General features: G+C 73.8%; 96 protein-coding genes and 1 tRNA gene (1 of these 97 cut by a window edge). 53 read left to right on the forward strand and 44 right to left on the reverse strand.

The genetic code is table 11. The features are described from left to right. Nucleotides 1–34: 34 nt before the first annotated feature. The 8 genes from rosag_RS07295 to rosag_RS07330 are packed head-to-tail and all read left to right on the forward strand — an operon-like array spanning nt 35 to nt 8,689. Nucleotides 35–943, forward strand: coding sequence for an ABC transporter ATP-binding protein (locus tag rosag_RS07295; RefSeq protein ID WP_284349404.1), 909 nt, complete (start codon nt 35–37; stop codon nt 941–943). Then, on the forward strand, nt 940–4,509 hold the full coding sequence (locus tag rosag_RS07300) for an ABC transporter permease/M1 family aminopeptidase (protein WP_284349405.1): 3,570 nt from the start codon (nt 940–942) through the stop codon (nt 4,507–4,509). Before rosag_RS07295 ends, rosag_RS07300 begins: the two co-directional genes overlap by 4 nt. 2 nt (nt 4,510–4,511) lie before the next feature. Next, nucleotides 4,512–5,387 (forward strand): alpha/beta hydrolase, encoded by an 876-nt coding sequence (locus tag rosag_RS07305; protein WP_284349406.1) that lies wholly within the window; start codon nt 4,512–4,514, stop codon nt 5,385–5,387. 7 nt (nt 5,388–5,394) lie between these two features. Continuing rightward, nucleotides 5,395–6,114: a DUF2334 domain-containing protein gene (locus rosag_RS07310; protein ID WP_284349407.1), complete on the forward strand. Its 720-nt coding sequence runs from the start codon at nt 5,395–5,397 to the stop codon at nt 6,112–6,114. Next, a complete protein-coding gene (locus rosag_RS07315; protein ID WP_284349408.1) occupies nt 6,108–6,734 on the forward strand; it encodes a class I SAM-dependent methyltransferase in 627 nt (208 codons plus the stop codon). The genes rosag_RS07310 and rosag_RS07315 overlap by 7 nt, the downstream gene beginning before the upstream one ends. Continuing rightward, nucleotides 6,727–7,509, forward strand: coding sequence for a glycosyltransferase family 2 protein (locus tag rosag_RS07320; RefSeq protein WP_284349409.1), 783 nt, complete (start codon nt 6,727–6,729; stop codon nt 7,507–7,509). The genes rosag_RS07315 and rosag_RS07320 overlap by 8 nt, the downstream gene beginning before the upstream one ends. Before the next feature lie 2 nt (nt 7,510–7,511). Beyond that, on the forward strand, nt 7,512–7,871 hold the full coding sequence (locus rosag_RS07325; RefSeq protein WP_284349410.1) for an EamA family transporter: 360 nt from the start codon (nt 7,512–7,514) through the stop codon (nt 7,869–7,871). 5 nt (nt 7,872–7,876) lie between these two features. Then, nucleotides 7,877–8,689, forward strand: a complete 813-nt coding sequence (locus tag rosag_RS07330; RefSeq protein WP_284349411.1) for a BUD32 family EKC/KEOPS complex subunit — start codon at nt 7,877–7,879, stop codon at nt 8,687–8,689. On the opposite strand, the gene rosag_RS07335 is transcribed toward rosag_RS07330, so the two are convergent. After that, nucleotides 8,655–9,803 carry a glycosylasparaginase gene (locus tag rosag_RS07335; RefSeq protein ID WP_284349412.1) on the reverse strand — a complete coding sequence of 383 codons (1,149 nt, stop codon included), beginning with the start codon at nt 9,801–9,803 and terminating at the stop codon, nt 8,655–8,657. The genes rosag_RS07330 and rosag_RS07335 overlap by 35 nt on opposite strands. Before the next feature lie 77 nt (nt 9,804–9,880). On the opposite strand from rosag_RS07335, the gene rosag_RS07340 reads away from it, so the two are divergent. Both rosag_RS07340 and rosag_RS07345 read left to right on the forward strand, forming a co-directional pair. Further along, nucleotides 9,881–10,657: a copper homeostasis protein CutC gene (locus rosag_RS07340; RefSeq protein ID WP_284349413.1), complete on the forward strand. Its 777-nt coding sequence runs from the start codon at nt 9,881–9,883 to the stop codon at nt 10,655–10,657. 65 nt (nt 10,658–10,722) lie between these two features. After that, complete coding sequence (locus tag rosag_RS07345; RefSeq protein WP_284349414.1) at nt 10,723–14,316, forward strand: ABC transporter permease/M1 family aminopeptidase; 3,594 nt, start codon at nt 10,723–10,725, stop codon at nt 14,314–14,316. Here rosag_RS07345 and rosag_RS07350 read toward each other — a convergent pair. Continuing rightward, complete coding sequence (locus rosag_RS07350) at nt 14,302–14,964, reverse strand: metal-dependent hydrolase (RefSeq protein WP_284349415.1); 663 nt, start codon at nt 14,962–14,964, stop codon at nt 14,302–14,304. The genes rosag_RS07345 and rosag_RS07350 overlap by 15 nt on opposite strands. Nucleotides 14,965–15,043: 79 nt before the next feature. Next, entirely contained in the window at nt 15,044–16,738 is a 1,695-nt protein-coding gene (locus rosag_RS07355) for a S8 family peptidase (protein WP_284349416.1), read from the reverse strand. Between the two features lie 366 nt (nt 16,739–17,104). On the opposite strand from rosag_RS07355, the gene rosag_RS07360 reads away from it, so the two are divergent. Continuing rightward, nucleotides 17,105–17,419: an MBL fold metallo-hydrolase gene (locus tag rosag_RS07360; RefSeq protein ID WP_284349417.1), complete on the forward strand. Its 315-nt coding sequence runs from the start codon at nt 17,105–17,107 to the stop codon at nt 17,417–17,419. A gap of 978 nt (nt 17,420–18,397) precedes the next feature. Here rosag_RS07360 and rosag_RS07365 read toward each other — a convergent pair. After that, the gene (locus rosag_RS07365) at nt 18,398–19,228 is read right to left on the reverse strand and encodes a PEP-CTERM sorting domain-containing protein (RefSeq protein ID WP_284349418.1); all 831 of its coding nucleotides are present in this window, start codon (nt 19,226–19,228) and stop codon (nt 18,398–18,400) included. Between the two features lie 632 nt (nt 19,229–19,860). Between rosag_RS07365 and rosag_RS07370 the strand changes: the two genes are divergently transcribed. Further along, nucleotides 19,861–21,249 (forward strand): MBL fold metallo-hydrolase RNA specificity domain-containing protein, encoded by a 1,389-nt coding sequence (locus tag rosag_RS07370; RefSeq protein WP_284349419.1) that lies wholly within the window; start codon nt 19,861–19,863, stop codon nt 21,247–21,249. A 227-nt stretch (nt 21,250–21,476) separates the two neighbouring features. Here rosag_RS07370 and rosag_RS07375 read toward each other — a convergent pair whose 3' ends face one another. Beyond that, the gene (locus tag rosag_RS07375) at nt 21,477–21,782 is read right to left on the reverse strand and encodes a helix-turn-helix domain-containing protein (RefSeq protein ID WP_284349420.1); all 306 of its coding nucleotides are present in this window, start codon (nt 21,780–21,782) and stop codon (nt 21,477–21,479) included. A 167-nt stretch (nt 21,783–21,949) separates the two neighbouring features. On the opposite strand from rosag_RS07375, the gene rosag_RS07380 reads away from it, so the two are divergent. Beyond that, a complete protein-coding gene (locus rosag_RS07380) occupies nt 21,950–23,038 on the forward strand; it encodes a DMT family transporter (protein WP_284349421.1) in 1,089 nt (362 codons plus the stop codon). A 48-nt stretch (nt 23,039–23,086) separates the two neighbouring features. Here the strand turns inward: rosag_RS07380 and rosag_RS07385 are convergent, their stop codons facing one another. Further along, a complete protein-coding gene (locus tag rosag_RS07385) occupies nt 23,087–23,695 on the reverse strand; it encodes a hypothetical protein (RefSeq protein ID WP_284349422.1) in 609 nt (202 codons plus the stop codon). A 314-nt stretch (nt 23,696–24,009) separates the two neighbouring features. Here rosag_RS07385 and rosag_RS07390 point away from each other — a divergent pair, with 314 nt between their 5' ends. After that, nucleotides 24,010–24,726, forward strand: coding sequence for a hypothetical protein (locus tag rosag_RS07390; RefSeq protein ID WP_284349423.1), 717 nt, complete (start codon nt 24,010–24,012; stop codon nt 24,724–24,726). Nucleotides 24,727–24,914: 188 nt separating this feature from the next. On the opposite strand, the gene rosag_RS07395 is transcribed toward rosag_RS07390, so the two are convergent. Continuing rightward, nucleotides 24,915–25,994, reverse strand: a complete 1,080-nt coding sequence (locus rosag_RS07395) for an MBL fold metallo-hydrolase (RefSeq protein ID WP_284349424.1) — start codon at nt 25,992–25,994, stop codon at nt 24,915–24,917. 79 nt (nt 25,995–26,073) lie between these two features. Further along, a complete protein-coding gene (locus rosag_RS07400; RefSeq protein WP_284349425.1) occupies nt 26,074–27,477 on the reverse strand; it encodes a S8 family peptidase in 1,404 nt (467 codons plus the stop codon). A 397-nt stretch (nt 27,478–27,874) separates the two neighbouring features. On the opposite strand from rosag_RS07400, the gene rosag_RS07405 reads away from it, so the two are divergent. The 3 genes from rosag_RS07405 to rosag_RS07415 all read left to right on the forward strand — a co-directional run bounded on the left by rosag_RS07405 (nt 27,875) and on the right by rosag_RS07415 (nt 31,952). Beyond that, nucleotides 27,875–29,452 carry a thioredoxin-like domain-containing protein gene (locus rosag_RS07405; protein ID WP_284349426.1) on the forward strand — a complete coding sequence of 526 codons (1,578 nt, stop codon included), beginning with the start codon at nt 27,875–27,877 and terminating at the stop codon, nt 29,450–29,452. Nucleotides 29,453–29,630: 178 nt separating this feature from the next. Beyond that, the gene (gene holA / locus rosag_RS07410; protein ID WP_284349427.1) at nt 29,631–30,761 is read left to right on the forward strand and encodes a DNA polymerase III subunit delta; all 1,131 of its coding nucleotides are present in this window, start codon (nt 29,631–29,633) and stop codon (nt 30,759–30,761) included. 162 nt (nt 30,762–30,923) lie between these two features. Next, entirely contained in the window at nt 30,924–31,952 is a 1,029-nt protein-coding gene (locus tag rosag_RS07415) for a DUF4142 domain-containing protein (protein ID WP_284349428.1), read from the forward strand. 300 nt (nt 31,953–32,252) lie between these two features. On the opposite strand, the gene rosag_RS07420 is transcribed toward rosag_RS07415, so the two are convergent. Next, complete coding sequence (locus rosag_RS07420) at nt 32,253–34,640, reverse strand: S9 family peptidase (protein ID WP_284349429.1); 2,388 nt, start codon at nt 34,638–34,640, stop codon at nt 32,253–32,255. Between the two features lie 171 nt (nt 34,641–34,811). On the opposite strand from rosag_RS07420, the gene rosag_RS07425 reads away from it, so the two are divergent. The 6 genes from rosag_RS07425 to rosag_RS07450 all read left to right on the forward strand — a co-directional run bounded on the left by rosag_RS07425 (nt 34,812) and on the right by rosag_RS07450 (nt 46,523). Next, nucleotides 34,812–35,837 carry an SPOR domain-containing protein gene (locus rosag_RS07425; RefSeq protein WP_284349430.1) on the forward strand — a complete coding sequence of 342 codons (1,026 nt, stop codon included), beginning with the start codon at nt 34,812–34,814 and terminating at the stop codon, nt 35,835–35,837. Between the two features lie 276 nt (nt 35,838–36,113). Further along, complete coding sequence (gene mutS, locus rosag_RS07430) at nt 36,114–38,825, forward strand: DNA mismatch repair protein MutS (RefSeq protein WP_284349431.1); 2,712 nt, start codon at nt 36,114–36,116, stop codon at nt 38,823–38,825. Continuing rightward, nucleotides 38,822–39,685, forward strand: coding sequence for a glutaminyl-peptide cyclotransferase (locus rosag_RS07435; protein ID WP_284349432.1), 864 nt, complete (start codon nt 38,822–38,824; stop codon nt 39,683–39,685). The genes mutS and rosag_RS07435 overlap by 4 nt, the downstream gene beginning before the upstream one ends. A 123-nt stretch (nt 39,686–39,808) precedes the next feature. Then, a complete protein-coding gene (locus rosag_RS07440; RefSeq protein WP_284349433.1) occupies nt 39,809–40,855 on the forward strand; it encodes a CsgG/HfaB family protein in 1,047 nt (348 codons plus the stop codon). 41 nt (nt 40,856–40,896) lie between these two features. Further along, nucleotides 40,897–42,087 carry a hypothetical protein gene (locus rosag_RS07445; RefSeq protein ID WP_284349435.1) on the forward strand — a complete coding sequence of 397 codons (1,191 nt, stop codon included), beginning with the start codon at nt 40,897–40,899 and terminating at the stop codon, nt 42,085–42,087. After that, the gene (locus rosag_RS07450) at nt 42,087–46,523 is read left to right on the forward strand and encodes an InlB B-repeat-containing protein (protein ID WP_284349436.1); all 4,437 of its coding nucleotides are present in this window, start codon (nt 42,087–42,089) and stop codon (nt 46,521–46,523) included. Before rosag_RS07445 ends, rosag_RS07450 begins: the two co-directional genes overlap by 1 nt. A 336-nt stretch (nt 46,524–46,859) precedes the next feature. Here the strand turns inward: rosag_RS07450 and rosag_RS07455 are convergent, their stop codons facing one another. After that, nucleotides 46,860–47,681: a CsgG/HfaB family protein gene (locus rosag_RS07455; RefSeq protein WP_284349437.1), complete on the reverse strand. Its 822-nt coding sequence runs from the start codon at nt 47,679–47,681 to the stop codon at nt 46,860–46,862. Between the two features lie 162 nt (nt 47,682–47,843). On the opposite strand from rosag_RS07455, the gene rosag_RS07460 reads away from it, so the two are divergent. Then, nucleotides 47,844–49,664, forward strand: coding sequence for a serine/threonine-protein kinase (locus rosag_RS07460; RefSeq protein ID WP_284349438.1), 1,821 nt, complete (start codon nt 47,844–47,846; stop codon nt 49,662–49,664). An 85-nt stretch (nt 49,665–49,749) separates the two neighbouring features. On the opposite strand, the gene rosag_RS07465 is transcribed toward rosag_RS07460, so the two are convergent. From rosag_RS07465 to tssK (rosag_RS07480), 4 genes are all read right to left on the reverse strand, one after another. After that, nucleotides 49,750–52,461, reverse strand: coding sequence for an InlB B-repeat-containing protein (locus tag rosag_RS07465; RefSeq protein WP_284349439.1), 2,712 nt, complete (start codon nt 52,459–52,461; stop codon nt 49,750–49,752). A 228-nt stretch (nt 52,462–52,689) separates the two neighbouring features. Beyond that, nucleotides 52,690–56,277, reverse strand: a complete 3,588-nt coding sequence (locus rosag_RS07470) for an ImcF-related family protein (RefSeq protein ID WP_284349440.1) — start codon at nt 56,275–56,277, stop codon at nt 52,690–52,692. Between the two features lie 48 nt (nt 56,278–56,325). Continuing rightward, nucleotides 56,326–57,066, reverse strand: coding sequence for a DotU family type IV/VI secretion system protein (locus rosag_RS07475; protein ID WP_284349441.1), 741 nt, complete (start codon nt 57,064–57,066; stop codon nt 56,326–56,328). Between the two features lie 146 nt (nt 57,067–57,212). Further along, nucleotides 57,213–58,667 carry a type VI secretion system baseplate subunit TssK gene (gene tssK / locus rosag_RS07480; protein ID WP_284349442.1) on the reverse strand — a complete coding sequence of 485 codons (1,455 nt, stop codon included), beginning with the start codon at nt 58,665–58,667 and terminating at the stop codon, nt 57,213–57,215. 201 nt (nt 58,668–58,868) lie between these two features. Between tssK (rosag_RS07480) and rosag_RS07485 the strand changes: the two genes are divergently transcribed. Then, nucleotides 58,869–60,614, forward strand: coding sequence for a protein kinase family protein (locus tag rosag_RS07485; protein ID WP_284349443.1), 1,746 nt, complete (start codon nt 58,869–58,871; stop codon nt 60,612–60,614). Nucleotides 60,615–61,018: 404 nt separating this feature from the next. On the opposite strand, the gene tssK (rosag_RS07490) is transcribed toward rosag_RS07485, so the two are convergent. Beyond that, nucleotides 61,019–62,371: a type VI secretion system baseplate subunit TssK gene (gene tssK, locus rosag_RS07490; protein ID WP_284349444.1), complete on the reverse strand. Its 1,353-nt coding sequence runs from the start codon at nt 62,369–62,371 to the stop codon at nt 61,019–61,021. 161 nt (nt 62,372–62,532) lie between these two features. Between tssK (rosag_RS07490) and rosag_RS07495 the strand changes: the two genes are divergently transcribed. Then, a complete protein-coding gene (locus rosag_RS07495) occupies nt 62,533–64,239 on the forward strand; it encodes a PqqD family peptide modification chaperone (RefSeq protein ID WP_284349445.1) in 1,707 nt (568 codons plus the stop codon). On the opposite strand, the gene rosag_RS07500 is transcribed toward rosag_RS07495, so the two are convergent. Next, nucleotides 64,185–65,300: a hypothetical protein gene (locus rosag_RS07500; RefSeq protein WP_284349446.1), complete on the reverse strand. Its 1,116-nt coding sequence runs from the start codon at nt 65,298–65,300 to the stop codon at nt 64,185–64,187. The two genes, rosag_RS07495 and rosag_RS07500, sit on opposite strands and share 55 nt — an antisense overlap. Nucleotides 65,301–65,665: 365 nt before the next feature. Here rosag_RS07500 and tssB point away from each other — a divergent pair, with 365 nt between their 5' ends. The 13 genes from tssB to rosag_RS07565 all read left to right on the forward strand — a co-directional run bounded on the left by tssB (nt 65,666) and on the right by rosag_RS07565 (nt 82,422). Further along, a complete protein-coding gene (gene tssB, locus rosag_RS07505; RefSeq protein ID WP_284349447.1) occupies nt 65,666–66,187 on the forward strand; it encodes a type VI secretion system contractile sheath small subunit in 522 nt (173 codons plus the stop codon). Continuing rightward, entirely contained in the window at nt 66,180–67,661 is a 1,482-nt protein-coding gene (gene tssC / locus rosag_RS07510) for a type VI secretion system contractile sheath large subunit (RefSeq protein ID WP_284349448.1), read from the forward strand. The genes tssB and tssC overlap by 8 nt, the downstream gene beginning before the upstream one ends. Nucleotides 67,662–67,777: 116 nt before the next feature. Beyond that, nucleotides 67,778–68,281 (forward strand): Hcp family type VI secretion system effector, encoded by a 504-nt coding sequence (locus rosag_RS07515; RefSeq protein ID WP_284349449.1) that lies wholly within the window; start codon nt 67,778–67,780, stop codon nt 68,279–68,281. Between the two features lie 36 nt (nt 68,282–68,317). Next, nucleotides 68,318–69,034, forward strand: coding sequence for a type VI secretion system accessory protein TagJ (locus rosag_RS07520; RefSeq protein WP_284349450.1), 717 nt, complete (start codon nt 68,318–68,320; stop codon nt 69,032–69,034). A 161-nt stretch (nt 69,035–69,195) separates the two neighbouring features. Continuing rightward, nucleotides 69,196–71,103: a type VI secretion system protein TssA gene (gene tssA / locus rosag_RS07525; RefSeq protein WP_284349451.1), complete on the forward strand. Its 1,908-nt coding sequence runs from the start codon at nt 69,196–69,198 to the stop codon at nt 71,101–71,103. A 16-nt stretch (nt 71,104–71,119) separates the two neighbouring features. Then, nucleotides 71,120–71,626 (forward strand): type VI secretion system baseplate subunit TssE, encoded by a 507-nt coding sequence (gene tssE / locus rosag_RS07530; protein WP_284349452.1) that lies wholly within the window; start codon nt 71,120–71,122, stop codon nt 71,624–71,626. Nucleotides 71,627–71,642: 16 nt separating this feature from the next. Then, complete coding sequence (gene tssF, locus rosag_RS07535) at nt 71,643–73,556, forward strand: type VI secretion system baseplate subunit TssF (protein WP_284349453.1); 1,914 nt, start codon at nt 71,643–71,645, stop codon at nt 73,554–73,556. Next, nucleotides 73,538–74,755, forward strand: coding sequence for a type VI secretion system baseplate subunit TssG (gene tssG, locus rosag_RS07540; protein WP_284349454.1), 1,218 nt, complete (start codon nt 73,538–73,540; stop codon nt 74,753–74,755). Before tssF ends, tssG begins: the two co-directional genes overlap by 19 nt. Nucleotides 74,756–74,890: 135 nt before the next feature. After that, complete coding sequence (tssH, locus tag rosag_RS07545; protein ID WP_284349456.1) at nt 74,891–77,641, forward strand: type VI secretion system ATPase TssH; 2,751 nt, start codon at nt 74,891–74,893, stop codon at nt 77,639–77,641. A gap of 70 nt (nt 77,642–77,711) precedes the next feature. Next, complete coding sequence (locus rosag_RS07550) at nt 77,712–79,967, forward strand: type VI secretion system Vgr family protein (protein WP_284349458.1); 2,256 nt, start codon at nt 77,712–77,714, stop codon at nt 79,965–79,967. Nucleotides 79,968–80,000: 33 nt separating this feature from the next. Then, nucleotides 80,001–81,281: an anthrax toxin-like adenylyl cyclase domain-containing protein gene (locus rosag_RS07555; protein ID WP_284349459.1), complete on the forward strand. Its 1,281-nt coding sequence runs from the start codon at nt 80,001–80,003 to the stop codon at nt 81,279–81,281. After that, nucleotides 81,281–82,093 carry a DUF6931 family protein gene (locus rosag_RS07560; protein WP_284349460.1) on the forward strand — a complete coding sequence of 271 codons (813 nt, stop codon included), beginning with the start codon at nt 81,281–81,283 and terminating at the stop codon, nt 82,091–82,093. Before rosag_RS07555 ends, rosag_RS07560 begins: the two co-directional genes overlap by 1 nt. A 38-nt stretch (nt 82,094–82,131) precedes the next feature. Next, nucleotides 82,132–82,422 (forward strand): PAAR domain-containing protein, encoded by a 291-nt coding sequence (locus rosag_RS07565; RefSeq protein ID WP_284349461.1) that lies wholly within the window; start codon nt 82,132–82,134, stop codon nt 82,420–82,422. A 169-nt stretch (nt 82,423–82,591) separates the two neighbouring features. On the opposite strand, the gene rosag_RS07570 is transcribed toward rosag_RS07565, so the two are convergent. After that, nucleotides 82,592–84,820, reverse strand: a complete 2,229-nt coding sequence (locus rosag_RS07570) for an Ig-like domain-containing protein (protein ID WP_284349462.1) — start codon at nt 84,818–84,820, stop codon at nt 82,592–82,594. A 277-nt stretch (nt 84,821–85,097) separates the two neighbouring features. Between rosag_RS07570 and rosag_RS07575 the strand changes: the two genes are divergently transcribed. From rosag_RS07575 to queF, 5 genes are all read left to right on the forward strand, one after another. After that, entirely contained in the window at nt 85,098–85,574 is a 477-nt protein-coding gene (locus tag rosag_RS07575; protein ID WP_284349463.1) for an energy transducer TonB, read from the forward strand. Further along, nucleotides 85,571–87,013 (forward strand): pyridoxal-phosphate dependent enzyme, encoded by a 1,443-nt coding sequence (locus rosag_RS07580; protein WP_284349464.1) that lies wholly within the window; start codon nt 85,571–85,573, stop codon nt 87,011–87,013. Before rosag_RS07575 ends, rosag_RS07580 begins: the two co-directional genes overlap by 4 nt. A 109-nt stretch (nt 87,014–87,122) precedes the next feature. Further along, on the forward strand, nt 87,123–88,178 hold the full coding sequence (locus rosag_RS07585) for a D-alanine--D-alanine ligase (protein WP_284349465.1): 1,056 nt from the start codon (nt 87,123–87,125) through the stop codon (nt 88,176–88,178). A 212-nt stretch (nt 88,179–88,390) separates the two neighbouring features. After that, nucleotides 88,391–89,314, forward strand: a complete 924-nt coding sequence (locus rosag_RS07590) for a rhomboid family intramembrane serine protease (protein WP_284349466.1) — start codon at nt 88,391–88,393, stop codon at nt 89,312–89,314. Between the two features lie 258 nt (nt 89,315–89,572). Continuing rightward, on the forward strand, nt 89,573–89,968 hold the full coding sequence (gene queF / locus rosag_RS07595; RefSeq protein WP_284349467.1) for a preQ(1) synthase: 396 nt from the start codon (nt 89,573–89,575) through the stop codon (nt 89,966–89,968). A 6-nt stretch (nt 89,969–89,974) separates the two neighbouring features. Here the strand turns inward: queF and rosag_RS07600 are convergent, their stop codons facing one another. Further along, nucleotides 89,975–90,652 (reverse strand): hypothetical protein, encoded by a 678-nt coding sequence (locus tag rosag_RS07600; RefSeq protein ID WP_284349468.1) that lies wholly within the window; start codon nt 90,650–90,652, stop codon nt 89,975–89,977. 147 nt (nt 90,653–90,799) lie between these two features. On the opposite strand from rosag_RS07600, the gene rosag_RS07605 reads away from it, so the two are divergent. Continuing rightward, nucleotides 90,800–90,872, forward strand: a tRNA-Phe gene (locus rosag_RS07605). Nucleotides 90,873–91,045: 173 nt separating this feature from the next. On the opposite strand, the gene rosag_RS07610 is transcribed toward rosag_RS07605, so the two are convergent. From rosag_RS07610 to rosag_RS07690, 17 genes are all read right to left on the reverse strand, one after another. Continuing rightward, complete coding sequence (locus rosag_RS07610; protein WP_284349469.1) at nt 91,046–92,503, reverse strand: tyrosine-type recombinase/integrase; 1,458 nt, start codon at nt 92,501–92,503, stop codon at nt 91,046–91,048. Nucleotides 92,504–92,526: 23 nt separating this feature from the next. Beyond that, nucleotides 92,527–92,850 carry a hypothetical protein gene (locus tag rosag_RS07615; RefSeq protein WP_284349470.1) on the reverse strand — a complete coding sequence of 108 codons (324 nt, stop codon included), beginning with the start codon at nt 92,848–92,850 and terminating at the stop codon, nt 92,527–92,529. Then, nucleotides 92,850–93,446, reverse strand: a complete 597-nt coding sequence (locus rosag_RS07620) for a hypothetical protein (RefSeq protein WP_284349471.1) — start codon at nt 93,444–93,446, stop codon at nt 92,850–92,852. The genes rosag_RS07615 and rosag_RS07620 overlap by 1 nt, the downstream gene beginning before the upstream one ends. Before the next feature lie 10 nt (nt 93,447–93,456). Further along, nucleotides 93,457–94,194 carry a helix-turn-helix domain-containing protein gene (locus rosag_RS07625; protein WP_284349472.1) on the reverse strand — a complete coding sequence of 246 codons (738 nt, stop codon included), beginning with the start codon at nt 94,192–94,194 and terminating at the stop codon, nt 93,457–93,459. After that, nucleotides 94,191–96,212, reverse strand: a complete 2,022-nt coding sequence (locus rosag_RS07630) for a ParB/RepB/Spo0J family partition protein (RefSeq protein ID WP_284349473.1) — start codon at nt 96,210–96,212, stop codon at nt 94,191–94,193. The genes rosag_RS07625 and rosag_RS07630 overlap by 4 nt, the downstream gene beginning before the upstream one ends. A 4-nt stretch (nt 96,213–96,216) precedes the next feature. Beyond that, a complete protein-coding gene (locus tag rosag_RS07635) occupies nt 96,217–96,465 on the reverse strand; it encodes a hypothetical protein (RefSeq protein WP_284349474.1) in 249 nt (82 codons plus the stop codon). Between the two features lie 19 nt (nt 96,466–96,484). After that, nucleotides 96,485–96,985: a hypothetical protein gene (locus tag rosag_RS07640; RefSeq protein WP_284349475.1), complete on the reverse strand. Its 501-nt coding sequence runs from the start codon at nt 96,983–96,985 to the stop codon at nt 96,485–96,487. Further along, entirely contained in the window at nt 96,985–97,248 is a 264-nt protein-coding gene (locus rosag_RS07645; protein ID WP_284349476.1) for a hypothetical protein, read from the reverse strand. Before rosag_RS07645 ends, rosag_RS07640 begins: the two co-directional genes overlap by 1 nt. Nucleotides 97,249–97,259: 11 nt before the next feature. Next, nucleotides 97,260–98,354, reverse strand: coding sequence for a hypothetical protein (locus rosag_RS07650; RefSeq protein ID WP_284349477.1), 1,095 nt, complete (start codon nt 98,352–98,354; stop codon nt 97,260–97,262). A gap of 28 nt (nt 98,355–98,382) precedes the next feature. Next, nucleotides 98,383–99,015 carry a Rad52/Rad22 family DNA repair protein gene (locus rosag_RS07655; RefSeq protein WP_345784826.1) on the reverse strand — a complete coding sequence of 211 codons (633 nt, stop codon included), beginning with the start codon at nt 99,013–99,015 and terminating at the stop codon, nt 98,383–98,385. A gap of 35 nt (nt 99,016–99,050) precedes the next feature. Further along, the gene (locus rosag_RS07660; protein WP_284349479.1) at nt 99,051–99,428 is read right to left on the reverse strand and encodes a hypothetical protein; all 378 of its coding nucleotides are present in this window, start codon (nt 99,426–99,428) and stop codon (nt 99,051–99,053) included. Then, the gene (locus rosag_RS07665) at nt 99,425–100,237 is read right to left on the reverse strand and encodes a hypothetical protein (RefSeq protein ID WP_284349480.1); all 813 of its coding nucleotides are present in this window, start codon (nt 100,235–100,237) and stop codon (nt 99,425–99,427) included. Before rosag_RS07665 ends, rosag_RS07660 begins: the two co-directional genes overlap by 4 nt. Then, nucleotides 100,224–100,547, reverse strand: a complete 324-nt coding sequence (locus rosag_RS07670; RefSeq protein WP_284349481.1) for a hypothetical protein — start codon at nt 100,545–100,547, stop codon at nt 100,224–100,226. Before rosag_RS07670 ends, rosag_RS07665 begins: the two co-directional genes overlap by 14 nt. Next, the gene (locus tag rosag_RS07675; RefSeq protein ID WP_284349482.1) at nt 100,547–100,897 is read right to left on the reverse strand and encodes a hypothetical protein; all 351 of its coding nucleotides are present in this window, start codon (nt 100,895–100,897) and stop codon (nt 100,547–100,549) included. The genes rosag_RS07670 and rosag_RS07675 overlap by 1 nt, the downstream gene beginning before the upstream one ends. 2 nt (nt 100,898–100,899) lie before the next feature. Continuing rightward, a complete protein-coding gene (locus tag rosag_RS07680) occupies nt 100,900–101,496 on the reverse strand; it encodes a hypothetical protein (protein WP_284349483.1) in 597 nt (198 codons plus the stop codon). A gap of 171 nt (nt 101,497–101,667) precedes the next feature. Then, the gene (locus tag rosag_RS07685; RefSeq protein WP_284349484.1) at nt 101,668–102,243 is read right to left on the reverse strand and encodes a hypothetical protein; all 576 of its coding nucleotides are present in this window, start codon (nt 102,241–102,243) and stop codon (nt 101,668–101,670) included. A gap of 71 nt (nt 102,244–102,314) precedes the next feature. Further along, complete coding sequence (locus rosag_RS07690) at nt 102,315–102,542, reverse strand: hypothetical protein (protein WP_284349485.1); 228 nt, start codon at nt 102,540–102,542, stop codon at nt 102,315–102,317. 42 nt (nt 102,543–102,584) lie between these two features. Here rosag_RS07690 and rosag_RS07695 point away from each other — a divergent pair, with 42 nt between their 5' ends. The 8 genes from rosag_RS07695 to rosag_RS07730 all read left to right on the forward strand — a co-directional run bounded on the left by rosag_RS07695 (nt 102,585) and on the right by rosag_RS07730 (nt 107,259). After that, nucleotides 102,585–103,199 (forward strand): helix-turn-helix domain-containing protein, encoded by a 615-nt coding sequence (locus rosag_RS07695; RefSeq protein ID WP_284349486.1) that lies wholly within the window; start codon nt 102,585–102,587, stop codon nt 103,197–103,199. A 4-nt stretch (nt 103,200–103,203) separates the two neighbouring features. After that, nucleotides 103,204–103,593 carry a hypothetical protein gene (locus rosag_RS07700; protein ID WP_284349487.1) on the forward strand — a complete coding sequence of 130 codons (390 nt, stop codon included), beginning with the start codon at nt 103,204–103,206 and terminating at the stop codon, nt 103,591–103,593. Nucleotides 103,594–103,600: 7 nt separating this feature from the next. Further along, the gene (locus tag rosag_RS07705; protein WP_284349488.1) at nt 103,601–103,906 is read left to right on the forward strand and encodes a hypothetical protein; all 306 of its coding nucleotides are present in this window, start codon (nt 103,601–103,603) and stop codon (nt 103,904–103,906) included. A gap of 7 nt (nt 103,907–103,913) precedes the next feature. Continuing rightward, entirely contained in the window at nt 103,914–104,093 is a 180-nt protein-coding gene (locus rosag_RS07710) for a hypothetical protein (protein WP_284349489.1), read from the forward strand. Nucleotides 104,094–104,107: 14 nt separating this feature from the next. Then, nucleotides 104,108–104,473 carry a hypothetical protein gene (locus rosag_RS07715; protein ID WP_284349490.1) on the forward strand — a complete coding sequence of 122 codons (366 nt, stop codon included), beginning with the start codon at nt 104,108–104,110 and terminating at the stop codon, nt 104,471–104,473. 104 nt (nt 104,474–104,577) lie between these two features. Continuing rightward, nucleotides 104,578–106,050, forward strand: coding sequence for a hypothetical protein (locus rosag_RS07720; protein WP_284349491.1), 1,473 nt, complete (start codon nt 104,578–104,580; stop codon nt 106,048–106,050). A gap of 27 nt (nt 106,051–106,077) precedes the next feature. Beyond that, nucleotides 106,078–106,956, forward strand: a complete 879-nt coding sequence (locus tag rosag_RS07725; protein ID WP_284349492.1) for a DNA adenine methylase — start codon at nt 106,078–106,080, stop codon at nt 106,954–106,956. Nucleotides 106,957–106,992: 36 nt separating this feature from the next. Continuing rightward, nucleotides 106,993–107,259: a hypothetical protein gene (locus rosag_RS07730; RefSeq protein WP_284349493.1), complete on the forward strand. Its 267-nt coding sequence runs from the start codon at nt 106,993–106,995 to the stop codon at nt 107,257–107,259. Nucleotides 107,260–107,290: 31 nt separating this feature from the next. On the opposite strand, the gene rosag_RS07735 is transcribed toward rosag_RS07730, so the two are convergent. The 9 genes from rosag_RS07735 to rosag_RS07775 all read right to left on the reverse strand — a co-directional run. Next, nucleotides 107,291–107,866 (reverse strand): hypothetical protein, encoded by a 576-nt coding sequence (locus tag rosag_RS07735; protein ID WP_284349494.1) that lies wholly within the window; start codon nt 107,864–107,866, stop codon nt 107,291–107,293. Further along, the gene (locus rosag_RS07740) at nt 107,863–108,543 is read right to left on the reverse strand and encodes a glycoside hydrolase family 108 protein (RefSeq protein WP_284349495.1); all 681 of its coding nucleotides are present in this window, start codon (nt 108,541–108,543) and stop codon (nt 107,863–107,865) included. The genes rosag_RS07735 and rosag_RS07740 overlap by 4 nt, the downstream gene beginning before the upstream one ends. Next, entirely contained in the window at nt 108,534–109,031 is a 498-nt protein-coding gene (locus rosag_RS07745) for a DUF1353 domain-containing protein (RefSeq protein WP_284349496.1), read from the reverse strand. The genes rosag_RS07740 and rosag_RS07745 overlap by 10 nt, the downstream gene beginning before the upstream one ends. Further along, nucleotides 109,028–109,495: a hypothetical protein gene (locus rosag_RS07750; RefSeq protein WP_284349497.1), complete on the reverse strand. Its 468-nt coding sequence runs from the start codon at nt 109,493–109,495 to the stop codon at nt 109,028–109,030. The genes rosag_RS07745 and rosag_RS07750 overlap by 4 nt, the downstream gene beginning before the upstream one ends. 145 nt (nt 109,496–109,640) lie before the next feature. Further along, nucleotides 109,641–110,951, reverse strand: coding sequence for a discoidin domain-containing protein (locus rosag_RS07755; RefSeq protein WP_284349498.1), 1,311 nt, complete (start codon nt 110,949–110,951; stop codon nt 109,641–109,643). 15 nt (nt 110,952–110,966) lie between these two features. Then, on the reverse strand, nt 110,967–113,216 hold the full coding sequence (locus tag rosag_RS07760) for a phage tail protein (protein ID WP_284349499.1): 2,250 nt from the start codon (nt 113,214–113,216) through the stop codon (nt 110,967–110,969). Next, nucleotides 113,216–114,154, reverse strand: a complete 939-nt coding sequence (locus tag rosag_RS07765; protein ID WP_284349500.1) for a baseplate hub domain-containing protein — start codon at nt 114,152–114,154, stop codon at nt 113,216–113,218. Before rosag_RS07765 ends, rosag_RS07760 begins: the two co-directional genes overlap by 1 nt. Nucleotides 114,155–114,164: 10 nt before the next feature. After that, nucleotides 114,165–114,836: a hypothetical protein gene (locus rosag_RS07770; protein WP_284349501.1), complete on the reverse strand. Its 672-nt coding sequence runs from the start codon at nt 114,834–114,836 to the stop codon at nt 114,165–114,167. Between the two features lies 1 nt (nt 114,837). Continuing rightward, on the reverse strand, nt 114,838–115,343 hold the 3' portion of the coding sequence (locus tag rosag_RS07775) for a hypothetical protein (RefSeq protein WP_284349502.1). The gene runs 460 nt beyond the window's last position; 506 of the gene's 966 nt are visible here — the last part of the coding sequence; its start codon lies beyond the right edge, outside the window; the stop codon is at nt 114,838–114,840.

Genomic DNA, 115,343 nt, shown 5'->3' on the forward strand with positions numbered 1-115,343 from the left:
TGCCCGGTGGCCTCCGCGACTCCCGTCCCCGCCCATGCATCTCGTCATCCGCGACCTGTCGAAGACCTACCCCAACGGCACGCAGGCGCTGAAGGGCGTCTCCCTCGACATCCCGCCCGGGATGTTCGGGCTGCTGGGCCGCAACGGCGCCGGCAAGTCGACGCTGATGCGCATCCTCGCCACGCTGCAGGAGCCCGACGCGGGCACGGCCACCCTCGGCGGGATCGATGTGATCCGCGAGAAGGACCGTTTGCGCGAGACGCTCGGCTACCTCCCGCAGACCTTCGGCTTCCACCCGCGCGTGAGCGCGGAGCGGCTGCTGGAGCACTTCGCGGTGCTGAAGGGGCTCGTGGACGCGGGGCCGCGGCGCGACGTCGTGGACGCGCTGCTCCGCCGCACGAACCTGTGGGAGGTGCGCCGCCAGCGCGTCGGCACCTTCTCCGGCGGCATGCGCCAGCGCCTGGGCGTCGCGGTCGCGCTCCTCGGCAACCCGAAGCTGATCATCGTCGACGAGCCCACCGCCGGCCTCGATCCGGAGGAGCGCGTCCGCTTCCTCAACCTGCTCGGCGAGATCGGCGAGGACAGCGTCGTCATCCTCTCGACGCACATCGTCGAGGACGTCGAGGAGCTGTGCAGCCGCCTCGCGATCATCGACCGCGGGCAGATTCTGCTGGAGGCGCAGCCGGCGCGCGCCATCGACGCGCTGCGCGGCCGCATCTGGCGCCGCACGGTGGATCGCGACGCGCTCCCGGCGCTCGAGCGCGAGCACGCCGTCGTCTCCACCAAGCTGATGGCGGGCCGCACGATCGCGCACGTCTACGCCGAGTCGTCGCCGGGCGCGGCGTTCGAGCCGGTGGAGCCGGACATGAAGGACGTCTACTTCAGCGTCATGGCGGGACACCACGGTCGCGATGCGGCGGCGCCGCGGGCGGAGGTCGCGTGAGGCTCCGCGAGGTCCTCCGCTACGAGCTCGAATACCGCGTCCGCAGCCCCGCCACCTGGGCGTACGCGGCGTTCCTCTTCCTCATCATGCTGTGGGGCACCGCGGCCACCGCCGGCGGCGGCGCGGTGAGCGCCAACGCGCCGCAGCGCATCGCGCAGGGGATGGTCCTGTTCGGCGGGCTGTTCGGGATGCTGGTCTCGGCCGCGCTGTTCGGCGACGCGGCGATCCGCGACGTCGCGGCCGGCATGGACCCGCTCCTCTACACCACGCGCCTGCGCAAGGCGGAGTACCTCGGCGGCCGCTTCCTCGCGGCGCTGGCCGTCAACGCGATCGTCGTCCTCGCGCTCCCGATCGGCTACTTCGTCTCCACGCACACGATCGTCGACGCCAGCGCGATCGGCCCCGAGCGGCCGATCGCGTACCTGCAGCCGCTCCTGCTCTTCCTGCTGCCCAACCTCGTGCTGGTGGGCGCGATCCAGTTCGCGATCGGCACGCTCACGCGGGCCGCGATCCCGGTCTACCTCGGCACGGCCGGCGTCTTCATCGGCTACATCGTCGCCGCGAACTACTGGACCGGCATCGAGAGCCCGATGCTCTCCGTCTTCGCCGATCCGCTGGGGATCAACGCGCTGCTGGCGATGAGCCGCTACTGGACGCCGTCCGAGCTGCAGACGCGGCTGATCGGCTTCCCGACGATGCTGCTCTGGAACCGCGTGCTCTGGCTCGCGATCGCGCTCGGCGTGCTGGCGCTGCTCCAGCGCACGTTCCGCTTCGCCCACGCGGCCGGCACGGAACGTCGGCGCGGGAGCGCGCGCGCGACCGTCGATGCGCCGTCGGCCGAGCGGTGGCAGGGCGTCGTGCCACGCGTCGCGGGCGTGTTCGGGCGTCGCACGCGCGTCCGGCAGGTGCTCGCCGTCGCGCGGCAGACACTCGGCGAGGCGACGTCGGGGCGCGCGTTCCCGGTCATGTGCGTCGCCGCCGTCGGGATGGTGCTGCTGTGGGGCTGGAACGTCGGCGACACGGCGTTCGACACGGCGTCGTGGCCGGTGACGCACCTGGTGGTCGCGGAGGTGCTGTCGCGGCGCGCCATCCTCGTGCCCTGGCTCGTGATCGCGCTCTACGCCGGTGAGCTGGTGTGGAAGGACCGCGAGGTGCAGGCGGCCGAGATCGCGGACGCGGTGCCGGTGCCGACGTGGATCGCGCTGCTCGGCCGCTTCCTCGCGCTCGTCGCGATCATCACCGCCTTCCACGCGGCGTTCCTGCTGGGCGGCGTGCTGCTGCAGACGCTGCAGGGCTACCGGCACTACGAGCTGGGGCTGTACGTCCGCGTGCTGTTCGGGCTGAACCTCCTCGACCACGTGCTGCTCGCCGCGATGGCGATGACGGTGCACGTGCTCGTGAACCAGAAGTACCTGGGCTACATCGTCGTGCTGGCGGCGTGCGTGCTCCGGCTGATCGCCGCGCCGCTCGGGCTCCCGCTGCTGGCGGTGTACGACAGCGCGCCGGGCTGGACGTACTCGGACATGAACGGCTTCGGCCCGTTCCTGCGGCCGCACCTCTGGTTCCGGCTGTACTGGGCGGCGTGGGCGCTGCTGCTGGGCGTGGTCATGACGCTGCTCTGGGTGCGCGGCCGCGAGCCGGGGATGCGGAGCCGCGTCGCGCAGGCGCGCGCGCGCTTCCGCGGGCCCGCGGCGCGGCTGGCGGGCGTGGCCGCCGCGCTGATCGTGATGGTGGGTGGCTTCGTCTTCTGGAACACGAGCGTCCTCAACGCGAACCCCACGCGTGGCGAGGCCGGGCGGCCGCAGGCGGAGTACGAGCGGCGGTACGCGCGCTTCGCGCGGGCGCCGCAGCCGTCCATCGTGACCGCGAGCCTGCGCTTCGAGCTGCATCCCGACGAGTCGGCCGCCGACATGCGCGGCGACTACCGCCTGGTCAATCGCACCAGCGCCGCCATCGACTCGGTGCACGTGGTGCTCGACACGGACGTCGAGGCGCGCGCGTTCACCTTCGACCGCGCGGCGACGCCCGTCGTCACGGACGACGCGACGGGCTACCGGATCTTCGCGCTCGCGCGGCCGCTGCAGCCCGGCGACTCGCTGCGGCTGTCGTTCGACCTGGCGTACCGGCCGCGCGGCTTCCGCAGCAGCGACGTCCCGACCGCGATCGTGGGGAACGGCACGTACGTCGACCGGCGGCTGCTGCCGTTCGTCGGCTACCAGCCCGCCTTCGAGCTCTCGAGCGCCAGCGCGCGCGAGCGCTTCGGGCTCGCGCGGCGCTCCGGCATGCCCGCGCCCGACGACGCCGAGGCGCGGCGCCACGACACCGTCGTGCGCAACGAGGACCGCGTGCGCTTCGAGACGATCGTGGGGACCTCGGGCGACCAGCTCCCGGTCGTCCCGGGCACGCTGCGTCGGCGCTGGACGGAGGGCGGCCGCCGCTACGCGCACTACGGCACCGACGTGCCGTCGCCGTTCGGCCCCTCCGCCTTCTCGGCCCGCTACGCGGTGCGCGAGGACCGGTGGAAGGAGGTGAAGCTGCAGGTCATGCACCACCCAGGGCACGCCTACAACGTCGATCGCATGATGGCGGGGATGAAGGCGGCGCTCGACTACTACACGCAGACCTTCGGGCCCTACCAGTTCCGCGATCTGCGCGTGGTCGAGATCCCGCCGTACGGCATCAACGGCCGCGCGCTGGCGACGACGATCGTCTTCGCGGAGCAGAACTTCATCACCCGCGCCGACGGCGATCGCGTCGACCACACCTTCTTCGGCACGGCGCACGAGGTCGCGCACAGCTGGTGGGGCGGGCAGCTGAGGGCCGCGCACGTGCGCGGCGGGGCCTTCCTGTCCGAGGGGCTCTCGAACTACAGCGCGATGATGGTGACCGAGAAGCTGCTGGGTCCCGAGCAGGCGCGCCGCGTCTACGACTTCCAGATGGACCGCTACCTGAGCCGCCGTGCGGAGTTCGAGCGCGACGTGCCGCTGCTGGACGTCGAGGACCAGCCGCACATCGCCTACGGCAAGGGCGCGGTCGCGATGTACGCGCTGCGCCAGCACCTGGGCGCGGATGTGGTGAACGGCGTGCTGCGCCGCTTCGTGGCGGGCCGGCGCGACGCCGGGCCGCCGTACGCGACGTCGCGCGACCTGCTGGCCGAGCTGCGCGCCGCGACGCCCGACTCGCTGCGGTACCTGCTGACGGACCTCTTCGAGACCATCACGCTGTGGGACGTCCGGACCGAGCGCGCCACCGTCGCGCGCACGCCCGCCGGCCAGTACGAGGTGACGCTGGACGTCGTGGCGCGGAAGGTCCGCGCCGACAGCGTCGGTCGCGAGACCGAGACGCCGATGCACGACCTCGTGGACGTCGGCGTGCTCACGGCTGGTGGCGACGCCGCGCCGCTCTACCTGCGGCCGCACCGCATCCGGAGCGGCCGGCAGACGATCCGCGTCACCGTGGCGAAGGAGCCTGCGCGTGCGGGCGTCGATCCGCGGCGCCGGCTGATCGAGCGCGAGCGCGACGACAACGTCGTGGCGGTGAAGGCAGCCGCGCCGGCCGCGCCCTGACGATGGTCCGGGGGCGTCTCGTGGTGCCGCTGCTCGTCGCGCTCGCGACCGCGTGCGACCGGCCGTACGTCGTGACCGAGGACCTGCGCTACGACCCGGCCATCGGCTACGAGGGGACGTTCGATCTCTACGAGCCAGTGGCGGACGGCGCGCGCGCGGGCCGTCCTGCCATCGTCGCCATCCACGGCGGCGCGTGGCGGGGTGGCGACAAGGCCTGGGGCGAGCAGCTCGCGCGGGAGCTGTGCCCGAACGGCTACGTCGTGCTCTCGATCAACTACCGGCGCGCCGGCCGGCCCGGTGGCACGTGGCCCGCGCAGATCGAGGACGTGCAGAAGGCGCTGCGCCACCTCCGCGCCAACGCGCGCCGCTTCCGCATCGATCCCGCGCGCGTTGCCACGCTCGGCATGTCGGCGGGCGGGCACCTGGCGACGATGGCCGCGCTCCGCGACGATCCGGCGGGCCCCGACGGACGGGTGACCACCGCCGTCAACCTCGACGGCGAGCACGACATGACGATGCCGCCGGCACAGGTGATGGACGACTTCGACGACATCCTGACGACGGTGCTGGGCCATCCCGCGCCCTGGTCGGCGGCCGAGCTGCGCGACATCTCGACGGTGACGTTCGCGCGCCCGGGCGTCGCGCTGCTGACCGTGCACGGCGCCGGCGACGACAACGTGTACGTCGCGCAGGGCGAGCGGATCACGGCGGTGCTGCGATCCGCCGGTGCGGAGGCCGAGTTCGTACGCCTCGACGGTGGCGAGGGCGACTGCCACGAGGACTGCTGGAAGGTGCCGCGCGCCCGGCGCGCGCTGCATCGCTTCCTCGGCCGGCGGCTGTCGCACGACGGCGACCGCTTCCTCGCCACGCGGCGCTAGCCACGCGATGCGGCCCTTCCTCGTCTGCATCCACGACGCGACGCCGGCATACGCCCACGAGACGCGGGCGATGCTGCGCGACCTCGCGCCGCTGCTCGGGCGCCGGCTGTCGTTCGGCGTGGTGCCGGACTGGGACGGCGCGTGGCCGCTGGCGGCGCACGCCGACTACTGCGCGCTGCTCCGCGAGAGCGCCGACGAGCTGCTGCTGCACGGCTACCGGCATCGCCGCGCGCGCGGCTGGGGCGCGGCCACGCTGCTGGCCGAGCGGTCCGACGAGATGGGCGGGCTCGACGCGGAGGAGACGCGCTGCGCGGTGGAGCGCGGGCAGCGCGCCTTCGTGGACGCCTTCGGCGCGCCCGCGCGCGGCTTCCTCGCGCCGGCGTGGCAGCGCGGGCACGTGTGCGCGGGCGCCGCACACGCACCGGGGATCGCGCACGTGCTGGGCTTCCTCGCCGTCGAGTCGGCGGACGCGCGCGTCCCGCTCGCGACGTGGACGTGGGACTGCGGCCGGTGGGGCTGGCTCGGGCACGTCGGCCACGGGATCGGCATGCTGGGCCAGGCGCTGGGGCGCGGCGTGCCGAGCCTCGCGATCCATCCGCGGGACCTGCGGCGCGGCTTCTGGCCGCGGATCCTGCGGCTCGTGCGCGCGCTCGTGGACGAGGGCCGCGAGCCGACGACGCCGGCCGCGCTGCTGGGGACGCACGCAACGCGGGCGCGCGCATGCTGAGCGTGGTGAAGGCGGCGCTCGACGCCGTGATGGAGCGGCGCGCGCGCGCGCTCGTGGAGCAGGTGCGCGCCGCGCTGCCGCCCGACGGGCCGCTGCTCGACCTCGGCTCCGGCACGGGGCACCTGGCGGCGGCGCTGGAGCGCGCGCTCGGGCGCGAGGTCGTGACGGCGGACGTGAGCGACATCCACGTCGTGGGGCGGCCGCCCGTCGCCATCACCGACGGCGCGCTCCCGTTCGCGGACGGCACGTTCGCCGCGGCGCTGCTCGTCTTCATGCTCGCGTACCCGCGCGACCCGGCCGGCGTGCTCGCGGAGGCGCGGCGCGTCACGCGCGGCCCGCTCGTCGTGGTGCAGACCGTGTACGCGAACCGATTCGGGCACGCATGGCACCGCGGCCGCGAGTTCGTCTGGACCGTCGTGGCGTTCCACGCGTCGCGGCTGGTGGGCTACGTGCCGCGCGACGCGCGCTTCAGCATGCGCACGCGCCGCTTCTACACCGCCGATCGCCTGCAGCGCGACGTGGCGTCGGCGGGGCTGCGCGTCCTGTCGCGCAGTGCGCGGCCGGTGCTGCCGGGCGGCGCGCTCGCCGTCGCCACCTGGACGCTGGGGCACGATGGCTGACACGACGTCCGGACGCCGCCTCTCGTTCGTGATCCCGGCGCGGAACGAGGAGGCGCTGATCGGCGAGGTGGTGGAGGCCATCCTCGTGAGCATCGCGCGCGCGGTCGGCGTGACGCGCGACGCGCTCTGGCTGCCCGACACGCCGTTCGAGGTCGTCGTCGCGGACGATGGCAGCGAGGACGCGACCGCGGCCATCGTCGGGCGCTACGCCGCAGGCGCCGGCGTGCGGCTGGTCGCGTGCGTCGGCCGCACCTGCGCCCGCGCGCGCAACGCCGGCGCCGCGGCCACCACGGGCCGGATCCTCTGCTTCGTCGACGCGGACACCATCGTCCCCGCGGACGCCGTCGCGCGCATCCTGCAGCTGCACGAGCGCGAGGGGCGCTGCCTGGTGCTCTACCGCCTCGCGTCGCGCGAGCCCGGCGTCCGCGCGTGGCTCTGGTGGACCTTCTGGGGGCTGGCGCGGCACCTTCCGCTCGCGCGCGCCAAGTCGATGCCCGCCTTCATGAGCTGCGATCGCGCGCACTTCGAGAGCTACGGCCCGTTCGACGAGTCGTGGGTGATCGCCGAGGAGTGGCCGCTGACCGAGGCGGCGTACCGGTACCATCCGGAGCGCTTCCTCTACGACCGCACGCTCACCGCGCGCACCTCCAGCCGCCGCATGGAGCTGCAGCCGTTCGGGTACCTGCGCACGTTCCTCAAGTGGGTCCTCGTGGTGCTGTCGCCGTGGGCGCGCACCGACGCGTACGATCACATCCGGCACGAGGCGGGCGACTGACGATGGACGCGCGCACGGCGATGCTCATCCTGGGCGCGGTGGTGACGTCGGCCGCCGGGCAGCTCCTGCTGAAGTCCGGCGCGCAGCAGCCGGCCGCGCATGGCCCGATGGCGTTCCTGCTCGCCGCCGCGCGCGACGGGCGCGTGCTGGCGGGCATCATTGCGTGGGGGATCTCGGCGGTCTGCTGGCTGTACGTGCTGCGCGTGGCGCCGCTCTCGCGCGCCTACCTGCTCTCGAGCCTCACCTACGTGCTCGTCCCGCTCGCGGGCGTGCACCTGTTCGGCGAGTCGCTGCGCCGGCCGCACGTGGTGGGGATGGTGCTGATCCTCCTGGGCGTGGCCTGCCTGCTCTCCGGCGAGTGAGCGGCGTGCGCGCGCCGGCGGAACGCGTGTGGTTCGCCGCGTGCGCCGCGCTGGGGTGGCTGCTGCGGTCCGCGCGCTACGCGACGGTGCGCATCGATGACGAAGACCGCGTGCGACTGGTGCGGAAGCGGCGCCTCGCGCACGCGCCGCTGCTGATCGCGATGAGCCGTCCACTCGCCGCGGTCCTCGACACCGGCGTGCGCGTGCTGCCGCACCGGGAGTGGGTGGAGCGCGAGCGGCAGCTCCACCGGTGCCTGCGCGGCGCGTCCGTCCGCGTCGAGGCTGACGGGACGCTCGTGCTGCCGTACCTCGCGGGCGAGCCGCTGGCGGCGCTGCTGGACGATCCGGCGCTCGCGGAGACGGAGCGGCAGCAGCGGGCGATCGCCGGCGCGGTCGAGGCGCTGGCGGCGCTGCACCGGCGCGGCATCACGCACGGCGACGCGATGGCCGACAACGTCATCGTCGACCGCGCGGCGGGCGTCTCGCACTGGTTCGACTTCGAGACCGTGCACGACGCGCGTCGCCCGATGGCGTGGCGGCGCGCCGACGACCTGCGCGCGCTGCTCACCACCGTCCTCGCGCGCACCGCGCCCGGATCGCGCGCCGCGACGCTGCAGCGCATGCTGGACGCCTACGGCGACGAGGAGGTCGTGCGCGAGCTCGCGGCGAGCGTCGCCCCGGTGCTGCGGCGGCCGCTCGCGTTCCATCTGGGCCAGGCCGCCCTGTCGTATCGCGACGAGCGCGCGATCGCGCGTCTCGTGCGGGAGCGTTCGGAGCTGCGCGCTACTTCCGCGGCGCCGGGCGCTCCTCGCGCTTGAACAGGTACGCGCCGTCCATCAGCCGCGCGCCCGAGGCGTCGGCGACCGCGTAGCGGCTCCCCTGGTACGCGCTCGCGCCGGCCACGCGGCCGTCCTTCGCGACCGCGTAGAACTCGAGATCGAAGTACGGGCGCCCGCGCTCGTTCATCAGCCGCGGCTCCGTCATCGCCAGCACGCGCTCCATCACCTTGATGAGCGCCGCCTCGGGGCTCATCCCCTGGCGCATGAACTCGACCGCCAGGAACGCGCCGCACACCTTGATGTTCGCCTCGCCGCGCCCCGTCGATCCCGCGGCGCCGACGGTGTTGTCGCAGTACTGCCCCGCGCCATGGAGCGGCGAGTCGCCCACGCGACCCGGGATCTTCCACGCCATGCCGCTCGTCGTCGTGACGCTCGCGAGGTCGCCGCTCGCGGTGACGGCGTTCATGTTGATCGTGCCCGTCGTCGCGGCGAGCGAGCCGTCGGCCGCGTACTCGTGCGCCGCCTGGAAGCGCGCGCTGGTGCGCGTGCCGCCCTTGGGGCGCGTGTCGACCCACATCCCCGGCGTCGGCGGGTTCGCCTTCCAGCGCAGCCACGCCTCGCGGCTCTTCTCCGTCAGCAGCTCCTGCTCGGCGAAGCCCATGCGGCGCGCGAAGCGGAGCGCGTCGTCGCCCACGAGCAGCACGTGGTCCGTGTGGTCCATCACTGCCTTCGCCACCAGCGACGGCGTGGCGATGCGCTCCAGGCACGCGACCGCGCCGGCGCGCTTCGTCGGGCCGTGCATGCAGCTCGCGTCCAGCTGCACGACGCCGTCCTCGTTCGGCAGGCCGCCCAGCCCGACGCTCTGGTCCTCGGGGTTGAGCTCGACCACGTTGACGCCGGCGATGATGGCGTCGAGCGGGTCGCCGCCGCGCGCGAGCAGGTCGTAGGCGACCTGGATGCCGCGCTTCCCGCTCGCGTCGGTGCTGTAGCCATTGTCCGACGAGATCACGACGGGCCGCGCGGCCGCGGCGGGCGCGGGCGGCGTGCGCTCGGCGACCGAGACCCAGGGCATCGCCCCGGCGGGGCGGGCGAGGGCGGCGCCGGCTGCGGTGGTCGCGGCGCTGCCGAGGAAGTCGCGGCGGGAGATGGACACGGGACGGGGCGCTGGGGAGGTGGGGCGTGCCGCGGCGGATGATACGCAGCGGCGCGCGACGCCGTTAGAGTGATCGCATGTCGGAGATCCTGGTCGAGGCGTGCGTCGACACGGTCGCCTCGGCGCTCGCGGCCGAAGCCGGCGGCGCCGGCCGCGTCGAGCTGTGCGCGAACCTCGTCGAAGGGGGGACGACGCCGAGCGCGGGCACCATCGCGCTGGCGCGCGAGCGGCTGGCGATCCCGCTGTTCGTGATCGTGCGGCCGCGCGGCGGCGACTTCCTCCACGACGCCGGCGAGCTGGCGGTGATGCGCCGCGACGTGGAGGAGGCGCGGCGCCTGGGCGCCGACGGCGTCGTGATCGGCGCGCTGGCGCCCGACGGCCGGGTCGACGCGGAGGCCGTGCGCATGCTCGTGGATGCCGCGCGGCCGATGCGGGTGACCTTCCACCGCGCCTTCGACGCCACGCGCGACCTGACCGAGGCGCTGGAGGCGCTCGTCGCGCTGGGCGTGGACCGCGTGCTCACCTCCGGCGGCGCGCCGAGCGCGCTCGAGGGGGCGGGGGCGCTGGGGGCGCTCGTGCGACAGGCCGGCGACCGGCTGGTGGTGCTCGCCGGCGGCGGGCTCACCGCGGCCACTGTGGGACCCGTGGTCGCGGCGAGCGGCGTGCGCGAGGTCCACGTGCGCGGCGCGGAGCGGGCGGAGAGCGGGATGCGCTTCCGCCGCGTGGCGGTGGGCGTCGCGAAGCCGTACGTGCCCGACGACTTCGCGCGCGTCGTCACGAGCGCCGACCGGATCCGCGAGGTCGTGGCGGCGTGCGCCTCGGCGTCCGCGGCGGCCGGGCCGAAACCGGGGTAGGGACCCACCCGTACGGCCCGGACTTTCTGGGACGTCACGCTCCACGCGCCGGAGGCCGGATCCTGATGATCGGCGAGGTGTTCCGCTTCGAGGTCGGCTACCGGCTGCGCCAGCCGTCGACCTGGATCTACGCCGCGGTGCTGCTCGGCGTGCCGTTCCTGATGATGCACGCCATCAACGGGAGCAGCCAGGTCCTGAACGCGCCCGAGTCGGTGGTGAACATCTCCGCCGTGCTCGGGGGCATCGGGATGCTCGTGAGCGCGGGCGTGTTCGGCGACGCGGCCGCGCGCGACGTGCAGTCGCGCATGCACGCGCTCTTCTACACGTCGCCGCTCCGCGAGCGGGACTACCTCGTCGGGCGCTTCCTCGGCGCCGTCGTGGTGAACGCGGTGCTGATGCTCGGCGTCCCGCTCGGGCTCCTGCTCGCGTCGGTGATGCCGTACATGGCGGCGGGGAAGTTCGGGCCCGTGCAGCTCGCGGCGTACGGGCAGGCGTACGCGCTGGTGCTGCTCCCCAACCTCGTGCTGATCGGCGCGTGCATGTTCGCCGCCGCGGCGCTCGCGCGGCAGGCGCTGGCGACGTACGTCGGCGGCATCGCGCTGTTCGTGCTCGGCATCGTCGCGGGCGACCTCACCGACGGGCTGTCGAATACCACGGTGGCGGCGCTCGCCGATCCGTTCGGCGCGGCGGCGGTGCGCGTGGTGACGCGCTTCTGGACGCCGGCCGAGCTGAACGCGCGGCTCCTCGGCTGGCCGGCGATCCTGCTGTGGAACCGCGCGCTCTGGCTCGCGGTCGCGCTCGGGGTGCTGGCGACGCTCGTCGCGCGCTTCCGCTTCGCGCACCCGGGCGCCGGCGCGCGCCGCTGGTGGCAGCGGCGTCCGGTCGCCGACGCCATGCCCGAGCACGTGGCGCCCGTGCATGCCCCGCGCGTCGCCGCCGTCGGGCGCTCGATCCCGCTCGCCGGGCGCGCGCGGCAGACGCTCGCCGTCGCCGTCCGTGCGTGGCGCGAGATCGCGGCGACGCGCGCCTTCCTCGTGCTGCTCGTGGGCGCGCTCGTCTTCGTCTTCGCGGCCGGCTGGGACGTGGGCTCCGAGGTCTTCGGCACGTCCACCTGGCCGGTCACGCACCTCATCGCGGGCACGGTGCTGAGCACCGTGCTCGGACCGGTGATGGCGGTGCTCGTCGCCGTCCTCGCGGGAGAGGTCGTGTGGCGCGAGCGCGATGCGGGGATGGGCGACATCGCCGACGCCGCGCCGGTGCCGAACGGCGTCGCGCTGTTGGGCCGCTTCCTCGCGCTGGTCGCGATGCTCGTCGTCCTGCAGGCCGTGCTCGCGGGCGCCGGCATGCTGCTGCAGGCGATGCAGGGCTGGCATCGGCACGAGCCGCTGGTCTACCTGAAGCTGCTCTTCGGGATCAAGCTCGTCGACTACGTGCTGCTCGCCGTGCTCGCGATGACGGTGCACGTGCTCGTGAACCAGAAGTACGTCGGCCACCTGATCGTCGTGCTGTACTTCGTGTCGACGCAGGCCGCGGGGCTCATCGGCCTCCGTCACGCGATGCTGATCTACGGCTCGGATCCGGGATGGGTCTGGTCGGACCTGAACGGGCTGGCGCCGTTCCTCGCGGGGCTCGTCTGGTTCAAGCTGTACTGGGCGGCGTGGGCGATCCTGCTCGCGGTGGTGGCGAGCCTGTTCTGGGTGCGCGGCCGGGAGCTGGGCGTGCGGCGGCGGCTCGCGCTCGCGCGGCAGCGCCTCGCCGGCCCGACGCTGCGCGCCGCGGCGCTGGCGGTGACGCTCGTGCTGTCGCTGGGCGGCTTCGTCTTCTACAACACGAACGTCCTGCACGCGTACCGCACGCCCGACGACGAGGCGGCCCGCGCGGCCGAGTACGAGCGGCGCTACAAGCGCTTCGAGGACGCGCCGCAGCCGATGCTCACGGCGGCGACGCTGCACGTCGAGCTGTACCCGGCGGAGCGCGCGGCCGAGCTGCGCGGGACGTTCCGGCTGGTGAACCGGAGCGCGCGGCCCCTCGACTCGCTGCACGTGCTGCTGCACCCCGACGTCGAGACGCGCGCGGTGGGCTTCGATCGCGCGGCGCGTGCCGTGCTCGATGATTCGACGCAGCGCTACCGCATCTACGCGCTCGACCGCGCGCTGGCGCCGGGCGACTCGCTGGCGATGACGTTCGCGATCGCGTTCCGGCCGCGCGGCTTCCGGAACAGCGGCGCGCCGACCGAGGTGACGTCGAACGCCACCTACTTCGAGCGCTCGTGGCTCCCCGCGCTCGGCTACCAGTCGCGGCGCGAGGTGATGGACGAGCGGGTGCGGCGCGAGCACGGGCTGCCGCCGCGCGTGCAGCCGCCGAGCGCGGGCGACGTGGAGGCGCGCGACGCCGGCGGGCGGGACGTCGAGCTGGTGGACGTCGAGACGACCATCGGCACCGACCCGCGGCAGATCGCGATCACGACGGGCACGCTCGTGCGCGAGTGGCGGGAGGGCGGGCGCCGGTACTTCCGGTATCGCACCGATGCGCCCATCCGCTTCGGCGGCGCGATCCTGTCGGCGGAGTACGCCGTGCGCGAGGCGCGCTGGGACTCGATCCCGCTGCGCGTTCTCTACCATCCGACGCACGACGTGAACGTCGACCGGATGCTGCGGAGCATGCAGGCGTCGCTCGGCTACTACTCGCGGGCGTTCGGGCCGTACCAGTTCCGCGAGCTGCGCATCGTCGAGTTCCCGCGCTACGTGTCGTTCGCGCGTGCGCACCCGCACACGATCATCTTCTCGGAGGGGAGCGCCTTCCTGACGCGCATCGACTCGGGCGACGTGGACCGCACCTTCTTCGTGGTCGCGCACGAGACCGCGCACCAGTGGTGGGGCGGGCAGGTGATCCCGGCGCGCGCGCCGGGCGCGTCGATGGTCTCGGAGACGCTCGCGCAGTACAGCGCGACGATGGTGCTGGAGTCGGCGTACGGCCCGGAGATGGCGCGCCGGTTCTACGACTTCAACATGGACGAGCACCTGCGCGGCCGGCGCGTCTACACGAACCGCGAGACGCCGCTGCTGGACGGCGACCGGCAGCCGTACGTGCACTACTTCAAGGGCGGCGTGGCGATGTACACGCTGCGCGAGCGGCTGGGCGCCGACGTGGTGAACGGCGCGCTGCGGCGCTTCCGCGAGAAGTACGCGGGCCGGCACGCGCCGCCGCCGACCTCGCGCGCGCTCTACGCCGAGCTGCGGGCCGTCACGCCGGACTCGCTGCGGCCGCTGCTCTCGGACCTGTTCGAGCACATCACGCTCTGGGACGTGCGCGCCGACTCGGTGCGCGCGGAGCCCGCGGCCGGCGGCGCGTATCGGGTCACGCTGCACGTGACGGCGGCCAAGGCACGCGCCGACAGCATCGGGCGGCAGACGCCGATCCCGATGGACGAGCTGGTGGAGATCGGCGTCTTCGCCGATTCCTCCGGCGCGAGCGGTCCCGGCGCGCCGCTCTACCTGAAGCAGCATCGCATCCGCGCGGGACAGCAGACGATCACGGTGACGGTGCCGCGCGCGCCCGCGCGCGCCGGGATCGATCCGTACCGCCGGCTCATCGAGCGCGAGCGCGACGACAACCTCGCGGAGGTGGACGCCACGTCGGACGGCTCACGGAGACCGTGACGCGGGCGCGCGGTGACGGTCGATCCACCAGCCCCACGGCACGAACAGCCAGAGCCCGAGCGACGAGAGCGCGAGCGCGCGCTCGCTCGGCGGCGGCGGGCCGTACACCGCGCCGACGAAGAGGACGACGAGCAGCGCGACCATCGCCCCGAGCCCCCAGCGCCCGACGCGGTCGCGCGCGCGGGTGCCGCGCACGTACAGCGCGAGCCCGACGCCGAGGATCCCGAGCTCGATCGCGAGCGTCGCCGGGACCGAGTTCCACAGCCCACCGCCGACGAGCGTGCGCGACCCGGGCCAGAGCGGCAGGTCGGGGCGGTGCATCGGCGCGTCGAGGAGCCAGTGGCTGACGACCGCCGCGCCGAGGATGCACGCGTCGCGGCCGCGACGCCTGAGGGCGAAGTGGACGCCCGCGAGCAGCAGCGCCCACCCCGCGGCGGTGAGCAGGCTGTGGGAGATCGGGTACGACACGAAGTCCAGCGCGCTCGCGGTCATGAGCCCGGGCACGATGCGCACGCGCTCCACGCCGAGGAGGAGCAGGACCGGCCACAGCTCGTCGAGGAGCTGCGCGGCGAGGATCGTGGTGCCGAGCGAGGCGCGCGGCGCGGCGCGGCGGGCGGCGAACGCGACGCCGTAGTGGCCGAGGAACACGGGATCGCCGCCGGGTGGCAGGGTGGCGCCACGATACGGTCGTGCAGGGTGCGCACGGACACCCGTATCGGCGACGCTCTCACCACATCGGAAGTCCCACGGCCGCCGCGACGTTCACCAGCCCATCCCCGTACACCTCGTCGTGTCCGACCTTGCCCAGATCAGTCGCGGTCTGTCGGAGCCGCGCCGCGATGCGACTCGGCCCGATGTGTCCGTAGGCGCCGACGACCTGCGCAGCGGCGCCGGTGACGTGCGGCGTCGCGAAGCTCGTCCCGATGAACCCGGTCCACAGGACTCCCGGGAGATCCGGGCCGAGGGGTGAGCTGGTGCTCCAGACCAGCGACTCCAATTCGGGGAAGGTGCCGCTCGGCGCGGCGAGGTCGATCATCATGCCGCGATTCGTGAACACCGTCCCGAACAGGGTCGAAGGTCGTGCGTCGGGCCCCAGGCCGCTGACGAGCAGCAGCGTGCCCTGGTTCCAGAGCTGCTTGAGCGCGTCGGGAAGGCCCGGAGCGTACTGGCCGAGATGGTTCAGGTCGAAATCCTCGTTGCCGGCGGCCGCGACGACGAGGGCGCCGCGCGCGTGGGCGTAGGCGACCGCGCGCTGGAACGCGGCGAACATCGGGCTGTACCGCCGCGCGATGAGCTGGTAGCCGTTGACCGAGATGTTCATCGCGTCGACGCGCTGGTCCGCGGCGTACACGATCCCGGCGAGCAGCGCCGCTTCCGGACAGCCGACCGTGCGCCCGCAGACCCGCGCGGCCAGCAGCCTTGCCTTCGGAGCCACGCCGACCATGCCGACGCCGTTGGCTGCCGCTGCGATGATGCCCGCGACTGCAGTGCCGTGGAACAGGTCGTCGACCGGGTCGTCGGGATCACACGTGCTCGGAAGGCGCTGCGGGTCGAGGGCGCAGTAGGGCGCGAAGAAGTTCCGGCCGCCCGCGTAGTTGGGTGCCAGGTCGGGATGGTCGTAGTAGATCCCGGTGTCGATCACCCCGATGAGGGCGCCCTCGCCCGTGCGGCCTGCCGCGAGCGCGTCGTCCGCCCCGACCAGCTCGAGGTGCCACTGCTGCAGGAACCCGAGCGGCTCGCTCAGGAAGTCGATCGGCGGTCCGGCCGGTGCCGTCGGCCCGCGCAGCTGCACACCGCCAGGTGTCGGTGCCGCTTCGGGGCCGACGGCCAGCACGTCACTCGCCGCGGCGAGCGACGCCGCGCCAGCCTCGCCGACCATCACGGAGGCAACGCCGATCTGCGGCACCGTGAGCACGACCCTGCCGCCGAGCGCCGCGACGCGCGCCTCGAAGTTCGCCGGAACGTCCTGCGCACGGAACGTCACGAGCGTAGTTCCGAGGTCGACATCGACTGCAGCGCTGCTGATGGCGGCAGCCGCGCTCCCCGCCGTCGTACGCGCGCCGCGTGGGGCGATCGGATCCGTACAGGCGATCATCAGGAGGCCAATGGTGGCCGTCGCTGCTGCCGCGCGTGCCGTGCGCCACGCCGCGTGCTGTCGCATCGCGCGCTCCGCCCGCGGGCCACGCACCGTGCCGCGCGCGGGGGGCCGGTGCGCTGCATCGCGCCGGGATGCCGCGCACGCATCGCACGGCCGCAGGTCGCACGGAGACCGATCGTGCGGGAGCGGGAGGGTGGCAGGACGGCGCATCGGGAGGCCTCCGTGAAGGTGGGCCACCGCCACGACTTGCGGTGCCGCGTGGCGTCGCAGGCGCGTGTGCCGAGCACCACGCCGGGCGACGTGAGGAACGCCGATCCGGGCCATGCGGGAAGCCCGGTGCTCGGGCCGTGGGCCACCATAGTGCTGCCCTTGCACGGCATGCAAGCACGAGCGACGATGCGCATGAAGCGACGTGATCGGTGACCGGTCGCACCCCCGCGCGCCGAGTGCAGGCGAGATGCCCGACGGAGAAGCGAGCAGGCGTCGGATCGCGGTTGCCGCCGGTCCTCGCGAGCACGCATCTTCTCGTCGGCTGCGCCGCCCTCGTCGTGGAGCTGTCGCCGAGACGGAAAGGCTGGGAGGTCGGGTCTCCGTGGCCTGTCGCGATCGAGACCGCGAACGTGATCGCGTGCGAACGACCAGTTACGCTGCGGTTTCTCGTCGTGCCACTTCCGACTCCGGCGCTCCTTCATGCAGATCGAGTTTTCCGGCGCTGCCCGCGAGGTCTCGGGCAGCTGCCACATCGTCCGCGCCAACGGCCGCACCATCCTGTTCGACTGCGGGCTGTTCCAGGGCCGGCGCCGCGAGTCGGAGGAGAAGAACCGGCGCCTGCCGCTCCCCGTCGACCAGATCGACGCGGTGGTGCTGAGCCACGCGCACATCGACCACGTGGGGCGGCTGCCGTACCTCGTGAACGAGGGCTACCGCGGCAACATCTGGGCGACGGCCGCGACCCGTGACCTGCGCGGGATCATGCTCCGCGACTCGGCGCACATCCAGCAGTAGTCTGGTCTGGGCCTGCGTGATCGCAGCATGGTGGATGGCGCTTCGACGGCATCGATTCGCCAGTGATGATGCTCACGGCATATATCCGCTTGCCCGCGTGGCGTCCATCTCATGACGTGCACATCCCGTGACAAGCCGCAGGCATGGCAGACCGGCGACGTCGTCACGGAAGTTGTCACGGATTTCGGGGCCGCGCTGGCGCTCGGGCAGTAGGACGCGGCCCGCGACGCGATGGCTCGCGCGGGGGCCTGACGCCAACATCGCCGGCCAACCGCTGACACCACCTCGAATGCCCGATCTGGCCTCCCCCCAAGTCTTTCCGTTGGCTCGTACCGGTCGCCGCAGCTGTGGCGAGCGTGACTGCGACTGTCGTCGCGTGGATCCGGGCCGAACGGGTCACGCGCCTCCAGAGCAAAGCGAGCTTGCAGCTCGAGCGTCTGAGAGTCGAAGAGGCCAAACGAGAGCGGGCGTTCACGGTGGCGCGCGAGGAGTCGGAGCCTCTTGCAGCTGCGCTCACCGCTGCGTGGAACGATGTGCAGGTGCTGAAGGACGTCGCTGCGCGCACGCTGTCGGCCACCCGCCTCGACGCGTCGGTTGGCGAAGAACTCGTGCAGACGGCCAGCGGAAAGTCGACGGTGCCGGTGGTCTTTCCAGTGCCTGGCTTGGCAACACCCCAAACGATTCAATCGCGCACTACGTGGAGGGATGGGGTGCGCAAGACGCGGAGCTCGGGGCAGACCACTACCTCGCAGGCCCCGGCTCCTTCAGCACGATGGCTGAAGTCGCGGCGGCATTGCTCGGTCTCACGCCATATCCGAGCGGTCGACTGCGGGGGGGCTCGATCGGGCGGGTTGGGTGGGACGTGGCGCGACGTCGGCTGAATGAGCCAGAGCCCGAGCAGGGGCCCGTCGGCGCAGACGAGCACGAGGCGGGCGCGCAGCGCGAGCGCCTCGGCCATACTCCCCCGTGCCCAACGCGTCAGGGCCTCGTGTTCCCCAGGCGTGAGGACGATGCGAGCGGGCTGCGAGCCGTGCGGCATGGATCCATCCAGTGTGAACCCCGCCCACGGCCGGCACGACCCTCGGCGTCCGTCAGATCGCGTCGCGGGCCGCGATGCCGACCTTCCGACCAGCGCTGACGCAGTCGAACGACGCCCGCGAGCGCCAGCCCGCCGCCCAGGAGCACGACCGCGCTCGGCTCGGGCACGACCTGGACGAACAGGTCGTCGGCCGAGAGGAGCGCGCGCCCCGTGCCGCTGCCCGTGAGCGCGTATGTGACGGTGACACTCGCGCGGGTGCCGCTGCTGAAGGACGCCGCGACGCGCTGGAAGGTGCCGTCGCCGGGCAACACGAAGGGGGACGGGCCAAGGAGCCCGAGCCCGTCGACGTAGAGCTGGAAGAAGCCGTTCTGCACCGACACGCCGAACCCGCTGCCCGGCGTGCGCGCGCCGACCCAGAGGCCCAACTCGTACTGCGCGCCTGGCGTGACCGCCACCGTCTGCGTCAGCGTGAGCACTTCCGGCCCGTCGAGGCATCCCTCAAGCACGTCGCGGCTCTGGCAGACGAGAGCGTAGGCGCCGAACTGTCCGGACCGCGCTGCCACCTCTGAGCGGCCGTACACCGCATGCGTGCCACCCACGACGGTGCCGGCGATCGCGACGCCATACTGGGTGGCAGTGCCACCGACCAGGTAGCCGGCGAATGTCCCGGTCTCGAATCCCGAGTTGGTGAGCAGGTTCTGGGCGGCGGCGGGCACCGCGCCCAGCCCGACAAAGCTGACGACGGCCAAGAGCCGGGACGGCGCGCGCATGAGGGATCTCCCGAGGCGGTCGAAGCCCGATGGGACTCGCGCGACGCCGTATGGCGCGGTCAGATCCGGCGTGTCACGGCGCCGCGCGCGCCAATCTGGTGCCCCCGCTCGATGGCGCAAGAGCGTGGCAGTGACGCTACCCGCGTATCGCCAGGTCGCCGACAAGCTTGGATCTGGCCCCAATCCACTCGGGCTCGGGCGTACTGGCATCGGACTTCGGGGTCAGACCACTAAGTGCATCGCCGGCGATTCTGCGGGGGCTCGTCAGGACTGCAGCGATGTCGGCGACTGTTCCGTGATCGGCGACGAGCAGCACGATGAGGGCGCGGATCCGGAGCCGGCTGTCCTTGGCGGTCCGGTCCGTGTGGTCGAGCTCAGCGTGCAGCTCCGCGCTGAGCTGATCGAGGCGAATGGGGTGCAGAGGCCACTCCTGCTGGGACCCACGCACCCCATAGCTCTTCTGCCGACGTACTTAGGACGTTCTCCCGGAAGTTGTCAGGACAGCTCCGTAGAACCGCACGAAGATGGTGTCGAGTCACGCCACAAACCCTTACTGCGTAACGGTGCGCATGACACCATCACGCGAGGTACGCGGCGCAGTACGGGTATTCTCACTCTCCTCCAAGTCGAGCATGGAAATCGAGTTCTCCGGCGCTGCCGGCGAGGTGACCGGCAGCTGCCACATCGTGCGGGCGAACGGGAAGACGATTCTTCTCGATTGCGGCCTCTTTCAGGGGCGACGCAAGGAATCGCAGGAGAAGAACTTACGGCTTCCGCTGCCGGTGTCGGAGATCGACGCGATCGTGCTCTCGCACGCGCACATCGACCACGCCGGCCGGCTCCCTTTCCTGGTGGCGGAGGGCTACGACCGGAACATCTGGGCGACGGCCGCGACGCGCGACCTCTGCGGCATCATGCTGCGCGACTCGGCGCACATCCAGGAGAAGGACGCCGAGTTCCTGACGCGCCGCGGCAAGGAGGCGGTCGAGCCGCTCTACACGAAGGAGGACGCCGTCCGCACGCAGCAGCTCATGGTCGGCGTGCCGTACGGGCGGTGGTTCGACGTCGCGCCGGGCGTGCGCGGCATGTTCTTCGAGGCGGGCCACATCCTCGGCTCCGCGTCGGTGGTGCTGGAGGCGGTGGAGGACGGCCGCACGACGCGGCTCGTCTTCTCGGGCGACGTGGGGCGCAGCGGGCTGCCGATCATCCGCGACCCCGAGCCGCCGGGCGGCGCGCACGCGGTCATCCTCGAGTCGACGTACGGGGATCGCGACCACCCGCCGTACGAGAGCGCCCGCGACACGCTCGGCCGCATCGTGCGCGAGACGGCGGCGCGCGGCGGACGCGTGCTCATTCCCGCGTTCGCGGTCGGACGCACGCAGGAGCTGGTGTACGACCTCCACGAGCTGTTCAAGGCCGACCAGATCCCGCGCATCCCGATCGTCATCGACAGCCCGCTGGCCGTCGACGCGACGGGCGTGTTCGCGGCGAACCCCGACGTCTACGACCGCGGCGAGGCGCTCGTCAACGCGACGCGCGAGCTGTTCCAGTTCGGGCTCGTGCGCTACGTGCGCGACGTGCAGGAGTCGAAGGCCCTCAACGCGCAGGTCGGGCCGATGGTGATCATCTCGGCCAGCGGGATGGCGGAGTCGGGGCGCATCCTCCACCACCTGATGCACGGCGCGTCGGACCCGCGCAACACGATCCTGATCGTCGGCTTCCAGGCCGAGCACACGCTCGGGCGCCGGATCGTCGAGCGGCGGCCGCTGCTGCGCATCTTCGGCGACGACGTCCCGCTGCGCGCGCGGGTGGAAATCCTCAACGGCTACAGCGCGCACGGCGACCGCACCGAGCTCGCGCAGTGGCTGGACGCGGTGCGCGCGGCATCCCCGGAGCTGGGCCACGTCTACCTCGTGCACGGCGAGCCGCCCGCGCAGGAGGCGTTCGCGGCGCTGCTGGGCGCGCGCGGCTATCAGGTCGAGATTCCCGCCTCGGGCGACGTGCGGGAGGTCGGGAGCTAGGGCTGCGTGGCCGGCACCGTCGCGCCGGACCCCTCCTCCGATTGGCGAGGGGCGCGGATGCTTCGGATGAAACGGATCAGTCGGATCGTCCCTCATGGCGGCGACGCTCCGTGCACGATGAGGAGCGATCCGAACGATCCGTCGCGATCCGAAGCATCCGGACCCTCTCCACAAGCCACCGAGGTCCGGCGCGACGGTGCCGGCCACGCAGTCCGCAGCGCGCGCTTTCAGCGCCGGGCCAGCGCGCGCTCCCGCAGCACGCCCGCCACGCGTCGCCGCGACGTGACCGCGAGCCGCGCCAGCACGTCCGCGACGTGGTTGCGCGCGGTGTAGCGGCTGATCCCCAGCGCCGCGGCGATCTCGAGGTTCGTCATCCCGCGCGCCACCAGCCGCGCGACCGCGGCCTGCCGCAGCGTCAGCCCGCAGGTGGCGACGATCGTCGCGATTTCATCGCTCGCGTCGCTCGCGTCGCTCGCGTCGCTCGCGAGGGCGGTGGGCGGTGCGTCGGCGTGGGCGGGGCGTGCGGGGATCACGGGTCGTGCGGCGTGCGGGTGGCGGGAGGAGGGCGTGACGCACGGTCGCGCCGCGGGGCGACGGCAGCATGGGGCGGGTGACCCAGGGCGGCCGTCGCCCCGCGGGGCGGTGCGTCGCACCGACTACCTTGGACGACGATCCCCCGTCACCGCGTCGTCCCGAGTCCGTGAGCACCGCCGCCGTCGTCCCTGCGCCGCCCGCCCGCGGCGGTCTGCGCCACATGGCGCTGAGCGCGTTCTGGTTCAGCGTCATGGCGCTGTGCGTGAAGCTCGGCGGACGCCGGCTGCCCAGCCACGAGCTGGTGCTCGTGCGCGCGGTGCTGACGCTCGGCATGAGCTGGGCGGCGCTGCGGCGCGCGGGCCTCGCGGTGCGCAGCCCCGACGCCGCGCGGCAGCGCGCGCTGCTCTGGCGCGGCGCGTTCGGCTGCCTGGGGCTCACCTGCTTCTACGCGTCGCTGGTGCGGCTGCCGCTCGCCGAGGCGACGCTGCTCCAGTACACGAACCCCATCTGGGCGGCGATGCTGGCGGCGGCGCTGCTGCACGAGCGCGTGGGCCGGCGCGAGCTGCTCTGCCTCGCGGCGAGCGTCGTCGGCGTGGTGCTCGTGGTGCGCCCCGCCGCGCTCCTCGGTCTCGGCGCGGCGATCCCGCTCGGCGCGGTGGGCGTGGCGCTGCTCGGCTCCGTGGGGAGCGCGACGGCGTACGTCATCATCCGCGGGATCGGCACCGCGGAGCCGGCGGAGCGCGTGACGCTGTACCTGCCGCTGGTGACGGTGCCGGTGACCATCCCGATGGCGGTCGCGGGCTGGGTATGGCCGACGGCGCGCGAGTGGGCGGTGCTGGTGGCGATGAGCGTCGCGACGCAGCTGGCGCAGGTGCAGCTGACGCGCGGGCTGCAGCGCGAGCGCGCGGCGCGCGCGACGGCGGTGGGCTACCTGCAGCTGGTGTTCGCCGCGGCGTGGGGCTGGCTCGTGTTCGCCGAGCGGCCGAGCGCGTGGACGGCGGCGGGCGCGGCGACGATCGTGGGCAGCACGCTCGTCCTGGCGCTGCGCCGGCCGGTGCACACCGTGACGCGGATGCCCTCACGCGCCGACGCCTCCGGCCCCGCGCCGGCCGCGCCGCTTCCCGGGCTCGTCGCGGACGCGGTGGACGTGGTGGATCCGGTGGAGGCGGCACATGCCGCCGATGCGGCCGCGAATGCGGCCGCGAATGCGGCCGCGAATGCGGCCGACGCCGCGGGCGCCCCGCGCGCGCGATAGTCGCGCGGGACGCCTCGACGGCGGGACGACGGGCGCCGGAGCGCCGCGTCAGGTCATGCGACGGACCATCTCGTTGATCGGCGCCGTGACCTTCTCGCCGACCGTCTGCGCCAGCTCGGTCGCCTGACTGGCGATCTCGCTGGCGACGCGGCCGACGCGCTTCAGTGCCGCGCGACCGGTACTGGAACCGCTGTCGGACGAGCCCGAGCTCGAGGACGCGCGGCGGGTGCTCTTGCGCGCGCTCTTCCGCGCGCCGCCGCCGCCCGCCCGCTTCGCGCCGCCGCCGCGCTTGGATGTCGCCTTCTTGGCCGACGCGCGCTTCGCCCCGCCGCGCTTCGACGCCGACTTCATCCCCGCCTTGCGCGTGCCGGCCGCGCGCTTCTCGGCCCCACGCTTCGCGGCCGTCGACGAGCCGCGCTTCGCGGCGCCACGCTTCGCGGTGCCGCGCTTCGCCGTGGACTTCTTCGCCGTCGCCTTCTTGGCCGACGCGCGCTTGGCCGTGCCGCGCTTCGCGGTCGACTTCTTGGCCGCGCCGCGCTTCGCCGATGCGCGCTTCGTCGAGCCGCGCTTCGCGCCGCCGCCGCCACCCGCCGACTTGCGGGTGCTCTTCCGGGCGCTCTTGCGGGTGCTGCCGGTGGACTTCGATCGAGTCGCCATGCGTGATCTCCTGGTTGGAGGAGGTGTGTCCCGCGCCTGTGCAAGAATTAGGCGCACTGCGCGACGTGACGCCCCGAAAACTCCGCGCGCGCGGGTGATGGCTGTCACCGGGCGCGAAATCGTCGCACCTGGCGGCTAATACCTACGACGCCGACCGCCGTGTGCGCAAGACGTCAGGATGCGAAAACACCGCCGCGCCGCGCGCACGCGGCGGCTGCGCACGCGCGCACGGCGGCCGTATATTCGCGGCGCGCCGGACGCACGGGGCGTCCGGCCGGTCACGCGGGATGCAGGCGACTGCAGGAGAATCGGGAATGCGGACGAGCATCGGGCTGGCGTGCGGCGCGGCGGCGCTGCTGACGGCGTGCGGCGGCGAGGCGCGCACGAATGCGGGCGACAGCGCGCGCGCGGGCGATTCGGCGGCGACGGCCGCGGCGACGGCCGGCGAGGCGGATCCGACGCGCGCCGCGGCCGGCGGCGCGGGCGTGCCCGCGGGCTACACGGCGCGCACGGACCGCGAGAGCGACGCGATCACCGGCGCGCGCTACACCGCGCGCGACGGCGGCGCGTGGGAGGTGCAGACGGGGCCCGCGCACGTCGTGTGGGCCGCCGGCGACACGGCGAGCGGCCGCTACACGGCGCGCGCGCGCGTCGCGCAGCTCGAGGCGCCGTCGCATCCGGAGGCGTTCGGGCTGTTCGTCGGCGGCCAGGACCTGCAGGGCCCCGCGCAGCGCTACACGTACTTCGTCGTGCGCGGCACCGGCGAGTACCTGATCCGCGTCCGCGACGGCGCGCAGACGCGCGACGTCCGCGGCTGGACCGCCGCGCCCGCGGTCGCGAAGCAGGACGGCAGCGGCCGCGCCACGTACGACCTCGCCGTGCGCGCCGACGCCGACTCGACGCGCTTCCTCGTCGGCGACACGCCGGTGTACGCGGTGGCCGCGGGCAGCGTGCCGACCGACGGCGTGGCGGGGCTGCGGATCAACCACAACCTGCACCTGGAAGTGCGGCCGGTGGCGATCACGCGCTAGAACTGGAACAGCGGAGGACTGAACGGCGGAGGACGGAAGGGCGGAGGACGATGAGGCGTGAAACGGAAAGGCGGACCCTGCGAGCTCGAAGCATCGAGCCGAGGGGTCCGCCTTCGCGTTTCACGCCCTTCCGTCTTCCGCCTCATCGTTCCACGCCGTTCCGTCCTCCGCAGTACCGGTTCACCGCGTCAGCGCGCCCGCCAGGTCTCTCCATGCGTCGGGATCCACAGACCGTCCGGCGCGCGTCCGGCCCGCACCCACGCCGCCCGCGTCCGTTTCGGCGGCTCGTCCACCGGCTCGTCGGTGAGCACGAACGTCCCGAAGTGCATCCCGCCCAGCGTCGGCGGCGGCAGCGTCGGGTGCGACTCGGCCTGCGCGTCGGCGAGGGCGGCGTAGGCGGCGACGGCGTCGTCGGGATCGCAGTGCACCGGGCGCATGAACCAGCGCGGCGCGTAGGCGCCGATCGGCAGCAGCGCGAGCGCGAACGGCGCGTGCGCCCGCGCGATCGCCGCGAACTCCGGATGCAGCCCGGTGTCGCCCGAGTAGAAGATGCCGGGCGCCGGCGCGCCACCCGCGACGTCCGCGACGTCCGCGGCGCGCGCGTGCAGCGTCCAGCCGCACCACAGCGAGCGGTCACGGTCGCCGAGCCCGCGCCCCGAGAAGTGCTGCGCGGGCACGCAGCCCACGCGCAGCGGCCCCACGTCGCGCGTCTGCCACCAGTCCATCTCCTCCGCCACCGGCGCGCCGAGGGCGGCCAGCGTGCCCGCGACGCCGAGCGGACAGACCCACGTCGCGGCGGGATGGCGCGCGGCGAGGGCGCGCACGGAGCGCGCGTCGAGGTGGTCGTAGTGGTCGTGCGAGTGCAGCACGAGGTCGATCGGCGGCAGCGCGTCGAGCGCGATGCCCGGCGCGGTGTAGCGCCGCGGGCCGGCGAACGGCACGGGCGACGCGCGCGGGCCGAAGACGGGATCGACGAGCACGTTCCAGCCGCCGACCTGCAGCAGGAAGGTGCTGTGGCCGATCCAGGTCGCGGTCAGCGCGGCGGGCCGCGCGCGCGGCGCGTCGAACGCCGGCGTCGCGCGCGGATAGGCCGCCGCGATGCGCGCGGGATCGACCACGGGGCCGCCGCGCCGCTCGACGAGCATCCAGCGCAGCAGCCCGCCGACGCCCGCGCGCTCGCCGCCGGGCCACGGATTGCGGAAGCCGCCGTCGGGGCGGTGGTGCGCGGGCGCGCGCCCCTCGGGCGCGGTGGCGTCGGGTGCGGTCACCGCACAGAGGAAACGCGACGACGGGCCGCGCGCAAGCGTTCGCGCGCGGCCCGTCGTCCGGAAAGGAGCTGCCGAGCGGCTACTGGCCCGCGGGCGCCGAGCTGCCGGTGACGGCGCGGTACACGTTCAGGCGGCCGTTGCCGAACTTCGTGTCGTAGCCGGCGGCGCCCTTGTCGTCGGCGGTGGACTCGAGGCGCGCGCGCAGATCGGCGCCGCGGAGCCCCGTCTTCGACGCCACGACCGCGGCGGCGCCCGTCACCTGCGGCGCGGCCATCGACGTGCCCTGCATCCAGCCATAGGGCGCGCCGCTGATCGGACCGCTCACCGGGCCCTCCGTGTAGCCGTTCGACACCGCGCTGAAGATGCAGCCCTCGGGGGTCGTGTTCGAGTAGCAGTACCCGCCCGGCGCCGAGATGTCGAGGCCCGAGCCGTACTGCGAGTAGCCCGCGAGCTGGTCCTGCCAGGTGGTCGACGACACCGAGATCGCGTTCGGGTCGCACGCCGGGCAGGCCACCTTGCCCGAGCCCGAGTTGCCGGCCGACGCGATGACGAGCACGCCCGCGGTCTTCGCCCTGAGGATCGCGTTCTGCTCGCCCGTCGACTCCGTGCGGCCGCCGAGGCTGAGGTTGATCGCGACGAGGTGCTTGCCGTTCGCGTCGATGTAGTCGGCGGCGGCGTTGATGGCGTTGATGATCGCCGACGTCGGGCAGCCGTTGGCGCCGCAGACGCGCTGCACGAGGACCTTCACGTTCGGCGCGGCGCCCGTCACGCCGGCGACGCCGACGTTGGTGCCGGCCATCGTGCCGGTCGTGTGCGTGCCGTGGCCCTCGTCGGGGGTGTCGTTCGGGTTGTCGTCGTTCGAGTACCAGTCGCGGCCCGCGATCAGGCGGCCGGTGAACTCCGGATGGCCCATCTCGACGCCGGTGTCGATCGAGCCGATGGTCACCGCAGCGCCGCCGACGCCGATGTTCGCGAGCGCGTCCTCGTCGGCGTCGGCGGTCGACGCGTAGGACGACGGGATGAAGGTGCCGTACCGCGAGTCCGCCGGGTCGCTGAACTTCATGTTCAGCCCACCCGGGTTGTAGAACGCCCACAGCCGCGAGTCGGCGTCGACCTGGCGCAGGTAGTTGGGCTCCGCGTAGGCGACGCGCGGATCGCGCGCCAGCAGCGCGGCCAGCGCGCGCTCGTTGCCGCGCGTCGTGAGCACGACGCGGTAGGCGCCGCCGTAGCCCTGGCGGCCGAGCGCGAGCCCGTGCTCGCGGGCCACGGTGGCCTCGTCGGCACCCTCGCGCAGGCCGACCAGCACCTCGCCCTCGACGATGGCCTCGACGTCCTGGGCCGCGGATCGGGCGAAGGCGGGGCCCCCCAGCCCCGTGTCGTCCTGACTGGGCGGCGCGACGGAGGAGTCGGCGCAGGCGGCCAGGAACGCGAGGGCGGCCGCGGCGGCCGCAGGAACGAACGAACGGATTTGGCGACGGGACACGAGCGCGAGACCTCCGGCGGGGGGAGAACGCGTCCGGCCAACCGGCCGGGCGCACGACGAGCGCGTCGGCGGATGCCGACGAGGGTCGACGAGCGTGTGTCGTGCGTGTCGTGCGGATGTCGTGCGTGTCGTGCGTGTCGTGTGTGTCGTGCGTGTCGTGCGGTCCGGCGTTCCGTCGCACCACCGACCGGTCGCGCCGCGAGGCGCGCGCTCGGAGTCGGCGCAGCGTGCATCCGTCCCGTCGGCGACGCGTCGCCGCGTGCGGCCGTCCGACGGGAGGCGGATGTTGTTCATCTGTTCCTCGATTGCACAAGGCCCGTTTCGTGACGAAAAGCGCACGGGAACGCACGGCGCATTTCGTGCTTCCCGTCTCCCATTTCGCCCCCCCACGCCGCCGATGACCGATCCCTTCGCGGTGCCGCGCGTCGTGCGCGCGCCCGACTTCCCCGCGGGGCTCGGCTGGCTGCACGCGCCGCACGCGCCGCACGCCGACGGCCGCGCGCTCGCGCTGCCCGACCTGCGCGGCCGCATCACGCTGCTCGACTTCTGGACGTACGGCTGCATCAACTGCCTCCACGTCCTCCCGCAGGTGCGGGAGCTCGAGCGTCGATTCCCCCGCGAGCTGGCCGTCGTCGGGGTGCACAGCGGGAAGTTCATCGCCGAGCGCGAGACTCCGAGGCTGGCGCGCGCCTGTGCGCGGCTCGGCGTCACGCACCCGGTGGTGAACGACCGGCAGTTCCGCGCCTGGCGCGCGTGGGCGGTGCGCGCGTGGCCGACGCTCGCGCTGGTGGACACGCGCGGCTACGTCGTCGGCGTGCAGGCGGGCGAGCTGACGGCCGCGCAGCTGGCGCCGGTGATCGAGCGATTGATCGCGGAGGCGGACGCGAACGGCACGCTCGTGCGCGCCGAGCCGCACGTCGCGGCATCGACGTCCGCGCCGCTCCCCGACGCGGCGCTCCGCTTTCCCGGCAAGGTCGCGGTCTCCGCGCCCGACGCGCGCGGCGTGCGGCGGCTCGCGATCGCCGACACGGGCCGGCACCGCGTGCTCATCGGACGACTGGACGATCGCGGCGCGACGCTGACCATCGAGCACGCGGTCGGCCGCGGCGTCGCGACCTCCGCCACTGGTGACATCTTCGGCCCGACGCCGAGCGGCGCCACCCGCGCGCAGCTCGCGGCGCGCGCGGACGGCCCTGCGGACCGCGCGACGTTCGACGGGCCGCAGGGGCTCGCGTTCGGGACGGGCGCGCACGCCGACGTGCTGTTCGTCGCCGATGCGGGCAACCACGCGATCCGCGCCGTCTCGCGGTCGACGGGCGCCGTGCGCACGCTGGCGGGCACCGGCGCGCGACTGCGCACCGCGGCCGACCGCGCCGCGGGCGCGATGGCGTCGCCCTGGGACGTCGCGTTCGCGGAGGTGGACGGCCGCGCGACGCTGTTCGTGGCGATGGCGGGGACGCACCAGCTGTGGATCGTCGATCCGGCGACGGGTGCGGCGAGCGCGCACGCGGGCGGCCGCGGCGAGGACCTGATGGACGGCCCGCTGCTGCAGGCGCTGCTGGCGCAGCCGATGGGCCTCGCGACGGATGGCCGCACGGTGTGGTTCGCGGACGCCGAGTCGAGCGCGATCCGCGTCGCCGACGCGGCCCCGAACGGCGCGGTGCGCACGCTCGTGGGCACGGGGCTGTTCGACTTCGGCGACGCGGACGGCGAGGGCGACGCGGTGCGGCTGCAGCATCCGCAGGCCGTGGCCCACGCGCCCGACGGCCGGCTGCTGATCGCCGACGGCTACAACGACGCGCTGAAGTGGCTGGACCCGGCGAGTCGGCGCGTGACGACGTGGCGGCGCGGCTTCCACGAACCCGCGGGGCTGGCGATCGGCGATGGGCGGGCGTTGGTCGCGGACACCGGCGGGCACCGGATCGTGAGCGTCGGGCTCCTCACCGGGGAGGACTCCGAGGTGGCGATCCGATGAGGCGGAGGACGATGGGGCGGAGAACGGAACGGCGGAGGACGATGGGGCGTGAAACGGAAAGGCGGACCTCTCGGCTTGACGCTTCGAGCTTGGAAGGTCCGCGGTTTCGTTTCACGCCCCATCGTCCTCCGCTCCATCGTCCTCCGCCGTTCCGTCCTCCGCCGTTAAGTTCCACCTCGTGTCCACGACGCCTCACAAACCGCTGAATGCGGCGCTCAAGGCGCGCGCCTTCGCCCACGCCTACTACTTCCACGGCGACGACGACTTCCTGAAGGAGGACGCCGTCCGGCAGGTGGTGGCGGCGGTGGTCGATCCGGCGACGCGCGACTTCAACCTCGAGGTGCGGCGCGGCGCGGAGCTCGACCCGCAGACGCTCGACGGGCTGCTGGCGACGCCGCCGATGATGGCCGACCGGCGGATGGTCGTCGTGCGCGACGTCGGCGCGCTGAAGAAGGACGTGCGCGGCACGCTCGACCGGTACCTGCAGCGGCCCGCGTCCGACACCGTCCTCCTGCTCCTCACGCCCGCGGGCACGAAGGCGGACAAGGGCCTGTGCGAGCGCGCCGAGGCGTACGAGTTCGCGCCGCTGAACGAGGATCGCGTGGCGAAGTGGATCGCGCACCACGCGCAGGCGGAGCTCGGCGCCACGATCACGCCGGAGGCCGTGCGGCTGCTGCAGGGCGGCGTCGGCGCGGAGCTGCAGCAGCTCTCGGCGGAGCTGGACAAGGTGGTGAGCTACGTGCGCGGCGAGCGCGACGCGGCGGGCGCGGATGCGGGCGCGCCGATCGTCGTGGACGAGGCGGCCGTCAGCGCCGTCGTCGGCGTGCGGCGCGGCGAGACGATGGGCGACCTGCTGGACGCGGTCGCGCGGCAGGACGCGCGCACGGCCGCCGCGCTCGTGGGGCACGTCCTGGCGCAGCCCAAGGCGTCGGCGGTCGTCGTGGTGATGGCGCTCTCGACGCAGATGCTCGCGCTGGCCTGGGGGCAGGCGCGCCGCGCGCAGGGCGCGTCGCCGGGCGCGCTGAACGGCGAGTACTTCAACCTCCTGAAGGAGGCGCCGAGCTCCTACGTCGGCCGGCCGTGGGGCGAGGCGACGAAGGCGTGGACGGCGAACGTCGACCGGTGGACCGCGCCGTCGCTCGACCGGGCGCTGGCGCTGCTGCTCGAGACGGACGCGTCGCTGAAGGAGACGCGCCTGTCGTCGGACGAGCAGCTGCTGGAGACGCTGGTGCTGGCGCTGTGCGCGCTGCCGAACGCGGGTCCGAACGCGCGGCCCGGCGCGTCGGGCGGGCCGCGCCGCGCGGCCTGACGGCGTTCGTCGCCACCTGACACGAACGCCGCGACACAGTGCGGGGGGCGTGCGGTCGCGGGTCACGCGCGGCGCACGATCGGCGGCATCGGCGTCGAGGGCCGCTTCCGGTGCGGGCACGCGCGCTGCGGCGCGCGTCCGACTCACGCACTGGAGGTGCGCATGCGAACCGGACTCGCCCCATGGAGCATCGTGGCGTTCGCCGCCGTGCTCGCGGGGGGCGCCATACCCGCGCGGGCCCAACCGCCCAGCTCGACCGACACGACCCGCGCCACCCAGGACACCAGCCGCGCCGCGCGCGACCGCGCGCGCGACAGCACGCGCCGCGTCACCCGCAGCGTCGGCGGCGAGGTCGTGCCGCGCGTGACGAAGGACGCGCCGCGGCCGGCCCGCACGACCCGCGCGCCGGCGCAGACCCAGACGCCGACGCCCACGCCCGCGGCGACGCCGCCGGCGACCGACACGACGGCGCGCATGGCGCCGACGCCGACGCCGACGCCCGCCATGACGCCGCCCGACTCGACCACGGGCAGCCCGATGGACGCCGCGCGCGCGGCGGTGGCGCCGATCGTCGGCGCGATGACCACCGAGGCGCACGCGATGGCGCTGCTGCACGAGGCGAACGTCGGCGAGATCGAGGCCGGCCGGCGCGCGGAGCGGCAGGCCACCGACACGGCCGTGCGCGCGTTCGCGGCGCGGATGGTCCAGGAGCACACCGCGCTCGACCAGCAGACGACGGCGCTCGCGCAGCGGCTGAACGTCACGCCGATGCTGCCCGACAGCGCGCTGCCGCAGCTGCAGATGCGCGAGCTGCAGGCGCTGCCGACGGGCACGGCGCCGAGCATGATGCGGACGGACTCGACGACGATGCGTCGGCCCGACTCGACCGCGATGCCGATGACGCCGCGGCCGGACTCGACGGCGATGCGGACGGACTCCACGATGGCGCGCACCGACACGACGATGCGCCACGCGGGGATGATGCACGGCGCGGCGGGGTCGTCGTTCGACGCCGCCTACGTCGCGCAGCAGGTCGCGGCGCACGCGCGCACGCTGGCGCTGGTGGACGCGGCCATCCAGCGCGCGCAGCAGGCCGAGCTGAAGACGGCGCTCGAGACGCAGGTGCGGCCGAGGGTCGCGGAGCATCTGCGGATGGCGCAGGAGCTCCAGACCAGAATCGGCGCCAGGTGAGGGCGGCCGGCTGTGGAAATGCGAAAGGCATTGCAAGGATGAAGATCGGATAGGATCTGATAACGACGGATGGCTCCGCGTGGTGCGACGTCGATCGCACTCCACCGGAGCCATCCGTCGTTATCAGATCTTGTCAGACTTTCATCCTTGCTGCCGTTGCCGTTGTCGCTCGGATCCGGTGCGCGGGAACCCTGAGCGGCATGAGACAGGGTGACTCGGAGGCTCCGCAGGCGCATGGACGTCGCGCCGCACGGAGCCTCCGGGTTCATCCCGCCATCCTGTCCACGCTTGCCCGTTCGCTTACGGCGCGTCGCTCCCGCTCCCCGTCGCGCCCACCGCCGTCGGCGCGGGCGGCGTGCCGGGCGTGTCCTCGAGCGTCTTCAGGACGTCGCGCCACGCGAACTTCCGCCCGCTCCCGAGCACGTAGTAGTCCATCCACGCCTTCTCGGCCACGCTCTTCACGAGGCGGTTGCGCGGGTCGGGGATGCCGTGCGTGTTGCCCGGGTACATGTACAGCTCCGTCGGCACGCCGAGCTTCTTCAGCGCCATGTGCAGCTCCACGCTCTGCGGGCTCGGCACGCGCGGGTCGCCCTCGACGACGTGGATCATCGTCGGCGTCTTCGCGTTCTGGATGTACTTCAGCGGCGACTGGTTCCAGTACGCGTCGAAGTCCTGGTACGGGAGCTTGTTGCCGAGGTAGTACTGGCGGTTCCGCTGCACGTCGCTCTGCGCGTACATCGAGATCCAGTTGGACGTGCCCGCGCCCGACGAGATCGCCTTGAAGCGGTTCGTGTGCGTGAGGATCCAGTTGGACCAGTGGCCGCCCGCGCTCCAGCCGAGCGCGCCCATCTTCGTGCTGTCGACCAGGCCGTCGGCGATCAGCTTGTCGACGCCGGTCATGATGTCCTGGTAGCCCGGGTCGAAGTAGTTGCCGACGATCCCGTTCTTGTGCGCCTCGCCGTAGTTGGTCGAGCCGCGGTAGTTCGGCATCAGCACCACCCAGCCGGCACCGGCGTAGACCTGCGCGCCGTAGCCGCCGTTGAAGCCGAGCATGTCGGCCGCGGCGGGGCCGCCGTGGATCGCGACCAGCAGCGGGTAGCGCTTGCCGGGCTCGTAGCCGACCGGCTTCACCAGCACGCCGCCGACCGGCTTGCCGTCCGTGGACGTCCAGGTGATCTCCGTCTGCTCGCCGAGGGCGACGTTGCGGAGCTGCGGGTTGGCGTCGGTGAGCTGGACCCAGCTGGCGCGCCGCGCGACCTGGTCGATCGACGGGACGAGGAACACCGTGTTCGGCGTCGTCGGGTCGGCGTAGTTGACGAGGATGCGCTTGGTGTCCTCGTCCTCGTCCACGTTGACGACCGCCTTCTCGTGCGTCAGCTGGCGCGCGTTGCCGCTGGCGACGTCGAGCGCGAAGAGCTGGTTGGTCGCCTTCACGCCTTCATTGAAGTAGATCGTGCGGCCGTCCTTCGACCACCAGCCGACGCTGACGTCGCCGTCGAGGTTCGTGCCGAGCTTCCGCCACTGTCCGCCCCTGTCGCCGACCGCGCGCAGGTAGACGCGCGCGTTCTTCATGTTGTAGCCGGTCATGTCGTCGGACGCCGAGAAGGCGATCCACTTCGAGTCCGGCGAGAAGGAGGGGAGGCTCTCGCCGACCTCCTCGTTGTTCGTCAGCCGCTCGATCGCGCCGCCCTGCGTGTCCAGCAGGTAGGCATCGCCGTTGATGTTCTGCTCGGTGACGTTCCGCTTGTAGCGATTGTTGGCGATGCCCGTGTAGGCGATCCAGCGCCCGTCGTCGGAAAGCGAGAAGTTGGTGACCGAGTACGACGTGTCGCGCGTCAGGCGCGTCGTCTTCTTCCCCGCCACGTCGAGCGCCCACAGCGACGACGTCGGCTGCTCGGCGTTGCGGATGGTGGCGGTGAAGCGCTTCTCGGTGCGGAGCTTCTCGTCGCGGTCCACCGTGTCGGCGGTGACGAAGTAGATCCGCTTCGCGTCGGGGCTCCAGCGCCAGAGGCCCACGCCCGTGGGGTGCTTGGTGAGCGCGGTCGGCTTGAGCGAGTCGAGCGGCGTGCCGGCGGCGAGGCGCTCGACCGGGACCGCGTAGAGCTGCTCCTCGTCGGTCTTGCCGCTGCGGTAGACGAGCCAGGCGCCGTCGGGGCTGAACTGGAACGTCGAGACGCCGTCCTTCGCGTCGGTGACGCGGCGCGCCTCGCCGCCGTCGGGGCGCATCAGGTAGAGCTGCTGCTGCTGGCCCTGCGCGGCCGGCGCCTCGCGGTTGGACGCGAAGACGAACCAGCTGCCGTCCTTCGCCCAGCGGGGGTTCGTCTCGTTCTTGTCGCGCGTGTAGGTGAGCTGCTTGCCGCTCGCGACGCCGCGCGTCGTGCTGACGACGTAGATGTCGGACTGCGAGCGCGCCTCCTTCCAGTCCGGCGACGAGAGCGTGTAGAGCGCGAGCTTGCCGTCGGGGCTGAGCGCGACGCCGCCGACCTGTCGCGTGTACTGCATGTCGACGAACGTCATCGGCCGCTTCGCGGACGAGGCGTTCGCGGACGAGGCGTTCGCGGACGAGGCGTTCGCGGCGGGCGTGGCGGGCGCCTGCGCGAGCAGCGCGACGGGCGCGAGAACGCCGACCGCGAGGGCGGCGGCGCGGACGGACGCGTGGCGCGAGCGGGGAGGGGAGAGGATCGGCACCGCAGGGCTCCGGAATGCGGGAACGGCACGGGCGCGCCGCCATGGATGGCGGGCGCGGATGGGGATCGCGACGACGATATCCCGCGGTCACGCCGCGCGCGAGCGGCCGCGGCCACGCGTCCGCCACGGCGCTATCTTGCCGGCGTGACTCCTCGTACCGCCGCTCCCGCCGTGTCCGATCCCCGCGCTCTCCTCGCCGCGCTGGCCGCGACGGCCACGCTCGCGCTGACGCCCGCCGCGCGCGCCGGCGCGCAGGGCACCACCGGCCCGCTGCCCGAGTCGTCGCCCGTGGGCGCGCCGTACGCGCGGGCGCGCGCGCTGGTGGAGTCCGGGCGTGGCGCGGCGGGGCGCGCGCTGGTGGACTCGCTGCTGTCGGCGGCCGCCGCCGGGTCGCCCGCGTACGCCGAGGCGCTGTGGTGGCGCGCGTCGCTGGCGCGCGACGGGGCGTCGGCGGAGCGCGACCTGCGCACGCTGGCGGTGGAGTTCCCGGCGTCGCCGCGGGCGGTGGACGCGTCGCTGCGGCTGGCGCAGCTGGAGCTGGCGCGCGGCCGGCCGGCCGAGGCGCGCGAGCGGCTGGAGCGGCTGCGGCGCGATCAGCCGGAGGGAGCGCCGCGGGCGCGGGCGAGCTACTGGCTGGCGCGCGCGCAGCTGGACGCCGGCGACGCGCGCACCGCGTGCACGACGTTGAACGAGGCCGCGGGGTCGGCGCTGCCGGGCGATCCGGTGGCGCGGCAGGTGGTGGCGCTGCGGCGGCGGCTGCCGGGTTGTGAGCTGACGGTGGCGGTGGGGAGCGGGGGCGCGGGGGCGGACAGCGGCGCCGCGCCGGCCGTCGCGCCGAGCGCTGCGCCGCCCGCCGGGGGCCCCCGCCGAGCTACCGATACCACCGCGACGCCCGTCGCACCCAACCCTTCCAACGCGGCGCCGACCCCCGCGACGCCGGTGCCCGCGTCCACCCCGCGCCCCGCGGCGGGTGGCGCGCGCTGGACGGTGCAGCTCGCGGCCTACGACCGGCGGCCGGACGCGGAGGCGATGGCGGCGCGGCTGGTGGCGCGCGGGGTCGAGGCGCGCGTGAGCGGCGACGCGAGGCCGTTCCGCGTGCGCGTGGGGCGCTGGGCGACGCGGGCGGAGGCGGTGGCGGCGCAGCGCGAGCTGGCGGGGAAGGGGATGCGCGGGTTCGTCACGGACGCCGAGCCCTGAGGTCGCGCGTGCGGTCGTGACGGACCGAAGTTTGCTTCGTCTTTCTGCCGCAGCGCCCCTGCCCCCAGGGATGCACCAATGCCGATCGGTCCCCGAGCCCCGAATGGGAGACTCGGGGATCGGTCGTTTCGGGGGGCGCGATGCGGCGTTCCGCCATGCGCCGGCCGCGCACCGGCGCCGCTATCTTTCGCTCGGGGCCGCCCGACGGCCCTCCCGGGCGGCCACCGCCCGGTGCGGAACGCGAATCCCGGTGAGCGTCGGTCGAGCATGGCGGTGATGGAGCAGCAGGACACCCCCCTGATGCAGCAGTGGCGGGCCGCCAAGGCGTCCAGCCAGGGCGCGATCGTCTTCGCGCGCGTCGGGGACTTCTACGAGATGTTCTACGAGGACGCCGAGCTGGCCTCGCGCGTCCTCGGGCTCACGCTCACCAGCCGCAACAACGGCGGCGCCGCCGAGGTGCCGCTCGCCGGCATCCCCGTGAAGGCGTGCAGCGAGTACCTGCGCCGCCTCGTCCAGCGCGGCTACCGCGTCGCCATCTGCGAGCAGGTCGAGGACCCGAAGCTCGCCAAGGGCCTCGTGCGCCGCGAGGTCGTCGAGACCATCACGCCCGGCGCCGCCTTCGCCGACGACCTGCTCGACGGCACGCGCCACAACTTCCTCTGCGCGCTGCGGCTGGCCGGCAGCGGCGACGGCGCGGTCATCGGCGTCGCGGCCGCCGACGTCTCCACGGGCGAGTTCCGCCTCGCGGTCGCACCGCGCCGCGACGCCGACGCGTGGCTCGCGCGCCTGTCGCCGCGCGAGGTGCTGATCGCGCGCGGCGCCGAGGATGACCGGCACCTGCACGGCCTCGACGGCGTGCTCGTGACCGAGCGCGAGGCGTGGGAGTTCGATCCGTCGCTCGCGCGCGACGACCTGCAGCGCCAGTTCGCCGTCCACTCGCTCGAGGGCTTCGGGCTCGGCCCCAGCGATGAGGCGGCGGTCGGCGCGGCGGGCGCGCTGCTGCGCTACCTGCGCGAGCTGCAGCCCGGCGGGCTCCCGCACCTCGCGCGGCCGAGCGTCGAGCGCGCGGGCGGGACGATGCCGCTCGACGAGATGACGCGCCGCAACCTCGAGCTGGTGGAGTCGCTGCGCCCGGGCGGCGACGTGGACGGCGAGCGCGCGGGGACGCTGCTGGGAGTGCTCGACCGCACGCAGACGCCGATGGGCGCGCGCCTGCTGCGCCAGTGGCTGCTGGCGCCGCTCGTGGAGCGCGACGCGATCGATGCGCGCCTCGATGCGGTGTCGGCGATCGCCGCCGACGCGCTGGCGCGCGAGACGCTGCGCGAGGCGCTGGACGGCGTGCGCGACGTGGAGCGCCTCGCCTCCAAGGCCGCCGCCGGACGTGCGACGCCGCGCGAGCTGCGCGCGCTCGGCGACTCGCTGGGCCGGCTGCCGCAGGTGAAGCAGGCGCTGGAGCGGCTGCTCGCCGACGGTGGCGCGACCGGTCGCCTCGCGGACGTCGCCGCGAAGTGGGAGGACTGCGCCGAGCTGTGCTCCGAGGTCTCCAACGCGCTCGTCCCGCGCCCGCCGCTGCAGCTCGGCGACGAGGCGACCATCGCGCCCGGCACCGACGCGGAGCTCGACGAGCTGCGCGCGCTGCGCGACGGCGGCAAGGACGCGATCGCCGAGATCCAGGCGGCCGAGCGCGCGCGCACCGGCATCCAGTCGCTGAAGGTCGGCTTCAACAAGGTCTTCGGCTACTACCTCGAGATCTCCAACGCGCACCGCGAGCGCGTCCCCGACGACTACCAGCGGCGGCAGACGCTCACCGGCGGCGAGCGCTACGTCACGCCGGCGCTCAAGGAGTACGAGGAGAAGGTCCTCAACGCGGCCGAGCGGATCGAGCTGCGCGAGCGCGCGCTGTTCGAGGCGCTGCGCACGCGCGCCGGCGCGGAGATCGCGCGGCTGCAGGTCATCGCCGCACGCGTCGCGGAGCTGGACGTGCTGGCCGCGCTGGCCGAGGTCGCGGAGCGCGAGGGCTACGTGCGCCCGGCGCTCACCGACGGCTTCGACTGCGACGTCGTCGGCGGGCGCCATCCGGTGGTCGAGCGGATGATGGCGCGCGAGAAGTTCATCCCGAACGACCTGCGGCTCACCGAGGACTCGCGGCTGATCATCCTCACCGGCCCCAACATGGCCGGTAAGAGCACGATCCTGCGGCAGGTGGGGCTCATTCAGCTGATGGCGCAGGTCGGCAGCTTCGTGCCGGCCACGCGCGCCACGCTCGGCGTCGTCGACCGGCTGTTCACGCGCGTCGGTGCGAGCGACAACCTCGTGCGCGGCCAGTCGACCTTCATGGTCGAGATGACCGAGACGAGCGCGATCCTCAACACCGCCACGCGGCGCTCGCTCGTGCTGCTCGACGAGATCGGGCGCGGCACGTCGACGTACGACGGGGTGTCGATCGCGTGGAGCGTCAGCGAGCACCTGCACGACCAGGTCGGCTGCAAGACGATCTTCGCCACGCACTACCACGAGCTGGTGGCGCTGGCCGACGAGCTGTCCGCGGTGCGCAACATGACCGTCGCGGTGCGCGAGGTCGGCGACCAGGTGCTCTTCCTCCATCGCCTGATCCCGGGCGGCGCCGATCGCTCGTACGGGATCGAGGTCGGGCGGCTGGCGGGGCTGCCGGCTCCGGTGCTGGCGCGCGCGAAGGAGGTGCTGGCGCTCCTCGAAGGGGAGGGCGCGAACATGGCAAACGCGCTCGATCGCGGCGGCAGCCCGAGCGCCGAGCGCCGAGCGCCGAGCACGGGACGTCGCTCGGCGCTCGGCGCTCGGCGCTCGACCGGCTCGCAGTTGGGGCTCTTCGGCCTCGAGGAGCCGACGCACGCGCCAGCGCCGCCACATCCGGTCGTCGAATCGCTGAAGACCGTCGATCCGAACAATCTCACTCCCATGCAGGCGCTCGAGCTGATCGCGCGCCTCGCCGCCGAGGCCCAGCGCTCGTGATCCCGCTCCGCCGCTCCGCGTCCGCACTCGCCGTCGCCGCGCTGCTCGCCGGGTGCGGTGGCGAGGCGTCGCGCACGCCCGACACCGCCGCCACGCAGCCGCCCACCACGCCAGGCACGCCCGCCACGCCGGCCACGCCGATGCCGCCGACGACGCCGGGCGGCACGCCGATCTACAACGCCGTCGTCGTCGAGCGGCTGCCGCACGACGTGGAGGCGTTCACGCAGGGGCTCTTCTTCGTCGACGGCCAGCTCTACGAGACGACCGGGATGGATGGGCAGTCGGAGCTGCGCAAGCTGGACCTGCGCACCGGCGCCGTGCAGCTGCGCCGCGGCGTGCCCGCGCCCTACTTCGGCGAGGGGAGCGTCGCGCTCGGCGGACGGCTCTACCAGCTGACGTGGAAGCACGGGCGCGCGTTCGTCTACGACCTCGCGACCTTCCAGCCGCGCGACACGCTGACGTACACGGGCGAGGGGTGGGGGCTGACGACCGACGGCACGCAGCTCTACATGAGCGACGGCACCGCGCAGCTGCGCGTGCTCGACCCGAAGACGTTCGCGGTGCAGCGCACGATCGCTGTCACCGACGCGGGCGCGCCGGTGTCGCAGCTCAACGAGCTGGAATGGGTCGACGGCGAGATCCTCGCCAACGTCTGGCAGCGCGATCAGATCGCGCGCATCGACCCGAAGACGGGCAAGGTGACGGGCTGGATCGACCTGACCGGCATCCTCCCCGCGTCGCAGCGCACCGGGAAGGAGGACGTGCTGAACGGCATCGCGTACGACACCACGACGAAGAAGCTCTACGTCACGGGGAAGTGGTGGCCGGCGATGTTCGAGATCCGCCCCGAGCGGCGCTGACCGCGCGACGCTGACCGCGTGTAGCGGGCACGTCGTTGCTTGACGTGCCCCTCACGCGGGCCCATTGTTGGGCCGCGCGCTCCGTCCTCGCGACGCGCGCTTCCCCTCGCCCGACCGGTGCCCGTGCGTCTGCCCGAACCACACGCCCGCGCGGTGGCGCCGGGCGTACGACCGCCGGGCCGCAGCGGCCCCGCCGCGGCCGCGCTGCGCTCGCTCGCTGTCGCTGCCCTCGCAGCTGCCCTCGCAGCTGCCCTCGCAGGCCTCGCCGCCTGCGCCTCCACGCCCGCCGCGGCGCCCACTCCCGCCACCGGCGCCGACGCCGCCGCGATCGCGCGCGAGCGCGCCGCGGGCACGCTCGCCGGCGCGGGCGTGATCGGCATCCCGCCGTTCGCGGTCACCACGCGCGACACGACGCTGGCGCCGCTCGGCTTCGCGCTCGCGGACCTGCTGGCCACCGACCTCGCGCGCAGCGCACGCGTGACGCTCGTCGAGCGCACGCGACTCGGCGAGGTGCTGCGCGAGCTCGACCTCGCGCAGGCGGGGCGCGTGGACTCCGCGACGGCGCCGCGCGTCGGCCGCATCCTGCAGGCGCGGCGGCTGCTCGTCGGCTCGGTCGGCACCGTGGGCGACGCGAGCACGCTGCGACTCGGCGTCCGCGTGGCCGACGTCGGCAGCGGCGCGCTGACGCAGGCGATCGACGCGAGAGCGCCGCTGAACGACGTGCTGGCGGCCGAGAAGGAGCTCGCGCTGCGGCTGTTCGAGACGCTCGGGATCGTGCTCACGCCGGCCGAGCGCCGCGTCGTCGAGGAGCGCCCGACACGCAACCTCGCGGCGCTGCTGGCCTACGGGCGCGGCGTGCAGCGGCAGCTCGACGGCGACTTCCGTGGCGCGCTCGAGGAGTTCCGCCGCGCGCGGCGCCTCGATCCGTCGTTCCGCGCGGCGCGCGACCGCAGCGACCAGGCGCGCGCGCTCGCCGAGAGCGGTGCCACCGGCTCGCCGGTCGCGATCCCCGGCGTGCGCGCGGTGGACGCGGCCGTCGCGGGCACGCTCGACCGCCTCAACCGCCCGCTCGACTACATCACGTCGGTCGTGCGCGCGACCGGCAGCCCCGCCGATCCCGCCTTCCCGAGCACGGTGGCGACGGTCGTCATCCGGGTGACGCGGCCATGAGCGCGATGTCCGTACACATGCGCCTCGCATCGCTCGCTGCGATGGCGACGCTCGTTGCGTCCCCGCTCGCCGCGCAGGACCGCCTGCTCGGCCTCCGCGCCGCGGGTGCCGGCGTGACGGCCGAGGGCATCTGGCTCGGCGGCAACGGCGTGCTGCAACCCAGCCTGCTCGGCGGCGACTCGCTGCGCATCACGCGCATGACGCAGCTCTCCGTGCCCATCACCGCGGTCACGCCGCTCGGCGGCACGTGGACGCTGGACGCGACGACCGTCTACGGCACCGGCAGCGTGACGGCCGAGGGCGCGCGCGACGCGCGGCGCACGACGTCCACGATCTCCGGGCTCAGCGACGTGCGGCTGCGCGCGACCGGCCGCCTGTTCGACGAGGCGCTGCTGCTGACCGCCGGCGCGAACCTCCCCACCGGCCGCACCGAGCTGGACGCCGAGCAGCTGACGGCGCTGCGCGCGCTGGCGGCGCCGGCGTTCGCGCTGATGGCGCCGCCCGTCGGCCAGGGCCCGAGCGGCACGCTCGGCGTGCTGCTGGCGCGCGAGGCGGGCGGCTGGGCGCTGGCCGGCGGCGTCGCGTACGAGATCCGCGGGCAGTTCGCGCCCGTCGCGGCGCTCGTCGCGGGCGCGCCGTCCATCGACTTCCGTCCGGGCAACGTGATCCACGCGTCGCTCGGCGCCGACCGGCTGCTCGGGCGGCATCGCGTGAGCGCGGCGTTCTCCGCCGACGTGTATGCGCAGGACCGCCTGCGCGCCGGCTCCGTCGCCGACGCGTCGCAGGACGCGATCACGCTGGCCGAGGTGAAGCTCGGGCCCGTGTTCACGACCGACCTGCAGCTGCAGCTGGCCGCGCCGCGGCTGCGCGAGCTGGTGCTGTGGGGCACGAACCGGTGGCGCGCGCCCTTCTCGCGCGACGGCGTGCGCATCGACGGCTCCAGCGGCAACTACCTGGACGGCGGGCTGCGCGCGTCGCTGCCCGTCACGCGGCGCACCGACCTGTTCACGGCGATCGACGGGCGCTGGCACACGGGGCTCGACCTCGACGACGCGCTCACCACCGCGGGCGTCGCCGGCGGCGCGCTGACGCTCGGCGTGTCGCAGACGCTCGGCCACGTCACCGTGCAGCCGTTCGTGCGCGGGCAGGCGGGCCAGCTGCGCTTCACGCGCGCCGACGGCGCGTCGTACACCGGCGGCGCCGCCGGCCTCACGATCCTCACCCGCTTCTGATGCGCGCGCTCTCGCGATTCACGCGTCTGGCGCGGCTGTCGCGCCACGCGCTCGCCGCCGCGCTGCTCGCCGCCACCGCGGGCCTCACCGCCTGCGGCAGCGTCTCGGACCTCGTCGCGCCGGGCACCAAGGGGTTCGCGCCCGCGCGCCTCGCGCTGTCGGCCACCGTGCCCGCGCTGCAGCAGCTGCAGCAGGGCGGCGTCGCCGCGCTGCGCGTGTCCGCCACGTACGAGCGCGCCGACGGCTCGCAGGTGCCGCTGTCGACGCAGACCTTCCCGCTCACCAGCGAGCGCACGCAGGACGTGCCGGTGCCGATCGACCTCGGCGCCTGCCTCAACGACGCGCAGCGGCGCGCCGCGACCGGCGAGGGCGCCTGCGTCGTGCGGCTCTCGCTGACGCTGCTCCTGGACGACCGCGTGCTGGACACGCAGGCGATCGGGCCGTTCGTGCTGCAGCCGGGCGCGACGCTCGCGGCGCCGGCGGCCGTCACGCTGTACGAGGTGCGCACCGTGCGCGTGGACCTGCCGACGGGATCGGTCACGCGCCCCGACGGCAGCCTGCGCCTGGAGGTCGGCGCGTCGGCGACGCTGAGCGCCGCGGCGCTCGACCCGAGCGGAGGGACGGTGGCCGGGCGCACCGCGCGCTGGACCAGCGCGACGCCGGCCGTCGCGACGGTGAACGAGCAGACGGGCGTCGTCACCGCGGTCGCGCCGGGCACCGCGCGCATCACGGCGAGCATCGGCGGCCGCGACGCGTCGGTGGACGTCGCCGTCGTGCCGCGCGCCTCGCCGGTCACGATCGTGGCGGGCGGCAGCGGCAGCGGCACCATCGTCTCCACGCCGGCCGGCCTCTCGTGCCGCGTCGTGAACGGGCAGACGTCGGGCACGTGCACGTTCAGCTTCGCGGGCGACGCGCAGGTCTCGCTGGTCGCGACCGCGGACCCGGGCTCGGGCTTCGTGGGGTGGAGCGACGCGTGCGCCACGGCGGGGACCGCGACGACGTGCGTCGTGACGGCCGACCAGGCGCGCAGCGCGCGCGCGACCTTCGGCGTGCTGCGCACGCTGGTGGTGGGCGGCGCCGGCGACGGCGCGGGCGCGATCGGCAGCACGCCGGGCGGCATCGCCTGCACCGTCGGCGCGACGGGCGGCGGCAGCTGCTCGGCGCAGTTCCTGGAGGGGACGACGGTGACGCTGACCGCGTCGCCCGCGACGGGCAACACGTTCGTCGGCTGGAGCGGCGACTGCGCGGCCGCGTCGGGCCCGACGTGCACGCTCACCATCTCGTCGGCGACGCGCAGCGCGACCGCGCGCTTCGCCCGCCCGCAGGCGCTCAGCGTGGAGCTCGCGGGCAGCGGCGACGGCAGCGTCGGCGGCAGCGTGGGGGGCACCGCGATCGCGTGCGTGCGGCGCGACGGCGCGACCAGCGGCACGTGCAGCGCGACCGCGCCGCTCGGCACCGTCGTCACGCTGAGCGCGTCGCCCGACGCCAACAGCACGTTCACCGGCTGGACGGGCGCGTGCAGCGGCACCGGACCGTGCACGGTGACCGTGGACCAGGCGCGCACGGTGGGCGCGACGTTCACGCGGCGGCAGGTGACGCTGACGGTGGCCGTGAGCGGCGCCGGCGCGGGCACGGTGGTCGTCGACGGGCAGCGGTGCACGCTGGCGGCGGGCGCGGGCTCCCAGACCTGCACGCTGCGCGTGGACGTCGGCCGCGCGCTCGCGCTGACGGCCGAAGTGGGGACGGCGTCGGAGTTCACCGGGTGGAGCGGCGCCTGCGCCGCCAGCGCGCGGTCGCCCAGCTGCTCGCTGACGCTCTCGGGTGACGGGTCAGTGGGCGCGACGTTCGTGCCGGGCGCGGTGCGCATCACGATCGTCGGCGAGTCGAACACGACCGGCGGCGGCACCGTCGGCACGACCGACGGCCGCCTCGCGTGCACGATCAGCGGCGCCAACGCGACCGGCACGTGCGACGCGCTGGTGGCGATCGGCACGACGCTGACGCTCAACGCGTCGCCGGACCCGCGCAGCACCTTCGGCTCGTGGAGCGGCGCGTGCGCCGGCACCGCGGGCCCGACGTGCAGCTTCACGGTGCGCACCGCGGCGTCGGTGGGCGCGCGCTTCCTGCGGCAGCAGGTGTCGCTGACGGTCGGCGTGGGCGGCTCGGGCGCGGGCACGGTGAGCCTCAACGGCAGCGCCTTCTGCACGCTCGGGCCGACGCAGGGCACCAACGCGTGCACGCGGCTGGTGGACGCCGGCGCGCCGATCACGCTGACGATGGCGCCGGCCTCCGGCAGCACGGCGACGTGGGGTGGGCCGTGCGCCAACGCACCGGTGACCGGCCCGTGCACGTTCACCGCGACGGGGACGTCGGTGAGCGTGCCCGTGAGCTTCGCGCTCACCGGCATGGTGAGCGTGCGGCCCGTGGCGGGCTACACGGGCGGCGGCGTGGTGCGGTCGAGCGACCAGCGCATCGACTGCACGATCGCGCCCTTGACGGGGGCGATCTCCGGCACCTGCGACGCGGTGTACGCGACCGGGAGCACGGTCTCGCTGTCGCTGGTGAGCCACACGATGGAGATCTTCGCCGGCGCGTGGTCGGGGCTCTGCACCTCGTCGGGCCCGACGTGCACGTTCACGGCGCCGGCGGCCGGTGGCACCGCGCGCATCGCGCTGCCGGAGTTCGTGGACGTGGACGTGAGCTGGACCGGTGCCGGCAGCGTGGCGACCGCGTTCGGGAGCAGCGCGGGACAGCTGCTGTCGTGCGACGCGCTGCCGGGGACCTTCCACTGCTCGGCCTTCGCGCCCGAGGGCTCGACCATCACCTTCACCGCGACCCCCCAGTGGGCGGGTGGGTTCCAGGGGTGGACCGACGGGTGCGCCGCGGCCGGGACCGCGCTCGTCTGCACGCGCACGATCCCGTTCCGCACGTCCGGCAATCCGCCCTACGTGGTCGGTGCGCGCTTCGCCTTCGAGGCGGTGGTGGACGTGAGCGGCGGCGGGACGGTGGCCCTCCAGGGCGTGACGGGGCCCAACACCGCGTGCACGAACAGCGGCACCGGCACCATCACCTGCTCGCTGCACTCGCCGACCCGGACGGCGACGCTGGTCGCGACGCCGGCCTCGGGCAACGTGCTCACCGGGTGGGGCACGGTCGCCTGCATCACGCCCACCGCCACTTGCACCGTCGACGTGACGGCGGCGAACGGCCGCATCTCCGCGACCTTCGCGAGCCAGGGGCCGGTGGGGCTCGAGTTCGATCGCGATTCCGCGTCCACCGGCGAGGGGCGCGTGATCACCTCGTTCGGCACCTGCAACCTGCCGCTGTCCGGCCGCAACGGCGCGTGCAGCGAGGTCGCGCCGGTGGGCGCGACGCGCAGCTACACCGCGCAGCCGTTCTCGGGCAGCCAGTTCGTGAGCTGGGGCGGCCCGTGCGCGGGGCAGACGGGGACGACGTGCACGCTGTCGCCGGTGACGGTGGGCGGGACGATCACCGCGCGCTTCGACCTCACGGCAACGCAGCTGCTGACGCTCGGCGGGATCAACAGCATCACGCCGGGCACCGGCACGATGACGACGTCGCCGGCGGGCACGCCGGCGATGAGCTGCACGGTCACCGGCAACGCCGCGTCGGGGACGTGCAGCGCGACGTACGCGGTGAACGCGAACGTCAGCATCACGCCGACGCCGGCGGCGGGCTCCGTGTTCAGCGCGTGGTCGGGCGCGTGCACCGGCTCGGTGGTGCCGTGCGTCGTGCCGATGAACGGGCCGAAGACGGTGAACGCGCTGTTCGTGCCGTCGACGTCCACGCTGCGGCTGGCATTCGACGCGCAGAGCGCGCAGCGCGGCTTCCTGACGACGAACGTGGGGCTGAGCTGCAGCGACACGCCGGAGAACCAGGGCCTCGCCGGCAACGGCTGCGCGCCGACGGGCGGCGCGGTGACGACGGGGACGTCGGTCACGGTGACGGCGAGCGGCCAGCTGCCGGGCTCCGGCTTCGTCGGCTGGACGGGGAGCGCGCCCTGCGCCGGGGTGCAGGCCACGACCTGCACGTTCACGATGAGCTCCGACGTGACGGTGACGGGGCGCTTCGGGAGCCTGTTCAACCCGACGCTCGAGGTCCAGAGCGACGCCGGCTCGGGCGGCGGCACGGTCTCGATGCAGACGATCCGCAACACGACGCAGTTCTCGCAGCCCGGGTTCGGCGTCAACCAGATCACGCTCAACCTGTTCTCGGGCGACGTGGTGCGGTTCACCGCGACGGCCACGGGGGCGGCGTTCTTCCAGGGCTGGGAGGGCGACTGCGCGTCGTTCGGCACCAACCCGGTGTGCACGCTGTCGAGCACCTTCTCGCTCGTGCGCGCGCGCTTCAACGGCGGGAGCCTGAACCGCCGTCCGGCGCCGCCGTCGGGGCAGCGGTCACCCGTGAGGCCGTGAGACGCCGCGGCGGACTGCGGGCTGCGGACTGCGGGGCCTGATCGCTCGCGCCAGTCCCCTGTGCCTCTGGGAGGGATGCGGATGCTCCGGATCTTGAAGGGCGATGCCTCGGATCGATCCGCGTGGCGGCGACGTCCCATGTGCCACACGGCGCGATCCGCATGATCCGTTCAGATCCGGAGCATCCGCATCCGCACCAACGGCGAACAGCCCGGGCGCGTCGATGCGTGCCGAAGACACGGAGCAGGATCCGCAGCCCGCAGTCCGCAGCAGTCGAAAGGGCCGGCCTCCACGTGGAAGCCGGCCCTTCGTCGTCACCACATGGGCGCGAGGCGCTCAGGGCGTGGCCGGCGCCGGCCCGCGCTCCGCCGACGCCAGCAGCGTCTTCGCGCGCTCGAAGTTCGGGTACTCCTCGAGCGCGCTCTTGTAGAGCGCGATCGCGCCCTGCGTGTCGCCCTTGTCCTGCTTCTCCAGCGCGCGGCTCACCAGCATCGTCGCGCGGAACTGGTTGCCCCCCTTCGGCGCCTCGGTGGCCAGCGCCGCGACGGCCGGCGCGCCCGGCGCGCCCGGCGTCGACTTGCTGAGGCGGATCGGCATCGCGGGCAGCTTCATCCCCGCGTTCAGCTTCGTCCCCAGCTGGTCCACCAGCTCCAGCAGGTCGTCCGCCTTCCCCATCACCGACTCGGCGTACTCGATCTCGGAGGTCTCCGTGTTCACCGAGCGCACGACGATGCGCATGCGCTGCTTCGGGTCGATCACGAAGCTGCCGGTGAGCATGTGGTGCGCGCCCACCAGCTTGCCCAGGCGCACCGCGGTCTCCTTGTCCACCCGGTCGCCGCTCCCCAGATTCTGCTCGTCGATCAGCTTCTGCAGCCGGTCCCGCTCGACCACCCGGACGCCGGGGTTGCCCGCCATCGCGGTGATGAGCATCTCGGCCATCCCCTTGCTGAGCGGCGCGAACTCGGCGTTGTTCTTCAGCGCGCCGTTCTCGAAGGGGAGCACGGCGACGGTCGGCCGCCGGTCCGAGGACTGCGCCCCGAGCGGCGCGGCGGCGGGGGCGAGCAGGCCGGCCACCAGCGCGCCGTACGCCAGGCGGCGCGCGGCGGAGCGGACGGGGGACCAGCCGGAAAGGCGGCGGACGAGCGGCGGGGTGTGCATCCGGGAGACCTCGTGGAGGGGAGAGTAGCGCCTCCAAGCTCGTGCCCCTCCGGCGCGACCGTCAATAGGTAGGGCTCCCCTTGCCCCCGATCGTCCCCCGCCGCACCGGTTCCTGACCGGTTCTGCTCCCGGCGCGCGGCGCGCCGTCCCACCCGAGGGTCCATGTCGAAGATCTGCCCGGTCTGCGGGAACACGTATTCCGACGCCAACGCCTTCTGCCCCGCCGACGGCACCACGCTGCGCGCGGCCGAGGTCACGGCGGACCTGATCGGGTCGGTCGTCGCGGACCGCTACCTCGTCACCGACCTGCTGGGCGAGGGCGGGATGGGGAAGGTCTACCTCGCGCGCCACGTGCGCCTGCCGCAGCAGGCCGCGATCAAGGTGCTGCGCCCGTCGATGCTGAAGGACGCCGCCGCCGTCGCCCGCTTCACGCGCGAGGCCGCGAGTGCGAGCCGCATCGACCACGACCGCGTGGCACGCGTCTACGACTTCGGCGAGACGAGCGACGGCACGGTCTACCTGGCGATGGAGTACGTGCCGGGGCGTACGCTGAAGAAGCTGCTCGTCGACACCGGGCCGCTGGAGCCGCGCCGCGCCGCGCTGCTCGTGCGCCAGATCGCCGAGGGGATGGACGCCGCGCACCGGCTGGGGATCGTGCACCGCGACCTCAAGCCCGACAACGTCATCATCGTCGAGGACGCGGACGGCTCGGAGCGCGCCAAGGTCGTCGACTTCGGCATCGCCAAGGCGCTGGGCGCCGAGGAGGGCGGGGCGGGGCTGACGCAGGCGGGGTACGTCGTCGGCACGCCCGAGTTCATGAGCCCCGAGCAGCTCCTCGGCGGCAACGTGGACGCGCGGAGCGACGTGTACGCGCTGGCGATCATCGCCTACCAGTGCCTGACGGGCGGCTTCCCGTTCGACACGACGACGCCCGAGCGCGTGATGACCGCGCGCCTGACCGAGGCGCCGCGCACGCTGGCGTACGCGCAGCCCGCGGTGGGCTGGCCGCCGGAGGTGCAGGCGGTGCTGGACGCGGGGCTGGCGCGCGACGTCGAGGGGCGGCCGGCGAGCGCGGGGACGTTCGCGCGGTCGCTGTCGGCGGCGATCGAGCACTGGATGCCCGCGTCGACCGGGGTGCGCCCGCTGGTGACGCCGCGGACCGCGCCGGCGGTGGCCGCCGCGCCGCCGACCGTCCCGCCGGCCGCCGCCGGCATGGGGATGCAGGCCGCGGGCGCCGGCCCGGTGCCACCGGTCGTGAAGCCGACGCCGATCACGCCGACGCCCGGCGCGAAGCCGCGCTCGCGCATGCCGCTGATCGCCGGCGGCGCGGGGCTGGTGGCGGTGCTGGCGGGGCTGGGCGTCGTGTTCGCGATGAAGGGTGGGAAGGGCGGCGACGGCGAGACACAGGGCCCGGTCGCGGGGGGCCCCCCCCAGGTCACGGATACCCTCGCGAACGTCCAGGCACCAAACCCTGGCGACGCATCGCCGCCCGCCGCGACGCAGACGGCGGCCGTCGACTCGACCACGCCCCCCGCCGGCACGACGCCGGCCGGCACGACGCCGGCCGCACCGCCGGTGAATGCGCCGCCGACGAACGCGCCGGCGACGCCCGCCGTCTCGACGCCGACGACGACCGCCGCCGCGCCCGCGGCGACGCGACCGGCGGGCACCGCGGGCGGCGCGCGCACGACCGCCGCCGGCGCGGCCGCGCGCCGCTCGCTCGACAGCCTCACCACCGTGCTCGATCCCGACCGCGTGGACGAGGCGACCGCGCGCGCCGCGATCCCGGTGCTGCGCGCGCTGCTGCCGCGCCTCGCGACGCGCGACGACTCGACGTACGCGCACATCCGGCTGCTGGAGGCGAACGCGCTGAGCGGCAACGATGCGGGCGCGTGCACCGCGCTGCGCGCCGCGAAGACCGGCGCGCGCACCAGCGAGCAGCGCGAGATCGTGCGGCGCTACGAGGGGCAGCTGAGCTGCTGACGCACGGTGTGTCGACGGCACGAACGCGAACGGGCGCCCATCGCTGGGCGCCCGTTCGTGCTTCCGGCCGTGCCGTGGGGCGATGCTACATGCCGACCGTGTACGTGCGCGTCACCGGCGTGCTGACGTTGCCGGCCATGTCGACCGACTGGATGGTGAGCGTGTACGTGCCCGCCGGCGCACCGGCGGCCGCGATCGCGCCGACGCCTCCGACGTTGCGCGCCGAGCAGGTCGAGCCCGTCGCCGCCGCGAAGATCGGCGCGCTGCCGCCGTCGAGCCCGACGAAGCAGACGAGCGCGTTCGCGGGCGTCTGCCGGCTCCAGGTGATGCGCAGCGGCGCCGCGCCGAAGCCGATGTCGTCGGCGTAGGCGAGCGTGATGTTCGGGTGCGTGACGTACGCGGCGCCGCTGGCGATCCCCGAGACGGTCAGCGTCGGCGCCGACACGTCGTACTGGAAGCTCGCGGTGACGCTGCGCGCGGCGGACATCGAGACCGAGCAGGTCGGCGCGCTGCCGAAGCAGTCGCCGGCCCATGCGACGAAGTAGCTGCCGGGCGTCGCGGGCGTCGCGGTGAGCGTCACGGCGGTGCCGACGTCGAAGCTCGGGGTGCAGCTGGTGGCCGTGCCGCTGAGCGCCGTGCGCACGCAGCTGCCGGCCGGTGCCGCGCTCCACGCGATCGTGCCGCCGCCCGTGCCGGTGAGCGTGAGCGACAGCGCCGCCTGCGGCGTCGGGATGCCGAACGTCGCCGTGACCGTCTGCGCGGCGCTCAGCGCCACGACGCACGACCCGGTGCCGCTGCAGCCGCCGCCCGACCAGCCGGCGAACGTGCTCCCGGCCGTCGGCGTCGCGGTCAGCGTCACCGTCGTGCCGTTCGCGAAGGTGGTGCTGCAGGTGCCGCTCGACGCGCCGCCCGACCGCGTGCACGCGATGCCCGCGGGGGCCGAGCTCACGCCGCCGCCACCCGCGCCGGCCGTCGCGACCGTCAGCGTCACGGGGGCCGGTGCGACCGGCGTGGGTGTGAACGTCGCCGTCACCGCCTGCGTCGCGTTCAGCGTCACGACGCAGGCGCCCGTGCCCGTGCAGCCGCCGCTCCAGCCGGCGAACGTGCTGCCCGCGGCCGGCGTCGCGGTGAGCGTCACCGCAGCGCCGCTGGTGAAGCTCACGGCGCACGCGCCGCTCTGGCCGCCGCTGCTGCGCGCGCAGGCGACGCCGCCCGGCGCGGAGCTCACGACGCCGTCGCCGCTGCCGGCCGTGCTCACGAGCAGCGCGTACGACGCCGTCGGCGGGGGCGGCGGCGGCGGGGCCACGACGGCGACGGCGAAGGTCGCGGTCACGCCCTGCGCGGCGCTCAGCGTCACCACGCAGCTGCCGGTGCCGCTGCACCCGCCGCCCGACCAGCCCTGGAAGGCGCTGCCCACCGTCGGCGTGGCGGCCAGCGTCACCGTGGTCCCGACGTCGAACGTGGCCGCGCAGGTGCCGCTCTGGCTGCCGCCCTCCGCCGCCGGCGTGCGCGCGCAGGTGATGCCGCCCGGGACCGACGAGACCGATCCGCCGCCCGTGCCCGCGGTCGCGACCGTGAGCGCGTGGCGCGCCGCCCCGAAGGTGGCGGTGACCGTCGTGGCCTGCTGCGGCGTCACCGTGCACGGCCCCGTCCCGCTGCAGCCGCCACCCGTCCATCCCAGGAAGGCGCTCCCGGCCGACGGGGTCGCGCTGAGCGTGACCGTCGTGCCGCTGACGACCGTCGTGCCGCAGTCGCCCGTCTGGCCGCCGCCGGTGCGCGTGCACTGGATCCCCGCCGGCGTCGACGTCACGCGGCCGTCGCCGATGCCGGCGAAGGCGATGCTCAGCGCGTGCATCGTCGGCGGCGGCGGCGCGAACGTCGCCGTCACCGCCTGCGCGTCGCCGATGGTCACGGTGCACGCGCCGGTGCCGCTGCAGGCGCCCGACCAGCCCATGAACGCGCTCCCCGCGGTCGGCGCCGCGGTCAGCGTCACCGCGCTCCCGAACGCGAACGCGAACGCGCAGGTGCCGCTGCGATCGGTGCCGCACGCGACGCCGGCCGGCGCGGAAGTCACGGTGCCCGTGCCGCCGCCCGCCGTCGTGATCGCGAGCACGCCGGTGCTGGGCGCGAAGGTGGCGGTCACCGTCTGCGCGGCGCTCACCAGCACCGTGCACGGCCCCGTGCCGACGCAGCCGCCGGCGCCCGCGCCGCTCCAGCCGCGGAAGATGCTCCCCGCCGCCGGCGTCGCCGTCAGCGTCACCGCGGTGGAGACGATCACCGACGTCTCGCAGCTTCCGGTCTGCAGGCCGCTGCCCGCGCCGGTGCACGCGATCCCCGCCGGCGCCGACGCCACGCTGCCCGCGCCCGTGCCGATCACGCGCACGCTGAGCGCGTGCGTCGGGATGCGCGCGAAGGTCGCCGTCACGCTGTGCGGCGCGTCGATGCGGATCGCGCAGGTGGTCGCGGTGCCGCAGCCGGCGGCGCCGGTCCACCCGGTGAAGGTGCTGCCAGCCGACGGAGCCGCGGTCAGCGACAGCATGGTGCCGCCGGGCACGGGAGCCGCGCACGCGGTGCCGCCCGTCGCGCACGTGATCGTCGTGGAGCCGGCGCTCGTCGCGCCGACGCTCACCGTGCCCGCGCCGTCGCCGCCGAACGCGACCTGCACCTGGTGGCTCGTGACCGTCGGGGGCGTCTCGATCTCGGTCGTGCTCGCGCCGTCGCATGCCGACGCGAGGAGCGCGATCGTCGCGAGCGCCGCGCGCGTCGCCGTGAAGTTCACCTGCCTGCTGCTCGCCATCACTCGTCTGCCGGGAGGGACGCCGTCGGTCCGCACGGACGCTCGGGCGCTGGGCGTCGCGGAACGTCGTCGTCACCGCGCGTCGCGTCGACGCCACGACTGTGGCCATCGAACTGCCGCAAACGTATGAATGGTACAGCTCGCCGTCAAACGCGCGACGGATACGCGACGGGGCGCGACCGATCGACCGGTCGCGCCCCGTCGCGTGCTGCGTGGATCGTCAGCGTATCAGCGCGTCACCTGCGGCGCGCAGCTCATCCCGCCCAGCCACCCGCGCTTCAGCACCGGCATCCCCTCGGGGAACCCGAACTCCACCGCCACCGCGCCGTCCCCGCTCCCCCACTCCGCGCGGTAGCCGCCGCCGTCGCCCTCGGCCTTCGTCGCCTGCGCGACCAGCCGGAAGAGCGCCCAGTCGCCCGACGCCGCCTTCACCGTCGTCTCGCGGTCGCGGCGGTTCCGGACGTTGCGCACCACCAGCAGCTTCGCCTCGCGCCCCGTCGTCGACGGCCACGTGAACTCCGCTGGCGGCGCGTTCTTCTCGAAGCGCGCCACGCGCGTGCCCTGCGTGAGCGTCACCTGCGGCACGCGGTCGTTCGCCACGCCGCGCGCGGTGAACGTCACGCGCGGCTCCGGCCCGCCCGCGAACAGCGCCTCCGACACGCGCGCGGCGCGGTTGAAGAACGCCACGAACTCGCCCGACAGCGCCACCGGCGCGCCCGCCTTCGGCACCCACTGCGCGCCCTGCTTCTCCAGCAGCCCCTCCAGCCGCTCCTGCTGCAGCACGAACAGCGCGCCCGTGCCCGGCGCCAGCTGCGCCGCGATCTCCTGCGGCGTCGCCTCCGCGCTCGCATCGGGGTTGAACGGGAACTTGGCGAGCATCGGCGTGATCGCGTTGCACAGCGAGCGGCCACGTTCGTTGAGGATGCGCGTGAGGTCCGCGACCTCCTTCGCGCTCATCGCCGGCGGGGGCGGCGGCGCCGCCCCACCGCCACCACCACCGCCGCCCGCGGCCACGCGCGGCGCGCGCGGCATCGGCGTGCCGCTGATGTTGCGCAGCGTCGCCTCCGCGTAGTCGATGGGCGCCAGCAGCAGCTGCGTCACCGCGGGCCCCACCTGGATGGCCGCCGAGTCGACCGCGAACGACTGGCCCAGCTGCCGCGCGGCCGTCTTGGCGAGCGACGCCTGCGCCATCGCCTGCGTGCCCGCCTGCCGCAGCGCGAGCACGCCCTGGCTGTCGGCCGGCGGCGGCATCGCGACGATCTGCTCCATCGCGCCCTGCAGCGCGAGCAGCGCGTTGGCGTACGGCTGGTTCTTCTCGCTCACGAACTTGTCCGTCACCGCGCCCGGCGTGACCGCCTGCACGGGCTGGAACGCCGCCGCCATCGCGGAGTCGACGATCGTGTGGCGCGCGGCCAGCGAGAGCGCGGCCAGCAGCGGCGACTGCGCGCCGCCGACGGTGCCCAGCTGCGTCGACGCCGCGCGGATGTTGCCCGCGCGCACGACCGCGGTGCCGCGCACGAACTGCCGCCAGCGCTCCGCGTAGTCCGCGCGGTAGCGGCGCCGCAGCCCGTCGATCACGCTCGCGCGGTCCTGCGCCAGCGCGGCCGTCGCGTCGCCCACGACCCACCGCTCGCCCTGGAAGAAGCGGTCGGAGTTCTTGAACGCGCCGTCCATGAACGCCCACCCCTTCGTCGTGAACGCGCCCGGCACCTCCGCCGGCGCGTTGACGACGCCGGCCGCCGCGGGCGCGATGTCCAGCAGCCGCGCCGGCGGCGCCGCCTTCGACGCCTCGACCAGCATGTTCTGGTAGATGCGCTCCTCACCGGCGAAGCGCGCCAGGAACGCGCGCGACCGCGTCACCAGCCCCGCGTCCGCCGTCTGGGGGAACGGGTTGGTGTCGGGCAGCATCGTCGCGTAGAACGCGAACTGGTTGCGCGCCAGCGCCGTCACGTCGGCATCCGTCGCGCGGCCGCGCTGCCAGCTCGTGAGCAGCACCGGCGCCATGAAGTCGGCCGTGCTGCGCGCCGGCTCCGCGGTGGCGATCAGGTACGCCTTCAGCGCCGCGTAGTTGCGGCCGTAGTCGTCCGTCTCGCGCGGCACCTCGGGGAGCGCGCGCAGCGAGTCCACCAGCGCCGCCCACGTCGCCGCGTGCAGCTGGCCGCGGTAGCCGTCGATCCACACGCGGCGGCCGGCGTCGAACAGCGCGCCGCCGCGCCACAGCCCCCAGCGCAGCCGCAGCGGCGGCCCGTCGGCCTCGAACGCGCGCAGCGTGTCCAGCGTCCCGCGCAGCGCGTCCAGCGTCCGCAGCGCCTCGGCGCTCGGGAAGGCGACCGTGCCCGCGGGCGCGCTGAGGACCGGCAGCGCGGCCACCGCGCGCGCCTGCCGCGCGGTGCGGTCGGCGAGCGCGCGGTTGCCCAGCCACGACGTCGTCACGCCCGCCGCGACCACCAGCGCCGCGGCGATGCCGGCGCCCAGCAGCGCGCGGCGCGTCCGGCTCACGCGCAGCCCGCCGCGCGCGGCCGCCGCGGCGCCGGCGTCGCCCAGCACGACGTCCGGGAAGAGCCGCTCGAGGAACACCCACTGCGGGACCTTCCGCGCCGCCGGCGGCGCGTAGCCGCCCATCCCGGCCGGCGTCATCCCCGGCACGTTGGGGCGCGAGAACGCGCTCGTCGCGCCCGAGCCGGCCGGCATCACCACCGCCTGCTGCTGCGCCGCGGCGCCGCCCGCGTCGGCCACCACGACGGGGCGCGCGCCCACGAAGTAGAAGCCGCGCAGTCGCGGGCTCGCGCCCAGCTGCATCGGGCGGCACAGCTCGACCAGGAACTTGGTCGCCGCCGGCGCCAGCTTGCCCAGCTCGCGCGGCAGCTCGTACGCGGCCAGGCGGCGCTCCTCCACGCTCTCGCGCGCCAGCAGCGCCGGGCGCCGTCCGCCCAGCGACGCGGCGAGCTCGCGGAACGCGGCCTCGAGGCGCGGGGTGAGGCGCTCCTCGTGGCTCCCGGCGGCGTGCGCGCCGCTCACGTCCGGCCCGAACGGCAGCGCGGCGCCCAGCGGCTCGCGCACCTCGTCGCGCGTCAGCGCCGCGGCCCACGCCTCGAAGTGCGGCAGGCGGTCGGCCTTGGTGAAGAAGACGTAGACCGGCAGCGCGAGCCCGAAGTCGCGCGCGGCGTCGGTCAGCCGGCGGCGCAGCAGCTGCGCGGTGCTCTCCAGCTGCTGCCCCTGGTCGCCGAAGAAGACGTCGCAGCTCACGCAGACGACGGCCGCCCGCGGTGCGGGCTCCGCCCGGCCCAGCGCGGCGCCGAGCGCGGGCGGGCGGAGCGCGCGGACCACGCTCTTCCAGCGCGACTCGTCGGCCAGCACCTTGCCGCCCGGCTCCACGAACAGGGCCTGCTTCGCCAGCCAGAGGTTGGCGGCGGCGGTGGCCGGCGGCGCCTCCCCCACGGCGTCGCCCGCCAGCAGCTCGGCGTCCAGCCCGGCGCGGGTGACGACGGTGGTCTTGCAGCTCCCCTCGGTGCCGACGAGGAGGACCATCGGGCGCTGGTCGAAGGCGCCGCGCGGCAGCCGGGCGCGCGCGGCGGCGACGGCCACCAGGGCGTCGTCCTTCCCGGGGCCGGCGGCCGGCGCCGCCGGCGCGTCGGGCCGCAGGAACCAGAGCAGCGCCCCGGCCGCGATCAGGCCGAGGGTGAGCAGGCCGACGCGCAGGACGGTGCGCTCCCCATCGGTGAGGGGGAGCACCGCGCCCAGCACCCAGGCGAGGAGAATGAAGACGATGAGCGTGGCGAGCGCGGCGTACCAGCGCGTCGCGGCGGGGCGGGCCATCGGTGGATGCGGAAGGGAGACCTTGAACGACGTGCCTCGTGCCGGGCGCTATCGCGTTGCCGCCGTGCGGATCTGATCGACGGCGCCGCCGAGCGTCAGCGCGCCGACGCCCCACAGCCCGACGGCGAGGAGCGCGGAGGCGGCGAGCGCGATCGTGAGGCGGCGGATCCAGGGGTCGCGCGCGATCACCGCGTCGGCAGGCGGGCGCCACGACGGCGCCAGCGGACCCTGATTGCCGGTGAGCCGCGCGAGCCGGTCGCCCACGCGCACCGCGATCGCCTGCAGCGCGGCGGCGTCGTGGCCGTAGCGGCCGCGGAAGCCCAGGAGCAGCACCAGCTGGTGGACCTCCAGCACGTCGGCGAGGACGGCGGAGTCCGGGCGCGCGAGCAGCTGCTCGACGTGCTGGAAGAAGAACTCGCCGGCCAGGTGGATCCCGAACAGCTCCTCCTGCAGCGGGCGGCGCGCCCAGTCCGCGAGCGCCGGCTGGCGGCTGTTGAGCGCCGACTCGTCGAGCAGCGCGACCACCGCGAACACGGCGAGCCGGATGTCGTCGGGCGGATAGCCCGCCTGGCGGGCCTCGCCGTCGGCGCGCTGCAGCAGCTGGACGATCTGCTGGCGGAAGGCCGCGGCGTCCGGGATCGACTGGCGGCCGGCGCGCAGCCGCACGACGGCGGTCAGCGCCTCCTGCAGCATGCGCGCGAGCCGGCCGCGCGCGAGGACGTCCTGGGCGGGAACGGAAGCAGGGGCGCCGGCTCCGGGATCGGGCGGCGCGATGAACGGTGCGGTCATCCGGCGGGTCTCGCAGCAGGGGCACGCGTCGCGCCCCTGCGGCGCGGCGCGTGGCCCAACGTACGCGCCGGATGACGCGCGCGCCACGAGGTCAGGTGCCCCGTGGCGCGCCGTCGACGTCACACCGATGGCCGGTCGTCCGACCGTCAGCCCGGGACCAGCACCACCAGCTCGAGCGCCGCGTCGGGGAGCGCGTCGGGCACGTAGACGCCGAACTCGCGCGTGTCGCGCAGCCCCTGCGCGCACGGGCCGGCGAGCGTGATCTCGAAGTAGGCCGTGTCGCCGCGCGGCGCGATGCCGGCCGGCGGCGCGGGCAGGTGCTCGAGCGCCATGCCCGGATACGCGCGCCGCACCAGCTCCAGCACGAACTTGCTCGCGCACGCCTTCACGTACTGCGGCACGCGCACCGCCGTCTCCACCGGCCCCACGCCCGAGCGCGCGGCCAGGAACCAGCGCGCGCCCGGCTCGAAGCAGCGCGGGTCCGACACGGGCGCGGTGAACAGCACCTCGGTCGCGCGCGTCAGCGGCGCGACCACCGCGCGTGCCGCCACCACCACGTCGAGATGCTCGCGCAGGTGGCGCTCCAGCGCGGCGAAGCAGCTCCCCAGGTCGTCGTGCTGGTACGCGGGGAGGTCGCGCGCCTGCGCCGTCAGCGAGAAGGTGCACAGCGCGCCCGCGAGCCGCGACAGCTCCAGCCAGAGCCTCTCCGGATGCGCCGTCCGCGTCGTCAGCAGGTGCCGCAGCGGCGCCTCGGCCGACCGCACGGCGTGGAGCAGCCAGCGCGTGGCGACCTCGTTGCCGGCGTAGGCCGACGGCGCGGCGCCGGGCACCGGTGGCGCGGGCGTCGGGCGCGCGACGACGGCCAGCGTCGCCGCCTTCGCCTCCAGCATCCCGACGATCTGCTGCAGCAGCGCCACCAGCCGCGGGCTCCCCGCCAGCTGCAGACAGGGCGGCACGAACGCGGGGTCGAGCACGAACCGTCCCGCGCCGTCGCGGCGGATGCGCGCGATCGGCAGCGACACGTCGCCGTCGGCCACCTCGTCGTCCAGCAGCAGGCGGAAGTTCTTGGCCGCGAAGTGCAGCGCCGCGCGGTCGAGCCCCGTGACCTCGTCCACCACCTCGTGCTCCACCGCGCGGAAGCGCAGCGGGTGCGCGGGCGTCAGCGGCAGCGGCGCGTGCCAGCTCCCCGTGCCGTCGGCGGAGGTGCCGTTGCCGTTGCCCGGCTCCGCGGGCGCGTCGGCGACGTTGGCGTCGTCGCTGCGCCACGCCGGGAGCGCGAGGTGCACGACGTGGCCCTCGCGCGCCGGCGAGAAGCGGTCGGCGAGCGCGCCGGGCGCCGGGGCGGGGTCGCCGTCGGGGATGCGGAACGGCGTCCCGTCGGGGAGGATGCCGCGCGCGTGGCGGAGCGCCAGCGTCCCGTTGCGCAGCGCCTCGTCGTCCACCTCCAGCGCGGCGACGCCGTACGGGAACGCGAACAGCGCGCTCAGCGTCAGCGCGACCGCGTCGTCGAAGTGGCGGCGCTGCGCCTGGAAGTGGTGCGGCGCGAGGTACATCCCTTCCTCCCAGACGACGCGGGCAGGAAGGTGCGGCGTGGCTCGCATGGGGTGGGGGCGGGCGGTCGCGGTCGCGGAGGGCGTCGCAGTGGGATCACCGTGGCGTCGAACGGCCCGAGGGGGCTGATTGCGACGCCGCGGCGAGCGGTGAACAATACACGACGCCCCCCGGGCCCGCCCCCCTCACCACCACCGCGACGCGTTCGGCTCGTCGCGCCCGACGCCTCAGCGACGACGCCAGAGCGACGAATGAGCGACGACTTCCACGCGCGGTACCGCCTGCTCAAGTGCACCGCCGTCGACGGCGGCATCCGCACCCACAACGCCCAGGAGACGACGACCGGGCGGGTGGTGATGGTGCACATCGTCGACGCCGCGGGCCCCGGGGAGGTCGAGCGCCTGCGCGGCGCCCTCGCCCGCCTCCCGATGCCGGACCGGGCGCGCGTGCTGGAGATGGCGACCATCCCCGCCGGCTTCGCGGTCGTGACGGAGTTCATCGCGGGGATGCAGGGCTTCCCGGCGTGGCTGCAGGCGCGCGTGCGCGACTGGAGCCCGGAGCAGGGAGAGGCCGCCCCATCGCCCGCGGCGCCTGCCGTCCCCCCGGCGAGCGCGGTCGACACGCTGCCGATGGACGTCGGGCCGGCGGGCCTCGCGGCCCCGGATGCGCTGTCGGCCGCCGCCCCGCTGGACGACGACGCCGTCGCGGACGTGCTGGGCGGCGAGGGCGCCGACCGCTCGACGCCGCCGGTCGCGTTCCAGTTCTCGGTCGGCGGCCCGCCGCCGGGACCGTCGTCCCCGGCCGCGCCGCCCGCCGCGGGCAAGGCGCCGGGCGACTTCACGCGGCTCTTCATCGCCGGCGGGCAGGCCAGCCTGGAGACGGGGAACGGGAGCGGCACGCCCGCCGCGCCGCCCCAGCCGCCGCCGCTCGCGCCGGTGATGCACGCACCGCCGCCTCCGCCCCCGGCGCCGCCGGCCCCCGCGCCGGAGCCCAAGCGCGAGCCCGGCGAGTTCACGCGCATGTTCCAGCAGGCCGCGCCCGTCGCGCCGCCACACGCGCCGTCACCCGCGCCGGCCCCGCCGCCGCTCGCGTCCATCATGCCGCCCCCGATGCCGCCGCTGGCGCCCGTCGCGCCGCCGGCCGCGCCGCCCATGCCGCCCATGCCGCCGATGCCAGCCGCGCCGGCCGCCGCGGCCGAGCCGGCGCTCCGCCCCGGCGAGTTCACGGGGCTCTTCCAGCAGCAGGCGGCGCCGCGGCCCAGCACCCCGCCCGCGCCGTCGCCCTTCGCGCCACTCGGCCCCAGCGCGCCGCCCCCGCTCCCGCCGCCACCGCCACCGCCGTCGGTCGGATCGGTCGGCGGGAGCGCGACGGGCGCCCTCGCCGCGCGCGTCCCGCCCCCGCCGCCGGCCTTCGGCGGGTCACCCTTCGACACGGGCGGGTCGGGTGGTCTGCCGCCGGTCGGCCCGCCGCCGCTGGCGCCGCCGCCGCTGCCGCCGCTTCCGCCACTCCCCACGCCTCAGGGCGCGCCGCCCGCACTCGGCGGCCTCCCGCCGCTGGGCGCGTCCGGGAGCCTGGGGAGCGCCGGGCTGCCCCCCGTCCTCCCGCCGCCAGCCTTCGGCGCGCCGGGCGGGCTCGGGTCCACGGGCGGGCCGTCGCCGTTCGGCGCCCCGGCCGCGCCGGCCGGCGGCAGCGAGTACACGCGGATGATCCGGCAGAGCGTCACGCCGCCCCCGCCGCCGGCCACCGCGCCGGCGCCGGCCGCGGCGCCGCTCCCGGCCACGCCGCGCCGCACGATCCCGATGCCGCTGATCGTCGTGATCAACCTCGTGATCCTGCTCGCGCTGGCGCTCGTGCTCTACTTCGCGCTGCGCCCCAAGCCCGAGACGGCGACGTCGACCGGCACGCCGACGGTCCCGGCGGGCACGCCCGTCCCCAAGGCGCCCGCCGTGCCCGCCCCCACGGTGCCGCCGGCGCCCGCGGTCCCGGTGCCCAAATAGATCGGCTACGTGCTCCGTGCGGCGCGACAGGCCGCGCGGGACGCGTCGGCGCTCCGCGGAGATGGTGCTCGTTGGAGGGAAGCGGATGCTCCGGATCTGGACGGATCGTTCGGATCGCTCCCTGTAGCGCACGGTGCGTCGCCGCCACGCGGAGCGATCCGGAGCATCCGCCTTCATCCGGAGGATCCGCATCCCCAAGAGGCACAGGAGTCCAGCGCGCCGGACCCAAACGACAACAGCAGCAAGGATGAAAGTCCGAGAAGATCGGATGACGACGGATGGCTCCGGTGGAGTGCGAGATCCCTCGCCGCCACACGGAGCCATCCGTCGTTATCAGATCCTTTCAGATCTTCATCCTTGCTGCCGTTCGCAGTTCAAGGATCCGCAGCCCGCAGTCCGCAGCCCTACTGCAGCACCACCACCAGCTCCAGCCGCGCCTGCGGGATCTCGGCCGGCACGAACACCGCCAGGTTGCGCGCCCGCGTCACCGCGTCCCACGCCGCACCCGCGCGCCCGACCGCGAAGTAGAGGAAGTCGAGCTTCACCGGCACCGCCGCCGGCGGCTGCGGCACGTGCACCAGCTCCAGCCCCGGCAGCGCCTGACGGATCAGCGTATCCACGACGTCGGCCGAGCCGACCTTGCAGCCGTGGACGACGCGCGAGACCAGCTCCGCCTGGCGCATCGGCGCGCTGACGGCGAGGTACCACTGCGGCGCCGCGAGCCACTTCTCCTGGTCCAGCGCCGCCGCCTGCACGAGCGGCGCGACCGTGCGCAGCGGGATCGCGATCGCCGTCTCCGGCACCGCCGTCTCCAGCAGCTCCAGCAGCCGCGCCTCCAGCTGCCCGAAGCACTCGCCCAGCCGCATGTGGTCGTAGACCGGCAGCGGGCGCCCCGCGGGCGCGAACGTCGTCAGCGCGCCGGCGAGCGCGATCATCGCGTCCCACAGCGGCTCCGGATGCCCGCCGCGCACCTCCGCCAGGTGCCGCAGCGCCGGCAGGTGCGTGTTCAGCGTGTACAGCAGCCAGAAGCTCGCGACGTCCGTGATCGAGAAGTCGGCCAGCCCCTGGTTGCGCTGCCGCCGCGAGCCGGCGAGCGCCGTCGCCTTGGCCGTCACCCGCTCCAGGACGCGCCGCGCCATCCCCATCAGCGCGTCGCTGGCCGAGAGCTCCAGCAGCGGCGGCACGAACGTCGGGTCGAGCGTCACCTCGCCGCCCGGCGCGCGCAGCAGCCGCGCGATCGGCATCGTCGTGTAGCCCTCGGTCGCGTCGCCCTCCAGCAGCAGCCGCAGGTTCGACCGCGCCACCTGGATCGGCCGCTCCGCCAGCCCCGTGGTCTCGTCGCGCGCCAGCTGCTCCTCCGCGCGCCAGCGCGCGGTCGAGGCGCCCGCCGCGTACGTCTCGCGCCCGGCGATGTTGCGCGCCCCCGCGCGGTACTCGGGCACCGCCAGCGACACCAGCAGCGCGCGCTGGTCCTGCGCCCACGCCACGTCCAGCGCGCGCGGCGGCGGCGTCGGGTCGGCGCCCGGCGCGTCGAACAGCAGCCCGTCCGGCATGCGCCCCGAGACCGCGCGCACCACCAGCGTGCCGCCCGTCAGCGCCTCGCGGTCCAGGTCCAGCCGTGTCAGCCCCCACGGGCAGAAGGTCAGCGCGCCGAGCTGCGCGCGCAGGAGGTCGTCGTGATAGCGGTCCTGCGCCTGGAGGTGCTGCGGCGTCAGGAGCGTGCCCTTGGTCCAGAGCACGGGGTGCAGGGAAGGCATGCGCTACAACGTACGGTGGTCGCGCGATCCTGCCAGCGGACGCGCCGCCGTGCATCTGACCCTGGACGCTCCGCGCGGCACGTCCCACTTTGCCTCGCCGCCGCCCGCCCCGGGCGCGCCGCCGCCTCTCCGCTGGATTCCGCCGCCTCGCCTCTCCCGCCATGAGCACCGCCGCGCCGCCGACCGCCGCCGCCCTCACGCCGCCCGCCGCCCTCCCCATCCAGCCCGAGGCGCCGGCTGCGGCCTTCGACGCGGCGCGCGCGCTGTTCGCGCGCGTCGGCTTCGACGAGCCGACCATCGCGCGGCGCATGGGCGGGCCGAACCTCTTCGGCTTCCCGCGCCTGGCGGAGCGCCGGGCGACGATGGCCGGTCCGGTGGAGGACGCGGGCGCGGCGCTCGTCCGCCTGCTGCTCGACAGCGAGCCGCTCCCGCGCGCGCTGGTCGAGTCGCTCGTCGGCGGCGACGACGTCGCCAACCTGATCGCCCTCGGCCTCCTCGCCCGGGATCCGCAGGACGGCGAGCGCCTGCGCGGCACCATGCTCCTGACGCCGCTGCAGGGGCTCTGGCTCGTGTCCGACATCCCGCCCTTCTCGCGGCGGCCGCGCCTGGGCAGCGAGTCGGCGGACTTCGTCTTCCCGCCGGCCAACCAGCTCACGCGCCAGTTCCTCGACACGATCCCGCCGCTCCGCGGGCAGCACATGGTCGAGCTGTGCGCGGGCTCCGGGATGGTGGCGCTCAAGGCGCTGCGCGAGGGCGCGCCGAGCGCGTGGGCCACCGACATCGCCGCGCGCAGCGTCGCCTGCTCGCGCTTCAACGCCCGCCTCAACGCGCTCGAGCAGCTCGTCGCGGTCGCGAGCGACGCGTGGTCCGCGATGGACGGCGAGACGTTCGACTACGTCTGCGCGCACCCGCCGTACGTGCCGACGCTGGCGCACGAGTACGACTACCGCGACGCGGGCGAGGACGGCGAGCAGGTCACGCGCAGCATCGTGCAGGGGCTCCCCGAGCACCTGCGCCCGGGCGGCCGCTGCTCGTTCACGGCCGCGCTCTCCGACCGGCGCGGCCAGCCCACCGTGCAGCGCATCCGCGCCTGGCTGGGCGCCGCGGCCGACGAGTTCGAGGTCGTCGTGATGCGCCGCCGCGACTGGGACGTGATGCACGCCTACCGGAACGTCGCCGGCGCGGGCGCGGCCACCTTCACGGACCTCGAGCGCTGGATGAAGCACTTCGACGCGCTCGAGATCGAGCGCTTCGCCCTCTGCTCCGTGGAGCTGCGGCGCGAGCGGCGCACGCGCGTCCCGGTGGCCGACATGCAGATGGCCGGCACGCAGCTCGACGCGGCCACCATCGACTGGCGCTTCCGCTGGGCGCACCACGCGCTCGCGTACGCGGACTCGGTGGAGCGGCTGGCGGGCCAGACGCCGCGCGTGGTGCCGGGTGCGCGGCTCTCCGTGCAGCTGCGCGCCGACGCGGACCGCGACTGGGTGACGCAGGGCGCGACGGTGGACGTCGACTGGCCCGTGGGCGCGGCGGTGCGTCTCCCGCCCTCGGCGCCCACGATGCTGGAGCTGTGCGACGGGACGCGCGACGTGCCGGCGCTGCTGGCGGAGCTGCGCGCGCGCGGGCTGGTGGAGGAGGACGTCGTCGAGCGCGACGTGGCGCGGCTGGTGGAGCTGCTGGTCACCGAGGGCGCGCTCGAGATCCCGGCGTGTCCGCTGCCGCCGCGTCCGGCCGACGCGCGCAGCGACGACCACTCGTCCGAGTGGCGCGCGGTGCTGAAGCCGGCCGACGACGCGCAGCCCGCGTCGCACGCTCAGCAGGCGACGACCGCGACCTCCAGCGTGCCCACGCAGTCCACCAGGCAGTAGCCGGGCGGGACGCAGACCCCGCGCTCGACGGTCGCGTCGAGCGCGGGGGCGACGAGCGACGTCGAGGGCCCGCCCGCCGACGGCAGCCGGCGGGCGCGCGCCACGTAGTCGGGCGCGACGTAGCCGACGTGGCGCCCCGGCTCGCGGAAGCGCTCCCAGCTCTCCGAGAACCAGTAGGAGTCGTGGCGCGGCATCCCGCGCCCGGTGACCGTGCCCCAGCGCGCCAGCGTGCCGTCGTCCATGTGGGCGGCGGCCTGCGCGTCGGGGATCAGCAGCCGCCGCAGGAACCAGGGCGTGTCGCCGCCGCGCCCGGGCGGCCAGGCGGTGGCCGGCGCCGCCGCCGCGGCGGCGTCGATCGCCGCGTCGGTCGGCAGCGCGTCGGTCGGCAGCGCGTCGGTCGGCAGCGCGTCGGTCGGCAGCGCGTCGGTCGGCAGCGCGTCGGTCGGCAGCGCGTCGGTCGGCAGCGCGTCGGTCGGCAGCGCGTCGGCGCGGCCGACCACCAGCGCCAGCCGGTAGCGGAGCACCGCGTGCGCCTGCAGCGGCTCGGGCTCGCGCCGCGCGACTCCTTCGCGCGCGAGGTGCACGGTGAGCGTCGTCGGCTCGTAGAGGATCACCGTCGCCCAGCGCGCGCCCGGGGCCAGTGCCGCCGTGGCCGCGGGGAGCCGCGCCTCCAGCGCCGCCACCCGCCGGCGCGCGGCGCGCACGCGCACGTCCCGCGCGTCCTCCACGCTCTCGGTCGATGGCGACTCCGCCGGCGGCGCGACGGACGGGGCGAGCGCGCGCTGGAGGGCGGCCCGCGCCAGCAGGCCGACGGCGAGCGGCAGGCGCACGACCGCGGTGGGGTTGGTGACGATCATCCGGCCGCTGAGGGCGCGCACGAGCGCGAGCAGCGCCGGCGGCGTGACGAGGCGCGGCGAGAGCGGCGGCGCCAGCCAGGGGCCGGCCGCGTGCGCGAGCGCCCGGTGCGGCGCGTCCACCAGATCGGCGAGCGCGCGGGCGATGCCGGCGGGCGGCGCGTCGGCCCGGAGCGGCGGCGTGGCGGCGAGACGGGTGAGCATCATCGGCGGCGGACGGCGTCCGCGGCAGTACAGCGCGAGTTCCGGGCCGTGCGCGGCCGCGCGCGGCGCGGAGCGGGTCGAATGACCTATGCGCCGTAACGCGCGCGCGGCCAGAATCAAGCGTCAGCGCCGGCCAATGCCGTCACGAATGCACGCGCGCGCGCCGTTGGGCGCGACTGTGGCGCGGATTCGCTTGACTTCATTGTCACACGGCTACACTCTGGGGCGCCCTTGGCCGTCTCGCACACGACGGCCGGCGGTCGCGCCTCTCGGCGCGACCGCCGCGTCGTTGCGTGCGCCCGGACGCTAGTGGGGGGAGCACTCGCTCTCCCTACGCAATCCCCGTGCAATCCCTGCAGGAGTCCTTCATGGCCGACAGTACCCAGAAGAAGCTCGAGCGCGTGCGCCCGCCGCGGATCCAGATCTCCTACGAGGTCGAGACCGGTGGCGCCATGGAAATGAAGGAGCTGCCGTTCCTGATGGGCGTGCTCGGGGATTTCACCGGCCAGCCGACGGAGCCCCTGGCGAAGCTCAAGGACCGGAAGTTCGTCGAGGTCACCCCCGACAACTTCGACGACGTGCTCGCGAGCATGAAGCCGCACCTCGCCTTCACCGTCGAGAACAAGCTCAGCGACGAGGCCGACGCGCCCAAGCTCGGCGTCGACCTGAACTTCCGCAGCCTCGACGACTTCTCGCCCGACGCCGTCGCGCGCCAGGTGAAGCCGCTCAAGGAGCTCCTCGACCTGCGCACGCAGCTCGCCGACCTGCGCGGCTCGCTGCAGACCAACGAGAAGCTCGACGAGGTGCTGCAGGCCACCCTCGGCGACGCCGAGAAGATGAACAAGCTCCGCTCGGAGCTCGGGATCACGGAGGGCGGCAACAATGGCTGAGACCCAGGCCGGCCAGCAGGCCGCAGGCTACACGGCCGACGCCGAGTTCTCGCTCCTCGACCAGATCGTCCAGGACGGGCGCGTCGGGCGTGACGTCGAGACGCAGCAGCGCGGCAAGGACCTCGTCAAGCAGTTCGTGGCGCAGGTGCTCGAGGGGTCGATGACCGTCTCGCGCGACACCGAGACGATGATCAACGCGCGCATCGCGCAGATCGACCACCTGCTCTCGATCCAGCTCAACGAGATCCTCCACCACCCCGAGTTCCAGAAGCTCGAGGCGTCGTGGCGCGGGCTGAAGTACCTGCTCTCGCAGAGCGAGACGGGCACGACGCTCAAGATCAAGGTCATGAACGTGAGCAAGAAGGAACTGCTCCGTGACCTGCAGCGCGCCCCCGAGTTCGACCAGAGCGCGCTGTTCAAGAAGGTGTACGAGGAGGAGTACGGCGTCTTCGGCGGCACGCCCTTCGGCGCGCTCGTCGGCGACTACTACTTCGACAAGACGGGCCAGGACATCGAGCTGCTCGAGAAGGTGTCGCAGGTGGCGGCGGCCGCGCACGCGCCGTTCATCACCGCGGCCGAGTCGGCGATGTTCAACCTCGAGAGCTTCTCGGAGCTCGACCAGCCGCGCGACCTCGCGAAGGTCTTCGACACGACGGAGTACGCCAAGTGGAAGGCGTTCCGCCAGAGCGAGGACTCGCGCTACGTGGCGCTGACGGCGCCGCGCGTGCTCGTGCGCGAGCCGTACGGCAGCGCGACGGTGCCGGTCGAGGCGTTCAACTACGAGGAGCGCGTCGACGGCACCGACCACAACGCGTACCTGTGGGGCAACGCCGCGTACGCGCTGGCGGCGAACGTCAACAAGGCGTTCTCGCTCTACGGCTGGTGCGCGTCGATCCGCGGCGTCGAGAGCGGCGGCCTGGTCGAGGGGCTGCCGGTGCACAACTTCCGCACCGACGCGGGCGAGCTGGTGATGAAGTGCCCGACCGAGGTGCAGATCACCGACCGCCGCGAGAAGGAGCTGGCCGACCTCGGGTTCGCGCCGCTCGTGCATCAGAAGGGGACGCCGAACGCCGCGTTCTTCAGCGTGCAGTCGGCCCAGAAGCCGAAGGTCTACGACAAGCCGGCGGCCAGCGCGAGCGCGCGCCTGTCGGCGCAGCTGCCCTACATCTTCGCCACGTCCCGGTTCGCGCACTACCTGAAGGTCATGATGCGCGACAAGATCGGCGGGTACACGTCGCGCACCGAGATCGAGTCGTTCCTGAACGGGTGGATCAACCAGTACGTCGCGCTCGAGAACGCGCCGGGCATCATCAAGGCCCGCAAGCCGCTCTCCGAGGCGCGCGTGGACGTCGTCGAGGTGCCGGGCAAGCCGGGCGTGTACCGCGCGGTCGCGTTCCTGCGGCCCCACTACCAGCTCGACGAGATCTCCATCGCGATGCGCCTCGTCGCCGAGCTGCCCCCGCCGGCGAAGTGATGCACGCAGGGCCGGTCATCGCTCGCGGATGACCGGCCCTGCCCCGCCCGACGCGGCGCGCGCTCCGCGCGCCGCGCTGCTGCTCCCACCACCCTCACCACCCGCGGGATACGACCATGGCATTTGATACCTTCCTCGAGATCAAGGGCCCCGACATCGCCGGCGAGTCCACCGCCAAGGGCATGGAAGGCAAGATCGAGATCTTCTCGTTCTCCTGGGGCGCGTCCAACCCGACGACCGTCAGCTCCGCCAGCGGCGGCCTGACCGGCGGCAAGGTCTCGGTCTCGTCCTTCAACGCGATGAAGAAGACCGAGAAGTCGTCGGCCCTGCTGTTCCAGGGCTGCGCCACCGGCCAGCACTACGAGACGGCGACCGTCACGATGCGCAAGGCGGGCGGCGACGCCGGCCAGAAGGCGTTCCTCATCTACAAGTTCGAGGACGTCATGGTCGAGTCGATCCAGTGGTCGGGCTCCACCGGCGGCGACGACTCGCCGACCGAGTCGATCTCGCTCGCCTTCGGCAAGGTCGAGATCGAGTACTGGGGCCAGAACCCCAAGAAGGGCGACGTCAAGCCGATGGGCCAGGCCGCCTGGAACATCACGACCGTCTCGTCGAAGTAACGCCAAGCATCAGGAAGGATCACCACGCACACGCCGATGCCCACCGCACGAGAGCTGTACGCCGCCGGGCGGCTGGACTCGGCGATCGAGGCGCTGGGGACGGAGGTCCGGGACAACCCGACCGACGCCCAGCGCCGCACCTTCCTCTTCGAGCTGCTGACCTTCGCGGGCCAGTACGACCGCGCCGAGAAGCACCTCGACGTCCTCGCCCGCGCCGGCGCGCAGAGCGAGGCCGGCACGCTGCTGTACCGCGCCGCCCTGACGGCGGAGCGGGTGCGCGAGCACATGTTCGCCACCGGAGACTTTCCGAGCGCGCCGGCGCCCGGACCGGTGGCCGGGACCGTCAACGGGCGGCCGTTCCTCTCCATCGAGGACGCGGATCCCCGCCTCGGCGCGCGCCTCGAGGTCATCGCCGGGGGACGCTACCTCTGGATCCCCTTCGCGCACCTCGCGGCCATCCGCCTCGAGCCGCCCAAGCGGCTCCGCGACGTCCGCTGGGCGCCGGCCCGCGTCGCCACCGGGCCGTCCGTCAAGGACATGGAGCTCGGCGAGGTCCTCCTGCCCGCGCTCTCCCCGGCCGCCTGGCGCCACGACGACGCCGAGATCCGGCTCGGCCGCGCCACCGACTGGGAGGAGCTGCCCGACGGCGACTACGCGCCCGTGGGACAGAAGCTGCTGCGGATCGACGACCAGCTGGTCCCGCTGATCGACGTGCGCGAGCTGACCATCACGCCCGTCGAGCTGCCGGCGTAGCGCCGAACCCCGCGCCGCGCACGTGCCGCCCCGCGTGTAACGTGCGGTAGTCCCGTCGCGTCATTCCCGGCCCGAGCGCGCGACGCCCCCGTGGCGTCCCGCGCGCTCGGGTCGCCGGTGTCGTCTATCCTCCCCGTCGTCCCTCGTCGTTCCCGCCGCACATGCCGATCAACGCCGCGCTCGTCGACGCGCTCCTCACCCCCGTGCCCGGCGACAACGCCGCCGGCCAGGACCTGCGCTACGACCCGCGCTACGACAAGGTCAAGGACGCGCGGCGCGAGGACATGGAGCTGCCCACCGGCGGGCTGGCCACCGAGCGCAAGCTCGCCGACTGGCCGCAGGTCATCGCCCTCGCGACGCTCCTCCTCGAGAAGGAGACGAAGGACCTCCAGCTGGCCGCCTGGCTCACCGAGGCGCTCCTGCGCCGCGACGGCCTGGGCGGGCTCGCGACCGGTCTCGGCGTCCTGAAGGGGCTCCTCGCGTCGTTCTGGGAGACGTGCTACCCGGAGCTCGACGAGGACGACCTGGAGCTGCGCACGGGCCCCCTCGAGTGGGTCGGCTCGCGCCTCGCCGTGCCGGCGCGCATGGTCGCGGTGGCGACCGACGGGCTGCAGTTCGTAGAGTACACGGTGGCGCGCACCATCCCCACCGAGCAGGAGGCCGAGCGCCACGAGGAGAACACGCTCAAGCGGCGCGAGGCGGCCGAGCAGGGGAAGCGGCTGCCCGAGGAGGCGGAGCGCTCGGTCAACGCCACCGGCAAGGCCTTCTACAAGGCGCTCGTGGCCGACGTGAAGCTGGCGCAGGACGCGCTCGACGCGCTGGAGATCGTCGCCGACGAGCGCTTCGGCCGCGACGCGCCCGCGTTCAGCGAGCTGCGCAAGGCGCTCGAGGAGCTGGACCGGATGGCCAGCGGCACCCTCGCGATCAAGCTGGAGGCCGATCCCGATCCGATCGAGGAGGCGCCGATCGGCGGCGACGAGGTGGGCGCGTACGCGCCGCCCGAGGGGTGGACCGCCGGTGACGGCGGGATGCCGGTGGAGCCGGTCAACGCCGCCGACGCCGCCGCGCGCGTGGCCGCGGCCGCGCGCTTCCTCCGCAAGCAGGACCCCACCAACCCCGCGCCGTACCTGATGCTGCGCGGCCTGCGCTGGGGCGAGCTGCTGGCGACGCCGGGCGACGTGGAGCCCAAGCTGCTGGACGCGCCGCCCACGCCGGCGCGCGCGAAGCTCAAGACGCTCCTGCTGGACGGCCGCTGGGCCGACCTGCTGGAGCAGGGCGAGTCGCTGATGGCCAGCCCGCAGGGGCGCGGCTGGCTGGACCTGCAGCGCTACGCCCTCACCGCCTGCACGCAGCTCGGCGGCAGCTACGCCGCCGTGGGCGCCGCGATCCGCGGCGAGCTGCGCGCGCTGCTCGCCGCGCTGCCGCGCCTGCCGGAGATGACGCTCATGGACGACACGCCCACCGCCAACGACGAGACGCGCGCCTGGCTGGAGGCCGAGGGGCTGCACGGCGCCGGCGCCAACGGCGCCGGCGACGCCGGGGACGTGGAGTTCGGCGACGGCACCGAGGCGCTGAACGACGCGCTGGCGCAGGACGACGAGACCGCGGACGACGGCGGGCTGGCGCGCACGAGCAACGGCGGCCGCCGCCGGCCGCGCGTCGCCACCGCGGGCGCCACCGCGGCGCCGCGCGACCCGTTCACCCAGGCGCGCGCGGAGCTGGTGGCCGGCCGCCCGAACAAGGCGATCGAGCTGCTGGTGGCCGAGCTGGCGCGCGAGCGCTCGCCGCGCGGGCGCTTCGTGCGCCAGACGCAGATCGCGTGGGTGATGGTCGAGGGGAACCTCGCCGCCGTCGCGCGCCCGATCCTCGAGAAGCTGGTGGCCGAGATCGACGAGCGGTCGCTGGAGACGTGGGAGTCGGGGCCGCTGGTGGCGCAGCCGATGGCGCTGCTCTGCCGCGTGATCGACAAGCTGGAGGACAGCTACGCGGCCGATCAGCGCAACGAGCTGTATCTGCGCGTCTGCCGCCTGGATCCCCTGCAGGCGATCGCGCTGCAGCGCGGCGCCTGAGCCCGGGCGGCCGCACGTGCCCCCGCGCACGGAGCTCGAGCGCTCCGTCCTCCCCTCGCTCCTCGACCGCCTCACCGACCCCGAGCCGGCGCGCCCTGTCGACCCCGCGACGACGTTCGACGCGTCGGCGCGCGCCTTCCGCGCGTCGGTGCAGCGCGACGTCGAGTGGCTGCTCAACACGCGGCGCTCGATCGTCGCCGTGCCCGCGCAGTACGCCGCGCTGCAGGACTCGGTGTTCGAGTTCGGCATCCCCGACACCACGGGGCTCGCCATCGGCACGCCCGAGGGGCGCAAGGAGCTGCAGGTCATGTTGCAGGAGGCGCTGCAGCGCTTCGAGCCGCGCCTGGCCGAGGCGCGCGTGAAGATGGTGGACACGACGCGGGGCTCGGTGCCGCAGATCCGCTTCTCGGTCGAGGCGATCCTGCGCATGGACCCGAGTCCCGAGCGCGTCGTGTTCGACACCGTGCTGGAGGTGGCGAGCGGGGTGTACGACGTGGGCGCGGACGCGCCGCCCGCGCGCTGACGGAGGCCGCATTCCCGTGCAGGACGATCTGCTGCTGTACTACGAGCGCGAGCTCACGTATCTGCGCCGCATGGGCGCGGAGTTCGCCGCGCGCTACCCCAAGGTGGCGGCGCGGCTGGAGCTCGAGCCGGGCAAGTGCGAGGACCCGCACGTCGAGCGCCTGCTGGAGGGCTTCGCCTTCCTGACGGCGCGCGTGCAGTCGCGCATCGACGACGACCTGCCGGAGATCTCGGAGGCGCTGCTCGACGTGCTGCACCCGCAGTACGTGCGCCCCATCCCGTCGATGTCGCTCGTCGAGCTGGAGCTGGACCCGGAGCTGGGCAAGCTGCCGGGCGGCTTCCACGTGCCGCGCGGCAGCGAGCTGCGCTCGCGCCCCGTGCAGGGGATGCCGTGCCGCTTCCGCACCGCGTACGACACGACGCTGTGGCCCTGCACGGTGTCGGCGGCGGAGTGGACGTCGGCCGACCGCGTGGGCGGCGGCGTGCGCCTGGGCGAGGCGGTGGGCACCGTGCGCCTCGAGCTGCGCACGCTGCCGGGGCTGCGCTTCGGCGAGCTCGAAGTCGCCAACGGCCACGGCGCCAACGGCCATGCCGGCAACGGGAACGGCGGCGCGCCGCGCGGGTCGACGCTCGACGTGCTGCGCCTGCACTTCGCCGGCGAGCCGAACGTCGCCGACACGCTGCACGAGCTGCTGCTGAACAACTGCCTGCGCGTCGTCGTGCGCGACCCCGACCAGCCCTCGCGCGCGCCGGTGGTGCTGCCGCCCGACGCGATCCGCCCGGTCGGCTTCGAGCCCGAGGACACGCTCCTGCCGTATCCGCGGCGCGCGTTCGCGGGCTACGCGCTGCTGCAGGAGCTGTTCGCGTTCCCGCAGAAGTTCCTGTTCGCCGACGTCGACGGCGTGGCGCGCGCGCTGCGCACGCTGGACGCGGGCCCGCGCGCGGAGCTGTTCTTCGTCATCTCGCCGTTCGAGCGCGCGGAGCGCCGGCAGGTGCTGGAGGTCGGGCTGTCGCCGCGCGCGGTGCGGCTGGGCTGCACGCCCGTCGTCAACCTGTTCGAGCACGTCGCCGACCCGATCCTGCTCACCGAGCGGCAGCCGGAGTACGTCGTCATCCCCGACGTGCGCCGTCGCCTCGAGATCGAGCCGTGGTCGGTGGATCGCGTGGTGGGCGTCGCGACGGGCAAGGGCGAGCCGACGCCGATCGAGCCGCTGTACGCGTTCCGCCACGGGCGCGGCGACGCGCAGGGCGGGATCTTCTGGCACGCGATGCGGCGCGCCAGCGGATGGCGCACGGATCGCGGCACCGACGTGCACCTCAGCTTCGCGGACCTCAGCGGCCGCGTGCGCGCGCCCGAGGCGGAGGTGGCGTCGCTGACGCTCACCTGCTTCAACGGCGACCTGCCGAGCCGCCTGCCGTTCGGCGTCGACGAGCGCGGCGACTTCGAGCTGGCGCAGGGCGGCCCGGTGCGGCGCATCATGGCGATCGTCAAGCCGACGCCGGTCATCCATCCGCCGCTCGGCAAGCCGCTGATGTGGCGGCTCGTGTCCACGCTCTCGCTCAACCACCTGTCGCTGGTGGAGGAGGGGCGCGAGGCGCTGCGCGAGCTGCTGCGGCTGCACAACGCCGGCGACTCGACGGCGGGCGAGCGGCACATCCAGGGGCTCGTGCGCGTGGACGCGGCGCCGAGCTTCGCGCGCGTGATCGGCCCGCAGGGGATCGCGTTCGCGCGCGGGCGCCGCGTCGAGATCGAGTTCGACGAGGAGCAGTTCCCGGGCGGGGGCCTGTTCGTGTTCGCCAACGTGCTGGAGCGCTTCCTCGCGCTCTACGCGTCGATGAACAGCTTCACGCAGCTCACCGTGCGATCGCGGCAGCGCAAGCGCGTGCTGCGCGAGTGGGCGCCGAGGGCCGGATGTCGGACGCTGGTGTGACGAGCGGTGTGACCGCGGGGCCCGACGCGCCCGCGTACGGGCCCGCCGTCGCCGCGCCGGCCGACGCGGACCCGCGCGCGGCCGCCGCGGAGGTGGACGCGCGCGAGGACGCGCGCCGCGCGGCGCGCGCGCGCACCGCGCTGCTGCGCGCGATGCGCCGCGAGCCCACGAGCTTCGCCTTCGTGCAGGCGGTGCGGCTGCTGACGCGCCTGCGCGCGGGGCGCGCGCCGGTGGGTGGCTGGGCCGATCCCGCCGACGAGGTCGCGCGCTTCACGGCACACCCGTCGCTCGGCTTCCCCGCGAGCGAGATCCAGGCGCTCGACGTGCCGCCGTCGGTGGACGACGCGGACGCGCGCGACGACGGGCCGCCGGCGCGCTTCGCCGTCAACTTCTTCGGGCTCACCGGCCCGCAGGGTGTGCTGCCGCACGTCTACACCGAGCACGCGGCGGCGCGCGCGCGGGCGCGCGACACGGCCTTCCGCGACTTCCTCGACCTGTTCCACCACCGCGCGCTGTCGCTCTACTACCGCGCGTGGGAGCAGGGCCACTACGCCACCGCGCACGAGACGGGGCGCGAGGACCGCCTCTACGAGCACCTGCTGGACCTCGCGGGCGTCGGCCTCCATGGGCTGCGCGAGCGGCTCCCCGCGCGCGACGAGGCGCTCGCGTTCTACGCCGGGCTGCTCGCGCACCGCGGGCGCCCCGCGGACGGGCTCTCGCGCCTCGTCGGCGACTACTTCGACGTGCCGGCCGAGGTCGAGCAGTTCGTCGGCGAGTGGCGCCACGTCGACGCCGGCGGCCAGTGCACGCTCGGCGAGCCGCGCGACGCGGGGCGCCTCGGCTTCGGCGTGCTGGGCGATGCCGCGTGGGACGCGCAGGCGCGCGTGCGGCTCCGCCTCGGCCCGCTCACGCGCGAGCAGTTCGATGCGTTCCTCCCTGGCGGGCACGCGCACGCGTCGCTCGTCGCGCTGGCGCGGCTGTACGCAGACGATCAGGTCGGCGTGGATGCGCAGCTCGTGCTCTTGCGCGATGCGGTCGATGGCTGCACGCTCGGAGCGCCCGTGGCGCGCCATGCGCGCGCGGGCGAGGCCGCGCCCGCTGGCGCGCCCGCCGGCGTGCCCCGACTGGGGCGCGGCTCCTGGCTGGCCAGCCGCCCCATGCCGCGCGACCCGGACGACACCGTGCTCGCGCTCTGCTGACTCCCTGACGTTCGATGCGGTGCGGGCTCTGGCCCGTCACCGCCCGCTGTCCGTTCCGCCATCCGCTCGCTTCACTCGCGCTTCACTCGACGCTTCACTCGTCGTTCCACCCGCCCCCGCTCTTCCGGAGACGCCATGTCGGTCAACCTGAAGTCCCTCATCGGGAAGCTGAACCCCGCGACGCGCGGCTGCGTGGAGGCTGGGGCCGGGCTCTGCCTGGCCCGCACGCACTACGACGTCGAGATCGAGCACTTCCTCACGAAGGCGCTCGACAGCACCGATGGCGACCTGGCGCAGATCCTCAAGCACTTCGGCGTCAACCGCTCGCGCCTGGCCGACGACCTCGCGCGCGGGCTCGACCGCCTCAAGAGCGGCAACGCGCGCACGCCGTCGCTCAGCCCCACGCTCGTGAAGATGCTGACCGAGGCGTGGACGGTCGGCTCGATCGACCTCGGCGCGCCGCAGGTGCGCATCGGCCACTGCGTGCTCGTGCTCGTGTCGGACACCGAGCTGTCGCGCCTTGCGGCCGACATCAGCAAGGAGTTCGAGAAGATCCCCGCCGACGTGCTGCGGAAGGAGTTCGCCACCATCACCGCGCCGTCGCCCGAGGCGGCGGCGGAGCTGGGCATGGGGAGCGCGGCGGCGCCGGCGTCGGGGGGCGCGCCGGGCGCGCCCAAGGCGGGCGGCAAGACGCCCAACCTCGACCAGTTCACCGTCGACATGACGGCGAAGGCGAAAGCCGGCAAGATCGATCCCGTGCTCGGCCGCGACTTCGAGGTGCGGCAGCTCGTCGACATCCTGCTGCGCCGCCGGCAGAACAACCCGATCCTCGTCGGCGAGGCGGGCGTGGGCAAGAGCGCGGTCGTCGAGGGCTTCGCGCGCCGCATCGCCGAGGGCGACGTGCCCGAGCCGCTGCGCAACGTGACGCTGCGCTCGCTCGACCTCGCGCTGCTGCAGGCGGGCGCCGGCATCAAGGGCGAGTTCGAGAACCGCCTCAAGGGCCTCATCGACGAGGTGAAGAACTCGGCGACGCCGATCATCCTCTTCATCGACGAGGCGCACACGATGATCGGCGCCGGCGGCGCGGCGGGGCAGGGCGACGCCGCGAACCTGCTGAAGCCGGCGCTCGCGCGCGGCGAGCTGCGCACGCTGGCCGCCACCACGTGGGCCGAGTACAAGAAGTTCTTCGAGAAGGATCCCGCGCTGTCGCGCCGCTTCCAGCTCGTGAAGGTCGAGGAGCCGACCGAGGACCTCTGCCTGACGATGCTGCGCGGCGTGGTGCCGGCGCTCGAGTCGCACCACAACGTGCGCATCACCGACGACGGCCTCGACGCCGCCGTGCGGCTGTCGCACCGCTACCTGCCCGACCGCCAGCTGCCCGACAAGGCGGTGAGCGTGCTCGACACCGCGTGCGCGCGCCTCGCGCTCGGCCAGCAGGCGACGCCGCCGGCGGTCGAGGACGCGCAGCGGCAGCTCGACGACCTCGCGGTGCAGACGCGCGTGCTGGAGCGCGAGACCGCGCTCGGCCACGACCACCGCGAGCGGCTGGCCGCGATCGCGACGCGCCGCGCCGAGGTCGAGGCGGAGCTGGCGAAGCTGAGCGCGCGCTGGGAGGAGGAGCGCGGGCTCGTCGAGAAGATCCGCGCGGTGCGCGGCTCGCTCGAGGCGGCGCACGACGGCAACGGGAACGGCGCCGGGAACGGCGCCGGCAACGGCGCCGCGCCGGAGCAGACGCCCGACGCGCTGCGCGCCGAGCTGGCGGAGCTGAACGCGAAGCTCGAGGCGCTGCAGGGCGAGACACCGCTGGTGCGCGTCGCGGTGGACGCGTCGATCGTCGGCGAGGTGATCTCCGGCTGGACCGGCGTGCCGGTCGGCAAGATGATGCGCGACCAGGTCAGCATGATGCTCGAGCTGGAGAAGCACGTCGGCCAGCGCATCATCGGCCAGGACCACGCGCTGGAGATGATCTCGAAGCGCGTGCGCACGACGGCGGCGAAGATCGAGGATCCGAACAAGCCGAAGGGCGTGTTCATGCTCGTGGGCCCGTCGGGCGTCGGCAAGACGGAGACGGCGCTCGCGCTCAGCGACCTGCTGTTCGGCGGCGAGCAGAACATCATCACGATCAACATGAGCGAGTTCCAGGAGGCGCACACCGTCTCCACGCTCAAGGGCTCGCCCCCGGGCTACGTGGGCTACGGCGAGGGCGGCGTCCTCACCGAGGCCGTGCGCCGGCGCCCGTACTCGGTCGTGCTGCTCGACGAGGTCGAGAAGGCGCACCCGGACGTGCTGGAGCTGTTCTTCCAGGTGTTCGACAAGGGCGTGATGGAGGACGGCGAGGGCCGCCAGATCGACTTCAAGAACACGATCATCCTGCTGACGACGAACGCCGGCACGGAGACGATCATGACGCTCACCGGCGACCCGGAGACGGCGCCGTCGCCGGACGGGCTGGTGAAGGCGCTGAAGCCCGAGCTGGACAAGGTGTTCAAGCCGGCCTTCCTGGGCCGCATGGTCCTCATCCCGTACTACCCGGTGCGCGACGAGAACCTGAAGCAGATCGTCCGCCTGAAGCTGCGGAAGATCGAGCGCCGGCTGCGCGAGACGCACAAGGTGGCGCTCGTGTACGACGACGCGCTGGTGAGCGCCGTCGCGGCGCGCTGCACGGAGGTCGAGAGCGGCGCCCGCAACGTCGACAACATCCTCACCAACACGATGCTGCCGACCGTGTCGCGGCTGCTGCTGGAGACGCTGGCCAGCGGCGAGCGCCCTGGCGCGATCCGCGTCGGCGTCGACGACGCGGGCGAGCTGGCCTACGAGGTCACGCCCGCGGCGCACGGCGGCGCCTACTCGATGGCGACGCCCGCGACGGCGACGGCCACCGCCTGACCGGCGGCCGCCGCCGACGCGCTCCGCTCCACGCCGCACTCACGACCGCTTCCCGCTGCCCTCTCCGTCCATGCCTGGGAACATCAGACCGGATCCCATCCTGCGGATCACCACGCCGCTGGGCGCCGAGACCTTCGAGGTCGCGGCGTTCAAGGGGACGGAGGGGGTGTCGCGGCTGTTCGAGTTCACCGTCGACCTGCTCGCGCCGCACACCACCGCGGTCGCGTTCGACCGGCTGCTCGGGCAGCCGGCGACGGTGTCGATGCTGATGCCCGGCAAGAAGCACCGCTACTGGAACGGCATCATCAACCGCGTCACGCAGGGCGGCACGGCGGCGGTGGAGAACGACGTGTCGGTGACCGGCTACCGCGTGTCGCTGGTGCCCAAGCTCTGGCTGCTCACGCGGCGCCGGCAGAGCCGGATCTTCCAGCACCTCAGCGTCCCCGACATCCTGCAGCAGGTGCTCGGCGGCACGGACGCGGCGCCGCAGCTGCAGGGCGCGTTCGAGAAGCGCGACTTCTGCGTGCAGTACCGCGAGACCGACTTCGAGTTCGCGTCGCGGCTGATGGAGGAGGAGGGGATCTACTACTTCTTCAAGCACGCGGACGGGCAGCACTCGCTGGTGCTCGGCAACGCGCCGACGGCGCACGCCGCCGTGCCGGGGGCGACCACCATCAAGTACCTCGCGTCCGAGGGCGGCATCCGGCCCGAGGACCGCATCTACCTGTGGGACAAGGAGCAGGCGCTCACGGCGGGGAAGGCGACGCTGTGGGACCACACCTTCGAGCTGCCGCACAAGCACCTCGAGGCGGAGGCGAAGGTCGTGGACAGCGTGCAGGTCGGCAGCGTCAGCCACAAGCTGGCCGTCGGCAACAACTCCACGCTGGAGCTCTACGACTATCCCGGCGGCTACGCCAAGCGGTTCGACGGCGTCGCGTCGGGCGGCAGCGTGCAGGCGTCGGAGATCCAGAAGATCTTCCAGGACAACAAGCGCACGGTGGACCTGCGCATCGGCGCCGAGGAGGCGCTGGCGCTGCGCTCGCACGGCGCGAGCACGGCGCCGCAGATCGCCAGCGGCCACAAGTTCACGCTCGACGACCAGGGCGACGGCGACGGCGAGTACGTGGTGCTCGAGGTGGAGCACGAGGCGACGAGCGGCAGCCTGGTGACCGCGGGCTCGGGCGACTTCCTGTACAAGAACCGCTTCGCGTGCATCCCGGCGGCGCTGCCGTACCGGCCGCCGCAGGCGACGCCGCGCCCGCACGTGTCGGGGTGCCAGACGGCGGTCGTCGTCGGCCCCGCGGGCGAGGAGATCTTCGTCGACAAGTACGGGCGCGTGAAGGTCCAGTTCCACTGGGACCGCGCCGGCAAGAACGACGCGAACAGCAGCGGCTGGGTGCGCGTCGCGACGACGTGGGCGGGGCGCAACTGGGGCGCGATCCACCTGCCGCGCATCGGGCAGGAGGTGGTCGTCGACTTCCTCGAGGGCGATCCGGACCGCCCGATCATCGTCGGCAGCGTGTACAACGCCGACAACATGCCGCCCTACACGCTGCCCGACAACAAGACGCAGTCGGGCATCAAGTCACGCAGCACCATGCAGGGCGGGACGGCGAACTTCAACGAGCTCCGCTTCGAGGACAAGAAGGGCTCGGAGCACGTCTACCTGCACGCCGAGAAGGACCTGCAGGTGATGGTGGAGAACGACGAGACGCGCACGGTGGGGCGCGATCGCACGACGCTCATCACGCGGCACTGCACGACGGATCTCAAGAACCAGCCGAAGGACAAGCCGCTGGACACGGGGCACCAGACCCTCACGATCCACAAGGGCAACCAGACGGAGACCCTCAAGGAGGGGAACCAGACGATCACCCTCGAGAAGGGGAATCAGGCGATCACCCTGAAGGACGGGAATCGCACCCTGGACGTGAAGGGCACCGAGACGACGACGATCCAGAAGGATCGGAAGGTGACGGTCACCGAGGGCAACCAGACCATCGTCGTCCAGAAGGGCAATCAGAAGGTGCAGGTCCAGATGGGCAACGACGAGACGAAGGTCGACATGGGCAACTACACGATCTCCGTCAGCATGGGCAACATCGCGATCAAGGCGGCCCTCGGAAAGATCACGATCGAGGCCCTGCAGGGCATCGAGCTGAAGGTCGGCGCGAGCTCGGTCAAGCTCGATCAGACGGGCGTGCAGGTGAAGGGGATCATGACGAAGGTCGAGGGGATGGCGATGGCGACGGTGAAGAGCCCGATGACGCAGGTGAACGGCGACGGGATGCTGGTCGCGAAGGGCGGCATCACGATGATCAACTGACGCGCAGTCGACGGCATTCCCGAGGACCGACCCGTGGCCATCCTGAAAGGACTCGACGCCTCGTACGGCAACGACCAGAACGGCATGATCCGCCCCGACATGGTCGCGGCGGCGCAGGTGGCCGACCAGCTGGACGAGGTGATCGTGTTCCGCTCGACGGGGCCGTGGGCGAAGCGGTGGATCGAGCGCGGTCATCCGACGAAGAACTTCCACGTGAAGGGGAAGAGCTCGGACTGGGGCCCGCAGGCGGGGTGCGTGCCGCACGACGCGAAGTTCAGCAAGAAGATCGACCGGAGCCCCAACGCCGCCGACCGCACGAAGGCGAACGACAAGAGCGAGGCCGAGGGGTGGGCGCGCAAGGTCCATCTCTTCCTGACGCGCGCGGAGCTGGACATGCAGCTCACGCGGCGCGAGGGGAAGGTGACGGCGATCGAGCGCTCGTTCACGATGCCGAACGGCGACCTGCTGCTGTGGGCGGGCCCGCACGGCGGCGGCGAGCAGTACCTGTTCCGCGCGGTCGAGGACAAGACGCGCAACGGCTTCCTGATCCACGTCTACGACGACCCGAAGGCGGCGGCGCTCAACCCGTTCCAGCTGGCGGACGGGCAGCGTGGCGCGGCGCTGTCGCTGTCGCCGCTGTACGTGATGGCGTCGAACGAGGTGGGCGCGGGCACGAAGGCGATCACCGGCGACTACGACCTGTTCGCGGTGATCCCGACGTGGGCGTCGTACGGCAGCCAGCTGGGGCAGAAGGTCGCGAAGCCCGGCATCGTGCTGCAGGGCGCGCACGGGCTGCAGCAGGGGCAGACGTTCAAGGCGGGCGTGGGCCTGGACAACGTGCTCGATCCGTCGCTGCACACCGGCGGCGCGCCGCGCGGGCTGACGACGGTGCGCACGCAGCGCACGACGGCGACGCTGGCCGCGAACGCCCGCCAGGAGCACCGCGACATGGGCAACATCACGCCGCGCATCCTGCGCTGCATCAACGCGCTCAACGTCGCGATGGGGGCGACGGGCGCGAACGCGCCGCTGCGCCGCGTGCACCACAACGCCGAGAGCCACCGCAACGCCATGTTCGGCGCGCTGACGAAGGCCGACATGACCGACACGACGAAGGGCGGCGGCGGCTACGGCGACGGCTTCCCGCTGACGGCGTTCCTGCCGGCGCGGCTGCGCGGGCAGTTCACCGACGTCTGCACGCTGACGACGTACGGCGACCTGGCCGACTTCGCGGCGACGCTGCACCGCGCCGGCTACTATGTCCCGAAGAACTGGGCGTGGCTCCTGCCCAAGGCCTTCGACCTGACGTCCTGATGACCGCCCCGCCGACCACCCAGCCTCTCGCGCCGCCCGGCCCACCCGCCGGCGTGGCCCCGCTCGCGCCCGCGCTCGAGTGGCTCGTGCAGCGCGCCGCCCTCGACGAGGAGGCGCGCGCGCTGGGCGCCGCCGCGCTGCCGGCGGCGTTCGCCCCGCACGCCGCCGACCCGGGGCTGGCGGTGCAGGCGCTCCTGCAGGCGCAGCGCCCCGCCGACGCGCTGCGCCTGGTGGCGTGCGCGCTGCCGCCGCGCGAGGGGGTGTGGTGGGCGTGGGTGGCGGCGCGCCACGCGCTGCACGCGGCGCAGGGCCGCGCCGACGCCGCGCGCTCCGCGCCGCCGCCGGGGCCCGACGAGCCGCCCGCCGGCCCGCCGCCCGCGCCGCCGACGCCGGCGCAGGTCGCCGCGCTGTCGGCCACCGAGCGCTGGATCGCGCAGCCGAGCGACGAGAACCGCCGCTTCGCGTGGGAGCTGGCGCAGCAGGCGGGGCTCGACACGCCGGTGGGCTCCGCGGCCGCGGCGGCGTTCTTCACGGGCGGGAGCATCACGCCGCCGGGCGTCCCCTTCGTGCCACCGCCGGCGGGGCTGCACGCCACCATGGCAGCGACCGCCGCGATGCTGGCCGCGGTGATGACCGACCCGATGCGCATCGGCGAGGTGTCGGCCGCGCTCGTGCAGCAGGGGCTGGAGCTGGTGCGGCGCCTGGGCGGATGGGACGCCGCCATCGGCACCGCCAAGCAGACGTTCGACCAGCAGGCGTACGTGCACGCGGAGTCGTCGAAGCCGCCGCAGCTGCCCGACGCGAAGGCCTGATTCGCCCCGCACTCACCGCACCGACCGAGGATCCGACGATGGGACAGCCCGCCGCCCGCATCACCGACATGCACGTCTGCCCGATGGTGACGGGCGTCGTGCCGCACGTCGGCGGGCCGATCGTGCAGCCCGGCGGCCCGACGACACTGATCTCGGCGCTGCCCGCCGCGACGGTGACGTCGATGTGCGTCTGCGTCGGCCCGCCGGACCTGATCGCGCTCGGCTCCTTCACGGTGCTCGTGTCGAGCAAGCCGGCGGCGCGGATGGGGGACATGACGGCGCACGGAGGGGCGATCGTTCTCGGGGCGCCGACCGTGTTGGTCGGGTAGGACCGAAGAGCGGAGGACGGAACGGCGGAGGACGATGAAGCGGAAGACGATGGGGCGTGAAACGAGAAGGCGGACCTTCGAGCTTGATGCTTCAAGCTGAAGGTCCGCCTCACCGTTTCACGCGGTACCGTCTTCCGCCGTTCCGTCCTCCGCCGTTCCGTCCTCCGCCTTACCGCGTGCGCACCACCGTCAGGCGAAGGTTTCCAGCTCGTGGGGTCGCATTCAACCGCGTCCGCAGCGTCGCCTGCCGGCCGGCGGGGACCGCGAAGCGCAGGTAGGCCGCCGAGCCGCCGTTCAGCTGCACCGTTTGCGGCGCGTCGCTCAGCAGCGTGCGCGTGCCCAGGGCGTACGGGCGCCCCTGCGTGTCCGTGAACGACAGCAGCACCGAGCGATAGGCCCAGCTGGGCTGCGTGAAGCGCGCCTCGAGCCCCGGCAGCGCCGTCGCCTGCGCGTCGACGAAGTTCGCCACCGTCCAGTCGCGGAACCAGTCCTCCAGCGGCACCGACGCGCCGAGCGACGCCTGCAGGTTCTTGCGGCCGAAGCTCTTGTTGTCGACGAGCTTCTTCCACAGCGCGACGTCGCCGCCGCCGTTCGTGGGCGACAGCCGGTCGGCCGCGTAGCGCAGGAACTGCCACGTCGCGCCGCGCGTCTCGAGGTCGTCGTCCTCGCCGAACGGCGAGCGCGTCTCCGTGTCGCGCAGGTACGTGAGCACGCGGCGCAGGTTGTCGTTGCCGTACAGGTTGTACATGTCGAAGATGGTGCTCGTCGTGCGCACCGACGCCGCCGTCAGCCGCGTGCGCGGCGCGAAGCCGGCCGCGCGGTAGAACACCAGCTCCTCGGCGATGTGGCTCAGGCCCTCGTTGAGCCACACGTCCTCGAAGTCGTCCGCGTCCGTGACGTAGATGCGGCGCGCGGCGTTGATCAGGTGCTGGAACTCGTGCGCCAGCGTGCCGACCGTCACCTCGCTCACGTACGCCTTGCTGCGGGCGTTGCCGTTGATCGACCCGGTGGGGTCGGGCACCAGCATGTAGAAGAACTCCGCCGCGTTGCTGCCCGCGCACCCGCCCTGCGCCTTCGGCACGTTGTTCGGGAACAGGTCGCGCTCCCAGAAGAAGCCGCCGATGACGTAGTCGGCGCCGCGCGGCGTCTCCTCGTTCACCGCGCGCGTGAAGAACGCGATCGCGCGCTGGTTCTTGTCGATGTCCGACGGCTCGCCGAAGTTGGCGACGTCCACCGGGTACGCGAGCGTGTCGAACGTCAGCGCGAACTGGCGGTACTCCGCGTCGGTGAAGCCGTTGCGCGGGTTCGCCGTGTCGGCGAGGATGATCAGCCGGTCGGTGACCGCGGCCACGCGCCCCGTGCGGAACCCGCTCGTGAGCGTGTCGCAGGCCGACGTCGTGCGCGCGTTGACGCGCAGCAGGTCGCCCACGCGCGGCACGCCCTGCGCGGCCGCGAGGGTCGGCGCCGCGCCGTCCGCCGCCGTCGTCCCGCTCGTCGTCGCGGTGGTGCCGGTCGTCGCAGGGCTCGCGTCGGCGCTGGCCCGCGCGCGCGGCGCCAGCCGGCGCGCGAACGCCGCGGCGTGCCCCGCGCGCAGCGTGGAGCGTGCACGCGCCACCTGCCCGCTGCCCAGCTCGCGCGCCGTGTGGCGGCGCAGGCGGCGGTGCAGCGGGGCGTCGGTGACGTCCGCGCCGTCCATCGTGGCGCGCGCCGCGAGCCGTGCGCGCGTCGGGCCCACCGACGTGGCGAGCGGCGCGTCCGCGGCCGCGACGCCGCCGACGTCCGCCGCCACGGTGCCGATGCCCGACGCCGTGACCGCGAAGCTCACGCGGCGGCTGGCCGAGTCGGTCGCGTAGTGCGGGATGAGGACGTACTCCTGGCCCGCGCTGCCGGCGACGACGCACAGGTCGGTGCCCTGCGTGCCGTCGAACGCGAGCACCTGGCCCAGCGCGAGGTCGAGCGCGCGCGTGGTGCCGCAGGTGCTGACGACGACGCGCAGCGTGTCGGCCAGCTGGGTGGCGGTGGCGATGATGCTCGCCGTGCCGATGGCCTTCGCGCGCACCAGGCCGTCGGTGCTCACCTCGGCCACCGCGGCGTCGGTGGAGCGCCAGCTGATGGTCGGCGTGCTGGTCGAGCTGCCGGCCTTCACCTGGCCGCTGAGGCGCACGGTGTCGCCCGGCGCGGCCGAGAACTGCTTGCCCTCCAGCCCGGGCGCGGCGCTGGACGAGGGGGCGGGGATGATCGAGAAGGTCGTCGTCGGCGAGCCGGTGCCGGGCTCGCTGGGCGAGTCGCCGCAGGCCCCGAGCACCGGGAGGCCGAGGCCGGCCGCGGCGGCGAGGACGAGACGGGCGCGCAGCCGGAACGGCACGCGCGGCGAGGACGTCGGGCGGGAGACGGGCATCGGGGGGAGCGCGAGGACCGGATCGTGGGTAGCGATCGGACGGCCCAACCGGCCGTCTGGCAACGCGTCAGGCACGAGTGCACACGGAAGTGTGCGCCAGGACACGTCGGACGGAGGCTCGGTCGTCGCCCGGGGCCTCCGCATGTAGATTCTTCCTTCTATGCCGTTCTCCCCCCGTGAGTTCCGCCCCGGTTCGCGGCGCGGCCACCGCGTCGTCCGGAGCACTACCCGGGGCACCGCCCGGGGCACCGCCCGGGGCGCCGGGGCGCTGCTGCTCGTGCTCGCCGCCACTGCCTGCCAGGGGCGCGCCGCCGGCGCCGACGAGCGTCCGGGCGCCGACAGCCTGGCCGGGGCCGCCGCCGCCGACTCGGGCGCGACGTCCGCCGCGACGGCTGCCGCCTCCGTCGCCGCGCCCGCCGCCCCGCCCGCCGACGGGCCGCCGCGCATGACGAACACCGACCCGCCGTTCCGGTATCCGGCCGCGCTGTACGCGCGGAAGGTGCAGGGGAACATCACGCTGCGGCTGTGGGTCGACTCGACCGGGGCCGTGGTCCCCGACTCCACGCGGGTGGCCGAGCCGTCGGGCTACCCGGCGCTCGACTCCAGCGCCGTCGCCGGGTCCGAGAAGCTGCGCTTCACGCCGGGGATGAAGGACGGCCGCCCGACGGGCGCGGCGATCCTCTTCCCGGTCTTCTTCCGCCATCCCGAGGCCGCGCCGCTGCCCGGGGACACCGTGCTCCGCGCCCGTCCATGAGTGCACCCGCAGCCACCGCCACCGTCGCGACCGACCGCAACCGCCGCCCCTACGACTCCGTCCTCGACACGATCGGCTGGACGCCGCTGATCCGACTCGGCCGCCTGGGCCGCGGGGTGCGGACGCCGCTCTACGGGAAGGCCGAGATCTTCAACCCGGGCGGCTCCGTGAAGGACCGCATCGGCATGCCCATCATCGAGGCGGCCGAGCGGGCGGGGCTGCTGAAGCCGGGCGGGACCATCGTCGAGGGGACGAGCGGCAACACCGGCGTCGGGCTGGCGATCGCGGCGGCGATGAAGGGCTACCGCTGCATCTTCACGATGCCGGACAAGATGTCGCAGGAGAAGGTGCGGCTGCTGAAGGCGTTCGGGGCGGAGGTCATCGTCACGCCCACGGCGGTGCCGCCCGACCATCCCGACAACTACGTGATGTGGGCCAAGCGCATCGCGGAGTCGACGCCGAACGCGATCCTCGCCAACCAGTTCTACAACCAGGCGAACCCCGAGGCGCACTACGCGACCACGGGCCCCGAGCTGTGGGAGCAGACGGAGGGGCGCATCACGCACTTCGTCGCGTCGGCGGGGACGGGCGGCACGCTCACCGGCGTCGGGCGCTACCTGAAGGAGCGGAACCCCGACATCAAGGTGATCGCCGGCGACCCGCAGGGCTCCATCCTGGCGGAGCTGTGGCGGCAGTCGCGCGGGCAGGCGGGGGAGAAGCCCACCGGCTCGCCGTACAAGGTCGAGGGGATCGGCCAGGACAAGCTCCCGGGGACGCTCGACCTGAGTGTGGTCGACGAGTACCACACCGTCAGCGACAAGGACAGCTTCGCGATGGCGCGCCGCCTGACGCGCGAGGAGGGGCTGTTCGTCGGCGGGTCGGCGGGGCTCATCACGCACGTCGCGATGCAGCTGGCGCGGCGGATCGACGATCCCGACGCGTACGTCGTGACCTTCCTCTGCGACACGGGCGAGCGCTACCTCTCGAAGCTCTACAACGACGAGTGGATGCGCGAGAACCAGCTGCTCGACGCGGACCGCGTGACGCTGGCGCACCTGCTGGAGGCGAAGGCCGACAACGCCCGCGGCGGCCCGGCGACGCTGGTGAGCACGGCGCCCGGCGCGCTCGTGCGGCAGGCGCTGGGCCTCATGAAGCTGCACGACGTGTCGCAGCTGCCGGTGATGGACGGCGACCAGTGCGTGGGGAGCGTGACCGAGTACCACCTGACGACGCGCGGGCTGGAGAGCACGCGTTTCCTGGACGCGACGGTGGGCGAGGTGATGGACGAGCCCTTCCCGACCGTGCCGGCGAGCGAGCCGGTGGACGCGGTGACGAAGCTGCTGAGCAAGGCGACGCCGGCGCTGCTCGTGCAGGACGGCGGGCGCGTCACGGGGATCGTGACGCGGACCGACATGCTGCAGTTCCTGATGAGCCGCTGACGCGGCGCCCACTCATTCTCGACGCTCGACGCTCGACGCTCGACGCTCACCCCGCCGGCAGGATGGGGGCAGCGTCGAGCGTCGAGCGTCGAGCGGGGTGATTCCTCTCTTGAACATCACGGTTCTCCTTGGCGGCTTCTCCGCCGAGCGCGACGTCTCCCTCGCCTCGGGCCTGCGCATGGCCGAGGCGCTGCGCACGCGCGGGCACGCGGTCACCTGCGTCGATCCGGCCGAGGGGCCGCTGTCGCGCGACCGCGAGGCGGCGCACCTGGCGGCGGGGGTGGGCACGCGCCCGCCGTCGCTGGAGCAGCTCGGGAAGCTGGGCGGCGGCGCGGGGTCGATCCCGCCGGCGCTGGCGGAGTGGCGCGACGTGAAGGGCGCCGACGTGGTGCTGCTGGCGCTGCACGGCGGGCAGGGGGAGGACGGCACCGTGCAGGCGCTCCTCGACCTGGCCGGGGTGCGCTACACGGGCAGCGGGCATCTGGGGAGCGCGCTGGCGATGGACAAGCACCTGTCGAAGGTGCTGTTCCGCGCGGCGGACGTCGGGACGGCGGACTGGCTGATGGCGCCGACGCCTGCGGAGACGGCCGGCGGGAACGGCGCGCCGCGGCGGTCGCGCGAGCGGTTCGCGGAGGAGGTCGAGCACCGGCTGGGCCTGCCCGTGGTCGTGAAGCCGTCGAAGCAGGGCTCGACGGTGGGGCTGACCGTCGTGAAGGAGCTGGCGCAGCTCGGGCCGGCGCTGGACCTGGCGTTCCGGTACGACGACGAGGTGATGGTGGAGCAGTTCGTCGCCGGGCGGGAGCTGACGGTGGGCGTGCTGGGCGACCAGGCGCTGCCAGTGCTCGAGATCATCCCCAAGAACGAGATCTACGACTACGAGGCGAAGTACACGCCGGGGATGGCCGAGGAGAAGGTGGCCGAGCTGGGGGACGGCGCGCGGGCGCGGCTGGAGGAGCAGGCGCTGCGGGCGTTCCGGGCGCTGAAGCTGCGCGGGTGCGCGCGGATCGACTTCCGCATGGACGAGCTGGGGAACGTGTACTGCCTGGAGGCGAACACGCTGCCGGGGATGACCGCGCTGAGCCTGATCCCGCAGGCCGCCGCGGCGGCGGGGATCTTGTTCCCGGAGCTGTGCGAGCGCATCGTGCAGCTGGCCGGGCGGGGCTGACCGGACCCGCCGACACACCGCCAACGCACCCGCCGCCGCGCGCGTTTTCCAAGGGGGATCCTCTCGGATCCTGCCCGCGCGGGGCGGCCGCACACGCGGCATCGGGAGTGCAGGATGGGGAGCTTCCCCGTCCCGGAACCCCTGCTTCCGGTCGGGGTCTCTGCTCTGCTGTCGCTACGCCGCCGCTGCCGCTCGGTGCCCTGGCCGTGTCCATGTCCTACGTCCCGCCCGACGAACCCGCACCGTTCCGGTTGACACCGGCGGTGCTGTGGCTGATCGCGCTCAACGTCGCGGTCTTCTTCGTCCAGCTCACGCTCCAGCAGGACCTCCCGCAGACGCTCGGGTTCGCGCCCGAGGACCTGGAGGCGAGCCGGCTGTGGACGGCGGGGACGTACATGTTCGTGCACGCCGGGTTCTGGCACCTGGCGTTCAACATGTACTCGCTCTGGATGTTCGGTCCGCGCCTGGAGCGCGAGTGGGGCACCGGGACGTTCGCGCGCTACTACCTGTGGTGCGGGCTGGGCGGGCTGGTCGCGCACGCGCTGCTGATCCGCAGCGGGCTGCTGGTGGGCGCGTCGGGGGCGATCTTCGGGCTGATGTACGCCTACGGGCGCCGCTGGCCGGACGACGAGGTGCTCTTCTTCGGCGTCGTGCCGATGAAGGTCAAGCACATGGTCTGGGGGATGATCGCGGTGAACCTCGCCCTCGGCGCGCTGTCGATGGTGCAGGGCGGCGACCGCGTCGCGTACCTCGCGCACCTGGGCGGCGTCGCGTTCGGGATGCTCTGGTACCTGCGCCCCAGCGCGCCGAGCATGGACCGGGTGCGGCAGCGCGTGGCGGCGGCGCCGGACGTGGGCGACGAGCCGCCGCGCCCCGTGCCGAAGTCGTTCCCGCGCCCGCGCGAGCGCGGCAGCGAGAGCGACGAGGTGGTGGAGAAGAGCAAGGCGGTGACGGCGAAGCCGCAGCCCGCGCCGCGCGTCGCGCCGGTGCGCCCGCTGCCGGCCGCCGCCACGGCGACGCGCGCGGCGGCGCTGGACCTCGTGCTCGACAAGATCTCGCAGCAGGGGATGGAGAGTCTGACGAGCGAGGAGCGGCGGCTGCTGGAGGAAACCTCTCAGAAACTGCGCGAACGGTAGGGCGGAGAACGGAACGGCGGAGGACGGAACGGCGGAGGACGGAACGGCGCGATACGGTGAAGCGGACGGCGGTGGCAGGTAGGAGGTGACGGCGAGGCCGCGCGGTGCGCGGGCCTCGCCGTTCGTGTCTCGCGGCGTCCCTCGCCTGTCCGGCGCCGTTAGCTTTCGCCGACGTGGCGCCCTTCCGTATCGCGCCTTTTCGTCCTCCGCCGTTCCGTCTTCCGCGGTTCCGTTCTCCGCTTCATCGGTCCCTTTTCGATGCCCAAGCCCCAGCTCCTCGAGACCTTCCCCAACCCCTATCCGGACCGCGACTACGACGTCTGGATGGAGTGCCCCGAGTTCACCTCGCTCTGTCCGCTCGGCGGGATCGAGGGGGACGCGTCGGACCTGCACGCGCTGGAGGGCGGGGCGCCGGACTTCGCGACCATCCGCATCACGTACGTGCCGGGCGCGAAGTGCGTGGAGCTCAAGAGCCTCAAGCTCTATCTCTGGAGCTTCCGCAACGACGGCATCTTCTACGAGCGCGCGGTGAACCGCATCCTCGACGACCTCGCGGCGGCGGTGGAGCCGAAGTCGATGGAGGTCGTGGGCGACTTCAACACGCGCGGCGGCATCAAGTCGATCATCACCGCGCGCCACACGGCCAAGCGCTAACAGGCGTCAGGGCACCACGGCGCGGCAGGCGCCGCACGCGGTGCCCGCGAGGACGTCGAGGATCGTCCCGTCGCGGCGCAGGTGCACGTGCTCGAACAGCACCGCGGGGCGCGCCTCGCGCGCGGCCGGCTCGCATGTGCAGCGCACGTTCACCAGCACCGGCCGGCCGTCGGAGGTCAGCAGCACGGCGCGCGCGCCGCGCCGCACGACGCGGCCGGCGGTGCCCGCGGGGCCCACGGTCGCGGCGCCCTCGATGGGCGCGCGCCACGGCCCGGCCCCCTGCTGCCACGCGCGCGGCGCGGCCGGCGCGGCGGGGAGCGCGGCGTCCCACGCCGGGTCCTCGACGTCGGGATGCGCCGGCGGCAGCGCCAGCAGCGCGTCGAGCGTCGCGGCGTACGTCGCCTCGAACTCGCCCCACGTGCAGGTGAGCACGTCGCGCAGCAGCCGCCGCACGCGGTGCGCCGACCGCGGCGGATCGCCGAGGAGGGGGAGAACGGCGTCGGCGGCATCGCGGGCGACGGCGGCGACGCGGCGCTCGGTGAGCGCGACTCCGGCGTCGTCCGCGGCCGACCCCTCGTGCGTGCCCAGCGCGAAGGGGCGGAGCGCGGCGTCCAGCCGGGCGCGCGCGTCGGCGCGTGCGTCGGCGGTGGACGGATCGGCAGGGCGGGGGCGGGCGTGGGGCACGGGACAATCCTAGTCGTTCCCACGGGTCGCGCACGCTGTCGGAGCCGCCGATTCGCCGCGCTGAGCAGGGGTTTCTTCCGGGGCCGGGGGCCGATACATTCCGGTTCCTTCCGCGGCCGGTGCTCCGGTCGTGGGGGAGTGTACGCCGGCCAGGTAGCTCAGTTGGTAGAGCAGGGGACTGAAAATCCCCGTGTCGGGGGTTCGATTCCCTCCCTGGCCACTCGATAGTCAGACAACGACTTACGTCCGTTCTCGACCGCCCGTTCTCCCCCTCGGAGACCGGGCGGTTCGCATTCAGGGCGGTATTCCCGGCACACGTGAAGCCGGGTGCATGGCGGGTCATGGCGGGTCGCATCGTCGGATGGGGTGCGAGAGTCGGAGTCGGCCGGCCGGTCAGCCGGCAGCGGGAGCGGCAGCAGGGGCGGCAGCAGGGGCGGCCGTGGGCGTGGTGCTGGGACCGCGGAGCTGGCGCGCGACGCGCGACGCGATCACCTGCTCCTCGGCGAAGTCCGGCGCGTAGACGGCGTACCGCGCGGTCTGCGACAGCGAGGCGTGCCCGAGGTAGGTCATGACCTGCACGAGGTTCACGCCGGCCTGGACCCACGCGATCGCCGCCACGTGGCGGAGGTCCTTCACGGTGAGCGTGGGCCGGCCGATCGCGGCCCGTCCGGCGCGGTGCGCGCTCCAGACGTGCGCCTCGGTGACGCTGGCGAACAGCGGGTGCGCCCCGCGGAGCACGCCGATGTCGGCCGTCAGGGCCGCGACGTAGGTCCGGAGCGTGGCCGCCGTCTCGTCGTCGAGCGGGATCGCCCGGGTCTTCGTGCGCGTCTTCGCCCGCTTGTAGAGCACCCGGGGCGGCGTGCGCTCGAGCTCCAGGTGCTGCGCCTGGCGGCTCAGCACTTCGCCGAGATCGGCGCCGGTGAAGATGAGGAGCAGCGCGATCGGCACGAGCGCGTCGGCGACGTCGGGCGGGGCCTCGGCGGCCGCCGCCTCCACCGCGGCGAGGTACCCGCGGAGGTCGTCCGGCGTGAACGGCGCGGGCATGCGGCCCTCCGCCTCCTCGAACTTCGCGACCTGGCGGCCGCGGATCGGGTGCGCCTCGAGGTGTCCGTGCAGCACGGCCCACGCGCAGAAGGCGCCGAGCGAGGCGCGGACGCGGTTCCGCGTCGCGCCGCTCGCCGGCCGCGCGGCGCGCTGGCGCTCGGGGTGATGCGCCGCGCAGTGCTTCGGCAGCGGACCGGGCGCGCGCACCTCGAACGTGGTGCGGCACGTCGCACACGTTGCCGTGCGGACGGGGTACCGCGACGCTCCGTTGGTCCCGTTGCTGGTGGTCGGTGCCGGCGCGTCCGCCGGTCGGCGTGTCGCGGCGCGGCGCGCAGTCACGCGGCCCTGGAGGCTCGGCAGGTTCGAGAGCCACGCCGCGATCGCGGACGGCGTGAGCGCGCCGGTCGTCGCCTGCGCGCCGCCGTGGTCGGCGAGGAAGCGGTCGAGGTGCGCGAACACCTTGTCGCGCGCGCGCCGGTGGTACTGCGTCTTGAACGCGGCGACGAGGGGCGTGAGCAGCCGCCCTTCCGACTCGCGGAGCAGCGCGCCCAGCGCGTCCTCGCCCTCGCGATACGCCTGGTGCAGGCGGTCGGTGGTGAAGCGCTCGTCCTGCCGTGCCACGAGCAGCGCGAACAGCCGCCGGCCGTACAGGTCGCGGAACATGGCGATGCGCTGCTCGCCGACGATGCGGTCGCGCGTCTCCAGCGAGACGCGCAGCACATCGTCGCGGAGCCCCGCCCCCGGCATTCGGAGGCGGATCTCTGCGGGCTTCTCCAGCTTGCGGCCCCAGACACGCTTGCGCGGCATACGTCGGTGTCGTCGGCTGCGGGTCAGGCGGCGCTGACGTGCACGGCGACGGGGAGCGCCGTCGGTAGCTCCCGGCGCCCGGCCGATCCCTCGTCGCCGGCGATGCGGAAGCTGGCGAAGTGACGCTCGCAGTCGATCACGTCGTAGAGCACCGTGCGGTGCCCCCGCTTGTTGCGCGGTAGGTCGGCGACCGAGACCGACTCGAGGTAGTCGGGCGTGCAGCCGTAGACGTGGCAGACCTCGGCCGTGTTCAGGTACCGCTTGGGCAGCGTCGGCACGGGACGCGCAGCCTTCGCGCTCTTCGGCGCCGGCTGCGCGCGGTGCGCGGTGGCGGGCGTGGTCCGCATCAGCGCCGCCCGCGCATGATCGCGCGCTCGACGTCCGTGAGATCCCACTCGCCGACGACTGCGTAGCAGTCCGGCGCGATGCGCGTGAGGAGGTATGGATCTCGGTCCGGCTGCACGCCGATCTGCCGGTCCGCCCAGGCCTCGACCTCCCACAGGATGAAGCGCTGCGTGAGGTCGTGCCCCGTGGCCACCGCCGGCGGCACCATGGGTACCATCGCGTAGCCGCTGACGTATCCGGTCGGCTCGCGGCGGGTTTGCACGTCGATCGTCGCGTCGCGCGCGGCAGGGCCGCGCGTCCGCACGAAGTCGGAGTCGAAGCGCTCCCACCCGGCGCCGAGCCGCCACGGCGCGTTCTCGTACTTCACCTGCCGGCGGTCGGCGCGCGCGATCGCGAGGTGCGGTCGCCCCCTCGCGTCGCGCGGCGCGTCGGCGATCACCTGCGAGAGGATGAGGATCGGCGTCCCCTCCGCGAGCGCCGTGTACGCGGTCACTGCCTGCTGGTACTCCGCGTCGCTGCGCAGCCGGCGCGAGGCCTGGTACTCCGCGAGCTTCGCCCGCGCCTCCGCGGGCGGCATCGTGATCGTTGCGACGTCCATCGGTGCTTCCTCAGTTGGAGCGGTGGGAGATGGGGCGCTGGTCGAGGCCGCGCTCCAGAACGTCCGCCTGCTCGCGCAGCTGCTGCAGCGCCTCGAGCGCGAGCTCACACGCGGGCGTGAGCGTCAGGCCCGGCGTGCGCCGCGCGGTCTCGAGCACCTCCGTGGGCGGCAGGAACGACGCGAGCGCCTCGACGTGCGCGCGCGTGAGCCCGGGCGCCGGCGTCGCGACGTCGTCCACCACCGGCGCCGGCGCCGCGCGGCGCGTGGACGCACGCGCACGCCGCGGGGTGGGCGCCCCGGCCGCGACCTCGGTCTCCTCCTCCGACTCGGTCGACTCACTCGCGTCGCCGACGTCGTCGGCCTGCTGCAGCGTGGCCCACAGATGCTCGGCTGAGCGACGCAGGCGCACGTTCGTGAACGGCTCGGTGCCGCGCTCGATGACGTTGCGGACGGTCGACCATGCAAGGCCGCTCGCCTTGGCCAACTGGAGCTTCGACCAGCCGCGCGCGACGCGCGCCTCCTCGATACGCGCGCCGGTGAGCGCCTCCGGCTCGTCGGCCGGCGGCGCCTCGACCGCCAGCGGCGCCGGCGCGATCGGCGGCTCCGTCACGACGGCGGGCGTGGCGACGACGGCCGGCGCCGGCGCGCTGGATCCGTTGCCGCGGGCCTCGATGTGGCTGCGCAGGTAGCCCGGCACGTCGCCGAGGGGATCGCTGCCCAGGGAGGGCATGAAGCCGCCGCGGCTCACGAGGCACCTCCCGCGGCGATCGCCGGCGCCGGATTCGGCGTGCGCGTACGGCCCGCGCCGCGGCCGCGCTTCGTCGGCGCGACGTCGGCGAGTGCCGGGCTCTCCTGCGGCTCGTCACCGAACAGGCCCGCGTCGTCCTCGTCGTCGAGATCCTCCTCGTCCTCGCCCTCGTCGTCGACGTCGTCGAAGTCGTCGAGGCCGTCGAGATCCTCCTCGTCCTCGTCCGCCTCGTCGTCATCGTCCTCGTCGAGGTCCTCGTCGTCGAGGTCCTCGTCGTCGAGCAGGTCCTCGTCGAAGTCCTCGTCCTCGTCGTCGTCGTCGATCGATGCGAGCGGCCCGCCGCTGCCCTCGATCCACGGCACCCGGCGCTCGGCGTACGCCTTTCGCTCGGCCTCCTGCTCGCGCTCGAGCGCCTCGGCGGGCGTGGCGAGCGCGCCGCTCACCTGGGCCGCGACCGCGGCCGCCAGGCGCTCGACGTCCACCAGCGGCAGCGCTTCCAGGAAGGCGCGCGTCTCGCGCACGACCTGCTTCGCGGGCGTCTTGCGCCGCCCGTCTGGGCGTGGCTCGATGCTGCCCGCCGGCGGCGTGAGGTCGATCGACGCGGCCACACCACCGACGACGCGCGCCTCGTCGTCGTGCCACTCGTCGTCGCCGACGATGCGGAGCAGCAGCGCGCGCGCGCCGGCGCCGCTGACCGCGTGCTGCGCGATCGCGGCGGCCGCCTGCGCCGGGTACGCCGCCTCGAGCGCCGCGAGCCGCCCCGCCCAGCGCACCGCGTGAGCGTCCCGCGCCGCCTTCACGGCCGCCTTGTCGCGCGTCGCGGTGCGATCGATCCCGTTGTTGTACGGGAACGCCACGCGCACGAGCGTCCCCTTCGCGACCTTGCCCTCCGGCGCGAGCGCGGCCTCGAGCAGCTCGACGTCGACGTTGCGCAGTGCGCCCTCGACGTCCCACCGCGCATCGGGCGTGGTGAGCACCGTCACCCCGGCGACCTTCCCGCTCGACTGCGTCGCGCGCGCGATCTCGGTGCCGCGCGGCAGCGTGATCGCGGCCTCGTGTCGCGCGTCCCCATACCCGACCTTGGCCTTCGCCACCGGGCGCGCGTCGCTGCTGCGGCTCGCGCTCTCCGAGTCCGTGTTCTTCTCCCGCGCCGCGGCCGCGAGCGGCTTCCAGATGGTCGGGTCGGCCGCCATGCGCTCGGGCGTGTGGTTGGCGTACCGCGCCACCGTCACGACGGGCCCCGAGTACTCCGCCGGGTTGAACGGGCAGCGGTCGTAGCCGCTCGTGTTGAGCGTGCAGAGCGACGGGCCGTAGGCCTGCGGCACGATGCGCCGGAACGCGTCCATCGACACCGGCCGCTTCGCCCTGCGCGCGTCCCGCCACTCGTACGACTTGGTCGCGAGCTCGAAGGCGGCCGCGTGCACCGCCTCGGGGCAGTCGGTGTACGGGTGCAGGACCGCGCCGTGCGAGACCTGCAGCACAGTGCCCGCGCGGATCTCGTCGAGCCACACCGTCGGCAGCGAGAGCAGCCGCACGCGATCGCCGATCGAGGTGCGCGGCACGCCGAGGCGCTCGGCGAGCTGCTGCTGCGTCCAGCCGTTCGCCTTCATCAGCGCCGCGAACGCCTCCGCCTCCTCCAGCGGCGCGAGGTTCGCGCGCTGCAGGTTCTCGATCGTGGCCAGCGTCGCCGCGGCCGCGTCGTCGATCGACTTCACGACGGCGGGGATCGTCTCCCACATGAGGAGCTTGGCCGCGCGCAGGCGACGCTCGCCGGCGATCAGCTCGTAGCGCTCGCGGTGCTCGGTGCCCGTGAAGCGCACGGTGATCGGCTGCAGCAGACCGTTGGCGGCCATGCTGTCGGCGAGGTTCTGCAGCTCCGTCGCGTCGAACTCCTTGCGCGGCTGGTACGGGCTCGGGTCGATCAGCGCCGTGCCGATCGTGCGCAGCTCGCCGGCGTCGGCGAGCGGGGTCGTGGGCGCGGACGCCGGTGCCGCGGCGCCCTTCTTCGGTCGGTTCATCCGGTCAGATCTCCACGCCGAGGGGGAGGAGTGCGGGCGCCACTCGGCGCACCGCGGCTCGGAAGCGGTCCTCGGCGATGTCCCGCTTCTCCTGCAGCTTCGAGCGGCGCTTGTAGGGCAGGCTGCAGCGCTCCCCGAGGTCGACCTCGAGGTTCGCGCGGGCGAGGCCCTTCGCGGCGCCAGCGGCCACCGTGAGGGCGTCTGCGGCCGCGAGCAGCTGCTGCTGGTCGTTCTCCGTCTTCAGCGTGGGCATGAGGGTCCTGGGGCGTCGGTCACCGGGCGCGCGTCGCGCCCGGGTCGGGGTAGGAGGGGAAGGCGTTCGGCGCGCCGTGGCGCGGATTCCACCGCGCCCACAGCGTGTCGAGGCCTGCGCGGTCGACGGGGCAGCCCGCGGCTACCCACTCAGCCATGCGCTCTTCGGCGATGGCGTACGCCTCGTCGGCGGTCGGCCGCTTGGCGATGCCCATGTAGTGCGCGGTGCCGCCGTTCACGCCGTCCACCAGCAGCACGCGCCAGACATCGTCCTCGGAGAGCCACGCGTGCTGCCGCCGGTGGCCGTAGAGCGCGAGCAGGAAGCCCTTGAGGCGCGCCGGCCAGGCGGTGTGCGTCGGGCACGCGAGGACGCGCCCGCACGCGGCGCACGTCGCCCCGGGCGCGTCCGCCTGCAGCGCGGCGCCGCACGCGGGACACGCGCGCAGGTGCGCGAAGCGCTCGAGGCGCGCGACGTCCGCGGGATCATCGCCGGCGACGACCGGCACGAGGGCGTCGCTCATCAGAACGGCAGGTCGTCGTCGGCGCCCGCCTCGTACGCGGGCTCGTACGCCGGCGGCGTCGGCGCGGGGCACGTGTGCGACGCGAGTGTCGCGAGCGTCGCGTCGTCGGTGCGCTGCAGCAGCGCCTCCAGGCGCTCGCGCGCGGAGACGTCGATGAGCGCGGCCTCGCCGAACACGTGCGCGACGACGGTCTGCGCGAGGTGCTCGGAGTACTGCGCGGCTTCGTGCTCGTCGCGCAGACGATCGTGGTCGGGTTCACGCATGGACACGTGCCTCAGAAGGGCAGCGCGAGCTCGCGCTCGACGCGGGAGATGGCGCGCTCGAGCGCGTCGCCGGTGGCGAGCTCGCCGTTGATCAGCTGGCGGCGCACGTGCTCCGCGACCTTCACGTCGAGGTCGGGCCGCTGCAGCAGCGCGTTCAGGTGCTGCGTGCGCACGTAGACGCTCTCGGGATGCGCGATCGCCGTCGTCGCGCGCGGCGGCTCGCCAAGCGCCTCGCGCACCTGGTCGACCGCGCGCTCGAGCGCCGCCTGGTCGCGCAGGTCACCGTCGCCGAGCTGGCGGCGCAGTCTCTTCGCGACGCCCGCCGGCAGGCGCGGGTCGTCCAGGGGCGCGCACAGCTGGCGCGTCAGCTCGACGACGGCGAGGGGTGCGGGTGCCGAATCCGGCGCGGCCTGGGGCGCCGCGAGCGCCGCGGAGACGGGGCCCGGCGGCGGCACGCGCCCGTCGGCGGGCGGCTCGACGGCGGGCATGTCGAGCGGCAGCGCCGTCTGCAGCGACTCGAGGTGCGCGAGCACCATCGTGATGGCCGCCAGCGGCTCGGCGTGGAAGTCGGGATTCCCCGTCTCCCGCTGCCGCTTGCCGATCCACTCGGCGACCTCCTGCAGGCCGTCGATCTCGAACGTGCGGAGCGGCTTGCCGTGCTGCGGCGTGCCGCGGCGGAACGGGAACGGGTAGGCGAGCGCCTGCTCGAGCGTCATCGCGGTGGCGGCCGCCTCGCGCGACGTCGCCGGCGCGACCGTGGCGCGCGCCGACGGTGCCGGAGCCTCGGCCGCCGACGGCACGTCGCCGCGGATCCCGAACAGGCCCGCGCAGCGCACGAGCGCCGTCTCGGCGGCCGCCGGGTAGTCGCGCCCCGTGCCGACCTCCTGGCGCTTCACGCCGAGGATGGTCAGCGTCGCCTTGAACGCGCACACGTCGACGCCGTGCGCGGCGATCGGCGGCAGCAGCTCGAGCGTGAAGTCCCACTCGCCCGGCACGACGGCGTCGAAGCGCTCGCGCAGCGCGCCGGACGTGAGCGCGACGCCGCCGGCGAGGGGCGCGGCGAGCGCCCCCCACAGGTCGGACTTGTCGCGCGGATCGCGGCGCATGAGAGCGGGGGCGGCCACGGTTCGCGCCTCAGGCCGCGCGCGCTTCCAGGAAGCGCACCGCTTCGTCGGCCGCCTGCTCGGTCAGCCCGTTCGTGAGGCGCGCGCGCACCTGGCGCGTGACCTTCTCGTCCTTCACGGCCGCGAGCAGCTGCTCGATGCGCTGCACCTGCGCCGCGGTGGCCGCCCGCGCCTGCGGCTGCGCCCAGTTGGGCAGCACTGGCGGATCCCACTTGAACCACTTCCCGTCCTTCGTCTTCGCCGAGAAGCGGCCGCTGTCGGAGACGACCGCCCAGCCTTCCTCCAGGTCGTACAGGTAGCGCCCGATGCCCCACTGCACGGCCGCGCGCTTCATCGCGCCGGAGAGCCCGCCCTTCACCGGCTCGACGTCCGTGTTCTCGGCGCCATCCCACTTCGTGACCCAGCCGACGACCGCGTCGACGTAGATCGCGAGGCCGCAGACGACGCCGCCGGCGGGGCCCTCCTTGAACACGTTCTGCCAGCGCCCCGGGCCCGCCACCTCGTCGAGGCGGTCCATGATCGCGCGGTTGGTGACGTAGGCGAGCACGCGCGCCCACGGCTTCCCGTTCTTCTCGCCCGCCGTCTGCACGCGCCACTCGATGTCGGTCGGCACGAACGGGTCGCGCAGGCGATCGAGCTGCAGCGGCGCGGCAGCGGCGGCGGTGTTGGCGGACGTGCTCACGCGACGACTCCCGCGCCCACCAGGGCGCCGGCGTCTTCGTCCGCGTGGACGGTCACCGCGTTGTTCACCGCGTCGAGCACCGCGTCGAGCACCGCGTCGGCGATCGCGTCGATGGTCGCGTCGATCGCGGCGTCGGTCATCGTGCACGCGTGGTCGAGTGCCTGCTGCACGCGCTCGACGTTCGGGCCGAGCACGCTCACGACGGCGGGCGAGGTCTCGCCCACGTTCGCGCAGTGCGTGCGGTACGCGGCGTCGACCCCTTCGATGGCCGACAGCCGCTGACGCGCCGCGGTCTCGCGCTCGCTCTTCTGCAGCAGCTGGCGCATCGCGTCGCGCAGCTGCGCGCGGCGCGCCTCGGAGATCGCGAGCTTCATGCGCCCCCCTTCGCGAGCGGCGCCGGCTTCGCGTACGTCTCGAGCTCCTCGGCCGTGCGGACGATGCCCGGCGGCAGCGCGGGCGCGGGCTGCTCCGCGGCCTTCGCCTCGGCCGCCTTCCGCTCGACGTACTCCTTCACCGGCGTGATGAGCACCTCGCGCTTCACCGCCGCCAGCTCGGCCGTCGTCAGGTACTGCTGCGCCTCGGCGAGCGGCAGCTTCACCGTGACGCGGAGCAGCTCGGGCGCCTCCTGCTCGGCCCACGGCACGAACGCGCGCTCGTCGGCGATCTCCAGGCGCGACGCGATCGCGCGCACGCCGTACGTGCCGTAGCCGACGTCGCGGCTCTGCTTCTTCCCGAAGCCGCCGCGCGTCTTCTGCACGCGCGCGAGATCCCGGACCCACGCCTCCAGGCGCCCGCGCTCGATCGTGAGCCCGGCCGTCTGGCGCTCGTACCGCGCCTTCAGCGCGTCCGCCTCGAGCTGGTGCGCACGCTTGAACTGCGCGAGGTCCGCATCGAGGTCCGCCATGCGGCGGAGCAGCGTGCTCGCCATCGCGTCGAGCGTCGCCGCATCCTGCGGCACCGTCGCGACGACCACGCCGTCGAGCTCCTCGGCGTTGGCCGGCCCCTCGGTGTCCAGGATGCCGGTCATTGGCACGCCCACGGCGCGCAGGTCGGCGAGCAGCTCTCCGTCGACGAACTGGTTGAACACGATGCGCGCGGGCTTGCCCGTGACCGTCTCGACGGCCTGCGCGACCGCCTGCGCGACGCCGTCGGACGCGGGAGCGCCGGTCTTAGTGCTGGGCATGCGTGGCCTCCTTGGGCGGGTGGAGCGGCCGGGTGGCCGGGGTGAAGTGCTTCGACGGCGACGCCGCGACGCGCGCGCGCAGACCGTCGACGGCGCTGCTGATGTCCGCGAGGTTCGCGGTGATCTCGTCCTGCGAGATCGCGGCGGGCTTCGGCTCGGGAGACGCGAGCTTCGCTAGGCGCTTCTCCTCGCGGCGGCGCTGCAGCGCGTGGCGGCCGGCGATGCTCGCCACCAGCAGCGCGAGCAGGAGCAGCCCGACGAAGAAGCAGAGGACCGCGCGCGCCTGCGGGTCGGTGGGGATCGACGGCATCACGCCACCGCCTGCGCCACGGGCGCGGCGCCGATGCCGAAGTGCAGCGCCGCGCGCCGGAACGCCGCCTCGGCGGCCGCCGCGTAGTCGTCGCCCGTCCCGATGCCCTCGCGGATCACGCCGAGGATCTGCAGCCGCGCCTTGAACGCGTACGGCTTCTCCTCGAGCCGTCCGTCGCGGCGCACGTCGTCCGCCTTCGGCAGCAGGTCGAGCGTGAGGTCCCACTCGCCGGCGACCACCGTGTCGAGCCGCACGCGCAGGTCCTCACTCTGCGGCGGCGTGGTGGGCGCGGTCAGCGGCGCGGCGAGCGAGGCCCACACCTTCTTATCGTCCGTCTCGGAAGTGCGCATGCTCAGCACGCCCCCCGATCGACGGCCGTCGCGTGCGCGACGTCGGCGTCCGTGGCGTCGTCCGCGAGCGGCGCGCGGCGCACGGGCGTCTCGGGCGCGGCCGGCATCGTCGCCGCCATGTGTCCCGCGGGCGTCAGCACGTACGAGTCGCGGCCAGCCGGGACGATCTCGCCGGACTCCGGGTGCAGCTCGCCGTCGAGCGGCAGCCACGTCTCGACGTCGTCGACGAGGAAGAGGCGCTCGCGCGCGGGCGTCGCGGTGTGGTCGAGCATCACGAGGCGCGACACGCGGCCCTCGGGCGGCAGGTCCGCGGGCTCGTTGGCCGGCGCGTAGACCCAGTAGCGCACGAGTGCGGGGTCGCGCGGCGTGTCGAGCTGCGCGCGAGACTGCAGCAGGAGCGAGAGCTCGCGGCGGTAGCGCTGCGCCGACGGCTCGTCGATCGCGCCCTGCAGGTCGTGGCGCACGCGGCGGATCGCGCCACAGAGCAGCAGGCGCTTGGAGTCGAGCGGGGAGCGCCGGGGCTCGGCCGCGGGCGACGTCGCCGTGCTGCCGGCGGGCGTCGCGATCGCGGAGGAGGCGGAGCGGGGCGTGGCGTCCATTGTTCGAGAGCCTCGGTGGTGCGATGTTGAGAGCAGGCGGCCGGACCCCGAGTCCTGCCGTCCATCCGGTCAGCGCCGTCGCAGGGTGCCCCGCGGTTCTCCGCGGCCTGTGGCGGCGCGCCGTCGTTCAGGCCCCGCCACGTCGCGCGGGCCGGCGCCGGCGTCGGCGCATCAGGTCAGGCGCAGCTGCGAGCGGTTGACGGCGGCGCTGCGGGCGACGCGGAGCTGCGTGAGCAGCTGCTCGTTCGCGGCGATCGCTTCCGTGGCCTCGGCGATCGCGCGGTCGATCACGCCGAGGTCGAGACGGGCGCCGAGCACCGCCCCCGAGGCGATCGTGCTCTCCGCGGACTCGCGCGCGGCGTGCGCCCACGTGTCAGCGAGCGGCACCGGATCCGCGCCGTAGAGCGTGCGTGTCCAGGACACGAGGCGAAGCCCGGGCTCGAGCACGTGCTCGAGCGGCGCACCGGCGAGGGCCGCGGCCGCGAGACCCTGACCGAGCGTGTACATGGTCAGCGGACGGCGCTGCGCGTCGCTGAAGAGCATCCGCGGCTCCGGGAACGCCGGCAGCGTGCGCACGATGCGCGGCAACTCCATGCCGAATTCGGCCGCGAGCTCGCGGCCCGCACGGGCGATCAGCGCACGGCGCGTCAGCGTACTGACGAGGGTCGGCGCCGGCGGCTCGCTGCGGCCGCTGAGGCGATGCGCGCCGGCGGGTGCCACCGCGGGGCGCAGGTCGTGGGAGTGCATCCGGTCTCTCCGATGCTACGATGCGCCGCCGGACCCCGACGGCAGGGCGCCCCGTGTGGGGCGATGTGCGGTCAGGTGCTGGGGGCGAGGGCCGCCGCGGCCGCCTGCGCTGCCTCGACCGAGGCGCGGGAGATCACCGTGCGGCCGGCAATGCGCTGGGCGGTCAGCTCCCCCGCGATGGCGCGGTGGAGGACATCCTCGCGGTGCGTTTCGAGGGCGAGGCAGGCCTGGTTGAGCGACATCCACTCGTCGCGCACCCGCGCCGTCTCGGGCGTGCCGTCCTTGCTCGCTGCGTTCACGGGGCTACCTTGGCTGAGCCGTTTCGGAAATCCGTCGGAACCGTGTCTGGAAGACAATACAGACAATTCAGACAGACGTCAACAGGGTTGTCCCGATTGTCTGGCAAGCCGCCCCTTCTGGCCTATCCGGCCCTCCCTGACCGACTGCGCGAGCTGATGGCCGTGCGAGAGTTCACGGCGTCCTCGCTCATCCGAGCGGCCGGGGTGCCTCGGCAGCAGTTCTATCAGGCGTATTCCGAGGGACGGGCGTCGGCGCCGACGCTCGAGCGCTTGGCCAACGCTCTAGGGGTCACCGAGGGAGTGCTCACCTCGGGGGATCCAGCCGTCGCGCTGGAATCGACATCAGAGGGGATGACGGCGACGATGCCGTTGTCGCTCCCGCATCACTTCTCGCCGCGGGCACGCGCCTTCGTCTACCGCTTCCTCGCCGAGCTGTCGGAGGCGGGCGCGATGGAGGAGGAGCTCACCTCCGCGCGCAACCTGCTCACGCGACCGGACAACTACACGTACAACTTCGACGGACGACGCCAGGAGATGACCGACGATGATCATCTCCTCGAGCTGGAGGCGATGACGGACGCGATTCGCCTGCTGCTCGTTCGTCGCCGGGAGAAGCGCGGCCTGCCCGCGCTTCGCCTGCACGCCGCAACGCGCTGACTGCGTGAACGACGACGCAATCGTTCGGCTCTACCAGCAGATGCAGCGGCAGCACCACGAGCTTCGGCGCGAGCTCACGTGGCCCGCACTGCGCCGCATCCTGGCACGCGAGGGGATCGCGCTCCTCGTCCGCCCGATGCCGCGGCCGGGGAAGCTGCTGGGCATCGACGGCGAGTGGGTGATCCTCGTCGATAAGCGCTCGCCGCGCCGGCACACGTACTACGCGGCCCACGAGTACGCGCACTACAAGCTGCACGTCGAGGGCTGCGCCACCGGTCGGTACGAGCACGTCTACAACATGGATTACTTCGAGGGCCACGATCCGCGCGAGGGCGAGGCGGAGTTCCTCGCGTCGCTCTTGCTCGGTGGCCCCCGCTTCATCCCTCGCCTCTGAGGTCCTGATGCGCCGCTTTGCGATCGCCGGGGCGCTCGCGCTTCTCTGCGCGTGCGTCACCGTCGGCAACAAGTTCGACCCGGCAAAGGCCGATCAGCTCACGCCTGGCACGTCTACGATCGCCGACGCGACGCGCCTCCTGGGGCCGATCTCGGCGGAGACGAACATGCCCGACGGCACGAAGCTCCTGCAGTGGCAGTACTCGCGGGGCACGGCCGTCGGCACGGGCTCCGGTGCGCACATGGCGATCCTGTTCGACACGCAGGGGCGCATGGTACGCATCGCGCACCGGTCTACGACGAAGGTGCACTGAGCGACGGATGGAGACGACGCTCGCCCGCGAGATCCTCGAGCAGGTCGAGGAGTGCACCGACGAGCTGCGTCTCGCGCGGCTGCGCCGTGTGATCCTCGCGAAGTACTCCGAATGCGAGAACCGGCGGCGCGTGCTCGCGGTCCTCGCTGAGCGCGCGGCTGCGCTGCGCCAGGTGGCGGCGTCGTGATGCGCACCGTCGGCATGTCGCGCGCTGCCTGGGACGGCCTTCCCGCGGAGCTGAAGCGCGAGGAGGGCGGGGGACGCTGGATCGTCGATCCGGAGAATCCGGACGGCGAACGCATCCTCGCCGTCGTGCGCGAGGCGGACGGGCGCGAGGTCGCGTGGATGCTGCCGGCCGAGTCGCAGGACGATCGGTATCAGCTGATGCTCGACTTGGCGCAGCGCGAACTCGATGCGGCACGGCCGGCGATCGGTGAGGTGCACGAGTTGCTCGTGCGTCTCGGCACGCACCTCAGCCCGCCGATCCGCCGCATCCCGGTCGACGTGCCGGACACGCTGCGGAGCGAGGCCGAGATGCGGTCGAAGCGCCGCGGGGTGCTCGAGTGACGCATGCGAAGCACGACCATGGCCAGAATGCCGCCCGACCCGCATCGCTAGGCTCGACGACGAGCTGAGGATGGATCGCCCGCACCGACTCGCCAGTCCAGCCAATGGCCCAACTCAAGTCCGTCGCCGTCGCTGAGCTTCTACTCGACCAGGCGAACTTTCGCACCCCACGCCAGCGCTCGCAGCTCGCCGCGGTCGAGGCGATGATCAGCACCAGCCCGGATCGGTTCTGGGCACTCGTCGAGAGCATTCTAGACGACGGCTACCTGCAAACGGAGAACATCATCGTTCTCAGCCAGGACGATGGGTCGCTCGTCGTGCGCGAAGGGAATCGCCGCGTCGCCGCGCTCAAGCTCATTCAGGGGCAGCTTTCCGCCAAGAAGCTGAACGTCCCAGAGCACATCGTCGACGCCATCGCGGCCCTGTCCGAGGAGTGGCTCCGCGACAATGACCGTGTGCCCTGCGCGGTCTTTCCGCCACGCGACGCGAAGAAGGTGGACCGCATCGTTCGCCTCGCGCATGGTAAGGGAGAGAAGGCGGGCCGCGACCAGTGGAACGCCGTGGCACGTGCCCGCCACAACCGGGACGAGGCTGGCGCCAGCGAGCCGGCGCTCGACCTCCTCGAACAGTACCTCGCCAGCGCGAAGAACCTGCCCATGCACCTGCGGTCTGCGTGGGCGGCGATCTTCCCGCTGACAGTCCTGGAAGAAGCGATGAAGCGGACCGCGCCGCGCTTGGGCCTCGGTTCTGCGCGGGCGCTCGCAACGGCGTACCCGAACCTGAAGAACGCCAAGCACCGTGCCTCTCTCGAGGCGATCATCTTCGACATCGGTTCGAAGGAGCTCGGCTACGAGCAGCTCCGCAGCACCCGTGAGGACTACGGCATCAAGTACGGACTGCCGGCGCTCGAGGAGAAAACGCAGGAGTCGGGAGGGAGCGCGCGCGCAGGCGGTACGGCGGGAGGCGGCGACAGTGCGAGTCAGAAGGGGGATCGGGGCGATGGATCGACCGGCGCAGGCGCGAAGGGCACGGGCCAGGACCGCGGCAAGGAGGCCGGCAGTGACGAAGAGACGGACAACGGCAAGCCCGCCGCCTCGTCCACCAGTGATCCGCGCGCCGTGGTGAGCGCGATGAAGGCGTTCGTCCCGAAGGGCACCAATCGTGAGAAGGTCGTGACGTTGAAGGGCGAGATCGAGCGCATGAACATCACGCGCACGCCGCACGCGTTCCTCTTCGTGCTGCGTAGCATGTTCGAGATCTCCGCGAAGGCCTACTGTGCGGACCATCCCGATCCGAACGGGCCGAAGGCCGTCGATGCACAGGGGAATGATCGCAAGCTGGTCGAGGTGCTGCGCGACGTGGCGGAGCACATGATCAAGCTGCCGAACGGTAAGAAGAACCAGGCAGTGCAGAAGCGTCTGCACGGCGCCCTCACGGAGCTGGCTACTCCGGAGAGCTTGCTCTCTGTCACCTCGATGAACCAGCTTGTGCATCATCCGACGTTCACGGTGACGCCGCGCGAGGCCGCGTCGCGCTTCTTCAACGTCTTCCCGCTGTTGCAGGCGATGAACGAGTGACCATGCGACCTTCCCCTCGCCGCTGATATGCCTCGCTATCGCACCCCGCTTCGCTATCCCGGCGGCAAGCAACGCCTCGCGCCGTTCATCGCCGAGATCTTGGAGGCCAACGATGCCGACGGCTGGGCCTACGCCGAGCCGTACGCGGGCGGAGCCGGGGTCGCCATGGAGCTGTTGATGGACCGGAAGGTGAGCCGTGTCTACCTGAACGACTCGTCGCGCCACATCTACGCCTTCTGGAAATCGATCCTCGACCAGACCGAGGAGTTCTGCCGGAAGATCTCCCGCGTCTCCCTCACCCTGGAGGCGTGGCGGCGGCACCGCGAAGTGGTCCGCCATCCCGATGACCACGATCTCCTCGAGCTCGGGTTCAGCACCTTCTTTCTGAACCGCTGCAACCGGTCTGGCGTCTTGACTGCCGGTGTGATCGGCGGCAAGGAACAGGTGGGCAAGTGGCGCATCGACGCTCGGTTTCCGCGGACGGAGCTGATCACGCGCATTCAGCTGATCGCCAACAAGCGACGGCAGATCTCGGTCAGCAACATGGACGCCGAGAAGTTCATGACGACGCGCGTTCCGAAACTGCCCGAGTCCACGCTGGTATACTGCGACCCGCCGTACTTTCAGCGCGCGGAACGGCTCTACCTAAACACGTACGAGCCTGAGGATCACGGACGGCTTGCATCGACGATTCAGCAGAAGCTGCAGCGACCATGGCTTGTCTCGTACGACGGCCACCCGACGATCCTCGACCTCTACCGGGACCGGCGGCAGTTCACGTACTCGCTGCAGTACAGCGCGATCGAGTCGTATCAGGGAACGGAGGTCTTCGTGTTCTCCGACGATCTTGAGTTGCCCGACACGTCGCGCCTCTCGTACATCGACGAGGCACTGGCAACGCTCTAATCAGCCTGGGGGCGGCGCTGGCCTATGCCGCGAGCGTTGAACGCGGCTGACGTCGAGCAGCTGCGCCACGTCGCGCAGGACGCCGACGGGATCCCGCTCAGCGACGAGGACCTCGCGTTTCTCGCCTCGGCCGAGCAGGACACGCTGCGCATCGACGACGACGGTGCCGTCTTCGTGGCCGGCATCGGGGGCGTCAGGCATTACCCGATGCACCGAGTGCGCGCGGCGATCGCCGACGCGCGGGCGACTTGGGCGCGCACGAACTTCGGCGCCCGCTACGCAGAACGGCCCCCGGTCGCGTGACCGAGGGCCGTTCTGCGCGGCGAGGTGCTGCTCAGTGCACCGGGATGGCGCCGTAGCGTGCGAACCCGCTGAGGATCTCGAACCGGTAGCGCTCCGCGTGCGTCGCGGGCAGCGTCCAGGCCTCGACGTACTCGCCGACCGCGCCGCTCCGCAGGCTCGGCGCGTACCACCGCCAGGCGACCACGCCGGCGAGCTTCCCCGTCGACGCGTAGACGCGCTGCGCGTAGCCGAGGCAGTAGATGGTGGGCGCGATGCCCGGCGTCTTCGGGTACGCGCGCACGGTGATCCAGGCGCGCAGCAGGCGATCGCCGCTCTGCATCCACGCCCACGACTCGCGGCGTACGGCGGGGACGCTCGCGCCGCTGTCGGTCACGGGCCGGAAGCCCATGCCCGTCGTCGAGGTGAAGCCGCGCAGCGAGGTGTCGCGGACCTGCGGGCAGAGGTTGCCCTTCGCCCACGTGGGCAGCTGGCGCAGGGGCGGGAGCGTGTCGGCGGCGGTGGGCGCGACGACGGTCACCTGCGCGTGCGCGGCGAACGGGAGCAGCAGGACACACAGCGTGGCGAGCGTCAGCAGCGCGGCCGCGACGCGGAGGGTACGGGAGATCACGAGTCGTAGGGCTTGAGGGGGAACGGCGAGAGGCCGCACGCGATCGCGTTCTCGTGCAGCCGGTTGCCCCAGACGTCGAGCCAGCGGCGGACGTCGGGGTTGGGACGCGGGCGCAGCCGCTGGGGGATGCGCGCCTCGTCGAGCAGCGCGACGTCGGCCGCCGTGCCGACCGCCGCGCGGATCCGGTGGTGCGCCCACCGGTAGCGTCCGTAGGCGTCGCACGCCGCCAGCTCGTCGGGCTCGTCGAGCGCCTGCAGCGCGGCGCGCGTCGCGGGGCCATGGATCCCATCGACGACCAGCGGCCGCGCGCCCACGTCGGCGACGGCGTTCAACGCGGCCTGCAGGTACCAGCGCGCCTTCGGGCCGCCGTTGACGGCCCAGTCGAGCTGCTGCAGCGCGAGGCGGGGCCGGCCGAATTCGGCACAGAGCTCGGCCCCGGTGCCGCGCCAGTAGCGCGCGCGGTAGATGCGCTTCGCCTCGAGGCGCGACAGGCTGCGGACGTCGTCGACGGTGACCGGGCGCTTCCGCCACGCGGCGAGCGTCGCCTGCGTGATCCCGAACTTCGTCGCGCCGCCGGGGTCGTCGGCATGGAGTGCAAAGCCGCCCTCGTGGCCGAACACGACGGACACCGCGGCATCGAACGCCGCGGTCATCGCGGCAGCAGAGATCAGGGACATGCGTCCTCCAGGAGGGGCGTCGCGCAGAGCGCGGTACGCTGCAGGCCGGGCGTCCAGCCGCGGCGCATCGCGCGCTGGACGCGCACGCCGTCGCCGCGCCAGTGCGAGGCGCCGCGCAGCCGCACGGCGACGTAGGAGATCCACGCGCGCCACGGCACGACGTCGTCGAGCAGCAGCAGCACGAGGAACAGGAGGTCGGCCTCCGCGCGGCTGTAGCTGTGCTGCAGCACGTGGCCGCCGGCGATCTCCTCGTCGATCTCGCCGCCCCGCGCGTAGAACCAGTCGTGCACGGTGGGCGCGGCGTCCTTCAGGTCCTCGCGCGTCACCAGCGGCGCCGCGAGCCGCGGCACTGACGGCCCGTCGAGCCGGAAGCCCGCGGGCACCACGATGCGGACGCCGCGGCGCCGGTCGTAGCAGTCGTAGTCGGCGAGCAGCTCGCGGAGTGTTGCCTCGCCAGCGACGCGCCGCAGTTCGGGCTGCGCGATCACGAGCCGCCGCCGCGTCGGCGTTCCTGCTCGAGCGCGGTGAGGCGGCGCTCCTCGCGCTCGTGGAGCGCGTCCGCCGCGCTCTTCGCCGCGTCGTAGCCGGCCGCCCGCGTCTCCAGCTGCTGGACGCGCGGCGCGAGCTGCTTTAGGTCCGTGACGTCGCGCTCCATGACGTCGAAACGGGTGCCGAACCGAATGAGCGTGGAGTCCACGCGACCGAGGGTGCCGCTGAGCTGCTCGAAGGCGCGCGGCAGCTCGGTGATCTTCCACACGGCCTTCAGCGGGACCCAGAGCGCGGAGACGGCCGTGACGACGGCGACGATCGCCGCCAGCGCGCGCGTGCTAATGTGGTAGCCGTCGGCATCTCGCGAGATCGCGGGGCGCCGGCGATCGCTGCCGGAGCGCTTCTCGAGGTGGAGCGGCGGATCCGCGTCGTGGTGCTCGCGGTGGGGAGACGCGTCGGCCATGGCCGGGGCAGGAGAGGGGGAAGCACGAAACGCGGCTCCGCCTCAGCGATCGAGGCAGAGCCGCGGGAGAGCGGCGAGAAGTTGTCAGCGGGCGTGCGGCCCGGGCGTGCAGGTCAGTCGATCGACGCGAGCCGGGGCTGGGGCGTCACCACGTGGCGATGGCGGCTCGCTTCCATGTGTTCACCGCCGTGCAGATGTAGACGTAGCTGCCGTCCAGCGCGATCTGTCCGGGCGTGCCGGCGTCCGTGGCGCTCGCCGGCGCCGTGCGCCGCACCGGCGTCCCGTTGCCCGCCTCCAACGCCTGCACGCGCTGCTTCAGCGTCTGCGTCGCCGGTGGCGCGAATTCGCGCAGGTCCTGCGTCGGCCACGTCACGCCGGTGTACGCCCAGCCTTCGGCGTCCGTGTACGTGATCCCGTCGTCGCTGTACTGGAGCTTGAACGTGCCGGGGCCGTAGTTGTTGAACGGGCCGGGCTGCAGCTGCAGCGAGCCGACGTTCACCGGCGTCGCGAACTGGTAGCCAACCCAGTCCGGCAGCCCAGCCGCCTCGAAATAGGCGCCCCCGAGGTTCCCGTCGAACAGGGCGGCCTCGCCGCCGTGGCTGGCGAACGGCGTGCCGCCCGCCAGCGACAGCGCCGCGCCCCCCGGCGCGTCGAGGAATCGCACCTCGCGCAGGTGGAAGCCGTCGCCGCCCTGCCCCGCGGTCACGTACACGCGCCACCACTTGTGCAGCCCGTAGCCGTTGCCGACGGTCAGTCCGAGTTCCGCCTCGGTGTCCTCGATACGCGCCTCCAGCGCGCTCGTGTCGCCGCCGGGGGTCCCGTCCTCGATGTTGGTGACGCGCCCCTTCGTGTCGACAGTGATGTTGGGGTTCGTGTAGGTGCCGGGAGTGAGGCCAGCCACCGCCGCGAGCGCCGGGTTCGGGTACGTGCCCGCCAGGTCGCCGCCCGCGCTGCCGCTCGGCGCGCCGCTCGGCGTCGTGATCGGCTTCCAGTTCGCGTCGACGGTCGGATCGTCGGTCGCGAGGATGTACCAGACGCCGGTGTCGAGCTGATTGGCGACGTCGCCACGCTGCGCGGCGAGCGCGAGGCGCGCCGCCAGGTTCGCCGGCGTGAAGGTGTCGGTGATCGCCAGGTTGGGCAGCTGCGCCGTCGGGATCTTGCCGCCCGAGTCGAGCGTCGCGACGCCGCTCGCCGACCCCTTCTCACCCGCCGGGATGGCGTCGGTGATGCCGAATCCGGCGAGCGTCGTAGGCTTGCCGCTGACGCCCGCCCACGCGACCGCGAGCGCCTGGGCGACGGTGAGCTGCTCCCAGCCGGTGTTCGCGTCGTTCCGGCGCTGCACCTTCGTGCCGTTGTCCCACAGCTTCCCGGCGCCGATGGCACCCGGATCGTCGGCCGACTTGAGAATGACCGGCGTGAGGGCGCCGAGCCCAGAGACCTGATCGAGGAATGGCATGCGGAGAGGCGAGCCTCAGAGCTCGCGGTAGAGGATCGGTTCGCCCGTCGCGCGGTCGTACACGATCTCGGGCGGGTCGTCGAGGTTGGGGCCACGGTAGGTCACGAACGCGAGCGCACCGCTGCCCTCGGATCCGCTGACGCCTGGGCGCGTGATCGTGAGACGCGCGAGCGGCGACGTCACGGCGCCGCCGCTCGTCTCCGCGCGCGCCGCGACGTAAACCGACTCGCCGGTGCCGATGCCGGTGACTGCGAGCGCGTACGGCGCGGCCGCGTCGAGTGCCGCCGCCGCGACCTCGCCCGCCGTCGGCGGATCGGTGTCGTCGGCGACGAGCCGCACGCCCGCGAGCGTGACGCCGCTCGGCATCTCGGCGGTGACGAGCACCGAATCGGCGCCCGTCCACGCGTACGAGAGCGCGGGAGCGGGGAGCGACTGCGCGGGGTCGAACGCGACCACGCCCTCGATCACGCGCTCCTCATCCGCGCCGCCACTGCCCGGCGCGGTGTAGGTGACGCGCCACGCGATGCGGCTCGCGTTGAGCGGGTCGAGCGTCACGATGCCGGTGTAGCGCGAGCCCGTGATGGCCGTCGCGTCCATCCACGCCGACACCGCGCCGCGCCCGGACTGCGTCGCCACCTCGACCGCCGTCACGCGCTCCTGCGGATCCTGCACCGAGAGCGTGAGCGTGCCGACGGTCGCGGTCTGCGACGTGTACTCGTTCACGATCGGCGTCTCGACCCCTGCGGCCGGCGTCGGGGACGGCGAGCGCTCCGTCACCGCAGTTGTGATCCCGCTGACGCCGAGCGCGTAGTGGTCCTGGATGGCGTCGACGACCACATGCTCGTCGCCCGGCGCGCCCAAGTCCACGTCGAGCACGCGCATCACAACGTCGGTGAGCTGCAGCTCCGGGCGGTTGAGGCGGAACACGCTGCCAGGGCGAAGCCCCGCGGCGGCGCGCGTGCACTTGAGCGTCGCCTTGCCGAGCGGCAGCACCTGCGCGCGCAGCTCGCGCTCGGCGACGCGGCGCGCGACCGCCTCGCGGCCGATCATCGGCATGTCGATGTCGATCGCGATGATCTCCCCGTCAGCCGCTACGCGCGGCCCGTGCGTCGCCGTCACCACCTGCCGCGTGAAGCCCTGCGCGCGATCCACGTACGCGAGCCGCACCTGGTTGAAGCGGCTCGCCGGCTCGGGCGCGGTCCACTCGCACGCGAGCGTGTTCGACGGGTTGAGGTCGAGCAGGCCCGCGAGCGTGCCCCACTGGAAGCCGCCGAAGCCCGGCCCGCGGTGCGCGCACACCTCGAGCAGTCCTGTCACCGGGTCGGTGTACAGCACCGCGTCGGCGGCGCGCAGCACGTCGCGCAGCACCGTCTCGGCCGGCGTGTGCGCCTCGACCGTGAACGAGAGTCCGTAGCCCCACGCGGTCGTCGGCAGGCCGAACGAGCTGCCGAGCTCCGACCGCGGGTAGCCGCAGCCGCGGTGCGGGTCCGAGATCAGCTCCGCGAGGATGCCGCCGATGCCCGCGTCGCCGTTGTCGCCTTCGCCGATCGTGCCCGGCCAGCGCGAGACGACCGCGTGCAGCGACGGGAGCACGGGGCTGTTGCCGAGCCACGTATCCTCGAACACCAGATACGCGAAGTGCCGCCAGTCGGGCGCGAGCGTCGTGTCGGTCGCGCCGGCGTAGCGCGTGTCGTAGTACGGCACCGGACTCGCGCCGCCGCGGCCGCCGCGGATGTGCACCGTCCCCTGCACGCCGCCGTTGCCGTCGGTGCCGCCCAGCATGTTGGGCGCGGTGAGCGTGAGGGTGCCGACGCCGCCCCCGCCAATGCCGCCCTGGAGCGCCGGCACCGTCGCGTACTCGATACGGCCGTCCGCGGGATCGAACTCGGAGAGCACGCGTCGCGTCCCGACGGCCGCGACCGACTTGCCGTCGACGATGAGGTCGGAGACGGCGTGGATCGTCCCGTACCCGAGCACCGTCACCATCGACACCTTGTAGCGGTGCGCCTTGGTGGCTTGTCTCCCAACGAGATTCAGAAAGGCCCGCTGGCCCTCGTTGACGTCTTCCTGGTGGGCGCCCCACCAGTCGACGACGCGGCACGGCATCTTGACCGTGCCGAAGATCAGCGGCAGCGGGTCGCCAGACTGTACGCGCGGCTTCTCCGGCGTCGGCGCCTTCGGATCGCGGCGCGTCAGGCTCTGGAGCGACGACGAGAGTAGCGCGAGGCTGACGTTGACCGCGAACGCGACGAGGAACGCGGGCATCAGTAGGCGCCCTCGATCAGCGGATTGCGCTCGGGCAAGAACGGGTAGCCGCCGAAGCGCCGCGTGTTCGCGAAGCGATGCAGGCAGCTCGCGAACGTCTTGTCGCAGCCCGCCGTGAGGTGCACCGTCGTGCCCACCAGCGCGGCCGGCAGCGCGGCGTAGAGCGTCAGCGTCACGGTCGGGAAGTCGCTCACGTCCGCGCGCTCGATGTAGGTGCGGGTCGGCACGCCATCGACCGCGAAGTGCAACGCGCCCCCATCCCAGTAGGTCGTGTCGTCCGCCGTGCCCTCGCCGCTCGGGCGGGTGGGCAGCGCATCCAGGTCGAGCGTCAGCGTCGCGCGCGCGCCTCCGTCCGCCGCCTGCTCCGCGGTGCCGAGCGCGTCGACAGTCGCCGCGACGGCCATCGACAGCGGATCCACGCCGCAGCGCAGGTCGCCGAACGCCCACGGGCACGTCTTCTGGATCGCGAGGCGCGGCAGCTGGCGCGCGAACAGCGCCTGCAGCCCGTCGCACGGGATCGTCGCCGTCGTGCCGTCGGTCTGGAGCCCGGCGACCATGCCCTGAAACACCGCGGCACGGTCGATCACGACGCCGGCGTCCGAGAGGTGGACGCGTAGGATGCGCACGGCCGTCACGGGGGCCCCTTCGCGCACCGCGTCCGGCTCCGCGCCCGGCCCCACGGCCGCGGCGAGCCAGTCGGTCACCATCTGCGTCGCGTGGGCGCAGGTGATCGTGACGGTCGACTTGCCCGTCTCCCGCGTGCGGCGGATTGCGTCGCGCGTCCACACGGCGGCGCGGAACGTCACGCCGTCGACGGTGACGTCCTGGTCGGCCGTCGTGTAGCGCCACGCTCGCGCAGTCGCGCCGCTGCCGCGCGTGAACGTCACGCACTCGGCCACGCGCACGCCGTTGGCGGCTTCGGTCTCGAGGAATCCCATCTGGACGGGGCTACGGGGTCTCGCCGGGGAGGGTCACGGCCGTGAGGGCGACCGTCGCGACGGCGCCGGTGTGGAAGTCGATCGTCACGACGTCGTCGGCCAGGCGGGCGAGGCACAGGCGCGAGTAGCCGGCGCCCTGTGCGGTCAGCGCGAACGTCGGCGCGCCGCCGACGCTCGCCACGTCGCCCGCCACTCCGTCGAGCGTCAGCAGGTCGGTGCCGTCGCCCTGGTCGATGGCGCCGACAATGCGCGCCGTCCGCCAGCGGCCCGCCGCGGTGGTCATGAGCGCGTAGTCGGCCGCGCTCTGATGCGCGGCGACGAGGGACGGGAACGCGTCGGCGTAGCCGGCCTGCGGCCCACGTCGGACGACGAGGCCACCGTCGAGCCCCGTGACCGTCCAGTCGTGCCGGTAGCTAGGCAACCAGAACGGCGTGCGCCGGCCGGCGCACCGCGCGAGGAACGCCTCAAGCTCCGCGAGCGCCGCGCGCGACTCGCACACCCAGGTCAGCGCACGTGCCTCGCTCGCCGGCAGCGGCGCGACGTCGGGCACCGCGACGCCGCTCGGACCCGTCGTCTCGGCGCCAGGCAGTGCGAGGCGCTCCGCGCGCGTCGCGCCGTTGATGCGCACGGGCGCGATCGCCAGCACCTCGTAGCCGCCCCGGTAGACGATCGGCGCGGCCACGTCAGCCCCCGATCACGACGTAGAACGCCGAGAGCCCGGTCACCGGGTCCTCGACGTCGACGCGCGGCGAGCCGCCGGCACCCGGCTCGAAGCCCAGGTAGGCGACCGGCCCCCCGACGAGCGGCGCGGCCGGGGAGGCGTCGGGCACGCGGAGCGTGAGCACGGTCGGCGAGCCGAGCGACCAGACGAGCGAGTTGGGCACGGGCACGAGCGCGCCGAGGGCGTCGCGCGCGGTGACGAGCAGCCGCCGCTGTGCCCCGCCCGGATCGATCGCGACGTTGCCGCCATCCTCATTCGTGAGCGCCAGCGACACGATCGTCGGGAGCTGCGCGCTCCCGGGCGCGCCCTCGACTGCCGCGGTGAGACCGGCCACGTCATCGTCGAGCACGACCTCGAGGGCCACCTGGCCGACGGTGCCGGTGATGCGCTCCCACGCGACGTCCGACGCGACGCGGCCGGTGGCGAGCGGCGCGACCCGAGTGCCCGCCGCCCACGGCTCCGCGAGCC

Source organism: Roseisolibacter agri (assembly GCF_030159095.1).
Taxonomy (GTDB): domain Bacteria; phylum Gemmatimonadota; class Gemmatimonadetes; order Gemmatimonadales; family Gemmatimonadaceae; genus Roseisolibacter; species Roseisolibacter agri.

Excerpts from the sequence above, each read along its gene's own strand:
- rosag_RS07315 (WP_284349408.1), top strand. The coding sequence starts at position 6,108 with ATGCTGAGCGTGGTGAAGGCGGCGCTCGACGCCGTGATGGAGCGGCGC.
- rosag_RS07340 (WP_284349413.1), top strand. The coding sequence starts at position 9,881 with ATGTCGGAGATCCTGGTCGAGGCGTGCGTCGACACGGTCGCCTCGGCG.
- rosag_RS07445 (WP_284349435.1), top strand. The coding sequence starts at position 40,897 with ATGGCGACGCTCGTTGCGTCCCCGCTCGCCGCGCAGGACCGCCTGCTC.
- rosag_RS07715 (WP_284349490.1), top strand. The coding sequence starts at position 104,108 with ATGTCGCGCGCTGCCTGGGACGGCCTTCCCGCGGAGCTGAAGCGCGAG.
- rosag_RS07320 (WP_284349409.1), top strand. The coding sequence starts at position 6,727 with ATGGCTGACACGACGTCCGGACGCCGCCTCTCGTTCGTGATCCCGGCG.
- rosag_RS07755 (WP_284349498.1), bottom strand. The coding sequence starts at position 110,951 with ATGCCATTCCTCGATCAGGTCTCTGGGCTCGGCGCCCTCACGCCGGTC.
- rosag_RS07760 (WP_284349499.1), bottom strand. The coding sequence starts at position 113,216 with ATGCCCGCGTTCCTCGTCGCGTTCGCGGTCAACGTCAGCCTCGCGCTA.
- tssB (WP_284349447.1), top strand. The coding sequence starts at position 65,666 with ATGGCCGACAGTACCCAGAAGAAGCTCGAGCGCGTGCGCCCGCCGCGG.
- rosag_RS07565 (WP_284349461.1), top strand. The coding sequence starts at position 82,132 with ATGGGACAGCCCGCCGCCCGCATCACCGACATGCACGTCTGCCCGATG.
- rosag_RS07325 (WP_284349410.1), top strand. The coding sequence starts at position 7,512 with ATGGACGCGCGCACGGCGATGCTCATCCTGGGCGCGGTGGTGACGTCG.
- rosag_RS07475 (WP_284349441.1), bottom strand. The coding sequence starts at position 57,066 with ATGACCGCACCGTTCATCGCGCCGCCCGATCCCGGAGCCGGCGCCCCT.
- rosag_RS07305 (WP_284349406.1), top strand. The coding sequence starts at position 4,512 with ATGGTCCGGGGGCGTCTCGTGGTGCCGCTGCTCGTCGCGCTCGCGACC.
- rosag_RS07710 (WP_284349489.1), top strand. The coding sequence starts at position 103,914 with ATGGAGACGACGCTCGCCCGCGAGATCCTCGAGCAGGTCGAGGAGTGC.
- rosag_RS07405 (WP_284349426.1), top strand. The coding sequence starts at position 27,875 with ATGACCGATCCCTTCGCGGTGCCGCGCGTCGTGCGCGCGCCCGACTTC.
- rosag_RS07615 (WP_284349470.1), bottom strand. The coding sequence starts at position 92,850 with ATGCGGACCACGCCCGCCACCGCGCACCGCGCGCAGCCGGCGCCGAAG.
- rosag_RS07580 (WP_284349464.1), top strand. The coding sequence starts at position 85,571 with ATGAGTGCACCCGCAGCCACCGCCACCGTCGCGACCGACCGCAACCGC.
- rosag_RS07765 (WP_284349500.1), bottom strand. The coding sequence starts at position 114,154 with ATGGGATTCCTCGAGACCGAAGCCGCCAACGGCGTGCGCGTGGCCGAG.
- rosag_RS07705 (WP_284349488.1), top strand. The coding sequence starts at position 103,601 with ATGCGCCGCTTTGCGATCGCCGGGGCGCTCGCGCTTCTCTGCGCGTGC.
- rosag_RS07390 (WP_284349423.1), top strand. The coding sequence starts at position 24,010 with ATGCGGACGAGCATCGGGCTGGCGTGCGGCGCGGCGGCGCTGCTGACG.
- rosag_RS07495 (WP_284349445.1), top strand. The coding sequence starts at position 62,533 with ATGAGCACCGCCGCGCCGCCGACCGCCGCCGCCCTCACGCCGCCCGCC.
- rosag_RS07665 (WP_284349480.1), bottom strand. The coding sequence starts at position 100,237 with ATGCCCAGCACTAAGACCGGCGCTCCCGCGTCCGACGGCGTCGCGCAG.
- rosag_RS07500 (WP_284349446.1), bottom strand. The coding sequence starts at position 65,300 with ATGATGCTCACCCGTCTCGCCGCCACGCCGCCGCTCCGGGCCGACGCG.
- rosag_RS07515 (WP_284349449.1), top strand. The coding sequence starts at position 67,778 with ATGGCATTTGATACCTTCCTCGAGATCAAGGGCCCCGACATCGCCGGC.
- rosag_RS07740 (WP_284349495.1), bottom strand. The coding sequence starts at position 108,543 with ATGTCCCTGATCTCTGCTGCCGCGATGACCGCGGCGTTCGATGCCGCG.
- rosag_RS07460 (WP_284349438.1), top strand. The coding sequence starts at position 47,844 with ATGTCGAAGATCTGCCCGGTCTGCGGGAACACGTATTCCGACGCCAAC.
- rosag_RS07640 (WP_284349475.1), bottom strand. The coding sequence starts at position 96,985 with ATGAGCGACGCCCTCGTGCCGGTCGTCGCCGGCGATGATCCCGCGGAC.
- rosag_RS07345 (WP_284349414.1), top strand. The coding sequence starts at position 10,723 with ATGATCGGCGAGGTGTTCCGCTTCGAGGTCGGCTACCGGCTGCGCCAG.
- rosag_RS07520 (WP_284349450.1), top strand. The coding sequence starts at position 68,318 with ATGCCCACCGCACGAGAGCTGTACGCCGCCGGGCGGCTGGACTCGGCG.
- rosag_RS07455 (WP_284349437.1), bottom strand. The coding sequence starts at position 47,681 with ATGCACACCCCGCCGCTCGTCCGCCGCCTTTCCGGCTGGTCCCCCGTC.
- rosag_RS07720 (WP_284349491.1), top strand. The coding sequence starts at position 104,578 with ATGGCCCAACTCAAGTCCGTCGCCGTCGCTGAGCTTCTACTCGACCAG.
- rosag_RS07680 (WP_284349483.1), bottom strand. The coding sequence starts at position 101,496 with ATGGACGCCACGCCCCGCTCCGCCTCCTCCGCGATCGCGACGCCCGCC.
- rosag_RS07365 (WP_284349418.1), bottom strand. The coding sequence starts at position 19,228 with ATGCGCGCGCCGTCCCGGCTCTTGGCCGTCGTCAGCTTTGTCGGGCTG.
- rosag_RS07360 (WP_284349417.1), top strand. The coding sequence starts at position 17,105 with ATGCAGATCGAGTTTTCCGGCGCTGCCCGCGAGGTCTCGGGCAGCTGC.
- rosag_RS07465 (WP_284349439.1), bottom strand. The coding sequence starts at position 52,461 with ATGGCGAGCAGCAGGCAGGTGAACTTCACGGCGACGCGCGCGGCGCTC.
- rosag_RS07415 (WP_284349428.1), top strand. The coding sequence starts at position 30,924 with ATGCGAACCGGACTCGCCCCATGGAGCATCGTGGCGTTCGCCGCCGTG.
- rosag_RS07645 (WP_284349476.1), bottom strand. The coding sequence starts at position 97,248 with ATGCGTGAACCCGACCACGATCGTCTGCGCGACGAGCACGAAGCCGCG.
- rosag_RS07610 (WP_284349469.1), bottom strand. The coding sequence starts at position 92,503 with ATGCCGCGCAAGCGTGTCTGGGGCCGCAAGCTGGAGAAGCCCGCAGAG.
- rosag_RS07295 (WP_284349404.1), top strand. The coding sequence starts at position 35 with ATGCATCTCGTCATCCGCGACCTGTCGAAGACCTACCCCAACGGCACG.
- rosag_RS07635 (WP_284349474.1), bottom strand. The coding sequence starts at position 96,465 with ATGCCCACGCTGAAGACGGAGAACGACCAGCAGCAGCTGCTCGCGGCC.
- rosag_RS07675 (WP_284349482.1), bottom strand. The coding sequence starts at position 100,897 with ATGCGCACTTCCGAGACGGACGATAAGAAGGTGTGGGCCTCGCTCGCC.
- tssK (WP_284349442.1), bottom strand. The coding sequence starts at position 58,667 with ATGCGAGCCACGCCGCACCTTCCTGCCCGCGTCGTCTGGGAGGAAGGG.
- mutS (WP_284349431.1), top strand. The coding sequence starts at position 36,114 with ATGGAGCAGCAGGACACCCCCCTGATGCAGCAGTGGCGGGCCGCCAAG.
- rosag_RS07550 (WP_284349458.1), top strand. The coding sequence starts at position 77,712 with ATGCCTGGGAACATCAGACCGGATCCCATCCTGCGGATCACCACGCCG.
- rosag_RS07650 (WP_284349477.1), bottom strand. The coding sequence starts at position 98,354 with ATGCGCCGCGATCCGCGCGACAAGTCCGACCTGTGGGGGGCGCTCGCC.
- rosag_RS07355 (WP_284349416.1), bottom strand. The coding sequence starts at position 16,738 with ATGGCCCGGATCGGCGTTCCTCACGTCGCCCGGCGTGGTGCTCGGCAC.
- rosag_RS07450 (WP_284349436.1), top strand. The coding sequence starts at position 42,087 with ATGCGCGCGCTCTCGCGATTCACGCGTCTGGCGCGGCTGTCGCGCCAC.
- tssG (WP_284349454.1), top strand. The coding sequence starts at position 73,538 with ATGTCGGACGCTGGTGTGACGAGCGGTGTGACCGCGGGGCCCGACGCG.
- tssC (WP_284349448.1), top strand. The coding sequence starts at position 66,180 with ATGGCTGAGACCCAGGCCGGCCAGCAGGCCGCAGGCTACACGGCCGAC.
- rosag_RS07630 (WP_284349473.1), bottom strand. The coding sequence starts at position 96,212 with ATGAACCGACCGAAGAAGGGCGCCGCGGCACCGGCGTCCGCGCCCACG.
- rosag_RS07310 (WP_284349407.1), top strand. The coding sequence starts at position 5,395 with ATGCGGCCCTTCCTCGTCTGCATCCACGACGCGACGCCGGCATACGCC.
- rosag_RS07570 (WP_284349462.1), bottom strand. The coding sequence starts at position 84,820 with ATGCCCGTCTCCCGCCCGACGTCCTCGCCGCGCGTGCCGTTCCGGCTG.
- rosag_RS07670 (WP_284349481.1), bottom strand. The coding sequence starts at position 100,547 with ATGCCGTCGATCCCCACCGACCCGCAGGCGCGCGCGGTCCTCTGCTTC.
- rosag_RS07725 (WP_284349492.1), top strand. The coding sequence starts at position 106,078 with ATGCCTCGCTATCGCACCCCGCTTCGCTATCCCGGCGGCAAGCAACGC.
- rosag_RS07750 (WP_284349497.1), bottom strand. The coding sequence starts at position 109,495 with ATGGCCGACGCGTCTCCCCACCGCGAGCACCACGACGCGGATCCGCCG.
- rosag_RS07620 (WP_284349471.1), bottom strand. The coding sequence starts at position 93,446 with ATGGACGTCGCAACGATCACGATGCCGCCCGCGGAGGCGCGGGCGAAG.
- rosag_RS07485 (WP_284349443.1), top strand. The coding sequence starts at position 58,869 with ATGAGCGACGACTTCCACGCGCGGTACCGCCTGCTCAAGTGCACCGCC.
- tssK (WP_284349444.1), bottom strand. The coding sequence starts at position 62,371 with ATGCCTTCCCTGCACCCCGTGCTCTGGACCAAGGGCACGCTCCTGACG.
- tssA (WP_284349451.1), top strand. The coding sequence starts at position 69,196 with ATGCCGATCAACGCCGCGCTCGTCGACGCGCTCCTCACCCCCGTGCCC.
- rosag_RS07560 (WP_284349460.1), top strand. The coding sequence starts at position 81,281 with ATGACCGCCCCGCCGACCACCCAGCCTCTCGCGCCGCCCGGCCCACCC.
- rosag_RS07590 (WP_284349466.1), top strand. The coding sequence starts at position 88,391 with ATGTCCTACGTCCCGCCCGACGAACCCGCACCGTTCCGGTTGACACCG.
- rosag_RS07370 (WP_284349419.1), top strand. The coding sequence starts at position 19,861 with ATGGAAATCGAGTTCTCCGGCGCTGCCGGCGAGGTGACCGGCAGCTGC.
- rosag_RS07385 (WP_284349422.1), bottom strand. The coding sequence starts at position 23,695 with ATGGCGACTCGATCGAAGTCCACCGGCAGCACCCGCAAGAGCGCCCGG.
- rosag_RS07470 (WP_284349440.1), bottom strand. The coding sequence starts at position 56,277 with ATGGCCCGCCCCGCCGCGACGCGCTGGTACGCCGCGCTCGCCACGCTC.
- queF (WP_284349467.1), top strand. The coding sequence starts at position 89,573 with ATGCCCAAGCCCCAGCTCCTCGAGACCTTCCCCAACCCCTATCCGGAC.
- tssH (WP_284349456.1), top strand. The coding sequence starts at position 74,891 with ATGTCGGTCAACCTGAAGTCCCTCATCGGGAAGCTGAACCCCGCGACG.
- rosag_RS07685 (WP_284349484.1), bottom strand. The coding sequence starts at position 102,243 with ATGCACTCCCACGACCTGCGCCCCGCGGTGGCACCCGCCGGCGCGCAT.
- rosag_RS07660 (WP_284349479.1), bottom strand. The coding sequence starts at position 99,428 with ATGAAGCTCGCGATCTCCGAGGCGCGCCGCGCGCAGCTGCGCGACGCG.